Annotated in this window: 101 protein-coding genes (1 of these 101 running past the window's edge); 56 read left to right on the top strand and 45 right to left on the bottom strand. The window is 58.2% G+C overall.

Annotated elements, in window-relative coordinates:
* From MDG893_RS06170 to MDG893_RS06145, 6 genes are all read right to left on the bottom strand, one after another.
* On the bottom strand, nucleotides 1-1,278 hold the 5' portion of the coding sequence (locus MDG893_RS06170) for a methyl-accepting chemotaxis protein (RefSeq protein ID WP_007152876.1). 294 nt of this gene lie to the left of the window's left edge; 1,278 of the gene's 1,572 nt are visible here — the first part of the coding sequence; it begins with the start codon at nucleotides 1,276-1,278; the stop codon falls past the left edge of the window.
* Nucleotides 1,279-1,341: 63 nt separating this feature from the next.
* Nucleotides 1,342-2,670: a DUF1329 domain-containing protein gene (locus MDG893_RS06165; protein WP_007152875.1), complete on the bottom strand. Its 1,329-nt coding sequence runs from the start codon at nucleotides 2,668-2,670 to the stop codon at nucleotides 1,342-1,344.
* A gap of 15 nt (nucleotides 2,671-2,685) precedes the next feature.
* On the bottom strand, nucleotides 2,686-4,587 hold the full coding sequence (locus MDG893_RS06160; RefSeq protein ID WP_007152874.1) for a DUF1302 family protein: 1,902 nt from the start codon (nucleotides 4,585-4,587) through the stop codon (nucleotides 2,686-2,688).
* A 43-nt stretch (nucleotides 4,588-4,630) separates the two neighbouring features.
* Nucleotides 4,631-7,096, bottom strand: a complete 2,466-nt coding sequence (locus MDG893_RS06155) for an efflux RND transporter permease subunit (RefSeq protein ID WP_007152873.1) — start codon at nucleotides 7,094-7,096, stop codon at nucleotides 4,631-4,633.
* An 11-nt stretch (nucleotides 7,097-7,107) separates the two neighbouring features.
* Complete coding sequence (locus tag MDG893_RS06150; protein WP_007152872.1) at nucleotides 7,108-8,097, bottom strand: WD40/YVTN/BNR-like repeat-containing protein; 990 nt, start codon at nucleotides 8,095-8,097, stop codon at nucleotides 7,108-7,110.
* 259 nt (nucleotides 8,098-8,356) lie between these two features.
* Entirely contained in the window at nucleotides 8,357-10,063 is a 1,707-nt protein-coding gene (locus MDG893_RS06145; RefSeq protein WP_007152871.1) for a sigma-54-dependent Fis family transcriptional regulator, read from the bottom strand.
* A gap of 383 nt (nucleotides 10,064-10,446) precedes the next feature.
* Between MDG893_RS06145 and MDG893_RS06140 the strand changes: the two genes are divergently transcribed.
* From MDG893_RS06140 to MDG893_RS06045, 20 genes are all read left to right on the top strand, one after another.
* Nucleotides 10,447-10,698: a phenol hydroxylase subunit gene (locus MDG893_RS06140; protein ID WP_007152870.1), complete on the top strand. Its 252-nt coding sequence runs from the start codon at nucleotides 10,447-10,449 to the stop codon at nucleotides 10,696-10,698.
* Between the two features lie 49 nt (nucleotides 10,699-10,747).
* On the top strand, nucleotides 10,748-11,749 hold the full coding sequence (locus tag MDG893_RS06135; protein WP_007152869.1) for an aromatic/alkene monooxygenase hydroxylase subunit beta: 1,002 nt from the start codon (nucleotides 10,748-10,750) through the stop codon (nucleotides 11,747-11,749).
* Nucleotides 11,746-12,015 (top strand): MmoB/DmpM family protein, encoded by a 270-nt coding sequence (locus tag MDG893_RS06130; RefSeq protein WP_007152868.1) that lies wholly within the window; start codon nucleotides 11,746-11,748, stop codon nucleotides 12,013-12,015. Before MDG893_RS06135 ends, MDG893_RS06130 begins: the two co-directional genes overlap by 4 nt.
* Before the next feature lie 14 nt (nucleotides 12,016-12,029).
* Nucleotides 12,030-13,577 (top strand): aromatic/alkene/methane monooxygenase hydroxylase/oxygenase subunit alpha, encoded by a 1,548-nt coding sequence (locus MDG893_RS06125; RefSeq protein ID WP_007152867.1) that lies wholly within the window; start codon nucleotides 12,030-12,032, stop codon nucleotides 13,575-13,577.
* A gap of 66 nt (nucleotides 13,578-13,643) precedes the next feature.
* Nucleotides 13,644-14,003 (top strand): phenol hydroxylase subunit P4, encoded by a 360-nt coding sequence (locus MDG893_RS06120; RefSeq protein WP_007152866.1) that lies wholly within the window; start codon nucleotides 13,644-13,646, stop codon nucleotides 14,001-14,003.
* Nucleotides 14,004-14,013: 10 nt separating this feature from the next.
* Entirely contained in the window at nucleotides 14,014-15,075 is a 1,062-nt protein-coding gene (locus tag MDG893_RS06115; RefSeq protein ID WP_007152865.1) for an NADH:ubiquinone reductase (Na(+)-transporting) subunit F, read from the top strand.
* A gap of 13 nt (nucleotides 15,076-15,088) precedes the next feature.
* Complete coding sequence (locus tag MDG893_RS06110) at nucleotides 15,089-15,421, top strand: 2Fe-2S iron-sulfur cluster-binding protein (protein WP_007152864.1); 333 nt, start codon at nucleotides 15,089-15,091, stop codon at nucleotides 15,419-15,421.
* 5 nt (nucleotides 15,422-15,426) lie between these two features.
* Nucleotides 15,427-16,350 (top strand): catechol 2,3-dioxygenase, encoded by a 924-nt coding sequence (locus MDG893_RS06105; protein WP_007152863.1) that lies wholly within the window; start codon nucleotides 15,427-15,429, stop codon nucleotides 16,348-16,350.
* Nucleotides 16,351-16,381: 31 nt separating this feature from the next.
* The gene (locus MDG893_RS06100) at nucleotides 16,382-17,842 is read left to right on the top strand and encodes a 2-hydroxymuconic semialdehyde dehydrogenase (protein WP_007152862.1); all 1,461 of its coding nucleotides are present in this window, start codon (nucleotides 16,382-16,384) and stop codon (nucleotides 17,840-17,842) included.
* Nucleotides 17,843-17,849: 7 nt separating this feature from the next.
* Nucleotides 17,850-18,722, top strand: coding sequence for an alpha/beta fold hydrolase (locus MDG893_RS06095; RefSeq protein ID WP_007152861.1), 873 nt, complete (start codon nucleotides 17,850-17,852; stop codon nucleotides 18,720-18,722).
* Nucleotides 18,722-19,507 carry a 2-oxopent-4-enoate hydratase gene (gene dmpE, locus MDG893_RS06090; RefSeq protein ID WP_007152860.1) on the top strand — a complete coding sequence of 262 codons (786 nt, stop codon included), beginning with the start codon at nucleotides 18,722-18,724 and terminating at the stop codon, nucleotides 19,505-19,507. Before MDG893_RS06095 ends, dmpE begins: the two co-directional genes overlap by 1 nt.
* Nucleotides 19,508-19,530: 23 nt before the next feature.
* Nucleotides 19,531-20,466, top strand: coding sequence for an acetaldehyde dehydrogenase (acetylating) (locus MDG893_RS06085; RefSeq protein ID WP_007152418.1), 936 nt, complete (start codon nucleotides 19,531-19,533; stop codon nucleotides 20,464-20,466).
* Between the two features lie 13 nt (nucleotides 20,467-20,479).
* A complete protein-coding gene (gene dmpG / locus MDG893_RS06080; protein WP_007152417.1) occupies nucleotides 20,480-21,517 on the top strand; it encodes a 4-hydroxy-2-oxovalerate aldolase in 1,038 nt (345 codons plus the stop codon).
* Nucleotides 21,514-22,308 (top strand): 2-oxo-3-hexenedioate decarboxylase, encoded by a 795-nt coding sequence (dmpH, locus tag MDG893_RS06075; RefSeq protein ID WP_007152859.1) that lies wholly within the window; start codon nucleotides 21,514-21,516, stop codon nucleotides 22,306-22,308. Before dmpG ends, dmpH begins: the two co-directional genes overlap by 4 nt.
* Before the next feature lie 33 nt (nucleotides 22,309-22,341).
* Nucleotides 22,342-22,935, top strand: coding sequence for a 2-hydroxychromene-2-carboxylate isomerase (locus tag MDG893_RS06070; RefSeq protein ID WP_007152858.1), 594 nt, complete (start codon nucleotides 22,342-22,344; stop codon nucleotides 22,933-22,935).
* Nucleotides 22,932-23,567: a glutathione S-transferase family protein gene (locus MDG893_RS06065; RefSeq protein ID WP_083797668.1), complete on the top strand. Its 636-nt coding sequence runs from the start codon at nucleotides 22,932-22,934 to the stop codon at nucleotides 23,565-23,567. The genes MDG893_RS06070 and MDG893_RS06065 overlap by 4 nt, the downstream gene beginning before the upstream one ends.
* Before the next feature lie 9 nt (nucleotides 23,568-23,576).
* Complete coding sequence (locus MDG893_RS06060) at nucleotides 23,577-23,768, top strand: 2-hydroxymuconate tautomerase (protein WP_007152856.1); 192 nt, start codon at nucleotides 23,577-23,579, stop codon at nucleotides 23,766-23,768.
* A gap of 38 nt (nucleotides 23,769-23,806) precedes the next feature.
* On the top strand, nucleotides 23,807-24,505 hold the full coding sequence (locus tag MDG893_RS06055) for a class III extradiol ring-cleavage dioxygenase family protein (protein WP_007152855.1): 699 nt from the start codon (nucleotides 23,807-23,809) through the stop codon (nucleotides 24,503-24,505).
* Nucleotides 24,506-24,533: 28 nt separating this feature from the next.
* Complete coding sequence (locus MDG893_RS06050) at nucleotides 24,534-25,478, top strand: ketopantoate reductase family protein (RefSeq protein ID WP_007152854.1); 945 nt, start codon at nucleotides 24,534-24,536, stop codon at nucleotides 25,476-25,478.
* Nucleotides 25,479-25,645: 167 nt separating this feature from the next.
* Nucleotides 25,646-26,602, top strand: a complete 957-nt coding sequence (locus tag MDG893_RS06045) for an AraC family transcriptional regulator (RefSeq protein WP_007152853.1) — start codon at nucleotides 25,646-25,648, stop codon at nucleotides 26,600-26,602.
* Here MDG893_RS06045 and MDG893_RS06040 read toward each other — a convergent pair.
* From MDG893_RS06040 to MDG893_RS05985, 12 genes are all read right to left on the bottom strand, one after another.
* On the bottom strand, nucleotides 26,599-27,408 hold the full coding sequence (locus MDG893_RS06040; RefSeq protein WP_007152852.1) for an IclR family transcriptional regulator: 810 nt from the start codon (nucleotides 27,406-27,408) through the stop codon (nucleotides 26,599-26,601). The genes MDG893_RS06045 and MDG893_RS06040 overlap by 4 nt on opposite strands.
* 120 nt (nucleotides 27,409-27,528) lie before the next feature.
* Nucleotides 27,529-28,533, bottom strand: coding sequence for a hypothetical protein (locus tag MDG893_RS06035; protein WP_007152851.1), 1,005 nt, complete (start codon nucleotides 28,531-28,533; stop codon nucleotides 27,529-27,531).
* 95 nt (nucleotides 28,534-28,628) lie between these two features.
* Nucleotides 28,629-29,342: an ABC transporter ATP-binding protein gene (locus MDG893_RS06030; RefSeq protein WP_007152850.1), complete on the bottom strand. Its 714-nt coding sequence runs from the start codon at nucleotides 29,340-29,342 to the stop codon at nucleotides 28,629-28,631.
* Nucleotides 29,339-30,106, bottom strand: coding sequence for an ABC transporter ATP-binding protein (locus MDG893_RS06025; RefSeq protein WP_007152849.1), 768 nt, complete (start codon nucleotides 30,104-30,106; stop codon nucleotides 29,339-29,341). Before MDG893_RS06025 ends, MDG893_RS06030 begins: the two co-directional genes overlap by 4 nt.
* A gap of 2 nt (nucleotides 30,107-30,108) precedes the next feature.
* Nucleotides 30,109-31,065: a branched-chain amino acid ABC transporter permease gene (locus MDG893_RS06020; protein WP_007152848.1), complete on the bottom strand. Its 957-nt coding sequence runs from the start codon at nucleotides 31,063-31,065 to the stop codon at nucleotides 30,109-30,111.
* Nucleotides 31,066-31,078: 13 nt separating this feature from the next.
* On the bottom strand, nucleotides 31,079-31,942 hold the full coding sequence (locus tag MDG893_RS06015) for a branched-chain amino acid ABC transporter permease (RefSeq protein ID WP_007152847.1): 864 nt from the start codon (nucleotides 31,940-31,942) through the stop codon (nucleotides 31,079-31,081).
* A gap of 99 nt (nucleotides 31,943-32,041) precedes the next feature.
* Nucleotides 32,042-33,217: an ABC transporter substrate-binding protein gene (locus MDG893_RS06010; RefSeq protein WP_007152846.1), complete on the bottom strand. Its 1,176-nt coding sequence runs from the start codon at nucleotides 33,215-33,217 to the stop codon at nucleotides 32,042-32,044.
* Nucleotides 33,218-33,395: 178 nt separating this feature from the next.
* Nucleotides 33,396-34,322 carry a methyl-accepting chemotaxis protein gene (locus MDG893_RS21290; RefSeq protein ID WP_007152845.1) on the bottom strand — a complete coding sequence of 309 codons (927 nt, stop codon included), beginning with the start codon at nucleotides 34,320-34,322 and terminating at the stop codon, nucleotides 33,396-33,398.
* Nucleotides 34,323-34,487: 165 nt separating this feature from the next.
* A complete protein-coding gene (locus tag MDG893_RS06000; protein WP_007152844.1) occupies nucleotides 34,488-35,276 on the bottom strand; it encodes an alpha/beta fold hydrolase in 789 nt (262 codons plus the stop codon).
* Nucleotides 35,277-35,290: 14 nt separating this feature from the next.
* Nucleotides 35,291-36,493, bottom strand: a complete 1,203-nt coding sequence (pcaF, locus tag MDG893_RS05995) for a 3-oxoadipyl-CoA thiolase (RefSeq protein ID WP_007152843.1) — start codon at nucleotides 36,491-36,493, stop codon at nucleotides 35,291-35,293.
* An 8-nt stretch (nucleotides 36,494-36,501) separates the two neighbouring features.
* Entirely contained in the window at nucleotides 36,502-37,278 is a 777-nt protein-coding gene (locus MDG893_RS05990) for a CoA-transferase subunit beta (RefSeq protein ID WP_007152842.1), read from the bottom strand.
* Nucleotides 37,278-38,093, bottom strand: coding sequence for a CoA transferase subunit A (locus MDG893_RS05985; RefSeq protein WP_007152841.1), 816 nt, complete (start codon nucleotides 38,091-38,093; stop codon nucleotides 37,278-37,280). The genes MDG893_RS05990 and MDG893_RS05985 overlap by 1 nt, the downstream gene beginning before the upstream one ends.
* A 195-nt stretch (nucleotides 38,094-38,288) precedes the next feature.
* Here MDG893_RS05985 and MDG893_RS05980 point away from each other — a divergent pair, with 195 nt between their 5' ends.
* Nucleotides 38,289-39,068, top strand: a complete 780-nt coding sequence (locus MDG893_RS05980) for an IclR family transcriptional regulator domain-containing protein (RefSeq protein WP_007152840.1) — start codon at nucleotides 38,289-38,291, stop codon at nucleotides 39,066-39,068.
* Nucleotides 39,069-39,070: 2 nt separating this feature from the next.
* Here MDG893_RS05980 and MDG893_RS05975 read toward each other — a convergent pair whose 3' ends face one another.
* Nucleotides 39,071-39,973, bottom strand: coding sequence for a LysR family transcriptional regulator (locus tag MDG893_RS05975; protein ID WP_007152839.1), 903 nt, complete (start codon nucleotides 39,971-39,973; stop codon nucleotides 39,071-39,073).
* Nucleotides 39,974-40,079: 106 nt separating this feature from the next.
* On the opposite strand from MDG893_RS05975, the gene MDG893_RS05970 reads away from it, so the two are divergent.
* The 10 genes from MDG893_RS05970 (at nucleotide 40,080) to MDG893_RS05925 (ending at nucleotide 49,551) form a co-directional block, all read left to right on the top strand.
* Complete coding sequence (locus MDG893_RS05970; protein ID WP_007152838.1) at nucleotides 40,080-41,201, top strand: muconate/chloromuconate family cycloisomerase; 1,122 nt, start codon at nucleotides 40,080-40,082, stop codon at nucleotides 41,199-41,201.
* Between the two features lie 48 nt (nucleotides 41,202-41,249).
* On the top strand, nucleotides 41,250-41,540 hold the full coding sequence (catC, locus tag MDG893_RS05965) for a muconolactone Delta-isomerase (protein ID WP_007152837.1): 291 nt from the start codon (nucleotides 41,250-41,252) through the stop codon (nucleotides 41,538-41,540).
* Between the two features lie 113 nt (nucleotides 41,541-41,653).
* A complete protein-coding gene (gene catA, locus MDG893_RS05960) occupies nucleotides 41,654-42,595 on the top strand; it encodes a catechol 1,2-dioxygenase (protein ID WP_007152836.1) in 942 nt (313 codons plus the stop codon).
* A 32-nt stretch (nucleotides 42,596-42,627) separates the two neighbouring features.
* Nucleotides 42,628-44,019: a Rieske 2Fe-2S domain-containing protein gene (locus MDG893_RS05955; protein ID WP_007152835.1), complete on the top strand. Its 1,392-nt coding sequence runs from the start codon at nucleotides 42,628-42,630 to the stop codon at nucleotides 44,017-44,019.
* On the top strand, nucleotides 44,016-44,507 hold the full coding sequence (gene benB, locus MDG893_RS05950; RefSeq protein WP_007152834.1) for a benzoate 1,2-dioxygenase small subunit: 492 nt from the start codon (nucleotides 44,016-44,018) through the stop codon (nucleotides 44,505-44,507). The genes MDG893_RS05955 and benB overlap by 4 nt, the downstream gene beginning before the upstream one ends.
* Before the next feature lie 20 nt (nucleotides 44,508-44,527).
* The gene (benC, locus tag MDG893_RS05945) at nucleotides 44,528-45,556 is read left to right on the top strand and encodes a benzoate 1,2-dioxygenase electron transfer component BenC (RefSeq protein ID WP_007152833.1); all 1,029 of its coding nucleotides are present in this window, start codon (nucleotides 44,528-44,530) and stop codon (nucleotides 45,554-45,556) included.
* Nucleotides 45,553-46,332, top strand: a complete 780-nt coding sequence (gene benD / locus MDG893_RS05940; protein WP_007152832.1) for a benzoate diol dehydrogenase BenD — start codon at nucleotides 45,553-45,555, stop codon at nucleotides 46,330-46,332. Before benC ends, benD begins: the two co-directional genes overlap by 4 nt.
* 46 nt (nucleotides 46,333-46,378) lie before the next feature.
* Entirely contained in the window at nucleotides 46,379-47,731 is a 1,353-nt protein-coding gene (locus MDG893_RS05935; RefSeq protein WP_007152831.1) for an MFS transporter, read from the top strand.
* A 125-nt stretch (nucleotides 47,732-47,856) separates the two neighbouring features.
* Nucleotides 47,857-49,032, top strand: coding sequence for a benzoate/H(+) symporter BenE family transporter (locus MDG893_RS05930; protein WP_007152830.1), 1,176 nt, complete (start codon nucleotides 47,857-47,859; stop codon nucleotides 49,030-49,032).
* Nucleotides 49,033-49,083: 51 nt separating this feature from the next.
* Complete coding sequence (locus MDG893_RS05925; protein WP_007152829.1) at nucleotides 49,084-49,551, top strand: acyl-CoA thioesterase; 468 nt, start codon at nucleotides 49,084-49,086, stop codon at nucleotides 49,549-49,551.
* Here the strand turns inward: MDG893_RS05925 and MDG893_RS05920 are convergent, their stop codons facing one another.
* Complete coding sequence (locus MDG893_RS05920) at nucleotides 49,552-50,235, bottom strand: type 1 glutamine amidotransferase domain-containing protein (RefSeq protein ID WP_007152828.1); 684 nt, start codon at nucleotides 50,233-50,235, stop codon at nucleotides 49,552-49,554.
* An 88-nt stretch (nucleotides 50,236-50,323) separates the two neighbouring features.
* Between MDG893_RS05920 and MDG893_RS05915 the strand changes: the two genes are divergently transcribed.
* Nucleotides 50,324-51,187, top strand: a complete 864-nt coding sequence (locus MDG893_RS05915) for a substrate-binding periplasmic protein (RefSeq protein WP_157132778.1) — start codon at nucleotides 50,324-50,326, stop codon at nucleotides 51,185-51,187.
* A 51-nt stretch (nucleotides 51,188-51,238) separates the two neighbouring features.
* On the opposite strand, the gene MDG893_RS20890 is transcribed toward MDG893_RS05915, so the two are convergent.
* Complete coding sequence (locus tag MDG893_RS20890) at nucleotides 51,239-51,412, bottom strand: hypothetical protein (RefSeq protein ID WP_007152826.1); 174 nt, start codon at nucleotides 51,410-51,412, stop codon at nucleotides 51,239-51,241.
* A 220-nt stretch (nucleotides 51,413-51,632) separates the two neighbouring features.
* Between MDG893_RS20890 and MDG893_RS05910 the strand changes: the two genes are divergently transcribed.
* Entirely contained in the window at nucleotides 51,633-52,061 is a 429-nt protein-coding gene (locus MDG893_RS05910) for a hotdog fold thioesterase (RefSeq protein WP_007152825.1), read from the top strand.
* On the opposite strand, the gene MDG893_RS05905 is transcribed toward MDG893_RS05910, so the two are convergent.
* The 8 genes from MDG893_RS05905 to MDG893_RS05870 all read right to left on the bottom strand — a co-directional run bounded on the left by MDG893_RS05905 (nucleotide 52,026) and on the right by MDG893_RS05870 (nucleotide 65,560).
* Nucleotides 52,026-53,363 carry a cyclic di-GMP phosphodiesterase gene (locus MDG893_RS05905; protein ID WP_007152824.1) on the bottom strand — a complete coding sequence of 446 codons (1,338 nt, stop codon included), beginning with the start codon at nucleotides 53,361-53,363 and terminating at the stop codon, nucleotides 52,026-52,028. The two genes, MDG893_RS05910 and MDG893_RS05905, sit on opposite strands and share 36 nt — an antisense overlap.
* Before the next feature lie 176 nt (nucleotides 53,364-53,539).
* A complete protein-coding gene (gene pelG, locus MDG893_RS05900; RefSeq protein WP_007152823.1) occupies nucleotides 53,540-54,916 on the bottom strand; it encodes an exopolysaccharide Pel transporter PelG in 1,377 nt (458 codons plus the stop codon).
* Entirely contained in the window at nucleotides 54,916-56,436 is a 1,521-nt protein-coding gene (gene pelF / locus MDG893_RS05895; RefSeq protein ID WP_007152822.1) for a GT4 family glycosyltransferase PelF, read from the bottom strand. Before pelF ends, pelG begins: the two co-directional genes overlap by 1 nt.
* Nucleotides 56,433-57,419 carry a HEAT repeat domain-containing protein gene (locus MDG893_RS05890; protein ID WP_007152821.1) on the bottom strand — a complete coding sequence of 329 codons (987 nt, stop codon included), beginning with the start codon at nucleotides 57,417-57,419 and terminating at the stop codon, nucleotides 56,433-56,435. The genes pelF and MDG893_RS05890 overlap by 4 nt, the downstream gene beginning before the upstream one ends.
* A complete protein-coding gene (locus tag MDG893_RS05885) occupies nucleotides 57,409-58,758 on the bottom strand; it encodes a PelD GGDEF domain-containing protein (RefSeq protein WP_007152820.1) in 1,350 nt (449 codons plus the stop codon). The genes MDG893_RS05890 and MDG893_RS05885 overlap by 11 nt, the downstream gene beginning before the upstream one ends.
* A 25-nt stretch (nucleotides 58,759-58,783) precedes the next feature.
* Nucleotides 58,784-59,308 carry a hypothetical protein gene (locus tag MDG893_RS05880; protein WP_007152819.1) on the bottom strand — a complete coding sequence of 175 codons (525 nt, stop codon included), beginning with the start codon at nucleotides 59,306-59,308 and terminating at the stop codon, nucleotides 58,784-58,786.
* A gap of 11 nt (nucleotides 59,309-59,319) precedes the next feature.
* Nucleotides 59,320-62,787 carry a tetratricopeptide repeat protein gene (locus MDG893_RS05875; RefSeq protein ID WP_007152818.1) on the bottom strand — a complete coding sequence of 1,156 codons (3,468 nt, stop codon included), beginning with the start codon at nucleotides 62,785-62,787 and terminating at the stop codon, nucleotides 59,320-59,322.
* Between the two features lie 4 nt (nucleotides 62,788-62,791).
* Entirely contained in the window at nucleotides 62,792-65,560 is a 2,769-nt protein-coding gene (locus tag MDG893_RS05870) for a bifunctional glycoside hydrolase/polysaccharide deacetylase family protein (RefSeq protein WP_050776471.1), read from the bottom strand.
* 141 nt (nucleotides 65,561-65,701) lie between these two features.
* On the opposite strand from MDG893_RS05870, the gene MDG893_RS05865 reads away from it, so the two are divergent.
* Nucleotides 65,702-66,382, top strand: coding sequence for a Frag1/DRAM/Sfk1 family protein (locus MDG893_RS05865; RefSeq protein WP_007152816.1), 681 nt, complete (start codon nucleotides 65,702-65,704; stop codon nucleotides 66,380-66,382).
* 8 nt (nucleotides 66,383-66,390) lie between these two features.
* Here MDG893_RS05865 and MDG893_RS05860 read toward each other — a convergent pair whose 3' ends face one another.
* Nucleotides 66,391-67,122, bottom strand: a complete 732-nt coding sequence (locus MDG893_RS05860) for a sulfite exporter TauE/SafE family protein (RefSeq protein ID WP_007152815.1) — start codon at nucleotides 67,120-67,122, stop codon at nucleotides 66,391-66,393.
* Between the two features lie 140 nt (nucleotides 67,123-67,262).
* Here MDG893_RS05860 and MDG893_RS05855 point away from each other — a divergent pair, with 140 nt between their 5' ends.
* Together MDG893_RS05855 and rarD are read left to right on the top strand one after the other, a co-directional pair.
* Nucleotides 67,263-67,718: a YchJ family protein gene (locus tag MDG893_RS05855; protein ID WP_279625874.1), complete on the top strand. Its 456-nt coding sequence runs from the start codon at nucleotides 67,263-67,265 to the stop codon at nucleotides 67,716-67,718.
* Nucleotides 67,715-68,614 carry an EamA family transporter RarD gene (gene rarD, locus MDG893_RS05850; RefSeq protein ID WP_007152813.1) on the top strand — a complete coding sequence of 300 codons (900 nt, stop codon included), beginning with the start codon at nucleotides 67,715-67,717 and terminating at the stop codon, nucleotides 68,612-68,614. The genes MDG893_RS05855 and rarD overlap by 4 nt, the downstream gene beginning before the upstream one ends.
* Before the next feature lie 19 nt (nucleotides 68,615-68,633).
* Here the strand turns inward: rarD and MDG893_RS05845 are convergent, their stop codons facing one another.
* Nucleotides 68,634-69,995, bottom strand: a complete 1,362-nt coding sequence (locus tag MDG893_RS05845; RefSeq protein WP_007152812.1) for a CHAD domain-containing protein — start codon at nucleotides 69,993-69,995, stop codon at nucleotides 68,634-68,636.
* Nucleotides 69,996-70,264: 269 nt separating this feature from the next.
* Between MDG893_RS05845 and MDG893_RS05840 the strand changes: the two genes are divergently transcribed.
* The 7 genes from MDG893_RS05840 to MDG893_RS05810 all read left to right on the top strand — a co-directional run bounded on the left by MDG893_RS05840 (nucleotide 70,265) and on the right by MDG893_RS05810 (nucleotide 79,368).
* Nucleotides 70,265-71,941: a methyl-accepting chemotaxis protein gene (locus tag MDG893_RS05840; protein WP_007152811.1), complete on the top strand. Its 1,677-nt coding sequence runs from the start codon at nucleotides 70,265-70,267 to the stop codon at nucleotides 71,939-71,941.
* Between the two features lie 102 nt (nucleotides 71,942-72,043).
* On the top strand, nucleotides 72,044-73,114 hold the full coding sequence (locus MDG893_RS05835; RefSeq protein WP_007152810.1) for a TRAP transporter substrate-binding protein: 1,071 nt from the start codon (nucleotides 72,044-72,046) through the stop codon (nucleotides 73,112-73,114).
* Nucleotides 73,111-74,241: a spermidine/putrescine ABC transporter ATP-binding protein PotA gene (potA, locus tag MDG893_RS05830; protein WP_007152809.1), complete on the top strand. Its 1,131-nt coding sequence runs from the start codon at nucleotides 73,111-73,113 to the stop codon at nucleotides 74,239-74,241. Before MDG893_RS05835 ends, potA begins: the two co-directional genes overlap by 4 nt.
* Nucleotides 74,234-75,094, top strand: a complete 861-nt coding sequence (potB, locus tag MDG893_RS05825) for a spermidine/putrescine ABC transporter permease PotB (protein WP_007152808.1) — start codon at nucleotides 74,234-74,236, stop codon at nucleotides 75,092-75,094. The genes potA and potB overlap by 8 nt, the downstream gene beginning before the upstream one ends.
* Nucleotides 75,091-75,861 (top strand): spermidine/putrescine ABC transporter permease PotC, encoded by a 771-nt coding sequence (gene potC, locus MDG893_RS05820; RefSeq protein WP_007152807.1) that lies wholly within the window; start codon nucleotides 75,091-75,093, stop codon nucleotides 75,859-75,861. Before potB ends, potC begins: the two co-directional genes overlap by 4 nt.
* Entirely contained in the window at nucleotides 75,858-76,901 is a 1,044-nt protein-coding gene (locus MDG893_RS05815) for an extracellular solute-binding protein (protein ID WP_007152806.1), read from the top strand. The genes potC and MDG893_RS05815 overlap by 4 nt, the downstream gene beginning before the upstream one ends.
* Before the next feature lie 193 nt (nucleotides 76,902-77,094).
* Nucleotides 77,095-79,368: a sensor domain-containing diguanylate cyclase gene (locus MDG893_RS05810; protein WP_007152805.1), complete on the top strand. Its 2,274-nt coding sequence runs from the start codon at nucleotides 77,095-77,097 to the stop codon at nucleotides 79,366-79,368.
* A 19-nt stretch (nucleotides 79,369-79,387) separates the two neighbouring features.
* Here MDG893_RS05810 and MDG893_RS05805 read toward each other — a convergent pair whose 3' ends face one another.
* The 4 genes from MDG893_RS05805 to MDG893_RS05790 all read right to left on the bottom strand — a co-directional run bounded on the left by MDG893_RS05805 (nucleotide 79,388) and on the right by MDG893_RS05790 (nucleotide 82,908).
* Nucleotides 79,388-79,828 (bottom strand): universal stress protein, encoded by a 441-nt coding sequence (locus tag MDG893_RS05805; protein WP_007152804.1) that lies wholly within the window; start codon nucleotides 79,826-79,828, stop codon nucleotides 79,388-79,390.
* Nucleotides 79,829-79,860: 32 nt separating this feature from the next.
* The gene (locus tag MDG893_RS05800; RefSeq protein WP_007152803.1) at nucleotides 79,861-81,144 is read right to left on the bottom strand and encodes a TRAP transporter large permease; all 1,284 of its coding nucleotides are present in this window, start codon (nucleotides 81,142-81,144) and stop codon (nucleotides 79,861-79,863) included.
* A 33-nt stretch (nucleotides 81,145-81,177) separates the two neighbouring features.
* Nucleotides 81,178-81,771 carry a TRAP transporter small permease gene (locus MDG893_RS05795; protein WP_007152802.1) on the bottom strand — a complete coding sequence of 198 codons (594 nt, stop codon included), beginning with the start codon at nucleotides 81,769-81,771 and terminating at the stop codon, nucleotides 81,178-81,180.
* A gap of 108 nt (nucleotides 81,772-81,879) precedes the next feature.
* The gene (locus tag MDG893_RS05790) at nucleotides 81,880-82,908 is read right to left on the bottom strand and encodes a TRAP transporter substrate-binding protein (protein ID WP_007152801.1); all 1,029 of its coding nucleotides are present in this window, start codon (nucleotides 82,906-82,908) and stop codon (nucleotides 81,880-81,882) included.
* Between the two features lie 182 nt (nucleotides 82,909-83,090).
* On the opposite strand from MDG893_RS05790, the gene recC reads away from it, so the two are divergent.
* Genes recC through MDG893_RS05770 form a run of 4 tightly spaced genes read left to right on the top strand, consistent with a single transcriptional unit; the run spans nucleotide 83,091 to nucleotide 93,050 of the window.
* Nucleotides 83,091-86,687 (top strand): exodeoxyribonuclease V subunit gamma, encoded by a 3,597-nt coding sequence (recC, locus tag MDG893_RS05785; protein ID WP_007152800.1) that lies wholly within the window; start codon nucleotides 83,091-83,093, stop codon nucleotides 86,685-86,687.
* Nucleotides 86,684-90,388 carry an exodeoxyribonuclease V subunit beta gene (gene recB, locus MDG893_RS05780; RefSeq protein ID WP_007152799.1) on the top strand — a complete coding sequence of 1,235 codons (3,705 nt, stop codon included), beginning with the start codon at nucleotides 86,684-86,686 and terminating at the stop codon, nucleotides 90,386-90,388. The genes recC and recB overlap by 4 nt, the downstream gene beginning before the upstream one ends.
* Nucleotides 90,385-92,556, top strand: a complete 2,172-nt coding sequence (gene recD / locus MDG893_RS05775; RefSeq protein ID WP_007152798.1) for an exodeoxyribonuclease V subunit alpha — start codon at nucleotides 90,385-90,387, stop codon at nucleotides 92,554-92,556. The genes recB and recD overlap by 4 nt, the downstream gene beginning before the upstream one ends.
* Before the next feature lie 35 nt (nucleotides 92,557-92,591).
* Nucleotides 92,592-93,050, top strand: coding sequence for an META domain-containing protein (locus MDG893_RS05770; protein WP_007152797.1), 459 nt, complete (start codon nucleotides 92,592-92,594; stop codon nucleotides 93,048-93,050).
* Nucleotides 93,051-93,061: 11 nt separating this feature from the next.
* On the opposite strand, the gene MDG893_RS05765 is transcribed toward MDG893_RS05770, so the two are convergent.
* The 3 genes from MDG893_RS05765 to nadN all read right to left on the bottom strand — a co-directional run bounded on the left by MDG893_RS05765 (nucleotide 93,062) and on the right by nadN (nucleotide 96,530).
* Nucleotides 93,062-93,592, bottom strand: a complete 531-nt coding sequence (locus MDG893_RS05765; RefSeq protein ID WP_007152796.1) for a YqiA/YcfP family alpha/beta fold hydrolase — start codon at nucleotides 93,590-93,592, stop codon at nucleotides 93,062-93,064.
* A gap of 19 nt (nucleotides 93,593-93,611) precedes the next feature.
* Complete coding sequence (locus MDG893_RS05760) at nucleotides 93,612-94,616, bottom strand: LLM class flavin-dependent oxidoreductase (RefSeq protein ID WP_007152795.1); 1,005 nt, start codon at nucleotides 94,614-94,616, stop codon at nucleotides 93,612-93,614.
* A 78-nt stretch (nucleotides 94,617-94,694) separates the two neighbouring features.
* On the bottom strand, nucleotides 94,695-96,530 hold the full coding sequence (gene nadN / locus MDG893_RS05755; RefSeq protein WP_007152794.1) for an NAD nucleotidase: 1,836 nt from the start codon (nucleotides 96,528-96,530) through the stop codon (nucleotides 94,695-94,697).
* Nucleotides 96,531-96,757: 227 nt separating this feature from the next.
* Here nadN and MDG893_RS05750 point away from each other — a divergent pair, with 227 nt between their 5' ends.
* Nucleotides 96,758-97,954 carry an MFS transporter gene (locus MDG893_RS05750; RefSeq protein ID WP_007152793.1) on the top strand — a complete coding sequence of 399 codons (1,197 nt, stop codon included), beginning with the start codon at nucleotides 96,758-96,760 and terminating at the stop codon, nucleotides 97,952-97,954.
* Here the strand turns inward: MDG893_RS05750 and MDG893_RS05745 are convergent.
* Complete coding sequence (locus tag MDG893_RS05745) at nucleotides 97,951-100,203, bottom strand: ATP-dependent DNA helicase (RefSeq protein ID WP_007152792.1); 2,253 nt, start codon at nucleotides 100,201-100,203, stop codon at nucleotides 97,951-97,953. The genes MDG893_RS05750 and MDG893_RS05745 overlap by 4 nt on opposite strands.
* On the bottom strand, nucleotides 100,200-101,900 hold the full coding sequence (locus MDG893_RS05740) for a VRR-NUC domain-containing protein (protein WP_007152791.1): 1,701 nt from the start codon (nucleotides 101,898-101,900) through the stop codon (nucleotides 100,200-100,202). The genes MDG893_RS05745 and MDG893_RS05740 overlap by 4 nt, the downstream gene beginning before the upstream one ends.
* Before the next feature lie 69 nt (nucleotides 101,901-101,969).
* Between MDG893_RS05740 and MDG893_RS05735 the strand changes: the two genes are divergently transcribed.
* Complete coding sequence (locus MDG893_RS05735) at nucleotides 101,970-102,509, top strand: glutathione peroxidase (protein WP_040474353.1); 540 nt, start codon at nucleotides 101,970-101,972, stop codon at nucleotides 102,507-102,509.
* Between the two features lie 6 nt (nucleotides 102,510-102,515).
* Here MDG893_RS05735 and MDG893_RS05730 read toward each other — a convergent pair whose 3' ends face one another.
* From MDG893_RS05730 to MDG893_RS05710, 5 genes are all read right to left on the bottom strand, one after another.
* Entirely contained in the window at nucleotides 102,516-103,145 is a 630-nt protein-coding gene (locus MDG893_RS05730; RefSeq protein WP_007152789.1) for a metallophosphatase domain-containing protein, read from the bottom strand.
* Entirely contained in the window at nucleotides 103,142-103,939 is a 798-nt protein-coding gene (locus tag MDG893_RS05725) for a crotonase/enoyl-CoA hydratase family protein (protein ID WP_157132782.1), read from the bottom strand. Before MDG893_RS05725 ends, MDG893_RS05730 begins: the two co-directional genes overlap by 4 nt.
* Nucleotides 103,940-103,980: 41 nt before the next feature.
* Complete coding sequence (locus MDG893_RS05720; RefSeq protein ID WP_007152787.1) at nucleotides 103,981-105,174, bottom strand: GGDEF domain-containing protein; 1,194 nt, start codon at nucleotides 105,172-105,174, stop codon at nucleotides 103,981-103,983.
* Nucleotides 105,175-105,339: 165 nt separating this feature from the next.
* Nucleotides 105,340-106,395 carry an NAD(P)-dependent alcohol dehydrogenase gene (locus MDG893_RS05715; RefSeq protein ID WP_007152786.1) on the bottom strand — a complete coding sequence of 352 codons (1,056 nt, stop codon included), beginning with the start codon at nucleotides 106,393-106,395 and terminating at the stop codon, nucleotides 105,340-105,342.
* Between the two features lie 111 nt (nucleotides 106,396-106,506).
* On the bottom strand, nucleotides 106,507-107,382 hold the full coding sequence (locus MDG893_RS05710; RefSeq protein ID WP_007152785.1) for an AraC family transcriptional regulator: 876 nt from the start codon (nucleotides 107,380-107,382) through the stop codon (nucleotides 106,507-106,509).
* Nucleotides 107,383-107,531: 149 nt separating this feature from the next.
* Here MDG893_RS05710 and MDG893_RS05705 point away from each other — a divergent pair, with 149 nt between their 5' ends.
* The 7 genes from MDG893_RS05705 to MDG893_RS05675 all read left to right on the top strand — a co-directional run bounded on the left by MDG893_RS05705 (nucleotide 107,532) and on the right by MDG893_RS05675 (nucleotide 115,336).
* Nucleotides 107,532-109,022, top strand: coding sequence for a CoA-acylating methylmalonate-semialdehyde dehydrogenase (locus MDG893_RS05705; RefSeq protein WP_007152784.1), 1,491 nt, complete (start codon nucleotides 107,532-107,534; stop codon nucleotides 109,020-109,022).
* A gap of 9 nt (nucleotides 109,023-109,031) precedes the next feature.
* Entirely contained in the window at nucleotides 109,032-110,198 is a 1,167-nt protein-coding gene (locus MDG893_RS05700) for an acyl-CoA dehydrogenase family protein (protein WP_007152783.1), read from the top strand.
* A 36-nt stretch (nucleotides 110,199-110,234) separates the two neighbouring features.
* Nucleotides 110,235-111,014 carry an enoyl-CoA hydratase gene (locus MDG893_RS05695; RefSeq protein ID WP_007152782.1) on the top strand — a complete coding sequence of 260 codons (780 nt, stop codon included), beginning with the start codon at nucleotides 110,235-110,237 and terminating at the stop codon, nucleotides 111,012-111,014.
* Between the two features lie 66 nt (nucleotides 111,015-111,080).
* Nucleotides 111,081-112,175 (top strand): enoyl-CoA hydratase/isomerase family protein, encoded by a 1,095-nt coding sequence (locus MDG893_RS05690; protein ID WP_007152781.1) that lies wholly within the window; start codon nucleotides 111,081-111,083, stop codon nucleotides 112,173-112,175.
* 46 nt (nucleotides 112,176-112,221) lie between these two features.
* The gene (gene mmsB / locus MDG893_RS05685) at nucleotides 112,222-113,115 is read left to right on the top strand and encodes a 3-hydroxyisobutyrate dehydrogenase (RefSeq protein ID WP_040474358.1); all 894 of its coding nucleotides are present in this window, start codon (nucleotides 112,222-112,224) and stop codon (nucleotides 113,113-113,115) included.
* A gap of 158 nt (nucleotides 113,116-113,273) precedes the next feature.
* Nucleotides 113,274-114,923: an AMP-binding protein gene (locus tag MDG893_RS05680; protein WP_007152779.1), complete on the top strand. Its 1,650-nt coding sequence runs from the start codon at nucleotides 113,274-113,276 to the stop codon at nucleotides 114,921-114,923.
* A complete protein-coding gene (locus MDG893_RS05675; protein WP_007152778.1) occupies nucleotides 114,920-115,336 on the top strand; it encodes a PaaI family thioesterase in 417 nt (138 codons plus the stop codon). The genes MDG893_RS05680 and MDG893_RS05675 overlap by 4 nt, the downstream gene beginning before the upstream one ends.
* Nucleotides 115,337-115,343: the final 7 nt, after the last annotated feature.

Raw genomic sequence — 115,343 nt, 5'->3', positions numbered from 1 at the left:
TCCCTGTGCGATGGATTCGACCACCCGGCGGGAGCCTTCCTGCAAGGCAGTGATCATTTGCTGGATTTCATTGGTGGATTCCTGGGTGCGCTTTGCCAGGGAACGAACTTCATCGGCAACCACCGCAAAACCGCGCCCACTTTCGCCGGCCCGGGCGGCCTCAATGGCGGCATTCAGGGCCAGCAAATTGGTCTGTTCAGCGATCGCGACGATCACATCCAGAATCCGGCCAATCGATTGGCTGTTCTGATCAAGTTCCTCCACGGTTTGGCTGGTTTCCTCGAGCTCACTCGCCAGGGCAAGAATACTGTCGCGCGCGGCGGCTGCAGAACGGGCGCTGTTTTCCCCGGAATCACGGTTTCGCGCACTGAGACCAGCAGCCTGCTGGGTATTCTCCGAAACCTCGCGAATGGTAGCGGTGAATTCCTCGATGGAGGTCGCCACGGAGGAGAGTGCTGATTGCTGCTGACCGCAGGCCTCGGAACCGCCTTGTAGCAGAGAGTTGGCCCGCAGGACATTGTCTTCGATCTGTCCGCCGCTGTCGCTGATACGTGCCACCATGACCTTCAGCCGGACTTCCACCAGCCGCATAGCCAGCTCAATCTGGCCCGCGACGCCGGCGTTTCCGGTGTAGACCAGTTGCTTTATGGGATGGCTGACAACAGCTCGACAACGCGTGAACAGCCGCGCCAGTGGGCGATTGAGTTGGTAGAAGAGGCCGAGGGAGAGTGTGCTGCCAAGAAGGAACAAGAGGACCGCCAGCGTTGGAGTGCCGAACATTCCAGCCATTGTGGCGGGGGCAAAACAGAGGCTGGCGACCAGCCACTGCAGCGTAGCAGGGGGCAGCCGTGGAATCCTGAGGGCAAGGGGCTGCCGGCCTTGGCTGCGGGCATGGTAAACCTGTTCGGTTCTCCGAATGGTGGCTTCATCGGGTAACCGGTAAATGGCCTGGTATTCCAACAGTGTTCCGTCCGTGTCGGTAATCGGGCTAACGAAGGCATCCAGCCACCAGTTGGTCCCATCTGCCTTACGGTTGCGGATCATGCCCATCCAGGATTCTCCGCGGCCAATGGTTTCCCACAGGTCGTTCAGCGGCCCTCCGGGCATGTCGGGGTGCCGCAGTTTGCTGAAAGACATGGCTTTCAGTTCCTGTTCCGAGAAGCCGCAGGTTCTGCAAAAGGCGTTGCTGGCGTAGGTAATGGCACCCTTGCTGTCAGTGAGTACCAGCAGTTGGTCGTCTTCGTGGAGGGCGTCGGGTAGGGGCTCATATCGGGACATAAATCTTATCCTCCGAAACCAAAAAGGGGCCCGCCAAAGCGGGCCCAAGGGCTAGCACCAGGCTTAGCTGCCGGTTGCGCGGAGATGCTGCACGTTGAACATATTGGGGGGGGACAGCTCGGGGTCGACCTGGCCCTTGAACTGGCCGGTGGTGCAGTGGCTGGCCTGCACGTCGATCATGCTGAAGCTGTCGTCAATGGATACACCGGTACCCTCGTTCTTGGGCAGGTGGTGGTCTGGATGGGCCTGTCCGATGGTGAAGGTTTTCCACAGGCTGCCCTTACGGTCATAGGCGACGGTGCGGGGAATGGTGAACGTCTGGGCGTCCATGTAGTGGATACGTTTCGACAGCGGATGGCTTTCATCCACCGGTTTCGCCTCCACTTCGTACACCTTTCTGAGCTGCCAGGTGATGTCCGGGAAACAGCCGCCCTTGCCACTGAAAGCCACCACCTGGTAACCATTGCTGTCGCTGTGGGTTTCTTCGTCCAGCTTCAGCTCGTTGTGGTTGTAGAACGGCATCAGCATGTAACGGGTGCCCTTATAGGTCCAGTCCATGTCGGAAATGCGGCCGTTGTAGCCCTCGAAGTCTTCGATCATCAGGTCCGAACCGAGAAAGGCATCGGTAACCTGGCCTGTGGCCAGGCGGCGCACGCGGCGCTGGAAGCCCAAATAGAGCCAGGAGTTATCACGTTTGAGGTCGTCGGCGGCCCGGTGAATCAGAAGTTGCGTATTGCGGACGTCCGCTGGGTCGAGTACCTGTACATAGATGGCGCGGAACAGGTCAGACGGGTTGGGCGTGATTTCCGGGGTGGGTTCCTGTATCACTCGGCCCTTGTAATTCAGGAAGTGGAAGTTGAATTTGATGGTCCGCTCCACCTTGGCTGATTCCATGTCCCGGTACTTCCAGTAGAACGGCATGATGGCGGCACTGTCGCCCCAGTTGTAGCCGTACTTGTAGTTCCAGGCCAGTTTTTCGCCGGCGCGGGGGTCATCCGCATCCGGCTCCTGCGGGAACGGGCGACCGGCTTTCCAGCCGTTAATTTCCCCGACCTGCTCACCCAGGGAAACCTCACCCAGGGCGTTGCGGGTTGCGTCCACATAGGCAGGGTGCAGGTCGAAGGACGTGGTCTTTCCCACGGCAATGGATGTCCAGCCGTTCTCGATGAAGGTATAGAAGGCCGGATCGATCACGTCCTTGAACTGTGCCACGTTGGATTCGTCGATGGTCATGCCGGCGCTAAGCCCTTCGTGGCTTGGCATTTGATCCTTGTATGGATGGAACGATTCGTTGATGACCTTGTCACTGGCAAAGGCGCCAGCGGAGAAGGCGCCCGCCGTAAGACCGATCACCAGGCCATTAAACACGGATTTTCGGAATGCTCGTTTCATGATGTTTCCTCTATATCAGAAGCTGTAACGCATGGTCAGTTGAAGCTCGTCTTCTTCCTGAGCCATTCCAATGGGGCCAGATTGGAAGCGGCCCAGCGGCTCGTATCCACCCAGGCCGGCAGACTCCCCGGCCGGTTGCCCCGGATAGGTGGCGGTGAACGGATCCCAGGGGTTGCAGCTACGGCAGTCATCGAATTTGCGCGCGCCGGTACCCACCTTGATGTTTGCACCGGCCGTGACACGGAAGTTGTCACTGACCAGCCACTCAACAGACGGCGCGATCGCGGTTGCCCCGGCTCGGAAATCATGTGCGGTGATGATCTGCGGGCTGAGGCGGCCATTCATGTAGAAGCCTTTGATCAGCAGGGTGCCTGTCCAGTTTTCTTTCCAGTCGGGAATACCGGCTTCACCAAACCGACGCTGCTCGCGCTCGTGATCCAGGATGTGCTGACCGAATACCTGGCCGGAGAACAGGAATGCCTGGTGTTCGTTCAGGAAGGGAATGAAGATGTTCTTGTCAGCGCCGACCACGTAGCGAACCACGTCGCTCTCGGAGTAGAGATCTTCCTCCAGCGTATTGGCGAATTCCTCGCCGGTGGTATAGGCCGCTTCAAGCCTGAGGACGGTATCAACACTCTGGGCGTAGTAATCCAGGGAGCCACCGAACAGGTTGACCCTCGGGAAGTGGATATCGAAGGCAATCAGGCTTGGCCATATACCGGTTTCACCGGTAAAGCCGTTTTGTGCGGGAATACCGCCCCGAAGAGAGGGCAGTTGGGAGCGATAGGTCAGGGCGTTGAGCGAGAAGCCCAGATCACCATAAACGCCTTCCATCTTGAGGCCGACCTGGGTATTCGCCAGGCTCCAGCTTGGCATGTGCGCTTCGCGGATACCGATCTGGCCGGGGCCGAAATCCGTTGCCGCTTCGCCGCCTGCGAAGTTGGCCACTGTGCCACCATTTTCCCAGAGGCTGTTCATGCCGCGGAAGAAGCAGCCGGCATCGAGAATAACGTTGGGCTGACCGCACTGGCCGATATCGTGCGGGCGGAACTTGTCGAAGTTCCATACCAACTGGAAATTAAGGTCGTCGAAGGCGAGACCATCGAACACCTCGGTTGGCCCCATGCGGTAGTCGGTCCGGAGTATCCACATGGGAATCCGGATGTCTTCCAGTTCGTCGTAGATATTGTTGCGGGAGTAATCCACCGGGTTGATCACATCCAACACCCGAAAAAGGTCGGTACGTCCCCAGATGACTTGCTGCTTGCCCAATCGGGTGCTGAGGATATTACCGTTCGAGAAGTTGTAATCGAAATCCACGTAGAGTTCGCGGATGAAATCGGCGCGGTCGTTGAACTCCTGGAATCGCATGTCGTTGGTGTCTTTGTCCAAATAACCGTCGATACACCCTCGTTCGTCCTCGTCACAGGGGCGAACCGGCACGCCGAAGGCTACACCGCCGTCGGTATCATGCAGGTTTTCACCCAACACGATCATTCCTTCGTTGGGGTTGTTCGCTTCACTGAAGGAGTTCGGCAGCTTCAGGCCGCCACCGTGGGGCACGGTGGCGTTGGGTCCCGCTGCCCGGTTTTCCAGGCGGACCGGTCCACCGGCATTGCGGCCGTATTCGTCATCATTAAGGTCGTAAACACCGTCATAGCTACCACGGAGCGTGGCGTTGACGGAGACATTACTGAAAATGCCGACATCTCCAGCCCGTTTCTCTGCTTCCAGCTGTAGTGTGTTGCGGAATTTTGAAAGCCCTACGCCATCCCGGCCGTAGGTTGCATTCTCGTAGAAGCCGTTTACCCGGGTATCTTCCTGGGCGACGGCGGAGTTGATTGGTAACAGCGCCAGGCCGGCACTTCCCGCAAGGGTATAGCACCAGAGCCTCAGGCCTTTTATTGTTGTTTGCATGGCATGTCCTCGTTACAGGTTTTAGTGGAGTGTCCTACCGGGCTCAGGCCCGGTACGGCTCTCCCGGCACAAACCCATCCTGCTGTTCCCGTGAGGGGACAGACGATGGAGATGGTGTTGGTGGGTGACGATCAGCATGGAGAATGCCGTCTTCGTCGGCGTAGACATCGGTAACAAAGCGGGGCTTGAAGACCAGTACCCAGGACGGCACCAGGAGCATGGCCGCGATGCCGTTGATCACGATCATGACGCAAAGAAGCAATGCCGCATCAGACTGGAATCGGAGGTCTGAGAAAATGACCCACATGATGATGCCCGCCATCAACGTCAGCGCGGTGAAACTGATGGCCATGCCGGTGGTGGATATGGCTCGCCTGACGGCGTCCCTCAGGTTGCCAAGTCGGGCCATTTCTTCCCGTATCCGGTCCATCATGTAGATGGAATAATCGATGCCGACGCCGATACCCACGGCAATCACCGGCACGGTATTGATGTCGATATTGAGCGCATTAAAGCCCATATAGGCGTAGGTGAGAGTGGTTGCGAAAATCATCGCCAACAGCATCATCAGCCCGGCGTGTAATGAGGTGTAGAACAGCATGACAAAGGCAAAGATCAGCAGGAAAACCAGTGGCAGAACAATGACATTGGTCTCGAAGGCTGATTCGTTCATTGCGGCGGCAACACCAAGGGTTCCCCCCGCGAGTTTGATGGTCAGGCCCTCAACGCTGTCACCGTTCTCCGCGATCCATTCCTTGGCCATGTGAATGGCACGGCGGATGGTCTCGCCCTGGCGGTCCTTGTAATAGAACACCAAGTTGGCAACGCGGTCGTCGGTGTCGTTGAATTCATCAAGGGCCCCGGGAATCGGGCTGGAGGCCATGTAGGTAAACATCAGCCCGCCGACATAGCCCGCATCGTGAGGAATCTGGTACCAACGGGGGTCGTCGTTGTGCATCAGGCGGTTAACTTGCTTAACGAGGTCGGGCAGGCCTTTGCTGCCGCCCACTTCCGGGTCCTTCAGCATGTGGGATTGCAGATCAGAAAGGGCAGCCAGTACCTCCGGACGTTTCAGGCCCCCTTTCTCTTCGGTTTCCGCCACGATGTAGAGCTCCTCGGAGCCCGGGAAGCGCTCATTCACCACGCGGGAAGAAACGTTGTAGTCGTGGTCGGGATACAGGATGGGAGAGCCTGGCTCCGAGTCGCCAATCTGCACGTTGGACGCCGCTAATAGTCCTGCGGCCATCGCCAGTGCCGCGACACTCAGCACCACTTTCGCCGCGCCTGGCCGTGCAACCGTGCGTGAGCAACTGGCGCCGATATGGCGCAGGGCGGTTTCGCGCAGGTTCGGGTCTTTGGGCGTTGGCAGAATGGATAACAGAAGTGGCACGCCGATCAGCACCGTGAACACAACAGTGATCGCCCAAAGGGAAGCATAGATGCCCAGATGGGTATTCAACGGAATGGACCCGATGGCAATGAGCGACAGGCCAATAGCATCCGACACAACACCCAGGGAACCAGGGCGGAAAAGACTGTCAAAGGTCGCTTTTGCGGCTTTGGGGCCACTACCTAGTTCGCGGGTTTCCGCGTAGTAGCGTTCAACAAGTTGTACGCCATGGCTCATCGCCCTGGCTGCAATCAAAAAGGGGATCACCAGCCCGAGCGGATCCAGGTTGTAACCGAGCAGGCTGATGATCCCAAGCCCCCAGATCGTGGAGACCAAAACGCCACCCAGGGGGATCAGCACACCGTAGGCCTTTCGGAAATGGAACAGGAGCAAGGCCAGCATGGTGATTACGGTGAAAATGAATATCTGGAGGATCTGTTCCATGTACGTGTAGGCCCACCCCACCAGAACTGGCTGTCCCGTGGCGTAGATCCTGACTCCCGCACTTTCCTCCGCTTCACGCAGCTGTTGTAACTGAGCAAACGTCTTTTCGTAATCCAGCTTGCCCTCAATCAGTTGTGCCTTGACCAGGGCCATTTTCATATCTGGAGACACAAGGGGGCCGTACACCCGTGGGTTGGCCGCCACATCGGCTTTCATGGCAGCCAGTGCATCCCGTGAGTACTCGCCGGAGGTGGAGTCGTAGTAGGGTTCCGAGTTGATGCTGCCGACTTCCGTCAGCCAGATCTTGCGGGAATTCCGGTGAGTCACGCTGGACACAAGGTTGTGATTCACCCCAGGCAGGTTGTCCACGGCCTGGGTGATTCGGTCGATCTTGGCGAGATTCTCGTTGGTAAAAATGTTGCCATCTTCGAATTCGACACCCACCGTAAGAACGTTGGCGCCGCCGAAGCTGTCCTTGATGCTGTTGTGCAGTTCGATGTAGGGGTGTTGCTGCGGCAACAGGTCGGCGAAGTCAGTGTAGATTTTCAGCCCGGGGATACGCAGGGCGAACGCCAGTGTGAGGATGGCGATCACGCTCAATACCTTGCGCGGGTTGTTGAAGATCCATAGCTCCAGCGAATGCAGGAGATGGGTGAATCGATGCAGTCCAGGCATGGCGGAGTTCCTCAGTCAGTGCTGGCCGAGTGGGCCACGGGAGTTTCAAGGTTCAGCAGCAGGCCACGGCCACCAGCGGCGAGTAGTCGGTGGTCGGGGAGAATCAGGCCGGTACGCAAATACAGGGGTTGGTCGGACGCGGAGATCTTCTGCCAGGATCGCCCCGTCTGCTGCAATACGGTGGCGTTATCCGCCAGGGCGTATAACCCTGAAGGGCCGGCAACGAAACCGAATATCGGGGCGTTGATGCCGGTGGGGGATTTCTCCCAGTTCTCTCCGCCGTCGGCGGTGTGGTAGATGAAACCGTTCAGGCCGCCAACCCAACCTTCATTGTCTGAACGGAAATAGCTGGAATGGGCGTAAAACTCATCCGGAAGGTAGCCGGCATAGTCCCAGTTCTCTCCGCCGTCCGTGGTTTTGAGTACCAGGCCATACTCACCGGTTATGAAAGCATGGTCGGCATCGATGAACTGGAGGTTGTTGAGGATGGCGTCTTCGTTGAGTGAAGTCTCAGTCCAGGTCTCACCCTGGTCGGTGCTGCCCTGTATGGTGGTGAAGGCACCAGCTGCCCACCAGTTGCCGTCCGGGGCGCAGGCGGCGGTCATCATCTGTTCCTGGCTGGGCAGGGAGTGCGCGGTCCAGTTGTCTCCGTTGGCGTTGCCATGCCAGATCTTGTTGTCAAACGTCAGTGCAATGAAGCTGTTGTCAGGGCATACATCTAATGCCAGGAAGCTTTCTGACGTTGGCGTCCGCCGGCTCCAACTTTCTCCATTATCTGAGCTGACTAACACAACACCGTTGTTGCCAGTCAGCACGACAACCTCTTCATTGCGAGCCATGGCTTGATAGAAATCGGTCCGTTTAATGGCCTGCCCGGCCTGGTCTCGAACTGCGTCAAGATCCAGGGGCGCTTCGCAACCTGTTAACAGAACCGAAGACAATCCGGCCAACCATACGGTTGTACCGGTAGTGCGCCATGTGCGCAGGTGGGCATTTCGCATTTTATGTCACCGTCTTTATTTTTGTGGATAACGCGACTGACGGTGATTTAGCAACGTGTGTGCCATACACGATTTAATGCATCTAACTACATGTATTTGATTATAAAAATGGATGATCTGGAGAGTTCGGATGAAGCCTGGTGGAACAATTAAGAGGATTGATTTTTATCAAATGATGAAACAGATGGAGCGTTTATCGATATCGTCAAACCAAAAAACAACCCATGGACCTCCCTGTCCTGACTAAGACGGGCGTAGGTCAGCTTTCGGCGAGAATGCCGGACTTCTTGAGCCGGTACGCGAGGGCGGGACGGGTCAGCCCAAGAATGCGCGCCGCGCCGGAAACATTCTGGTTGGCCTCTTCCATGGCACGTCGCATCAGCGTTTCCTCGACATCGTCCAGGCTGATACCGTTGCCCAGTATCTGGCTGGCCCAGTCACCTCTGGAGGTTTCAGATGTCTTTTCAACAAGTTGTCCGTGGCTGTCTACAACGCCCTGGGGCTGGTTAGGCTGTGGCTCGGGAATACCTGCAAACAGAGATTCGCGGCTGATGGACTCGTTGTTGTCGGTCAGTATGACACCACGCTCAATGACGTTTTCAAGTTCCCGGATGTTTCCCGGCCAATGGTAATGCAGGCAGAGTTCAAGTGCTTTGTCGGAGAGCCCGAGCGTGCGTTTGTTGTACTCGGAATGGAACTTATTGAGGAAATGCTCGGCCAGTAGTGGCAGGTCTTCCAGGCGTTGCCTGAGTGGTGGAATTTTCACCGGAAACACATTGAGCCGGTAAAACAGATCGGAGCGGAAGCGACCATCTTCCACGGCTTTTTCCAGGCTTTCGTTGGTAGCTGCAATAACCCTGACATCGACAGCTCTTGTGCGGTTGTCACCCACTCGCTCCAGTTCCCCTTCCTGCAGCACACGCAGTAGGGTGGCCTGCGCCCGAGGTGTGAGCTCAACCACCTCGTCTAGAAAAATGGTGCCAGTGTTGGCTCGCTCAAATCGGCCTGGCCGGGACTGGTTGGCACCGGTGTAGGCGCCTTTTTCCACGCCGAACAGCTCCGCTTCGATCAGGTCAGGGGGAATAGCGGCGCAATTGACCGCGATAAAGGGCTGTTCGGCTCGTTCGCTGCGAAGGTGAACGCTGCGGGCAATCACTTCCTTGCCAACGCCTGTTTCGCCGAGCAATAAAACCGACACCTTGCCCAGAGCGGCTTTGTCGATCATTTTGCAGACTTTGTTGTAGGAGGCGGATTGACCAATGCCGTAATACTGCCCCTCCTGTTTTTCGAGGCTACTGCGTAAAGAGCTTACCTGGCTCTGGAGGTCATACAGTTCTTCAATAATGGTGTCTGCTTTAAAGTATTGGGAAAACTCGGCGGCATCCTCCCATTCCTCAGCAGGTTTGCCCACAATCATGCACTTTTCGTCGCCGCAACCACGGCAACTGACCTCGCGAAAAATGATCTCACGGCCCATAAAGGAAGAGGTATAGGCGCAGGCGTATCCGAGCAGTGACCAGCAGGCTGGTTCATCCATCTGTCCGAGTTCTGTCTGGCAAATATCCACTTCAAACGAATCCACCCATTCCAGTTCGCCATAGAAGCTGCCGGAATCGTGATCAATATCGATCTCCATGGGCACGACTTTGACCATGCCCTTGAGCGAATGCAGTTGAGGACCGGCGAGAAAGATGTCGAGTTCACTGCATTGCGGGCGGAGCTTTCGCGCCAGTTCGGCGTCTTTCAGTCCGGACTGGTACCCCAAGCGGAGTAGAAAGCCCTTCGCGCGCTCAATGCCCATGGTATTCACCATTTCACGTCGAAAGGCGGCCATGGCACTGACTTGCATCAGTAGCATACGCTGCTCGCCAAACCAGATTTTGCCTTCCGTGCTCTGGAATCGGATCTGCTCCGTAAGATCCTGAAAATCCAAGTATTGTAATTGTGGTTTGTAGGTAATAGCCATGCTCAGGAGCCCCGTTTGTAATTGTATGGGGTCGCACGCTGGAAAGGTCGTCCAGTGCGAAGGCAGCCGGGCGCCGCCTTCTTTTCATATAACACCCTATCCTTGGCAAAAATCAATCAAATGATGAAATTTCAGGCGAGAGTCGCTGTCGGCCGGTGATCTGAGCATTTGCTCAGATCAAGATTTCATGTTGATCAAATGGTGAAAAAATACGTCTGGCTTCCTAATCTCCCCTTCGAAAATTCAAGCTGCTTCAGCGCCCGATTCTCTTTATAAAGTCTTTTAAAACAGTAGCCTGGATTTTTATTAAAGGCTGGTTTCGATGCTTGGCACAGCCGTTGCTCCAGCCATGGCAACCCATAACAAACACAAGGGTGCCAACGATGACTGAGCATGCAAAAAGCTTCGACGAGCTGACCCGTTACATCCGGGTCCGAAGCGGGCCAGAGGACAGATTCGTAGAGTTCGATTTTGCCATCGGCCATCCCGAGCTGTTTGTTGAGCTCGTCCTTCCGCGCGAAGCGTTCGAGATCTTCTGCAAGCACAACAATGTCGTTCACATGGATTCTGACATGATCCGCGAGATTGACGCGGACATGGTCAAGTGGCGCTTCGGCGAGAAGGGTCGCCGCTGAACGTCATCACATCGATCATCCACTCAAAACAACAAAACGGTAAGTTGATATGAGCATTGAGATCAAAACCAATTCGGTGGAGCCCATCCGCCAGACATATGGGCACATCGCCCGTCGCTTCGGCGACAAGCCGGCCTCCCGTTACCAGGAAGCCAGCTATGACCTGGAAGCCAAAACCAACTTTCACTACCGCCCGCTGTGGGATTCAAAACATACGCTGAACGATCCCACACGTACGGCGATCCGCATGGAAGACTGGTACGCCGTCACCGATCCCCGCCAGTTCTACTACGGCGCCTATGTCGGTAACCGGGCCAAGATGCAGGAGGCGGCGGAGACCAGTTTCGGGTTTTGCGAAAAGCGCAACCTGCTGACTCGCCTTCCTGAAGCAACCCAGAAACAGATCCTGAGACTGCTGGTACCTCTGCGCCACGTAGAGCTCGGCGCCAACATGAATAACAGCAAGATCGCGGGCGATGTCAACGCGACGACGGTCTCGCAAATGCACATCTATACCGCGATGGATCGCCTGGGCATCGGTCAGTACCTGTCTCGTATTGCGCTGATGCTGGATGGCAGTACCGGTGCTGCTCTGGATGAATCAAAGGGCTACTGGATCGATGACGACCTGTGGCAGCCCATGCGCAAACTGGTGGAAGACACCCTGGTGGTGGACGACTGGTTCGAGTTGACTTTGGTTCAGAACGTGTTGATGGATGGCCTGTTGTTCCCGTTGGTGTACGAAAAGATGGATCAATGGCTGGGTGAGCAGGACGCTGAGGATGTCTCCATGCTCACTGAATTCATGCGTGACTGGTATAAGGAATCCCTGCGCTGGACCAACGCCATGATCAAGGTTGTGGTTGCGGAAAGCGAGGCCAACCTTGAACAGGTCCAGGCCTGGGTCGACCAGTGGGAGCCGCAGGCATACAACGCCCTCAAACCCTTGGCCGAGGCCAGTACCGGCATTGAGGCCCTGGATGAAATCCGGGCGCAACTCTCCACCCGCCTCAAGAAATTTCAGCTTCAGAGCCAGGGAGTATCCGCATGAGCCAGCTCGTATTTATTGCCTTTCAGGACAACGACAACGCCCGCTACCTGGTGGAGGCCATCGCTGAGGATAATCCGGAAGCGGAAATTCAACATCAGCCGGCAATGATCCGGATCCAGGCGGAGAAACGTCTGGTGATCAACCGGGAAACGATGGAAGAGAAGCTTGGTCGCGAATGGGATGTTCAGGAAATGCTCATCGACGTGATCAGTATCGGCGGCAATGTCGACGAAGACGACGACCACTTCATTCTTCAGTGGACCTAATTGGGAGACTTATCATGGCTGTTAAAAGCAAGAAGCTGAATCTCAAGGACAAATACCAGTACCTGACCCGGGATATGGCTTGGGAGCCAACCTATCAAAAGAAGAAGGACATTTTCCCGGACGAGGATTTTGAAGGTATCAAGATTACCGATTGGTCCCAATGGGAAGATCCGTTCCGCCTGACCATGGACGCTTACTGGAAGTACCAGGCCGAAAAAGAGAAAAAGCTGTACGCCATTTTCGATGCCTTTGCCCAGAACAACGGCCACCAGAACATTTCAGATGCCCGCTATGTGAACGCGCTGAAGCTGTTTCTGACTGGTGTTTCGCCCCTGGAACACGCGGCTTTTCAGGGGTATGCCAAAGTGGGGCGCCAGTTTAGCGGTGCCGGTGCGCGGGTGGCGTGCCAGATGCAGGCTATTGATGAGTTGCGACATTCACAGACTCAGCAACACGCCATGAGCCACTATAACAAGCACTTTAACGGCCTGCACGATGCTGCGTATATGCATGACCGGGTATGGTTCCTGTCGGTACCCAAGTCGTTCTTCGATGATGCCCGTTCGGCCGGACCGTTCGAGTTTCTGACCGCAATTTCGTTCTCATTCGAGTATGTGCTGACTAACCTTTTGTTCGTTCCGTTCATGTCCGGCGCCGCATACAACGGCGACATGGCTACTGTCACTTTTGGTTTCTCGGCGCAGTCTGACGAAGCACGGCACATGACCCTGGGCCTTGAGGTGATCAAGTTCATCCTCGAACAGCACGAGGACAACGTGCCCATCGTTCAGCGCTGGATCGACAAGTGGTTCTGGCGCGGCTTCCGCCTGCTGAGCCTGGTCAGCATGATGATGGACTATATGCTGCCGAACAAGGTCATGTCCTGGTCCGAAGCCTGGGAGGTGTACTACGAGCAAAACGGTGGCGCTCTGTTCAAGGACCTTGAACGCTACGGCATCCGCCCGCCCAAATATCAGGATGTGGCCAACGATGCCAAGCATCACATCAGCCATCAACTCTGGGGCACGTTCTACCAGTACAGCCAGGCCACCAACTTCCATACCTGGATTCCCGGCAAGGATGAAATGGACTGGATGTCCGAGAAGTATCCGGAGACTTTCGACAAGTACTACCGCCCGCGCTACGAGCATTGGGCCAAAGAGCATGCCGAAGGTCGTCGCTTCTACAACAACACCCTGCCGCAACTGTGCCAGGTATGCCAGGTACCAACGCTGTTTACCGAGATGGGGGAGCCTACCAAGCTCAGCCACCGTCAGATGAAGTACGAAGGTGAGCGTTACCACTTCTGCTCCGAAGCCTGCTGCGACATCTTCAAGCACGAGCCTGAGAAGTACGTTCAGGCGTGGTTGCCGGTACACCAGATCTACCAGGGCAACTGTGAAGGCGGTGACGTGGAGACAGTGGTCCAGAAGTACTATCACATCAACATCGGCGAAGACAATTTCGAGTATGTCGGCTCGCCGGACCACAAGCGCTGGCTCTCCATCAAGGGCAAGTCGTCTGATGACAAGACTGAAAGGGCCAAACGGGACGCAGCCTGATACGGAGATCACCCGGTGTTATCTGGCGCCGGGTGATTCACCCTAAAAAACAACAAGGTGACCACCATGAGTGTTAATGCTTTATACGACTACAAGTTTGAACCACGGGATAAGGTCGAGAACTTCAATGGCATGCAGTTGCTGTATGTGCTCTGGCCGAATCATCTGATGTTCTGCTCTCCGTTTGCCCTGCTGGTTAAACCGGACATGACCTTCGGGACCATGGTTGAAGAGATTCTGAAGCCGGCCACAGCGCCCCATCCGGATGCCGCGAAAGCGGACTTTCTCGGAGCGCAATGGCTGCTGAATGACGAGCCGTTCACACCGGATGTCAATGCCAGCCTCAAAGACAACGGCATTGATCACAAGAGCATGCTGACGGTAACCACGCCGGGCCTTAATGGCCTTGCCGGCGCCGGATTCTGAGGGTAGCGCTATGAGTCACACCGTTACTATCGAGCCCATTGGCGAGCAGATTGATGTGGAAGATGGCCAGACCATCCTCGCCGCCGCCCTGCGCCAGGGTGTCTGGTTGCCGTTCGCTTGCGGCCATGGCACCTGCGCCACCTGTAAGGTTCAGGTCCTCGAAGGCGATGTAGAAATCGGCGATGCCTCGCCTTTCGCCCTGATGGATGTCGAGCGGGACGAAGGCAAGGTACTGGCCTGCTGCGCGACCGTTGAAAGTGACGTCACGATCGAAGCCGATATCGATGTCGACCCGGATTTCGAGGGCTATCCGGTTGAGGATTATACCGCGACAGTGAGCGACATCGTCGAGCTGTCTCCGACCATCAAGGGAATCCACCTGAAGCTGGACCGTCCTATGACGTTCCAGGCTGGCCAATACATCAATATCGATGTGCCGGGCGTTGATGGCCCTCGCGCGTTCTCCCTGGCTAACCAACCCAGCAAGACCGACGAAGTGGAACTGCATGTGCGCATGGTTGAGGGCGGCGCAGCAACCACTTACATCCATGAGCAACTGAAAGCGGGCGATGAACTGCACCTGTCCGGGCCTTACGGCCAGTTTTTCGTACGCAGCTCCCAGCCGGGCGATCTGATCTTCATCGCTGGCGGGTCAGGGCTGTCCAGCCCGCAATCCATGATTCTGGATCTGCTTGAGCAGAACGACGAACGCAGGGTTGTGCTGTTCCAGGGCGCTCGCAATGTCGCTGAACTGTACAACCGTGAGTTGTTTGAAGGCCTTGATCGTGATCACGACAACTTCACCTACGTGCCGGCTCTGAGCCAGGCCGAGGACGATGACGGTTGGCAGGGCTTCCGTGGCTATGTGCATGAAGCGGCCAAGGCGCATTTTGATGGTCGTTTCGCCGGCAACAAGGCTTACCTGTGTGGTCCACCGCCAATGATTGATGCCGCGATCACCTCCTTGATGCAGGGCCGGCTTTTTGAGCGGGACATCTTCATGGAGAAGTTCCTGACAGCGGCGGATGGCGCGGAAGAAACCCAGCGCTCGGCCCTGTTCAAGAAGATCTGACTGGGGGTGACGCATGGCGCAGATCTACCGGATAACCGAGCAGTACAGCGGCGAATCTTTTGAGTGTGAGGCCGGCCAGAGTGTGCTGAAGGCCATGGAGCAACGGGGCATGAAGTGTGTGCCCGTGGGTTGCCGGGGCGGCGGCTGTGGTTACTGCAAGATCCAGGTTCTGGCAGGAGAGTTTGAGTGCGGAAAGATGAGCAAGGTTCATGTTCCGCCGGAAGCTCTGGAAAAAAAGGAAGTCCTGGCCTGCCGGGTGTATCCCCTGACGGATTTGACCATCGAGTGCCGGCCATCGCAGTCCGGTCTCGCAAGCAAGCAGACAAAAACAACAGCGTTGAGGTAACTGTCATGAAAAAAGGTGTAATGCGTCCCGGCCACGTCCAGATCCGTGTTCTCGATATAGACGAAGCCGTTAAACACTACACAGACCTGATGGGTCTGATCGAAACCGACCGCGACGACGAGGGGCGGGTGTATCTGAAGGCTTGGTCCGAAGTGGACAAGTTCTCCGTGGTTCTGCGCGAGGCAGACGAGCCGGGCTGCGACTTCATGGGTTTCAAGGTGGTTGATGAGGCCACTCTGGTTCAGCTCCAGAAAGACTTGGTGGCGTTTGGCGTGGATGTCGAGCAGATCCCCGAGGGTGACTTGAAAGACTGTGGTCGCCGGGTTCGTTTCAGTGTGCCTTCTGGCCATGCGTTCGAGCTGTATGCCGACAAACTCTACACCGGAAAATGGGGCGTCACCGAGGTTAATCCGGAGGCCTGGCCACGGGGTCTCGAGGGTATGAAGGCGGTTCGTTTTGACCACTGCCTGTTCTACGGTCCGGAACTGGCCGCGACCTACGACATTTTTGTCAATGTATTGGGCTTCCACCTGGCGGAGCAGGTTCTGGACCCGGAAGGTACCCGCGTCGCCCAGTTCCTGACCGTCTCCATGAAGGAGCACGACATTGCCTTCATTCATCATGAAGAGCCGGGTAAGTTCCATCACGCGTCGTTTTTCCTGGAAACCTGGGAAGACGTTCTGCGCGCCGCCGATCTGATCTCCATGACCGATACCTCGATTGATATCGGCCCGACCCGTCACGGCCTGACCCACGGCAAAACCATCTACTTCTTCGATCCGTCCGGCAACCGCAACGAAGTGTTCTGTGGTGGCGACTACACCTACCCGGACCACAAACCGATCACTTGGAAAGCGGAAGATCTTGGTAAAGCGATTTTCTACCACGACCGGGTACTGAATGAACGGTTCCTGACGGTACTGACCTAACCCAACACTGGCTTTACGGGAATAAGCAGCAATGAAAGACATTAAACACTACATCAACGGGCAGTACGTTGGCTCGGCCAGCGGCAAGCTTTTTGACAACGTTAACCCGGCCAACGGCCAGGTGATCAGCAAGGTTCACGAAGCTGGCCGGGAGGAGGTGGATGCTGCCGTCAAGGCCGCGAAATCGGCTCTGCGTGGCCCTTGGGGAAAGATGACGCTGGAGGAACGCACCGGCATCCTGCACAAGGTAGCCGACGGCATCAACGCACGGTTTGAAGAGTTCCTGGAAGCGGAATGCCTGGATACCGGCAAGCCCAGATCCCTGGCGAGCCACATCGATATTCCCCGGGGCGCAGCCAACTTCAAAGTGTTCGCGGACATGATCAAGAACGTGCCCACGGAATCCTTCGAAATGCCAACGCCGGACGGCACCGGCGCACTGAACTACGCCGTACGCCGGCCCAAGGGCGTGATTGGTGTGATCAGTCCCTGGAACCTGCCTTTGCTGTTGATGACCTGGAAAGTCGGGCCTGCCCTGGCCTGTGGCAATACTGTGGTGGTCAAGCCTTCCGAGGAAACCCCCACCACCACCGCCCTGCTGGGCGACGTAATGAAAGACGCGGGCGTACCAGACGGGGTGTTCAATGTGGTTCACGGCTTCGGTGGGGATTCCGCCGGGGCTTTCCTCACCGAGCATCCGATGGTGGATGGCTTCACCTTTACCGGCGAAACCGGCACCGGTGAAGTCATCATGAAGGCCGCCGCCAAGGGCATTCGGGATATCTCCCTGGAGCTGGGTGGCAAGAACGCCGGCCTGGTGTTCGCCGACTGCGATATGGACAAGGCGATCGAGGGCACCATGCGCTCAGCCTTCGCCAACTGTGGCCAGGTTTGCCTGGGAACAGAGCGGGTTTACGTGGAGCGTTCCATCTTCGACGAGTTCGTTGGCCGACTCAAAGAAGCCGCGGAAGGCATAAAGATTGGCCCTCCGGATGATATTGAGGCGGATATGGGGCCTCTCGTCAGCCTCAAACACCGGGAAAAGGTACTGTCCTATTACCAGAAAGCCGTTGATGACGGTGCCACGTTGGTTACTGGTGGTGGTGTACCGGAGATGCCGGAAGCTCTGGCTGGTGGTGCCTGGGTTCAGCCCACCATCTGGACGGGTTTGCCGGAAGATTCGGCGGTGATTACCGATGAAATCTTCGGCCCCTGTGTCCACTTGTGCCCATTCGATAACGAAGAAGAAGCCATCGAGTTGGCCAACAGCCTCCCATACGGGCTGGCATCAGCGATCTGGAGCGAGAACATTACCCGCGCCCACCGGGTCGCGGGCCAGATCGAAGCCGGCATTATCTGGGTCAACAGCTGGTTCTTGCGGGACTTGCGCACGCCATTCGGTGGCAGCAAACAGTCCGGTATTGGTCGTGAGGGTGGTGTGCACTCCCTGGAGTTCTACACCGAGATGAAAAACATTTGTGTGAAATTGTGAGCTGACCATGACCGCACCTGAAAACAGCCCGGAAATCGGGCGTGAGATAACCGCTGCAGGCTACCGCACCAACGTGCACGACCATGGTGATGTCCGTTCTCAGAGTGGTGTCCCGGTAATGATGATCCACGGCTCTGGCCCCGGCGTGACCGCCTGGGCCAACTGGCGCCTGGTGATTCCGGAGCTGGCAAAAAACCGTCGTGTGGTGGCTCCGGACATGCTTGGCTTTGGATATACCCAACGTCCGGAAGACAACACCTACAATCGGGAGCGCTGGGTGGCCCATGCCATCGGTGTATTGGATGCGCTGGATCTGCAACAGGTGGATCTGGTCGGCAACTCTTTCGGTGGCGGCCTGGCACTGGCGTTGGCCATCGAGTACCCGGAGAGGGTTCGCCGCCTGGTCCTGATGGGCTCTGTCGGCGTCAGCTTTCCAATCACTGAAGGACTGAATGAAGTCTGGGGCTACGAGCCTTCCCTTGAAAACATGCGCCGCCTGATGGATGTGTTTGCCTTTAACAAAGGTTTGCTTACCGAGGAACTGGCGGAGATGCGGTATCAGGCCAGCATCCGTCCCGGTTTCCAGGAATCCTTCTCTGCCATGTTCCCGGCCCCCCGTCAGCGTTGGGTCGACAACCTGGCCAGCGAGGAGAAAGACATCCGTGCGTTGCCACACGAAACCCTGATTCTTCACGGTCGCGAGGATGAGGTGATACCGCTGGAGGCCTCACTGCAACTGTCGGAACTGATCGACCGGGCCCAGTTGCATGTATTCGGCCGTTGCGGCCATTGGACCCAGATTGAACATGCCAGCCGGTTCGCCCGGCTGGTGAACGATTTCCTGACCGAGGCCGATCAAGCGGCTTCAGGAGCAGAGTAATGGAACAGACACGCATCCAGGCCTTTGGTGATGAGCTCTACCAGGCCATGCTGAGCCGGGAGGCGGTCGCACCGCTGACCGCCCGCGGCGAAGACATCACCATTAACGACGCCTACCACATTTCCCTGCGCATGCTGGAACGCCGCCTGGCGGATGGCGCCTCCATCATCGGCAAGAAGATCGGTGTCACCAGCAAGGCGGTGCAGAACATGCTGAACGTGCACCAGCCTGATTTCGGTTACCTGACCGACGACATGGTGTTCAACAGTGGCGAAGTCATGCCCATCAGCGACCGGCTGATTGCGCCCCGTGCCGAGGGCGAAATTGCTTTCATCCTGAAAAAAGATCTGAGCGGCCCCGGGGTAACCAATGCCGATGTACTCGCTGCCACCGAGTGTGTGATGCCCTGTTTCGAGATTGTCGATTCCCGCATCCAGGACTGGAGGATCGCCATCCAGGACACCGTAGCGGACAACGCCTCCTGCGGCCTGTTTGTGTTGGGCGATCAGGCGGTTTCTCCCCGCAAGGTCGATCTCGTGACCTGCGGCATGGTGGTGGAAAAGAACGGCAGCGTGCTGAGCGCCGGGGCCGGCGCTGCGGCCCTGGGTTCCCCGGTGAACTGCGTGACCTGGCTGGCTAACACGCTGGGCGAGTTTGGCATCACCCTGAAAGCCGGTGAGGTCATCCTGTCCGGCTCCCTGGTGCCGCTGGAACCGGTCAAGGCCGGTGATTACATGCGCGTGGATATCGGTGGTATCGGCAGCGCTTCCGTGCGCTTCGCCTGACCCGGATTGAAGAGGACAACATCATGAGCAACAAAATCAAAGCCGCCATCATCGGCTCGGGCAACATCGGTACCGACCTGATGATCAAGATCCTGCGCGCCGCCGAACACATCGAGATGGGGGTGATGGTGGGGATTGATCCCGAATCCGACGGCCTGGCCCGTGCCGCCCGCATGGGCGTGGCCACCACCGCCGAAGGTGTGGAAGGTCTGGTGAAAATGCCCGAGTTCGCCGATATCCAGGTGGTGTTCGACGCCACCTCCGCCGGCGCCCATGTTCACAATGACAAACTGCTGCGGGAACACAAGCCCGATATCCGTGTGGTGGACCTGACCCCGGCGGCCATCGGCCCCTACTGCGTGCCGGTGGTGAACCTGGAGGAACATCTGGCCGAGGGCAACGTCAACATGGTCACCTGTGGTGGCCAGGCCACCATTCCCATGGTGGCGGCGGTATCGCGAGTGGCCAAGGCCCACTACGCCGAAATCGTCGCCTCTATCTCTTCTAAGTCCGCCGGCCCCGGTACCCGCGCCAATATCGACGAGTTCACCGAAACCACCTCCAAAGCGATTGAAGTGGTCGGTGGTGCCGGCAAGGGCAAGGCCATCATCATCCTGAACCCTGCGGAGCCGCCATTGCTGATGCGAGATACCGTTTACGTGCTTTCGGATGCCGCAGACAAGGCCGAAGTGGAAGCCTCCGTTGAAGAGATGGTCAAGGCCGTCAATAGCTACGTGCCGGGCTACCGGCTCAAGCAGACCGTGCAGTTTGACGACATTCCTGAAGATCAGCCCATGAACGTCCCGGGCCTGGGCCGCTTCAGCGGCCTGAAGACCTCCATCTTCCTGGAAGTGGAGGGCGCCGCCCATTACCTGCCGGCCTACGCCGGCAACCTGGACATCATGACCTCCGCCGCCCTCGGCACCGCCGAGCGTATTGCTGAATCGTTGGTCAACTGAGGAGGGTATTCCCATGACATTCAATCCCGGCAAAAAACTCTACATCTCCGATGTGACCCTGCGCGACGGCAGCCACGCCATTCGCCACCAGTACTCCATCCAGAACGTGCAGGACATTGCCCGTGCCCTGGATAAGGCCAGGGTCGATTCCATCGAAGTGGCCCACGGTGACGGCCTGCAGGGCTCCAGCTTCAACTACGGCTTTGGTGCCCACACTGACCTGGAGTGGATTGAAGCAGTCTCTGATGTCATCGAACACGCCAAGATCGCCACCCTGTTATTGCCTGGTATCGGCACCGTCCACGACCTGGACAACGCCTACAACGCCGGCGCCCGCATTGTTCGTGTGGCCACCCACTGCACCGAAGCGGATGTGTCCAGGCAGCACATTGAGCACGCCCGCAAGCTGGGCATGGACACCGTCGGCTTCCTGATGATGAGCCACATGCAGACCCCACAGGGGTTGGCGGAGCAGGCCAAGCTGATGGAAGACTACGGCGCTACCTGCCTGTACGTGGTCGACTCCGGCGGCGCCATGAACATGAACGACATCCGTGATCGCTTCCGGGCGCTCAAGGACGTTCTCAAGCCGGAAACCGAAACCGGCATTCACGCCCACCACAACCTGGCTCTCGGTGTGGCCAACTCCATCGTGGCGGTGGAAGAAGGCTGTGACCGGGTTGATGCCTCCCTGGCCGGCATGGGTGCCGGTGCCGGCAACGCGCCGCTGGAAGTGTGCATTGCAGCCTTCGACAAGATGGGTTGGGAGCATGGCACTGATGTGTACGCCCTGATGGATGCGGCTGATGACATTGTCAGGCCGCTGCAGGACCGTCCCGTCAGAGTGGACCGTGAAACTCTGGCGCTGGGCTACGCCGGTGTGTATTCCAGCTTCCTGCGCCACTCCGAAGTGGCGGCGCAGAAGTACGGCCTGAAGACCGTGGATATTCTGGTGGAGCTGGGCAAACGCCGCATGGTGGGTGGCCAGGAAGACATGATTGTGGACGTGGCGCTGGATCTGCTGGCGGCACAGAAGGAGCAAAACGCATGAGCAAGACATTAAGCCGAGATCAGGTGCTGGCGCTGGCCGAGCACGTGGAAAACGCCGAACTGCAGGCACACGACATCACCAAGGTCACCAACGACTACCCGGACATGACCTTTGAGGATGCCTACGACGTGCAGTGGGAAATCCGTCGTCGCAAGGAAGCCCGCGGGAACAAGATCGTAGGCATGAAGATGGGACTCACCTCCTGGGCGAAGATGGCCCAGATGGGTGTTGAGACTCCGATCTACGGGTTCCTGGCGGATTATTTCAGCGTGCCCGATGGCGGCGTGGTCAACACCAAAGAGTTGATTCACCCCAAAATCGAAGCCGAGATTGCCTTCGTCACCAAGGCGCCCCTGAAAGGCCCCGGCTGCCATATCGGCCAAGTGCTGGCAGCAACGGACTTTGTGATCCCTGCCGTGGAAGTTATTGACTCCCGCTACGAGAACTTCAAGTTCGACCTGGTGAGCGTCGTGGCAGACAACGCTTCATCAACCCGGTTTATCACTGGCGGCCAGATGGCCGATGTGGCGGATGTGGATTTGAAAACCCTGGGTGTGGTGGTCGAGAAGAACGGTGAAGTTGTCGATGTAGGCGCCGGCGCCGCCGTGCTTGGTCATCCTGCTTCCAGCGTGGCCATGCTGGCGAACTTGCTGGCGGAGCGGGGTGAGCATATCCCAGCAGGCACATTCATCATGACGGGTGGCATCACTGCAGCGATCGCCGTGGAGCCTGGTGACAACATCACGGTGCGTTACCAGGGGTTGGGGACGGTAACTGGAAAGTTTATCTAAGCCTCAAAGACACTGCCAACGGAGCAGGGAATTATGAGCAATACCATTGATCTGCGTTTATATTTCAACTTCCGCAGCCCCTACTGCTATCTGGCCAGCGAGCGCATGTTTGCGATTTTTGACCAGTATCGCGTCAATCTGCTCTGGAGGCCTTTGGGGGGATGGCACGGTCGCTCGGATCCGGACCGGGCAAAGGTCAAGATGCCGATCGCCCGGCAGGACGTGGCACGTTGGGCACGTCGGTTTGGCATGCCTCTGACCCCACCTCCGAAGAGTACGGACCCTACCCGTGCCGGGGCTGGCTCTCTGTTGGCAGAAAAGGAAGGACTGCTCAAATCCTATGTGGTGGCGGTGATGCGCGCCGAATGGGCGGACGGCCTGGACATAGGGGATGCAGCGGTCCTGTCCTCAGTTGCCGAAAGCGTTGGGCTGGACAGGGCGGCGTTCGCCAGGGCGATTGATGATCCCGAACTCCATGCCCAGCTTGATCGGAACTGGAAGGAAGCACAGGAAAAGGGTGCCCTGGGTGTTCCCACGTTTGTTATCGGCGACCAGATTTTCTGGGGTCAGGACAGGCTGGATTTTGTGGGGGAGCATCTGCAGGACCTGGGAGTAGCACGTCAATGAGCAGGATACGACTGATTGATAAGCCCGAATGTCCGTTTTGCTGGCGAGTCCGGATTGCCGCGGCTTTGCAGGGGCGGGAGATGTACAGCCTGAACAGGTCAGACCCGGATGTCCTCGCCGAGTGGCAGCGGTTGTCGCCGAGTCAAACGGTGCCGGTGATGATGGAGGGTGACCTGGTACTGACGGACTCTGGCCCGATGCTTGAGTACCTGGCCGAAACCGGTCCTGCCCTGCTGCCAGAATCTCCACGCCGACGTGCGGAAGCACGAAGCTGGATCGTCTACGGGGATCGCGTTCTGGGGCGATCCCTGCGGGAAGTAGTCTTTGAAAAACGCGATAAACCGGAAAGCGAATGGGACCAAGACAGGATTCGTAAAGGTACACGCGGATTTCTGGGAGGATTGCCTGCATTGGAGATGGCGTTGCGAGACCAAAACTTCCTTCTCGGAAACCGGCCAACCTTGGCTGAGTGTGCCCTGTTCCCAAGATTTGCTCTGGCCCTGCTCAATGGTGTGGATATGCCTCCTGACTTTCCACGAACTCGCCAATGGTTTTGTCGCCTGGCCACCTACCCGGCCTTCTTGTCGTCGAGCCCGGAGCGGGTCAGGAACGTTCTTGTTGATTTTGCTTGAGGAACCATCATGCCAATAGCCCAACTGTATATCCTTGAAGGTCGCACGGATGAACAGAAAGAGCGCCTTATTCGTGAGGTGTCGGAAGCCATGTCACGCTCAATTGATTCACCGATTGAACGCGTGCGGGTAATCATCACCGAAATGCCTAAAAGCCATTTCGGGATAGCCGGGGAGCCGGCCAGTAAAGTCCGGCCTTAGTGCTGTCCTCAAACCAATGCGTCTTGCCGGTGAGTAACGTGACCAAGCTGCCTGTACTGTACTTGTCCTGTGAAACAGAAGCACTGAAAGGTCCGAAAGGGCAGGCCAGCCTGCGCCGCCTGATAAGGCCCGATCTTGTAGTCGCCAACGTTGCATTTATTACCTCGAAAAGAGGGGGCGCGCAGCCGGAGATCTTTCACCAGTGCGGTGAGGGAATTCTTGCCAGGCGCCTGCAATCCGGAATGGCGGAACGCGGGTTTGATGTTGCCGTTAGCGGATCTCGGGAACAGGGTTTGAAGGCACTGGCTGAGAGCATGACGCCCCTCGCGCCTGAAGAGGTGATTGAGCTGCAGCTCAACACCGGCATGACCAGTGAACATTACAGGGACATTGGTCATTGTCTGGAAGCCTTGAGGAATCAGGGCATATTGCTGATATGTCTGGATCGGTTGGAAAAAGCCGGCAACTACGTGGACCATCCTCAGCCACATGACAGTTATCTCCGTAATCTGATTCGTCAGTGGGAAGATGAACATCGATGGGTAAAAGCCATGTCGAAATCTGACCTGGGTGCCTCTCACATCAATCCGGAGAGCGAAGACCCCGTTGCCGACCCAACGCTATGTGTGCTTAATACCGCTTTCAGTCTGGGAGGAATGCAGGCACCTCAGCGCCTGTTCGGCTTTTCGCTGAATGAGAACAGTCAGTCCCTGGCAGGTTATGGATGGATGCAATGATCTGTCGAAAATGCAGAGGATTCGGTGAATGCTGAAACTATTGGTGGTTGGGGCGGGTGGCATTGGAGGCTACTACGCCGCAAGGCTTCTGGAGGCGGGGCATCAGGTGATACTTACCGCTCGCGGGGCCCATCTGCACGCCCTTGTCAGCAAGGGCCTGAAGGTTCACTACGAGGGGCGGGAATTGATTCATGCTCCAGAGGTGTTCAGCCACCAACAATTGGCCGCCCGATTCCATCCTGACGACTTTGACGTAATCGTCATTGCCCTGAAGTCGACAGCCACCTCGTTGGTTGCAGAAGAACTTGGAGCCTGGCTGAGGCAGGGCCGGGTTCCTGTGTTGTCCCTCCAGAATGGCGTTGATAATGAGCCGTTGTTGGCAAAAGCTATCGGGACCGAGCGGATCATTGGCGGGCTTGCGGTGCGGATCGGCGGGCATATCGTCCGGCCGGGCGTTGTCGAAGCGGAAGGCGTTGCCGAGATCATCATGGGTGAATGGCCTGCGGCGGGAAAACCCGGCAGCGCTCGCTCGCTGCTGTTGGAGAAACTCGCGGCGGCATTCGACAACTCGGGTATTCCCACCATGCTTTCCCACAACATTCGCCACGAGCTATGGCGTAAGCTGGTGATCAACAATGGTGTAAATCCCCTCTCGGCACTGACGGGGTTGGATACCCACAGCCTTACCCATCATCCTGAGTTCAGCAGGATTGTGTACGGCATGATGGCGGAAACCGTTGAGGCATCTAGGGCCGATGATGTAAATCTCACGCAGGACGACCTCCATGAAATGTTTGAGCTGATCAGTTCCTTCAATGCGATCAAAACGTCCATGCTGGTAGACAGAGAGAAGGGGCGCCCCCTTGAGCTGGACAGTATTGCCGGCGCTGTACTTAAACGTTGCACCAGTCTTGGTATCGATTCTCCATACACATCAACCATCGCCACTTTGTTGAAGCAACAGACCTCCTGACTTTCCACTGCGAGTTGCCGCTCTCGTATACCCCGTTAAACCTCATACTCGCGTTCTTCCTTGATCAACGAACGTTTGCTGTTTTTGTGGTGTCTTCATTGGTTGTTGATTGACCATCTAAATTTATATAAAGTGAACTCATTAACAATAAGTAAATGAGGCGAGAGATGTTTGGTCAATCACTTGCGGGCGCTACCGTCCTTCAGGGGGCACATCCGGAAGAGGTGTCTTCGTTTGTTAACCAGCATATCGGGCAGCATCGCCTGGAAATGCTCGGAGAGCAGAAACGGAAGTCCAGTCTCAGCTTCAGGGAGTTTGCCGGGTTCGGGATGTCCCAGCTTAGCTACGGCAACCATGTTCGGGTAAAAAGTCCCGAACTTGATTCGATCTACCATTTCCAGATTGTTACCCGGGGTGAATGCGTCTGGCACCAGGCGGGCGAACGCATGAAGGTTCGCAGTGGCCAGGCCGTGATGGTGAACCCCTATGAGAGCATTGACCTGGAGTATTCCGACGACTGTGAAAAGCTGATTATCAAGGTTCCGGAGCATGTACTGAATAATGCTCGCGAGTTGGCCCATGGCCGTTTGCCGGAAAACGGCATTCGTTTTACCCGGGCGCCCGTGGAGCTTCGGCTATGTCCTGCCCTGATCAATATCATGGAGGCGGTGCTGTCCGAGCTTGATGATGCAGAAGACGACGACATAAACCCGGTCTGCGCTCCCTACCGGGAGATTATCCTAAAGAAACTGCTGAAAGTATTTCCCAGCAACTGGTCCAGCCAGGAGAGCGGGGCGGCCTGTACGCCCATGCTGGGTAAAATGCTGCGGTACATTGAACAGAATGTGCATCGCAACATCGATATCGAAGAGCTTTCCAGTGTCTCCAATATGAGCGTACGCTCCATCTACAATGCCTTTTCCAAAGCTTTTGCGACCACGCCCAAGTGCTATATCAAACAGTTGAAGCTTCAGAAACTGAGGGAGGATCTGCTGCAGGGCAAGTGCCGGAACGTAACCGAGATCGCGCTGGATTATGGTTTCAGTCATCTGGGCCGGTTTTCATCGGACTATCGCAAGACCTTTGGCGAGCTACCCTCTGAAACCATGCGAATGGCCGGTTAACCCCGGCCATTGCCGTCCCGCTGCTGTCCACAGATTTGCCGCGTTACCCGATCACTGCACTCACGGACCTGCTCGAACAGGAATGAGCCTTCGTTGATGTCGGTGTCCCGTTCGAGGCCCAACAGGGTGATAACAGTGACAATGCTGCCATTGATATCGAATACTGGGCGGCTGAGCACATTGATTTCGGGTAGGTAATCACTGAAAAACGCGCAGTAGTTGTCCCGTTTGATGGTCTCCAGATGGGGTTGTAGCTCCTCCCGGGTGATGGGTTTGCCGCGATGCTTCGGGAGTGACTTGGAGCTCTTGTAATACTGGTCCACCAGTTCTTTTCGTCGTTTCGCCGGCAGGTGGGCCAGGTAAATCCTGCCTGAGGCGGAGTTCAGTGGCGACAGCTCGGCGCCCAGCCTCACGTTGACCGAGATTGGCTGGCTTGAATCCAGCCACTTGATAATCAGTGGTCCGTTGCCGTTCCAGACGGTCACAGAGACGGTTTTGTCGGTTTCCTCGTTGAGCCGGTCAACGGCCTCGTAACTCAGTTGAATCGGGTTGATGCGCCGGAGCGCGGAAATGCCCAGGGTCAGGCTGGAATTACCCAGGGTGTACTGGGTGTGATTCACCTGATTGATGTAACCCTCTCTCAGCAAACTGACAAGGTATTTGTGGGCGCGGCTGGGTGAGAGATCCAGAGCCCCCGACAGCTCCTTGAGGGTGGGTGGCCTGGAAGCCACGGAGATGTAGTTGAGGATATGCAATCCGATTTCCAGCGAACCGATTCCCTGCCGCTTTGGGCTTTCTTCTGCCATGGACGTTACCGTTTGCAAATGACTGGTGCTGCTGTGTGCCAGCGGAAAACAGGCGCCCTGAAGACGGTAGGCGCCTGTTTTTCGGGTTGTTGGCAAGGATACCAATTCTGAAGGTCCGGATCAGAATTTGTACTTGGCCATGACCTCAACCTGCTGGCCTTCCGGCAACAGCGGGCCGAAGGCGAGATTGTACTTCCGCCACTCTATTCCGGCTTCCAGATCCTGAGTGATGTTATGGATCAGGTTCACGCGATGGGCTTCGTAGTTGGTGTCGGCGTCGTCATCCACCTCAACGGCGGTATAGGCGACGTTCGCCCGCCACTCGCTGTTGATCACGTATCGGAAGCCAACGTCAAACCCTGCCTGGCTGACGGCGTCGTCGTTTTCAACATCGGGCGACGCCAGGCTGTTGTTTACGCCAACACCGGTGAACGCCCCAAGCCCTTCACCATAGTGAGCATTCACGTTCAGGCTGTGTGGCCCAATCATGAATTTTGAGCCAATGGCGCCACCGCCTACGAAATCGCCGTTTTCAACTTCGCGACCGGACGCGGTGAGGATAACACGGTGACCGCCATCGAGATTGAGGTTGTAGTTGATGGCGAGGTCGGGGGTGTCGGCGTCATTGTTGACCGGGTCCTGCGCGGTAAAACGGAAACCGGCCACTTCGTGGCTGATCAGGTTGGTGCGGAAGTTGAACCCGCCCAGAGTGCCTCGCGGCCCACCGAGGAAATCCAGATAATCGTGATAGGCAACCGCCCAGAACTGACCGGTCCAGGTTTGCCCCACGGTGGTCTGGTCCACCTTGATGAAGGCGTGGCGAAGCCGCAGGTCGTTATTCTCGCCCGGGAAGGTGCCGCCGTAGAAGTCGCCTTCCACAAAGCCGACAATCGTATGGCCTTCCTTCTGGGTGACTGTTTTAAGGTTAACGCGGGACTGGTTGGAGCGGCCGAAGATGCGGGAATCCCCATCATCGACTTTTTCATAGATGGCTTCGGCTTTGAAATAGCCACCGATGCTGAATTGGGTGTCATTGAACTCGCCGAGTTCGAGAGCGTGAGCGGCGGGAGTCGCGCTGAGGCCAGATGCAATCGCCAGCGCTAACAGTGAATGTCGATAGTTCATTTGCCTTCTCCTTGTTGTTTGGCAATTGAACTATCGGTTATTCAGGCGTGGTCAAATATCCGGTAAATGAACATCCCTATCCGTTTTTTGTACATTTACACACTGAGTGCGGTTTCAACTTTTTCCAGGTTCTGCTCCAGTTCTTCGGAGCTGCCGTCAAAGTGAACTTTTCCCTTAACAACAACCACATGGCGATCGCAGAGCTTCTTCAGTGCCTTGATGTTCTTGTCCACGATCAGTGTGGAAATGCCGGACTCACGGATGGTGGCAATCACGTTCCAGATGTCCTGGCGGATCAGCGGCGCCAGACCTTCGGTGGCCTCGTCGAGAATCATCAGTCGGGGATTGGTAACCAACGCTCGGCCGATGGCCAGCATCTGCTGCTCGCCACCGGACAACTCCGTACCCAGGTTTGACAGTCGTTCCTGAAGGCGGGGGAATGTCGTCATGACCCGATCGAAGTCCCAGCCGGTTTTACCGTTGCTGTCGGGGCGGGCGGCCATTTGCAGGTGTTCCTTGACCGTCAGGTTGTGGAACATGCCACGGCCTTCGGGAACATAGGCTATGTCGCGGCGCATCCGCTTCCAGGTTGGCAGGTTGCTGATGTCCTGTCCGTCGAAATACACATGACCACTGCGCGGTGGCACGATGCCAAGAATGGACTTGAGCGTGGTGGTCTTGCCCATGCCATTACGCCCCATCAGGCTCATGGACTGCCCCTTGTCCAGCCGGAACGACAGATCGTGAAGGATGTGGCTTCGGCCATACAGGGTGTTGAGGTTTTTGACTTCCAGAAGACTATTGCTCATGCCGCTTCCTCCTCGTCTTCCTTGCCCAGGTAGGCTTCTTTCACCCGGGGCTCGTTACGTACTTCATCCACGGTGCCGGTGATCAAATGGGTGCCGTTGTCCAGTACGGTCAGCTGGTCAGACAGCTCGAAGATGGCATCCATATCGTGTTCCACCAGCACAATGCTGTAGGTCTGCTTGAGTTCGTTCAACAGCTCGATAATGCGCTGGGACTCCTCGTGACCCATGCCCGCCATGGGCTCATCCAGTAGCAGAATGCAGGGGTCGGTTGCCAGCACCATGGCCAACTCGAGCTGGCGCTGCTCGCCATAGGATATTTCCGCTGCGACGGTGTGGATGCGGCTATCGAGCCCCACCTGGCAGAGCGCTTTTTCAGCGGCTTCCCGAACCAGCTTGTTGGCATGACGCGATGCGAAGAGATTGAAGCTGCCGGTAAAACGGCGTTGAGCGGCCACGGCGCAGTTTTCCAGGCAGGTGACATCGGCGTAGATGTTGGTTTTCTGGAAGCTGCGGCCAATGCCCCGGCGCACAAATTTCCAGGGCTTCATGCCCTCAATCTGATCGCCCTTGTGGAAAATGCAGCCGCTTGTGGGCTTCAATGTTCCGCACAGCATATTCAGCAACGTGCTCTTGCCAGCGCCATTGGGACCTACTACGCCGTGCAGTTGCTTGTCCTGAAACTGCAGTGAAATGTCATTCAGTGCCTTGATACCACCCCAGTGTTTGCTGAGGGATTCGGTTTCCAGAATGATGTCGTTGGCCATGATTATTTCTCCAGCAGCTTTTCAAGGTAACCGGCCAGGCCTTTGCGCAGCAGCAGGACCATCAGGATGATGGCGCCGCCCATGAACAGCATCCAGTCTTCGCTCATGTGCTCGAAGAAATACTGCAGACCTTCATAAGTAATGGTGCCGAGGATGGCGCCGTAGATGGTGCCCATGCCACCGAGGATGGACATCACCAGGGCGGTACCGGACATTTCCCAGGTCATGAATTGCGGGTTGACGTAGCCGTACTGCAGGGCGAACAACAATCCGGCGTAGGCGGCCAGTGTGCTGCCAATGATGTAACTGATCAGGCGGAAGGCGAAGATGTTGTAGCCAAGGGCTTCGGTGCGCTCAGGATTCAGACGGCTGGCTTCCACAATGCGGCCAAAGCGCGAACGCAGGATGATCTTGATGGCCAGCAAGGTGACCAGCACGGCGAGCAGTGACAGGTAATAGAAGTGCGTAGGGTTATCCAGATTCAGGAAGTTCAGGCCAAAAATGCTGGTTTCCGGCTTCATGAAAATGAACAGGCCGTCGTTGCCCCCGAATTCCAGGGAGTCGAAGAAAAAGTAGTAGGCCATCTGCGAGATGGCCAGGGTGATCATGATGAAATAGATGCCGGAGGTTCGCAGTACGACAACACCGACAACCAGGGCGACCAGAGCGCTGATGCCCATGATATACATTGCGTAGATCCAGAAGTTGACCGCCTCGTACTCCGGCGTAACGATCACAAACAGGTAGCCACCCAGGCCATAGAAGAGTGCGTGCCCCAGGGTGACCAGGCCAACGCGCCCCACCAGGAAATCCAGGGACATCACGAACACCGCCAGGATCAGGATGGTGGTGGCTTTGCCCACGAAGAAGGAGTTGTCCTCAAGGAACAGAGGAATACAAAGGGCGATGACAAAGAAGATCGCCAGGAAGATGCGCTCGGTGCGTTTCTCGAAAATCATGTTCGGCTCCCGCTTACTTGGCGAACAGGCCCTGGGGCTTCACCAGCAGCACCAGGATCATAAAGATGTAAATAATCATGTTGGACATGGTGGGCATGAGTACCGCAGCGAATGTGCTGATCACGCCAACCAGCAGAGCCCCCACGAAGGCGCCTTTGATCGAGCCCATTCCGCCGATGACGACCACCACGAAACAGGTAATCAACACGCTTTCGCCCATCCCCGGAACGATGGAACGCATAGGGGCGGCGATAATGCCCGACACCGCCGCCAGCATGACGCCGATGGCAAACACGATGGTGTAGAGGCTTTTGATATTGACGCCCAGGGCTTCCACCATTTCCCGGTTGGATTCCCCGGCACGGATCAGCATGCCCAGGCGAGTCTTGCTCACCACGAAATAGAGCGCGGCGGCGATAGCGATACAGATGAATGCCGCAAAGATGCGGTACACCGGGTAGCTGGAGTTGTCGGTGAAGGGTACGGAGCCGCTCAGCGCGTCGGGAACCGCGACGCCATAAGGGTCGTTGCCCCAGAGAATGCTTTGCAGCGAGTTGAAAACGAAGATCATGCCAATGGTCAGCAGCACCTGATCCAGGTGATTGCGGTTATACAACCGCTGTATCAATACCCGTTCAATCACTATGCCCAGGCCGAGGGCGATGACTGCCGAGAGAATGGCGGATACCGTAAAACTGCCGGTTACCGCAACGAAGTACCACACCAGATAGGCGCCCACCATATACATGGAGCCATGGGCCAGGTTAAGGATGCCCATCACGCCAAACACCAGGGTCAGGCCGGAGGCGATCAAAAACAGAAGCAACCCATACTGGAGACCATTAATAAGTTGCACGAAGAAAAGTTCGGTAGACATAGTGATACCCAACGGTTTTACGGATAAGTCAGTTCAGGTGTGGGCAAGGGAGCTTCAGATAAGCCCCCCGGCTTTCGCCGGGGGATTCAGAACCCGTGCTTAGAGTTTGCAGCCACGGGCAGGGTCTTCCAGCGCTTCGGCGGCGATACTCTGCACCACGTTTACGCCGTCCTTCACTTCCCGCAGATAGACGTTCTGGATCGGGTTGTGGGCCTTGGAGAAGGTGAATTCTCCACGCGGGCTATCGATGGTCAGCTTTTCCATGGTGCTGATGACGGCCTGCTTGTCCGAAATGTCACCCTTGAGCTGGTCGATGGTGTTGGCGATGGCCTGACCCGCGTCATAGCCCTGTACGGCATAGATGTCCGGGTAGTGGCCGTATTCGGTATTGAAGGCTTCGCGGAACTCCCGGTTCTTGGGAACATCCAGTTGCTCTGCGTAATGCAGGCCGGTCATCACGCCTTCAGCTGCTTCGCCTTGGGCTTTGAGAGTGCCCTCGGTCAGAAAACCAGAGCCCAGCAGGGGGATTTTTCCGCGCAGGCCCATGGCATCGTAGTCCTTCACGAACTTGATGGCACCGCCGCCAGCGAAGAAGGTGAATACAGCATCGGGATTTGTATCCGCGATGGAGCTCACATGGGACTGGAAGTTGGTAGATGGGAAGGGCAGGAGCACTTTCTCGACAATCTCGCCACCACCGGCAGTGAAAGACTCTTCAAAAGCGTCCAGGCTCTCGCGGCCCATGCCGTAGTTCCAGCTGATGGCATAAACCTTCTTGTAACCCTTTTCCAGAGCAACTTTGCCCATGGGATAGGACGGCTGCCAGGATGAGAAGGACGTCCGGAACATGTTGGGCGAGCACAATGGGCCTGTAGCTGCTGCCGCACCTGCGTTCGGAATGATCATCACGGTATCCTTGCCACGAAGCATCTTGATCATGCCCATGGCAACACCGGAATGAACCGGGCCAATTATAAAGTCCGCTTCGTGTTGGTTCAGCAGAGACGACGCCAGTTCCGGAGCCCGTGATGGTTTGGCTTCGGTATCCAGTTCAATAAACTCAATGTCCGCGCCGTGGAGGTTGGCGGCGTTTTCCTTCAGCGCCAGCTTCAGGCCGTCGCGCCCGGCTTCACCCAGTTGTGCGTAGATGCCACTGAACGGCAGCATGACGCCAATTTTTACCGGGTCGCCAGCAGCTGCATGGGCTCCAAGGCTCATGCCTGCGGTCAGAGTCGTTGCCAGTACAGCGCTGGCAAGGGATTTGGTCTTGTTCATTTCAACACCTCGAAATTTTTGTTTTGCGGTTCTGTCATTAGAGGCGTCACGGCGCTGCAGAAATATCCGTTTTCTGCACGGGGGTGTCCGGTGATTGCACAGGTGTTGTTGGAGCTTTATATTTCAGGCAGTTGGCCAACGAAAAAATGAAGACTCGGTGTACAGCGGTGCCTGAAAATCAGTCGTTCGGACTGAGATCGCTATAGAGCTGATGGGTCAACTCACGCTGAACCTGTAGCCGGTCAGTAATACCCTGCACCACTTCCATTCGGGCCACGGCTCCGGCCTGAATATCCTTCATTGCCTGTAAGGCTTCACCAGACTGGCCCAGGCACTGGTTGCATGACTCTCGAATTCTCTCCATGCCATTGCCCGCGTCCACCGACGTGGTTGTCAGGCTGTTGGCGATGGCGCGAATACCTTCGCTGGATTCGTTGGCACGAACCGCAAGATGGCGTACTTCGTCTGCCACCACGGCGAATCCTCTGCCATGCTCCCCCGCTCGGGCGGCTTCAATGGAGGCGTTCAGGGCCAGCAGATTGGTCTGTTTGGCAATATCCTGAATGTTGCCGACGATGGTGCCAATTTCCTCGGACTGTGTACCCAGTTGGGTGAAGACTTCGTCAATGCGTCCCATGAAATCGGCCAGCTCCCGGATGGAGGCTTCGGAGTCGGAAATGCAGCTGGCGCTGTGGGTGACCTTGGCGCCCGATGCCTTGGCGAGTTTTCCGGCTTCGCCCATTTCTTCCAGGATGACCTCGACATTATTGCGCAAATCATCGAGGTGGCTGATGAGCATGGGGTCGGGGACTAACGGTTGCTCTTGCAGGTTGGTTTCCGGCACCGGCTCTGCAACAGGTTCCGGTACGGGCACCGGTACTTCCTCACGGACGGTGATAACCTCTGGCTGCCATTTGACGCACAGGGCGAAAGCCGCAGCGACAAGCCCCAGGGTCAGGGTTGCGGCGACAATCTGGAGAGTGCTTCCTGCCGTGGCAAGCAGCAATACGGTGCCCGCTAACGCCAGGATCAGTGCGCCGTAGATTGGGGTTTTAGAGGTTCCGGAGTGTGTCGGTTCCTGTTCGAACGCGAGGGTGTCGGCCATAGTGGTGTTTCCGCAGGGCAATAGTTCTGATTGTGCTGAAACGCTAAGGCTTTTTCGGGTGCGTCACTATCCGCAAAGTGCAGAGATCTGTCCGTATAGTGAAGTGGGATGTTGGCGAGCGTAAAAGCCAGGCCGGGAGACACGCGGGCCTGGCTTGCTCGTCGATCAGGTCAGGTTGTTCACCAGGATCTGCGTCAACTTGTCCGGGCACTCAAGGGAAGGCACGTGGCCAACCTGCTCCAGAATGACTGGCTCAGTTGCACCACTCACGTCGGCCAGCGCCCTCAGCGTGTCTGGCGGTGTGGCCACATCGTCAGACCCGCCCACCAATCGGAGCGGCACGCGTTGCTCGCTGAGCATTTCGCGGAAGTCGACCCGCCCCAGCATTTCACAAAGCAGGGCATAACTACGGTTATCGCCGCGCCCCATGATCACGCGCCAGCCTTCCACCAGCGCTGGTTGCTGTTCGCAGGCGGCGGCGCCGAACCATCGCGGCACAATATCCACCGCCATGGTGCTCAGGCCCAGCCCCAGAACGCTGGCAGAACGGGTGTTCCAGGCATCGGGGGTGCCGATGACGGCTCCGGTGTTGGTGAGTGTGGCGGACAGCAATCGGTCTGCATGTTTGCTGACGAGCTGTTGGCCAATCACGCCCCCGATGGACGTGCCAGCGAAGTGGAAACGCTGCGCCTCGGCGGCAGTGGCGAGTGTGAGGGCCTCCTCTGCCAGATCTTCAGGGGTGATCTGGTCACTGGCCTCTGGCCAGGCCGCGCTGGCGCCATGTCCTGGCAAGTCCCAGGTGAGTACCCGGAAGCTGTTCAGCAGTGCGGGGAGCATGTCGTCCCATACGGCCTGCGTCATGCCCAGAGGGTGTGCCAGCATCAGCAGCGGTTTCGCGCTGTCACCGAGCAGGCGGTAACAGACAGTGCGGCCGTTGTGTTTCAGAAAAGCCATGGTAGCTCCTTGCCTCAGACGCGTTCGATAAGTGTTGCAATACCCTGGCCGACGCCCACGCACATGGTGCAAAGCGCGTATCGGCCGCCGGAATGTTGCAGCTGGTGGGCTGCCGTTTGCAGCAGTCTTGCGCCAGACATACCCAGTGGATGCCCAAGGGCGATGGCGCCGCCGTTCGGGTTGACCCGGGGGTCGTCGTCGGCAACGCCCAGCTCCCTTAGTACGGCCAGCCCTTGCGCGGCAAAGGCTTCGTTCAGTTCGATCACGTCGATGTCGTCAATGCCGATGCCTTGCTTCTCCAGCAGTTTTCGAACCGCGGGGACCGGGCCAATGCCCATGACACGCGGCTCTACACCTGCCGTGGCCATGCCCAGAATCCGGGCCATAGGTTTCAGTCCGTGGGCTTTCACTGCATTCTCACTGGCGACCAGCATCGCCGCTGCACCGTCGTTCACGCCGGAGGCATTGCCAGCGGTTACGCTGCCGCCGTCGCGAAACGGTGTTGGCAGGGACGCAAGCTTCTCCAGAGTGCTTGCACGGGGATGTTCGTCGGTATCGAACACCAGCGGGTCCTGTTTTCGGCGCGGAATGGATACCGGCACGATTTCTTCTGCGAAGCGGCCTTCCTTCTGGGCCCGGGCGGTTTTTTCCTGGGAGCGGAAGGCAAACAGATCCTGATCTTCCCGCGACACCTGGTACTGCTCGGCAACGTTTTCCGCGGTTTCCGGCATGGAATCGATGCCGTATTGCTTCTTCATCAGCGGGTTAACGAAGCGCCAGCCGATGGTGGTGTCTTCGATCTTCTGACCCCGTGAAAACGCCGAGTCGGCCTTGCCCATCACATAGGGCGCGCGGGACATGGATTCCACGCCGCCGGCCAGTACCAGCTCCATTTCACCGGCGCGTATGGCGCGAAAGGCCGTGCCCACTGCATCCATGCCCGAGCCGCACAAGCGGTTGATTGTGGTGCCCGGCACGGAAGTGGGAAGGCCCGCCAAAAGGGAGGACATCCGGGCTATATTGCGGTTGTCTTCACCGGCCTGGTTGGCCGACCCCATCATCACCTCGTCGATGGCGGCGGGGTCGAGTTCCGGGGCTTGTTCCAGTACAGCCTTGAAGATATGCGCCGCGAGGTCATCGGGCCGAACGCTGGCCAGGGTGCCGCCGAAACGACCAATGGCTGAACGGCGGGGGTGGCAGAGATAAACGTCGGTCATGATAGTCCTCACTGTTGGCCTGAATGATGAGCGTTGGTACGTGCTTTGAGGTCACGTAGGATGTCCAGCTCTTTAGCACTGGGCTCCTGCGTGGTGTCCAAATGATCGGCAAACCGGATCTCCCAGCCAGTAGCGTCGATCACGTCTTCCCGGGTTACGTTCGGGTGCAGGGACGTGACCACCAGTTCTTTGGTATCCGGGTCCGGCTTGAGAATGCACAGATCGGTAATCACCACCGTGGGGCCGCGACCTATATTAGGGACATTATCCCGTGCTTTGCCGTCACGGCCAAAACCGACGGTGGTCACGAAGTCGACGTCTTTCACGAAAGTGCGCTTGGAGTGCTTCACGGTAATGAACACTTCCTTCGCATTGGTGGCGATTTCAGGGGCACCGCCACCGCCTGGCAGCCGCACTTTCGGTTCGCGGTAGTCTCCAATCAGGGTGGTGTTGAGGTTGGCGTAACGATCGATCTGGGCGGTGCCCAGAAAGCCCACGCTGATATGCCCACCCTGGAGCCAGTAGCGGAACATTTCTGGAACGCCAACCGTGGTCAACGCCGATTCGCACAGCTCGCCATCACCGATGGACAATGGTAAGACGTCCGGTTTGGTCTGCAGGGTGCCGGATTCGTAAATCAGAGTGACGTCCGGCGCGTGGGTCAGGCGCGCCAGGTTGGCGGCTTCACTGGGCAGGCCGATACCGACGAAACAGGTCATGTCGCTGGTCAGTGCGCGAGCGGCAGTGACGCTCATCATTTCCGAAGCGGTAAATTCAAGGCTCATCACGCAGCTCCTTTTTCAAATACGTTGTCTTTCAGCCAGTTCTGGAAGGTGTCCCGGTCCCGGGCGATGCCGTCCCACTCTTTGTAGAAAGCGTTGTCGCGGTCGTAATAACCCAGCGCGTAGGAAGGGCTGGCGCCTTTTGGCGCTTCGGCAATGGCGGTAACCGCCCAGGAGGGCAGCACGCAGGCGTTCACGGAAGCGCCCAGATCGTCCACCACCTCTTCAACGGTGACGATGCTGCGCTTGGCGGCGAGAACCACTTCCTTCTGGATACCTATGATGCCTTCTATCAGCACGTTGCCTTTGCGGTCGGCCCGCTGGGCATGAATCACGGCGACGTCCGGGCGGACGGAGGGCACGGCGGCCAGGCGCTCTCCGGTGAACGGGCACTCGATGAATTTGATCTGGTCGTTCACCTTTGGCAGGTCGCTGCCCACGTAACCCCGCAGCACTGCCAGTGGCAGGCCAGCAGCGCCGGCTTCATAAGCGCAGGCCATAGCGGCGTGGCTGTGTTCCAGAATTTCCAGCTTGTTCGGCCAGCCTTTCTCAACCGCGTCGCGCAGTCGGTGCAGCGAGCCGACGCCTGGGTTTCCGCCCCAGGAGAAGATCAGCTTCTTGGCGCAACCCGCACCGATCATCTGGTCGTACACCAGATCCGGTGTCATGCGGATGAGCGTCAGGTCGCGCTTCTCCTGGCGGATAATTTCGTGGCCCGCAGCGAAAGGGATCAGGTGCGTGAAACCTTCCATACAGACCGTATCGCCATTGCTGATATAGCGGCTCACGGCGTCCTTGAGAGAGAGAAATTCAGCCATCACAGAATCTCCAGTGCAGTGTTTGTTGAAAGTTCGATATACGAACATAAGTTTAATATGCGAACATAATGGCTCGAAGGTTTTGTTGCCGTCAAGTACAAATTTTCACCAGCTGCCAAAAATGCACGGATGTTCGGATACCGAACGAGCTGCTACCATTTGCGAAGGCTTTGTTCAGGCGAGTAAGGAGCAGGAATGGACGATCAGGTTCTCAGGCCCGGAGACCGGGACTATGTAGGCGCGCTGGCGTCAGGGCTGGAAGTGTTGCAGGCGTTCGACGCTGAGCATCCACGGATGACCCTGAGCGAGGTGGCGACCCGGACGGATATGGACCGGGCCAAGGCGCGTCGTTTCCTGCTTACTCTGCACGCCCTGGGGTTCGTGAAACGCAACGGCCGTCAGTTCGAGTTGACACCTCGCGTCTTGCAACTGGGCTATGCCTATCAATCGTCGAACCAGTACCGTGCGGTTATCCAGCAATACCTGGAGGACGTTACGGCAGAGTTGGGCGAATCGTCCTCACTGGCGGTGCTGGACGGGGATGATGTGGTGTACGTGGTGCGTTCATCAGCAAGGCACCGGCTGATGGCCATTACCCTTTCCGTGGGTACGCGCCTTCCGGCGGCCTATACTTCTATGGGTCGGGTGCTGCTGGCGCAGTTGCCGGAAGCGGAGTTGGAGGCGTTTCTTGCCCGTGTGAAGCTTGAGCCCTTTACCGCTTCTTCCATTACCGATGCCAATGCCCTGGAGAAAGACATCACGAAAGTTCGGAAGCAGGGCTATTCGATTGTGGATCAGGAGCTTGATTCAGGCCTTCGTTCCGCAGCGGTGCCGGTGTTTGCCGGCAATGGTGAACTGCTCGGGGCGATCAATATCAGTACCAATGCGGCGCGAGTGGGTATGGACACTTTGGTGGGGGTGTATCTGCCAAGGTTGCAGCAGGCGGCCGAGGCGGTGCGGCGAACGACCCGCTGAAATTACGGATATCGGCCCGTCAGCCGGTTTTCCACCAGCTCATCCAGAATGGTGTTCGCCAACCGCATGACCGCATTGGGGTTTTCTCCCCGTCGCCGTGACGCAATCACCGGCACGCTGATGTTGTCGTCTTCCAGTGGCATGTAGTCCACTCCCTCACGGTTCAGCCGCCTGACCTGCTCAGGCACCAGGGTGAACCCCATGTCCGAGGCAACCAGCGACAGGGCGGTTTGCAGGTCATTGACCTGCTGCATGACGTTTATACGCAGGCCCCGGCGGTGGAAAAGGCCCTGGGTCAGATCGGCGAAGTTCGGGCCCGGGCCGGACGGGAAGGTGATCATCGGCCATTCCGACAGTTCCTTCATGGACGGCGGATGCCGGGTCAGGGGGTTGCCGGCGGGAATGGCTGCGATGATGGGCTCGTCGAACAGCAGTTCCTGATCGACATCCGGGTCCTCGATGCGCACCCGGCCAAAACCGATATCAATCTTCCCCGCTTTCAGGGCGTCCACCTGCTCCCGTGTTTTCAGTTCGTGCAGGATGATTTCCAGATTCTTGTTGCGCCGTAGGCGTCTGACCATCAGTGGCAGTTGCCCGTAGAACACAGAGGGTACGAAGCCGATGGAGAAAACGGTTTTGCGGTGTTGGGCGATCCGGCGGGTGTCGCTGACGGTTGCGGCTATCTTGTCGAGAATCTGCCGCGCCTGTTCAAGAAAGTATTCACCGCCAGTCGTCAACACCAGCCCCCGGGGCTTCCGGATGAACAGCGCAACCCCCACTTCTTCTTCCAGCTGTTTGATGGCTCGGGTCAGAGGGGGCTGGGCGATAAACAGCTTTTCTGCCGCACGGGTGAGGTTCAGTTCCTCTGCCACCGCCACGAAGTAGCGCAAGTGTCTCAGCTCCATCCATACCTCCAGGGTATTGCTTCGTACTTAATCAATATTGGTTCCCATACGTGAAACTTCGTACTGTCCGAATTACAGGCATTTTAACTTGCGATTCGGAGAGCACATGTCCGCAACCATTCAGTCCATTGAAGCCATCCTGGTCGATATCCCGACCATCCGGCCGCACAAACTATCCATGACAACCATGGGGGTTCAGACCATGGTGATCGTGCGGATGAAGGATTCCGATGGCCTGGAAGGTTTGGGTGAAGCCACCACGATTGGTGGTCTGGCCTACGGTCCGGAAAGCCCCGAAAGCGTGAAACTTACCATCGACACCTATTTCAAGCCACTGCTGATCGATCAGCCAGCGGATGCCATCAATACTCTTAGGGTAAGGCTAAACCGTGCGACCCGTGGAAACAACCTGGCCAAGTCTGCCATTGAAACTGCGCTGCTGGATCTGCAAGGCAAACGCCTGAATCGTCCGGTTTCCGATCTGCTCGGCGGTGCCCTGCATCAGCACATTCCGGTGCTCTGGACATTGGCCAGCGGCGATACCGCCAAGGATATCGACGAGGCACACAGTCTGATCGCGCAACAACGCCACTGCGATTTCAAGCTGAAGATTGGTTCTCGCGCGGTGATGGAAGATGTGCGCCATGTGGCGGCAATCAAGGAAGCAGTGGGTGAACAGGCCAGTGTGCGTGTTGATGTCAATCAGGCCTGGGATGAAGCCACCGCAGCCAAGGGGATGGCTGAGTTGCAGGCTGCGGGCATTGACCTGGTGGAACAGCCTACCCCGATGAAGGACTTCGGCGCCCTTATACGGCTGTCCGAAAAATTCCATATCCCGATTCTGGCCGATGAATCCGTAGCCGATGCCAAGGATCTGTTTGCCCTGGCGGCCGGAGGATTCGCCGGTGCGGTGGCCATGAAGATTGCCAAGGCTGGCGGTCCGATTCGGGCGTTGGAACAGGCGACGGTTGCCCAGTCCGCAGGACTCGGACTGTACGGCGGCACCCTGCTGGAAGGCACCATCGGTACCGCCGCGTCCCTGCACGCCTGGTCCACGCTGGAAACCCTCCATTGGGGAACAGAAATGTTCGGCCCGCTACTGATGAAAGACGACATTGTAGTGCGCCCGCTGAACTTCCACGCCAACGGCGTGGACCTGCCGCAGGGCCCGGGCCTGGGTGTCGAAATTGATGAAGACAAGCTGGCCGTCTATCGCAGAGGCGCATAGGGCGCCGTCAGTAAGTACGCCGCAAGACTGGATAACGGAGGAAAGCACATGCTGTTCAAAGTTGAGATGAAGGTGAACATCCCCCACGACATGCCCGCCGATGTGGTGGCGGACATCAAGGCAAGGGAAAAGGCTTATGCCCAGGACCTGCAGGAAAAGGGCAAATGGCGCCACCTGTGGCGTGTGGCGGGCAGCTACGCCAACGTCAGTATCTTCGATGTGGAGGACAACGCCGAGTTGCAGGATCTGGTCGGCAACCTTCCGCTGTTCCCGTACATGGATATCACCGTTGCGCCCCTGTGCCGTCACCCGTCGTCCATTCACGAGGATGACCGCTAACGGAAGTAATCAGCCAATACCGGCGCCCAATGTTTTCAGGCGCCACACAGAACTTGTTGCCAATTGATTGGGATGTCTGGAGCAACAACAACAAAAGACCGAGGAGACCAACAATGACCGTTAAGACCATGCAATCCGCTGATGTGAAGGAACTGCTGGAGAAAGTCGCCGGCTTCGACAAGGACGGTGGCAATGAGCGCATGAAGAAGATCGTTCATCGCGTCATGCACGATATTTTTCAGATCGTGGAAGATTTTGATGTCACGCCTGAAGAGTTCTGGAGCGCCGTCTATTACGTGGGCGAACTGGGCGCGAATGGTGAGGCAGCTCTGCTGGCGCCGGGCCTGGGTATGGACCGCTACCTGGACATTCGTCAGGACGCCGAGGACGAGCAGGCCGGCCTGACCGGTGGTACGCCGCGCACCATCGAAGGCCCGCTATACGTGGCCGGCGCCCCCATGAGCGACGGCTTTGACCGCATGGACGACGGCTCCGACACCGACGCCGAAGCCATCCTGATCAAGGGCCGGATCACCGACGAAAACGGTGAGCCGCTGGCGAACGCGGTCGTGGATATCTGGCACGCGGATACCAAGGGTGCCTACTCCTATTTCGATCAGTCGCAGAGCGAGTACAACCTGCGCCGTCGTATCAAAACCGATGCTGAAGGCCGGTACGCCGCCCAGAGCATCATGCCGTCCGGCTACGGCTGCCCGCCGGAAGGCTCTACTCAGCAGTTGCTGAATCACCTGGGCCGTCATGGTCAACGCCCCGCACACATTCATTACTTTGTGTCCAAGCCGGGTTACAAGCATCTGACCACGCAGATCAATATTGCCGGTGACGAGTACACCTACGACGATTTTGCGTTTGCCACCCGCGAAGAACTGGTGGTTGCCGCCAATCGTGTTGAGCAGTCGGAAACAGGCGCACAGCATGGCTTGAACGGACCGATTACCGAGGTTGAGTTCAACGTCACTCTGGTTGCGACAGACAAGCCTGAGCTCCAGGAACGCCACGCACGCCGTCGCGCCCTGGAAACCGACGTTGCCTAAGCGCCACCCAAGAACAAGACGGAGTGAACGACATGACCAGCAAACTCGACAAGCTTGCAGACAAGGTACGCGACGCGGTGATAGCGGATCCGGAGACCGGCCGTTATCAGTGTGACCGGGGTATCTTCACTGACCAGGAACTGTTCGACCTGGAGATGAAGTACATCTTTGAAGGCAACTGGGTATACCTGGCCCACGAAAGCCAGATCCCGGAGCCGGGCGATTACTTTACGGTGACTGTGGGTCGTCAGCCGGTAGTGATTACCCGCACCAAGGATGGCGAACTCAAAGCGATACTGAATACCTGCTCGCACCGTGGCGCCACCCTGTGCCGCAAGAAGCGTGGCAACAAAACCTCCTTTACCTGCCCGTTCCACGGCTGGACGTTCCGGAACGACGGCCAGTTGCTGAAGGCGAAAGACCAGAAGAAGGGCGGTTACCCGGAGCAGTTCAATACTGACGGCTCCCACGACCTGAAGCAGATGCCGAAGTTCGGTAATTACCGTGGCTTCCTGTTTGGCAGCCTCAATGCCGATGTGCTTCCGCTTGAGGAACACCTGGGTGAAACCACCAAGATCATCGACAACATTGTGGATCAGTCGGAAGACGGCCTGGAGATCCTGCGGGGCAGCTCGACCTACACCTATGAAGGTAACTGGAAGCTGACCGCCGAAAACGGTGCGGACGGCTACCACGTGGGCACCGTGCACTGGAACTACCTCTCCACCATGGGCCAGCGTAATTACGACAAGGGTGGCACCGAAGCGGTGGATGCCAAGAGCTGGTCCGCTGAGGGTGGTTTCTACTCGTTCGAGAACGGCCACATGATGTTGTGGACCCGCTTGCTGAACCCGGAAGTACGCCCGATCTTCAGCCAGTTAGAACGCCTGGAGAAGACCTACGGCGAGGCCCGTGCCGATTCCATCGTTCGTACCACCAAGAATCTGTGCCTGTATCCGAACGTCTACCTGATGGACCAGTTCTCGACACAGATCCGTGTGACCCGGCCTATCGACGTCAACAAGACGGAAGTCACCATTTACGCTTTTGGCCCGAAGAATGAGCCGGCTGAGCTGCGCGCCAAGCGCATCCGTCAGTACGAGGACTTCTTTAACGTGACCGGAATGGGCACTCCGGACGATCTGGAGGAATTCCGTGCCTGCCAGAACGGTTACGAAGCCCAGGACATGCGTTGGAACGATATGAGCCGCGGTGCCGCTCACTGGATCGACGGCCCGGATGAGCACGCTAACCAGATTGACATGAAGCCGACGATGAGCGGTGCCCGCCCGGACGACGAAGGCCTGTATGTGAACCACCACAAACATTGGCAGGTTGAGATGACTCGCGCCATTGAGGCCGAGCGTGCCCGTTTCATTCCCCTGGCTTCGAGTTCAACTGATTCAGAGGAGGCGTCCGCATGAGCCTGAGCTATCACGATATCGAGCAATTTATCATCCGTGAGGCCCGTTTTCTGGACGACCGGGAGTGGGACAAGTGGTTGGAGTGCTACCACGAGGACGTCACCTACTGGATGCCGGCCTGGGACGATGACGATGAGCTGACAGAAGATCCGCAAAGCGAGATCTCGCTCATCTACTACCCCAACAAGGACGGCCTGGAAGACCGGATCTACCGGATCAAAACCGAGCGTTCCGGCGCCAGTTCCATGCCGGAGCCACGCACGACCCATTTCACCAGCAATCTGGAGATTCTGTCCCAGAACGACAGTGAGGTGAAGCTGCGGTTTAACTGGCTGACCAAGTCCTATCGCTACAAGAAAACCGCGGAATTCTTTGGAACGTCCTTCTACACACTGGATGTCACCGGCGACCAGCCGCTGATCCGGGAGAAGAGGATGGTCCTGAACAACGATTGCATCAATCAGGTGCTGGACGTTTATCACCTGTAATTGATGGGGAGAGCATCATCATGAGTTATAACATCGCGCTTAACTTTGAAGACGGCGTTACCCGTTTTGTGTCCTGCAACGAAGGCGAGACGGTTCTGGACGCCGCCTACCGTTCGCAGATCAATCTGCCCATGGACTGCTCCGATGGCGTCTGCGGCACCTGCAAGGGTGCCTGCCGTCAGGGCGAGTTCGACATGGGTGATGAATACATTGACGAAGCGCTGTCTGACGAGGAAGCCGAGCAGGGCATGGTGCTGACCTGCCAGATGGTGCCCTCCAGTGATTGTGTGGTGGAAGTGCCAGTTGCTTCCACCATGTGCAAGACCGGCAATGCGGAAGTGGCTGGGACGGTGGCCGAGGTGAACCTGATCTCGCCCACCTCGATCGAGCTGAAGATCACGGCCGATGAAGACATTGCCTTTCTGCCGGGACAGTACGTAAACATTCAGGTTCCGGGTTCCGAAGAGACTCGAGCCTACTCCTTCAGCTCGCCACCTGGCAGCCGCGATCTCAGTTTCCTGATTCGCAACGTGCCGGGTGGGCTGATGAGTTCGTGGTTAGTGGGCGAGGCCCGCACCGGTGACAAGGTGAACCTGACCGGCCCCATGGGCAGCTTCTACCTGCGTCCCGTTGAACGGTCGATACTGATGCTGGCAGGTGGCACCGGCCTGGCGCCAATGCTGGCAAAGCTGGAGTATCTGAAAGCCAATGGCTGTGATCAGCCAACTCACCTGGTGTATGGCGTCAGCAATGACGATGACCTGGTGTGCCTGGATATTCTGGACCGTTTCGCCGCGGAGCTGGATAACTTCAGCTACGTGACGGTTGTTTCCGGCGAAGACAGTGACCATCCGCGAAAGGGGTATGTCACCCAGCATATGGATGAAGCGCCTGTGAATGACGGCGACGTGGATGTCTACCTCTGTGGTCCTCCTCCCATGGTGGACTCCGTGCTCGGGTTCTTCCGTGAGAAGGGCATTGAACCGAATTCCTTCCACTACGAGAAGTTCACACCCAGTGCACCGTCGGCCAGGGAGAAGGTCGCATGAAAGACCGCTTCACCGACAAGGTCATGGTGATTACCGGCGCCGCCCAGGGGATTGGCAAGCGCGTGGCCGAACTGGCAGCCGCCGAGGGCGCCAGGCTGCTTCTGGTTGATGTTGCTGACTATGTTCAGGGCGTAGCCGCCGAATTGCGTGACCAGGGTGCTGATGCCGTTGCTGTCCAGGCCAACCTGGAAACCTGGGACGGTGCGGAAAGCATTATGGCAGAAGCGCAGAAGCAGTACGGTCGCATCGATATCCTGATCAACAATGTCGGCGGTACGATCTGGGCGCAGCCGTTTGAACACTACACCCCGGAGCAGATCGAGAAGGAAATCCAGCGCTCACTGTTTACCACTTTATGGTGCTGCCGGGCCGTTCTGCCTCATATGCTTCAGCAGGAGGGTGGTGTCATCGTGAACGTATCGTCAGTGGCAACGCGGGGGCTGATGCGTGTGCCCTATGGCGCGGCCAAGGGCGGCGTGAATGCGATGACGGTGAACCTGGCCTATGAATACGCGCCTCACAACATTCGGGTAAATGCCGCCGCCCCCGGAGGCACAGAAGCTCCCCCGCGCCTGACTCCGCGCAATGCCAAAGAGCAGAGCGAGCAGGAAAAGGCCTGGTATCAGATGCTGATTGACCAGACCACGGAAAACAGCTTCATGCATCGTTATGGAACCCTGGACGAGCAGGCCGAACCTATCCTGTTCCTGGCATCGGATGCGTCTTCCTACATGACCGGTACCGTGCTGCCTGTGGCAGGTGGTGACCTGGGTTAACCCATTACACAGCTCCGCACAAGAACAAGAGCGGAAGTGAGAGATCATGAGAAACATCGACGTAAACGACGTTATTGATAACGCCACCTTCAACAAGTTTCACTGGAAAGTACTCTTCTGGTGCACCCTGATTATTATCTTCGACGGCTATGATCTGGTGATCTACGGCGTGGTGCTTCCGATCCTGATGGATCAGTGGAACCTGAATCCCTATGTAGCCGGTCTGCTCGGCAGCAGTGCACTGTTTGGCATGATGTTCGGGGCCATGGGGTTCGGCATGTTGTCGGACCGGCTCGGGCGCAAGAAAGTCATCATCACCTGTGTGGTGTTGTTCAGCGTGACCACGGTTATTAACGGTTTTGCCACCACGCCCTGGCAGTTCGGCATCCTGCGCTTTATTGCCGGCCTCGGTATTGGGGGGGTTATGCCGAATGTGGTGTCCCTGATGAGTGAATACTCACCTGCCAGAAGGCGCAGTACCCTGGTGGCGCTGATGTTCAGTGGCTACGCGGTAGGTGGCATGATGTCTGCCGGCCTGGGGATCTGGATCGTGCCCAACTACGGGTGGGAGATCATGTTCTATCTGGCGGCGGTGCCGATGCTGATGCTGCCGTTTATGCTGAAATTCCTGCCGGAATCGGTGGCGTTCCTGATGGCACAAAAACGCGAGGGTGAAGCCCGCGATATCCTGACCCAGGTAGCTCCGCTCAAACACATCAACGAACAGGACGTGTTGAGGGTGCCGCCAACCACCGACAGCAAAGCCCCGGTGCTCGAGCTGTTTCGCGATGGACGGGCGATGAGCACGCTGATGTTCTGGGTGGCGTTCTTCTGCTGTCTGCTGATGGTGTACGCGCTGGGTTCCTGGTTGCCGAAGCTGATGTCCAATGCCGGTTATGCTCTGAGCTCCAGCCTGATGTTCCTGATGGTATTGAACGTCGGGGCGATCATTGGTGCCGTCGGCGGTGGCTGGTTGGCCGACCGACTGTCGCTGCGCTCCGTGCTGGTGTCTTTCTTTATTCTGGGCTCCGGGTCACTGGTGCTGTTGGGGTACGAAAGCCCGATGTGGTTCCTGTATACCCTGGTAGGCATTGCCGGTGCGACAACCATTGGCTCCCAGATCCTGCTTTACGCCTATGTTGCCCAGTACTACCCGACCAGTATCCGTTCCACCGGGCTGGGCTGGGCATCCGGAATTGGCCGTAATGGTGCTATTGTCGGGCCACTGTTAGGTGGCGCACTGCTGGCCATGGCGCTGCCGCACCAGATGAACTTCCTCGCATTGGCGGTGCCGGGTGCCATTGCCACGGTGGCCATTGCTCTGGTCGGTCGGCGTGGATTCGGCTTCCGGCGCGAGCCGGTGGTTTCGAGCGACGGTATGGCCGTTAGTGGTAGCTAAAGCGTTGGAGTGTTGATGCGACCCCAGGGTAGACAGTCAGTCTGACCCTCCTTGGCCCCGGTGTGTAAGCGCCAGGGGCCCTTTTTCGTTAAGCAGAATCATAAAACCAACAACGGATTGCGCTTATGTCGAGATTTCTGAAAGACCTTTCGCTGCCGGCCATTGTGGCCGGGTTCCTGGCCGTTCTGGTGTCCTACTCCGGGCCGCTGGCCATCCTCTTCCAGGCCGGAGCAAGTGCTGGCATTTCCGACGAGATGATGACGTCCTGGGTCTGGGCAATCTCCATGGGTGCGGCGGTCTCCGGTATTATTCTGTCGATCTGGCTCAAGGCACCGGTCGTCACCGCCTGGTCGGCGCCCGGTACCGCGTTGTTGGTGGCGCTGTTTCCGGAACTGTCGCTGAATGAGGCCGTAGGCGCCTATATCACGGCGGCGGTCATCATTTTTATCATTGGTGTTTCAGGCACTTTTGATACGTTCGTTCGTGCCATTCCCAAGGGCATTGCCGCGGGAATGATGGCGGGCATCCTGTTCCAGTTCGGCGTGGGGGCGTTTACCGCGATTGAAACAACCCCGGCACTGGCCATTGGCATGCTGCTTTCCTACGTGGTGTTCCGGCGTCTATTTCCCAAATACACCCTGGTTTTGCTGTTGATTGCCGGTGTGATTCTGGCGGTGGTATTGGAAGGGGCATCACTGTCTGGCGTGCGCTGGAGTATTGCAGTCCCGCAGTTCATTGCGCCGGAGTGGAACCTGGGATCAACGTTGAGCCTGGCGATTCCCCTGGTACTGGTGAGCCTGACCGGGCAGTTCCTCCCAGGCATGGCCATCCTGCAAGGGGCAGGGTACCCGGTCAGGGCCAAGCCGATCATCGGGGTGACCAGCCTGGTATCGCTGCCGATGGCGTTCTTCGGCGGTATCACCACGGTAGTGGCGGCAATCACCGCCGCCATCTGCACGGGTAAGGATGCTCACGAAGATCCCTCCCGTCGATACGTTGCCGGTGTGTTTAACGGCGTGTTTTATCTGGTGGGTGGCCTGTTTGCCGGTACCATCGTCAGCCTGTTTACCTCATTGCCTGCGGCCTTTGTTGCAGTACTTGCGGGGCTGGCGTTGTTGGGGGCGATTGCGGGGAATCTGTTTGCCGCGCTGGAAGATGTCAGCCATCGTGAAGCGTCATTGATCACCTTTATTGTCACGGCCTCTGGTATGTCACTGTTCGGGCTGTCGTCTGCGTTCTGGGGGGTTGTGATCGGCTATGGTTGCTACCTGGTGCTTAATGGCAGCGCCGGCAGAAAATGATTCCTGGATGGGGTAGGCTGGGGGTTTCTCGGGTTTTGGGGCTGACTGACCATGACTGAATCGACCAACCTGCCATTCCGGTTTCGTTTTCGCGTCCGCTACGGTGAATGCGATGCCCAGAGTGTGGTGTTCAACGCACGCTACGCGGATTACGTGGACATTTCCGTGAATGAGTATATCCGCGTTCTGTTTGGGGACTACCAGAATCTGCTGAATCAGGATCTGGACATTCAGGTAGTAAGCCTCACCGTGAACTATCGGGCACCGGCGCGATTTGATGATGTGCTGGAAGCCAGGATACGAGCAGGCCGTATCGGTAACACTTCATTCACGGTGCACCTTGAATTCTATCGGTACGGGGATGGTTTGCTGGTGGCGGGGGCTGATATCACTTACGTGTTGATCCAGCCGTCTACAATGACGAAGACGCCAGTGCCGGATGCAATCCGGAAAACGCTGGAGGAAGGCGCTCCCGGCGTGTTGCTCAGTCACGCCGGGGAGCAGGTTCAGGATCGCTGATCAGCCTTGCTGCAAGGCCTGCATCACCGCCTTGGCGGTGCCTTCCGAGGAGGGCGGGTTCTGCCCGGTAATCAGCTTGCCGTCCACCACGATGTGCGGTGTGAAGTCGTCCCCGCAAGTGTAGGTGGCGGTTTTCTCCTTCAGCATGTCCTCCAGCAGGAACGGCACGACGTTGGTCAGGCCAACGGTGTCTTCCTCGCTGTTGCTGAAACCGGTCACGTTGCGACCACCGACGAGGTTCTGGCCAGGCTTGATCTCCACGTCTCTGAAGACCGCCGGGGCATGGCAAACGGCGCCAATGACCTTATCCTGTTCGTAGGCTGCCTTGATCAGGGCGACGGACTTGTCATCGTTTACCAGATCCCACAATGGGCCATGGCCTCCAGGGTAAAACAAGGCGTCGTAGTCGTTCATATCCACATCCGCCAGTTTCTTTGTGCTGGCGAGTGCTTCCTTGGCATGGGCGTCCTGCTTGAAACGATGGGTGGTTTCCGTCAGTGCATCCTCAGTTTCACTGTTGGGGTCGACGGGTGGCTGCCCGCCCTTGGGAGAGGCAATGGTGATGTCTGCGCCGGCATCCTTGAAAACGTAATAGGGGGCGGTGAACTCTTCCAGCCAAAAACCGGTCTTGTGCCCGGTATCTCCCATTTGATCATGCGAGGTGAGAACCATCAGTACTTTCATGTAACCTGTCCTTCTTGATCGAGGGATGTATTCTAACAATTGCCTTATAACACTCTTTGTTGCGGTGATCCGTCTGGAATTCAACCGTATGGACGGGCGACCGAACCAGCGCGCTCATGGCGAGGTAACGTTGAAGAACCTGTTTGAACGAACGTTAAGACTGTTCTGTACGCTTGGTGTCTGGACCTCAGTGCTGGCCATACCGGTTGCAACCCAGGCGGCTGCGGACACTTATTGCGAGACGCTCACGGTGAGCGGTAACCCCGAATACCCTCCCCTACTGTGGAGAAGTGCTGAGAAGGAGGGCGTTCTGGTTGGTGCCGTACCGGCGCTGTTGCGGGAAATCGTCGAGCCCATGGGGCTGGAGGTTGTCGTCAGGGATCTGGGCTCCTGGGCCCGGGTTCAGCATGTGGCGCGCAAGGGAGACATCGATATGGTCGCGGGCGCGTTCATCACCTCAGAGCGTATCGGATATATGGATTACCTGCTTCCCCCGATCGCGCATCTCCCTACGGCTGTCTGGGTTCCCAAGGGAGGTGAGTTCATCTACCGCCACTGGCCGGACTTGCTGGGGAAGCGCGGCAGTACGCTGATCAACAACAGCTTTGGGCAGAATTTTGATCGTTACGCAGATAACAACCTTCAAATCGAAGGGGTGAGAAGCATCGAGCAGTCTTTCAAGATGGCACTTGCCGGCAGAGTGGATTACGTTCTCTATGAAGTGCTGCAGGGGCAGGTGAAGCTGGACAATCTGGGCGTAGCGGATGGGTTTGAGGCGCTGGAGCCTCCTGTCAGCAGGGAGGGGCTTTTCTTCACGTTTTCAAAGGCATCACCGTGCAACACGTTTGAGCTACGGGAAGCCATAGCGGACCGCTTGTACAAGCTGGTGAGTGCCGGCCGGGCCAGTCAGTTGATTCATGAGTACACCCGACTATACACCGGCCAGGAGTGAGCCGGGCTTGTATTGGTGCCACTGTGCCTGGTAATGGTTGTTGCCAAAGCGTCAACGACCGTTGCCGGCTTGGGATTTACCAAATGTTTTCCTGGTGGTCCCAGGCATTGTCTGCTCGCGATTGGCATGGAATTGTGTGTTGTGATCGGCCTGCCGTTTCAGATCCAGCCATGCCTGAAAGATGCTGCTGGCGTTGCCGGCCAATTGAGTTGCTGTTCGGCTCATAACACCTTCTCCTGTTTGCCTCGACTCACTGAAAGACTAGCAGCAATAATCTCTAATGCAAACGATTATCAATAACAGTTTAGGGTGTGGTTGATCTTGCTTGGTGGAGCGCCTTGAGAGTAATACCGACCCTATGGTCGTTCGCTACCTATCTGTATACACTAAAGAGCTTTGGAGTATCCCAGCGTACAGGACCCACAACACTAGGAGGTAGCAGTCGATGGCAATCTGGACCCGCAGTATCCCCACCCTCGAACAAATGGCCGAAGCCAGTAAAAACACCGCTGTCGAGACCATGGGTATTGAATACGTGGAGATTGGTGATGACTACGTGATTGGCCGTATCCCTGTCGATGAACGCACGGTGCAGCCGTTTGGCATTCTTCATGGTGGATCGTCAGTGGTGTTGGCGGAGACGCTTGGCAGCATGGCGGCCAATTATTGCTTGCGCAAGGAGAGTCAGATTGCGGTAGGGCTGGACATCAACGCCAACCACATCCGCTCCGTTACCAAGGGCTGGGTGTATGGAACCGCGCGCCCGGCTCACATCGGCGGTACAACGCAGGTCTGGGAAATAAAGCTGGAAAACGAGGAAGGCAAGCTGACCTGTATCTCAAGACTCACCATGGCCGTCATCGACCGAAGCTGATACCTCCGGGGCTTTACGGTTGAGAATACCCTGTTCAATGAAGTCCTTCATGACGATGCCGTAGCTCTCGTCCGGCACCTCCCGGGCAATCTTATAGGGTTGTCCGGCGCTGTCCTGCGTTTCTTTTAACAGGTTTGCTTCGCGGAAGGTGTTCAGCGGCTGCTTATTCGCGTCCCGCACAAGCAACACCCGTGGTTTGAGTTTACTGGTGGGATGGGTGGCCACCACGATGCCTACCTCACCGTTGGTCATTTCCACGATGGAACCGGGCGGGTACACGCCAACCATGCGGATAAACTCCACCGCCAGCTCGGCATCGAACTGGGCGCCCTTGTTGCGGTGGATAATCTGCAAGGCTTCCATGGACGCACGCCCCTTGTCATAAACCCGGGAGCTGGTGATCGCGTCGTAGGTATCGACCAGCCCGACGACCTTTGCAAACAGTGGGATCTGGTACCCGGCGAGGCCGCGGGGGTAGCCCTTACCATCCATTCGTTCATGATGGGAATAGGCCACGTCGACGGCTGAGTGGGCGAGCCGGGGCAGCGCAGCCAGAATATCCCGGCCGAACGTTGTGTGATTCTTCATCACCGCGAATTCTTCGGGCGTGAGGGCCCCGGGCTTGTTCAGAATCTCGTCGTCAATGCGCATCTTGCCGACATCATGCAGCAGGCCACACAGTGCCACAGTGCGGATCTCACCTTCCAGAAGCCCCAGGTGCTTGGCAAATGCCGCTGACAGGATCGACACGTTGATGCAGTGCTCGGCTGTGTATTCGTCCTTGTTTTTGATTTTGGTGAGGAGCAACAGGGCATTGTCGTTGCGCAGTACGCTGTCGACACAATCATCCACCACCTGATGGATTTTGTTCATTTCCAGGGTGCGCCCGAGCCGCAGGCTGGACATGATGTTTTTAGCTGTCGCTTTGGCATCGGCATAATTCATCCGTGCCGTTGCCATTTCCCGGCTGGCGTCCACTTTGTTGACGTAAGTGACTTTTCGTTTGGGGATAGCCGAAGGCTCTTGAGAGGCATCGAACTTGCCGGTTTTAACCGAGGTTTTCCGCCGGCTTACTGGCGACTGCCTCTCGGCAGTTGGAGCGATTTGTACACGTCCTTCCACGATGACTGTGTCGCACTGCTGCTGTACGGCGAGCACATCTTCCTCGGTTTGAAGAATGAAGCCCTGCAGCAGGAAATCGGTGTCTTCCCACGGCCGATCCAGACGAATCACGTGCATCCCTATTGCCAGTTGGGATACAGGGATTTCAGTCTCGATGATGTCTTCGCGGCCCATTGGCATAGCAGGTTTCTCGAAGCCAGGATTGGCGCGGTCACCAGATTAAACCCTGATCCGTCATGGCGCGCCCGGATTCAAAGTATGAGTGAACGCTACGCTCGTGTATCGCTTGAATCCTAAAATAGTGTCAAATGCTGTAACCAAAAGAAAACGTGCCAGTTATTTCAGCCTAGCATGTGCTACCGCCCCTGCAACATGAAGGTTTCGTACTCCAGCTTGTCGAACTTGCGCGACAGCAGCCACAGGCCGGTCAGCGCTGCGAGCAGGGCGGCAGCTGCGAAGCCGTAGCCGTAGAAAGACGCCCCCAGTTCGATGGTGATAAACGTAAACGCGATATTGCCGAAGAAGAACAGCGCACAGAGGGTGACATTGATGCCCCGCGCGTCGAGGTAGAAGAGTACGTTCTGGATCGCCAGCAACAGCAGCTGGATACCAACGGCGACCAGGTCAATGTGGAACAGCGGCAGGTACAGGGGGGATATTCCGATAGCTGCCAGGATCTCCTCGCTCCAGAGGAAAATCACGATGACGGTCAGCCCCTGCACCTTGAAGATTTCGTAGATGCCGTTGCGGGCCACAATGACCATCTGGTCCCGGAAGCGATTGATCCGTTCCAGGGTGTCCCCCTCCCGTACCGCGTTGTAGAAACGCTCGTAAGCTTCTGCAAAGTCAGTTTCCATTCGGACCAGAAAAACCGCCATGCCGGGGATGATCGAGAGGTAAGCCAGGAAGATGGGTAAGTCGTAAATCACCGAGGCGCGCAGGCTGGCAATAATGGGCTGGGAGGTGTCCGGGTGAAACCAGAAGATGAATTTGTCAGCCCACACCGCCGCGTTGAACAGCAGGCCGGTGAGGATCAGTGCCGGAAAGATTTGCCGCCGCCGGGTAAAATCAAAGCGGATGAAGTGGTCACCGGGATATTGCCGGATAATGGTGTAGAAGAAGCTGAAGAACAACAGACTGTGGCCCAGAAGAAGGCCGGCCAGCAACCCCTCAAGACCAAACTGGGACAACACCATGGAGCTGACCACAGCGGTGGCGTAACCCAGCGCGAACACCACCACAATGCGACGGTAGGACTTCATGCTGGACAGGAAGATCGTTACCGGCCACAGGTTACACAGCACGACGAAATTGGCCAGCATCAGCAGACGGTACAGCACGGAAGTGTCGCTGAAGAACAGCACCATGGCCATCAACCCGAGCCCGAGGGACAGCAACGTGGTAACCCAGATCAGCCCCATCAGGTTGGGCAGGATCAGATCATTGCGCTTGGCGTAGAGCCGGTCTGCCACCCAGCGAGTGAACACGTGCTGGAACAGGCCCGATAGGGTCAGCGAGACGGCCATCAGGTAGGTCACCGACACCAGAAACTGAACCACTTCGGTATCCGATACCGCCAATGTGAAACTGATCACCCCGATCAGCATGACACCGAGCACGGACAGTACCCACGGGCCGGAACTGATGATGCCGGCCAGACCGTAGGCCTCGAACAGGTTCAGGAAGCTGTCGCGCTTGAGGATGCGGCGTATCTCGAAACCGATGCCTGCCATTAGCCGTTCAGCCCCCTGTCGTAAATGGAGCGGTAGGCCCCGAACATGCTTTCCAGGGTATAGAATTTCTGTACCCGCTCCAGTCCCGCTTTTTGCGCCTGTTGCCATTGTTCGGGGTTTGACAGCAGCCGCACTGCTTCCCGCGCGGTCGCTTCCGGGTCTGCGATGGGCACCACGGCACCGCTGGCGCCCAGTGCCCGGTCTTCGTCGCTGGCGCCTTCCAGTAATTCGCGGCAAGCGCCCACATCGGTGGCCAGGCAGGGCAAGCCCGCGGCGTGGGCCTCAAGGATCACCAGCGGCAATGCCTCGGAAATGGACGTCAGTACCATCAATCCAAGCTGAGGAAGAATGTCGTTAACGTTCTGGAACCCCAGGAATTTCACGCGCTGGTTGAGGCCCAGGCTATCCACCAGTTCCTTGCACTCGCGTACGTAGGTTTCGTCCTCGTCTTCCGGGCCGACGATCCAGCCCTCCACGTCGGGAATGCTGTCGCTGACCGAGCGCATGGCACGGATGAAGGTTTTTATATCCTTGATGGGAACGACCCTTCCGACCAGCCCCAGGACTTTCGGAATGCCTTCAGGGCGAGCCTTCCTGGCGGCGTCGAAGCGGGTGGGCTCAATGCCATTGGGAATGATGCAGGTACGGTCGGGCGGTGCACCGTCCTGAAACTGCCGCTGCTGGTTACCCAGGTACAGCGACACGATTGGGTCTGCCTGTTGATAGGCCAGGCGTCCCAGGGCCTCAAAAAAGCGGATCCAGAGTCTGCGAATGTAACCCAACTGTTCGTTCAGCGTACCGCTGACCTGGTCCGTGGGGTCGTGAATCCACTGGGCTTGGGACAGGTCAATCTTTCGCTCCTTGGTGTAGATGCCATGTTCACTGAGCGCAAAGGGAATGCCCCGCTGCTCGCTGGCGATGGCGCCGAGCAAGCCCGCGTAACCGGTGGAAATCGAATGCAGCATGCGTACGGCCGGCATCTTCCGCGCCACTTCTGCGAGCTGGAATAACGGCGCGTGCATGATTCGGACGGACCAGAAATAGTCGACGAACGACGGTTCCGTGCAATATTTACGGTAGTTCTCGTCAATCATCTCCCAGCTTTCTTCGCTGTAGAGGAAGTCGTCACGGCTGATGCCCCGCTTCTGGCCCAGGTCGGCAAACACCTTGTGGAGGATGTCTGGCGGTACTGACTCTTCGGACTTGAACTGCTCGTGCAGGCACTTCTGGGCTTCGAAGGCGGCCTTGTTACCCCGCCGTGGCCGGGGTTTGCCAGCGGCTTCGGTGTCCATCAGGTAGTGGCATTCCAGATGAGTGACATTATCTGGCAGGACATACTGTTGCTTGCCGTAATGTGCGCGGTCGCCGCCGAGAAAGATCAGGGCGAAGGTGTATTCCGGCAGGCCGGTGATGATCTGGTGCACCCACGAGGATACCCCGCCCCGGATGAACGGATAGGTGCCTTCCAGCAACAGGGCGATGTCAGCTTTGGGCGTTACGCTGGTTTTGGGTGATGTCATAGCCATGACTCGATAACCGGTCGGTTGGCGGGGTGGAAACGTTCAAGAGGACAGGCCGAAAGATGTTGGCGTACCTGATCAAAGTCCCGGCGCAGGTACGCGACTTCTCCCAGGTAGGGCATGATCAATTCCGGTGACGATCCGCCGGCAAGGGCCGAACGGAAGGCCTCTTCGGCGTTGTCGATGTTGCCCAGTGCCAGCTCCACCCGGCCGAGCAGGCGCCAGTCGTTGTGTTGGGAGCGGCGGGCCACCAGTCGCCGTAGCAGTTTCCCGGCGCTGTCCAGGTAATACTGTCGCAGGCCACCTTGGGCCAGGCCCAGGTAGGCCATCTCCCACCAAACCTGTGCCAGCCTGCGCTGAAGGGAAACACTGTTCAGGTCGTCGGCGCTCTGTAGGGATTGCTGGAGAGCGCCGGCCCGCTGGGCCAGGGTTTTTTCCTTTTGCTCAAGCATGGAATAGGCCAGCAAACGTACATCGTCAGACGGGTCTTTCAGGGCTTCACGCAGGATTTCAATGGCTTCCCGATCGTTCATCTGGCGAGTGGCCATCAAGGCTTTCAGGCGTTTGTCGATGCTACTGGCCTCGCGCAGAACCTGGCGGAGGCCGCCCTGGCTGTAAACCACCTGTAAATCCATGTCGATCGGCTGGAACGGCAGTTCGGGGATGTCCACTTCCTGCCAGGGTATGTCGCGACTTGATCGTGGCAGATACAGTGCCAGCAACATGCCCAGCACCAGGCCCACGCTGCCGATGAAGGGAATGGCAAACTGAAGGGTGAACAGGAAGACACCTGTGGTAATGGGCTGCCCGCGATAGCGTGACGGCATCAGCGGCAGCAGGATCAGGGTGAGCAACGCACAGGCCATGGCATGGGCGATCAGGTAAGCGGCCAGTTCAAGGTTGCCGGCAGCGGGTGATAGCAGCCCGGTGACGCCGCCAGTTTCCAGCGCCAGGGCGAGCAGTGCAAACCAGCTATTGGCCATGGCTGGTGTCCCCCTTATTGTCAAACAGGAAGGCCTGCACCCACTCATCGGCCTGGGCCCGGTTACGGACTTGCAGGGTTTTCGGTGTCACCAGATCACTGGCATTCAATCCCAACTGTTCCCGCAGCCCGTCGTCCAGGCGTTGCAGGTAGCCGGCCAGGCCCAGTTCATCGGTGAGCGGCATCAAAACAACGATGTAGCGCTGATTGCCAGCCCGATGTTCGGCAATGACATCGAGGCCCCGGCGGACTTTTTGAATGTGGTCGGCAATCAACTGGCCATTGCGGCTGTCGGCGAGTGGCAAGCCCACCATCGCTGCGGGTAGATTGAAAAATTCCGCGTCGCGGCCAGCACGGGCCAGATGGCGCCGGAAGTAACGCCACTCCGGTGAGCCACCGGCCTTTACTTCCGTTTGTTCGTGGGCGATGTCTGCCATGTGCCCGGCCAGGATAGCCAGCAGTCGCAACGAGCGAGCCTCGAAGCTGAAAAAGGGCATGGCCTCGATAACGCATACGCCAATAAAGCGATCCTCGGAATCGATCAGGGGGATGGCTGCCAGCAGGTCGGTGTCGAGGTCGCCCATACGCTGGCGGAACTCGGTCTGCACGGACACCAGTTTCCGTTCCGCCAGTGCGTGCAGCAGGAGTGGATCTTTCAGGTCCATCTTGCGGAAGCGACCGACCGTTGCCAGCGGTTCCGGCTCGAGTACGCCGTTATTGATGGCATAGATGCCGGCAATCTGAAGTTGTCCGTAACGCCCCAGTAGCTGAAGCATCAATGAGGCCGTCTCCTGATTCAGGCCGGTCTGGCCGGCATCACCAACTTGTGCGTACAGGCGTCGAAGTGCCTCTCTCAGGCTACTGGAACTGCCGGCCAGTTGTTGCTCCAGTCGGTCATGAGAGACTTTGAGCAGATAATAGTTGCGGGTGAACTCTTCCAGACGGGAGCCGCGATAATCATTGCTAGCTTCCAGCTTCTGCTGCTGGCGGCCCCAGTAGTCCCGAAACTCGCCCGCCAACAGGCTGATGCCGAGCACCCCAATGGTCCACACGTAAGGAAAGTCACGGGCGCCGCCGGTGATCTCGAACCGCAGGTGAAAACCCAGGGCAGCGATGATGATCAGGGCTGAAATCAGCGCCATGAAAAAGCCATACCTCAAGCCTACCAGCAGCGGTGCCAGTACTGGCCAGGGAAAGTTGCCCGTCAGATAGAACGGATCATCCGGCCGGTGCCAAACGCTGAAAGCCAGGAAAAACGCGGTAATCAACAGGGTTTCCAGCCACTTCAGTGCGATGGGCACTCGTACCTTCTCGCCCGTTATCTGCTCTGCTTCGTCCATAGTGAACCTTGTTGCTCAGACGGCGTTATTGGCTTTCGGTGATTGGCATGGCGTTAACCAGTTCGTCCAGAACCTTGTGGGCCGCCACGCTCAGGCTTTCGCGACCCCATCCCGTGCGGGCGGAGGTGCCGGACCACACCACGCGATTGTCATCTGCGCTGCGTATTTCCAGGGTGACACCTACGGCGGGCTCGCCATCCAGCCCACTTTTGTAGCGCCACTCCTCCACGGTGCCCGTAAACAGGTAATCAGCGCCGTCGTTGCGGGCCGTGGCGAGGGCTGTTTGCTGTCGTTCACTGCTTTCGTACAGCAGGGGGTTGCGGTCGTCCGGCAGGTAAAGCGTCACGTTTTCGCTGCCCTTGGCTCTCAGGATCGCGGATAGCACACTGGCGGCCTGGTCTCCGGCCTGGGGCGTCTGTGACAGGTTAATCAGCGGCAGCACCGCAAACTGTCCGTCCTCTGGAATTGGCGAGCCCTCCTGGCTCTGGATAACCGAACAGCCAGCCAGAAGTAACAGGGTGAGCCAGAGGCTATGGCGTAGTGTTTTCATAACGGTCTCCTTCAGCGACCAGGGTAAATCGTGTATGTAAGATTGAATTCGGTTCGGCCGTTCCCGTCCAGCCCTTCCGACGACCAGCGTCCGGACAGAGCCAGTTCATCATCCCCCAGCACCCGCCAACCCAGGCCCACTTCCACACCGATTTCCGCTGTTGAAGTGGATAATACATAACCGGCGTCCAAACCGAGAAATGCGCGGGGTGAGGGTGTTGATCGATACAGTGCGTGGGGCGAGCCATGGAACCAGCGTGTGCCGACACCGATGCGCTCGTACTCCTCGGTTAGCAGGCTGGCGGTTTCCAGTGGCTGATCCAGTGCCGCAAGGGTGGATGTGGGTAGGGTTTCGGCCAGTGATAGCTGCTGGTTGCGATAGCCCGCGCTGATAATCCAGGCCGGGTCATTGCGGAAAATGGTGTAAGTGGCATTCAGGTCCAGCCCGTAGCCGTCCGCCAGTTGATCGTTCTCCAGGCTGTTGACCGTCAATTGTTCAATCTGGGCATTCAGGTTAAGCCGGGAGAAAGGGGTGTAGCTGGCGCTGGCGTAGGCGCGGTCGCGGCGGGTCAGCCACCAGGCTTCGGCGCTGTCCGGTGTGCGCTCCTGAAAATGGTAGCCGGTACCGAGGGCGATGCGGTCAGACCATTGCTGGTCGAAGGCGGCGCTGACGGCCAGGTCATCCTGCTGATAGCGCGGCAACTGGCTGACCGATACCGACCAAGCGCCATTGCCTGAGCGCCTGTCCACCTCGAAAGACGTTTCGCTGCTGCGCCCGGGGGTGCTTATCAGACGCCCGGAACCGCTCGCTTTTAGGGTGTTGGCAGACAGTTGCCAACGAAACTCGTCTTCGCTGAACTGGCCGGTTATCCCGCTGCGCTGAACGGTAAAGTTACCCAGGTTTTGCCAGTGGCTGCCCACTTGGATGGCACGGTTCAAAGTCTGGTGTAAATTCACCGTGTCCTGCACCGTCACTCTCTGCTGTTCCGGCGTCCTTGGGCTGTTGAGGCGGTCAAGCTGTCGGACATAGCGGCCGGTCTGTTGTTCGCGGTTTTCCGGCGTGGTCCGGAGCGTCTGCTCGATGCGTTGACGCACCGCTTCGTTTCGACCGTCCAGTGCCGGCAACAGGGCCTCTGCTACCAGCGTGTCACCCTGGTTGGATGCGAAGTACGCCAGGGTTTCGCGCAAACCAGCCTGGTCAGATTCGTCGCCTTCGCCGTTGCGGGGAAAGGTCGCCAACGTCTTCCAGGCCAGCTTGAGCAACCCTTCCTCACTGTACACAGCAAAGCGGCTGGCCCGGGTGGACGGATCTTCTCGTAATTTTGCCGCGGCCTTTTGGCGCAGATCGGTTGCGGTGCCGGGTGCGCCTGTCTGTTCCAGCAGCCTTGCCGTGGCCAATAGCCACTCAATGTCATCACTGCGGGTTTTCATGCCCTGACGAAACCAGTCCAGGGCCTTTCTCGGCTGGCCGAGGGCACTGTAACCATAGGCCAGGACCGGGTAGGCGGCGGGAGAAGGTGCATCACCGATTCGGGCCAGCAGGGCCTGAAGGGTGTCGGCAAACTGTTCCGCATTGGCAAGTTGCAGCCAGGCCCAACTGATCATCAGGTTCTCGTCGTCGGGTGCCAGTTCCCATGCGGCGCGGTAGGCATCGTTTGCTGCCAGGACCTCGTCGTTGCGTTGATGAATCAGAGCCCGAAGTGACCAGTAGCGCGGGTTGTTGCGGGCAGTGGGTACGTCCGTTTGCCAGCGTTCGAGGGTTTGCTCCAGTTCCTGCCATTGCCCGAGGGCCAACTGGTATTCAGCGATAGCGGCCAGGAACCTGGGTTGCCCTGTTTCGAGGAACAGATGCTCACTCAATGACAGAGCCCTCGGGTAGTCCTCGAAAAGGGCGGCAAGGTTGAGCAGGCGCTCCTCCAGATTCGGCGTAAGCTCGCTGTCGCTTCTGGTCAGGAGACTTTCATATTCCCGCTTAAGGATATCGGTCCTACCCAGGCTGTTCGCCAGGTCCATTCGCATGATTTGAACCGTCTCGGCCAGTTGCCGGTCTTGCGGCTCGAAATCCAACAGTGCCAGGGCGCGTTCAGGTTGCCGCGTGCGCCAGTAAAGAGAGGCCAGTTGTATGCGGTCGGCGTCGGATAACCGTGGCTCGTTTTCCAGCAGTTCAATGGCGGCGGGGAAATCACGCAGGTTAACGAGCAGCGTCAGCAGTCGTTCCCTGAGCGTGTCGGACCGGGGAAATCGTGATCGGCCTTCCGTTAACCACTCCCTTGCATCATCGAAGCGTCCGGCACCCACCAATGCCTCGGCCAGGGTGATGTAGCCGTCCGGTTGTAAACGCTCCTGCCTGGCCCCCTCGGTTAACAGCATTCGCAGTGTGCCCCACTGGAAAAGCCCGCGCGCCAGGTCTACCGATCGTTGGAAGGCCTGGGAAGAACCGGTTTGCTGATAGAGAGACACCCAGACAGGCAGCGCTTCCTGAGGCAGGTCGTTCCATTCCAGCACTTGAGCCATCGTTTGCCGGTCTTCGTGAGTGAGCCCGTTCGGTGTTTTCTGCAGCCTCCGGATGGTATTGAGCGCTGCTTTCAGATTCCCGGCGGCGAGTTGGAAGGCCAGCAATTCTCGCTGGTACTCTGTGTTGTCGGGATGCCGGCTCGCCCGTTGCCGAATCCAGGTGGCTTCATCCGAAGCCGAACCAGCCAGTCTTGCCAGCCGGATACCTTCGGTCAGTGCTGGTTCCGACATCCTGGTGTCGGGGAGTTTTTGCTTGAAGAGCGCCAGCGCCGCTTTCGGATTGCCGCCGGCAAGCTCCAGGCGAATGATGTTGTCGATGAACTCATCGCGGGCCTCGGGGCGGACCGTATCAATATAGGGGCGCAAAGTGGCTGCAGCCATGCCGGGCCGGGACTGTGCTTCCTCCAGCCGAGCGATTTCAAGGGCCAGTTGAAGCCGCTGGCCGGGACTGGTCATTCGGTCCTCGACGCCTTGCAGTAATGTCAGGTAACGGGGCTGGCTCAGCCAACTGGAGGCGGGCCTCAAGAGCTCCAGAATGCGCTCCGGTTCGTAGGGTTGGCGGACCAGCGCCTGGGCGTCGGCAAAGAGCTGGTCTTTCCGGGCCTCCCTCCTGGGGCCTTCCGGGATGGCAAACAGTCGTTGTGTCTGCAGTTCCAGGTAATACGCAAAGGCCTCTTCCGGCACGGTCTGTTGCGCCATCAAGGGAGCCATTACCTGGTCTGCGCGTTCCAGTTGGCCGGTTGTGCCAAGGGCCCGGGCCAGGCTGAGTCGCAAGGGAGTGTTGTCTGAATCGGAACGCAGCAACACTTCCAGATAGGCGATGGAAAGGGCGTCTGGCGTTTCAAGGTAGTCCGGGTTCTCGAACACTGCTTGCCTGGGAAACAGCAGATACAGCGCCAGCGCGATAAGTGCCCCCATAAGGACCAGCGCGGGCAGGCTGAAGAAGGACTCCCTGTTCCGACGCATAACGCTATTGGCACTCCAGCGTCAGGGAATCCGTTTGCCGGCCGCTGAGGGCAACCTGCACCTGTTCACCTGCCCGTGAAATCCGTGCCGAACTGTCGCTGGTTGTGCATCGCCGGGTTCCGGCAAGGGTGAATTCCACGTTTTGATGGCTCTGCAAACCCAGGGTTATCCGCCATTTACCGGCTACCTGCTGGCGCTGCCATTGGGTAAGCACGCCATTGGCATGGGCCAGCCTGGGGCCTTCCGGGGCGGTATCGGTCAGGAACAGTTGGGGTGAGTGACCGGTCAGATGCACGTAGCGGTGGCCGGCAACATCGTGGAAACCGGCGACGCCAGTGCTTCTCTCCAGGTCGGGAAACTGGTCCTGCTCAATGATGACGGTATGGGGTTGGCCAATACCACGCCAACGCCAGCCACCGTCGTCGTCTCTGAGCAACGCCGAGTAATAGAGAGTTTGCACACGCTTGGCGTAGTCGCTGAGATAGAGCGGCGTGACGGGTTGAGCAAGGGCGTATTGGTAGATCTCGTGCAAGGCTCCCAGGGCCTCGGGTTTGGTGCCCGAATAGAAGTGGTAGTAGATGCCCATGGGCTTTAGCCGGCCTTTGTCTTCGAGAATGCGGAAAGTGTCCGTTACGTTGCGGAACCCATAGTAAGGGCCCGTCCAGTCGTTGGTGTAGACGTTTTCGTTCATCACCGGTGCGTAGACCTGCAGTTCATCGCCCACGGGGCGGGCGTCAGGCCAGGTTTCCGCTAACTCCGAAGCATAGGGCAGTGGTTTTGTGTTGCCGCCATTGACGTTGACCAGACCGGCTTCCCGAACCCGTTTCAGGGCATTGGCGCCGGGCCGGGCGTCGCCTGTCCATAGGAACACCGATACGGGCTTGTCAGCCGGGGCCAGGCGTTGATTAATGTATTGCACCGAGCCTTGGATTTCGCGTTCAAGCGACGCCTGATAATCCGGGATGTTCATGAAATAGCCATACAGTGTGTTTTCAAGCCTCGGGGCGGGGCCACCTTCTATCGATTGCCAGAAGAACGGATGACTGTAGGTATGAGATGCAACTTCCACCGAATTTATTCTGAACAGGGCCCGAGCAATGCGTTCAGCTTCCGCACTGACGCCCGGGTAAAGGCCATTGGGTGAAACTTCCGCTTCGATGACCGAAACAGTGTGGGGCACCTTATACCGCGACAGAATCTCATCCTGGATGACCTGGGCGCTCAGCGGGCTACCGGGAAACTCCCCTCGCGAGACGAAACCATCACCGTCAATGTGGGCCGTGAGGATGCGGCGGCCATTCTCAGTGGTGGTATCAATCACCGGCATGGCGGGTGCACCAAAGGCTTGCTGGATAAACTCGAAGGGGTTAAAGAGCCAGTAGGCTTCGTCGTCGGGCCCGGTTTCGAAGAGGAAGGGCGCTGATGCCACGCCACCCCCGCCATGGGTGTAGATGGCCGAAAACCGCTGGCCCTGCGTGTCGTTGATTGTCAGCCAGGGCGTGTGCCCTTCTACTTGCGGCATGGCTTGCGTGGTCAGGGAGGGCAGCCGCCGACCTTCGTATTGGGTCACCGACGGATGTACGCGCTCATGGCTCAGAGGCGCAGCGGGCACAGCGGTACGGTTGGCTGCCATCACACCGCTGCACGCCGGGTTGCCAGGGATCAGCCCCATCAGCACCACGGGTACACCCTTGTCCTGCTGACGGGCAAGCCATGAACAAAGGCCGCTGTGGCGATCCCCGGTTTCCCACCAGACCAGGATGCCCGCGTACCGGTCTTCGGTAGGCTCCGTTGGCAGGGGTTCCAGCGCGGAATGATACTGTGGAATGAATCCGGAACGCTCCAGCACAATGCCACCAAAACGATGGGCGGCGCTTCGGTCCATGTTGAATTCCGGCAAGTCATGAATCACCAGGACGTGGCGTTTCACCTGAGCGGGTTGGGACGGGCTGAGGCGATCCAGGGCCGGATTGGCCACCCAGGGCACAAAACCGTCGCGACGTAGCTGGTCTGCAAGCTCCCCGGCCCGGGAGGCGTCCGCGACGTAATCGATGGCAATCATGGGCATGTCCGGCCGCGCCTCACGCCAGCGCTGTAGCTGTTGGTCCAGCCACTGCCGGTCTGGTTCAGAAACTCTGTAGTAACGTTTATCCTTGGCGTTGTAGCCATTGCGCCAGGATTCCAGGGCGAGTCCGTTGACCTGACCGATAACGCTGTCTGGCAGATGGAAGCCGCGGTTGAGGATAATTTTGCCGTTCGGGTGCCGGGCGCGGATGTCCGAAATCAGTTGTGTCTGAGCTTCTGCGAAGGCTTGCGTCTGCGCTTCGCCACTGGCGGCAAGCGTGAAGCTGTCCAGAGTATCGAGAAACACCCCCTGAAAGCCGCGCTTGAAGGCCGGGTCAATGAGGTTGTCCAGCAAAAAGGCGCGGACGTCGGGGTTGCGCAGGTCCAGCACCGCGCTTGACCAGGCCGGGTTCTTGCCGACCAGCCAGCTTTTCTGCAGATTTCCGAACAGTCGATGGCTGCGGGCCATCTCTCCGACACTGACGTAGGCAATGGGAGCGGTGCCGGCCTCGGCCAGCAGGTCGACCCGTGCGTCGCTGGTTTGGTCCTGTTGCAGCACCACCCAGTCGTAAGCCATCAAACTGCCTATCGGAGCTTCGTTGCCATAATAGAACGCGATGTTAGGCGGTTGGCCCACGGCATTGGCAAAACCGAAGGGCAACAGTAGGGCTACTGCAAGAAGCTTAAGCAGAGGGCGTTGTCTTGTCATGCGGGACCAGAATCAGGTAAAGCAGCGACTGAATGATGCGCACAATGTCATCGCGAATGAGTAATACGTTGCTAATCTAGTATAGATGACAATGCGCAAGCACTCGATTTTACGAACATTTTGTAATGAGGGAATAGCGTTATGACCTCGGTGAAGAACGGCATCCCCCTGTGGTGGCTGGCCATAGCCGCCACGTTGACGCCGCTGATCACCATTCACGCGACTTTCGCGGTGTCGGTACTGGAGGGGCACATTTCCTGGTGCATTCCGTACTGGGATAGCTGCACGAGCATCAGCCGCACTGGCCGATACGGTACCAGCTATTTCATTTTCAAGGGCACCATGTTGCCGGCGGCGATACTCGGCGTTTTGTTCTGGACTCTCAACGGTCGTTGGCTACAGCAACTGGGTGCCACCAGCCGCGGTCGGCTCTGGATCCCCTGGCTGGGCTTTGTCGCGTGTACGTCGCTGGCCTTCTACACACTGGCTCTGGGTCACGAAGGGGATGGTTTCAATCTGACTCGCCGGATTGGCGTCGTGCTGTATTTTTCGCTGACGTTCATCGCACAGTTGCTGATCAGCTCGGCACTGAAGGGGCATCCGCGATGGCGATCCAATGGCAGGCGACTGTTGTGGTTATGCGAGTTGATACTGGCGGTGGGTATTCTGTCGGTTATCCTCACAGCCGTTGTGCCGGAGGTGTACAGTCAGATAGACGACGCCTTCGAATGGGTTTTGGCGTTTCTGATTAATCTTCATGCGATATGGGTCGCGGTACTGTGGAAACAGAGCCATTTCCGGGCGAGACTGTGGGCTGAGTAGTTCAGGCGTCAGAGCGACATCAGCCCACGAACCAGTGCCGCCACACCAGCAATGGCGGCGATGCCGAGGATGACCGGTCGCAGCCCGTCAAAAGGCATGCGATTGACCAGCTTGCCGGAAAGCCAGAAGCCGATGAGAACCCCCGGAAAGGTGACCGCAAACAACTGTAGTTCCCGCTGCCCCAGGTAGCCTGAGACCAACAGGGCGGCAATACTGAAAAAGCTCGCCACCAGGAAGAAGGCCGACATATTGGCCCGCACCAGCGGCCCCTTCTCATTTTGGTAGATCAGCGCGATCGGTGGGCCGCCAACGGCGGTAATGGTTCCCATGTAGGTAGAGGCAGCACCGGCCAGGATACTGTTGCGAGCGTTCAGGGCGGGTCGCAAGCCGCCCGCGCTCAGCAATACGCCAATCAGGATCAGAATGCCGAACGCCAGCTCGAATCCTGTGGGTGAAATCAGCATCAGCGTAATTCCGGCCAGGATCATGCCACCAACGCCACCGCCAATGGCAAAACGCACCTCGCGGACCTGTAAGGCGCCCCGGTTCCGCAGTAGCATAAGAATGGTCAGCACCACAGCGTTCAGAACCAGCGGTGCCGGTATTAGCATGGGGCTGATCAGGAACAGCAATGGTGCCGCCAGGGTCCCGATGCCGTAACCTGCCACGCCCTGCAAACAGGCGCCGGCCAACAGGGCCAGGTTGGCAAGGAGTATCTGCAGCAGGGAGAGGTCAGTCACAATCGGGCTACTCGATCAGGTCAGTTGATGATTGTTGATAGCACAGCCGCAGGGCAACTAAAACTGTTAAAATGAACCATTTACGTGCCCTGGGCCTGCCGGGTCCGTGAACAGCACTAACCGGCGATAAGGACGACCCGATGGCGCCAGAGATTACCCCGGACGACTGCCCCTGTGGCAGCCGCCAACCGTACAGTACTTGTTGCGAGCCCTGCCATCAGGGCAAACCGGCATCCTCACCGGAAGCCCTTATGCGATCTCGCTACAGCGCGTTTGTACTGAATCTGACGGACTATCTGAAAGCCACATGGCACACCAGCACCCGGCCCCAGGATCTTGATCTGACCGAGGCGCCGAAGTGGGTGTCGCTGCAGGTACTGTCGTCAGATGAAGGTGTACACGAAGGCAGAGTGCACTTCCGCGCCCTTTACCGGGCAGGCGGCTGGGGGTATCTGGAAGAGAACTCCCGCTTCGTCCGCGACGATGAGCGCTGGTACTACGTGTCCGGCGATACCCGCGAAGGGACCCTCAAGCCTGGCCGGAACGAATCCTGCCCCTGCGGAAGTGGCAGAAAATACAAGGCCTGTTGCCTGTGAAACACGCTACGCCTGAAGCGGCAAAAGGCGTGGGTTTCGGCCTGTCCGCCTATACATTGTGGGGCTGTTTCCCCATTTATTTCGCCCTTTTCGAGGGTGTGCCATCCTACGAAGTGCTGGTTCACCGGATCGTCTGGTCCTGTGTTTTTCTCGCCATTGTGGTGAGCTTCCTGGGGCGCTGGAAACCCGTCACTGCTGCGTTGGCTCGCCCCAAGAAGCTTGGCTTCGTATTCGGGTGTGCGGTGTTCATTGCACTGAACTGGGGGGTCTATATCTATGCCGTGGAAACCCGTCATGTACTCCAGGCGAGCCTGGGGTATTTCCTCACGCCCCTGGTGAATGTCGGGCTGGGCATGCTGGTGTTGCGGGAAAGCATTTCCCGACTACAAATTGTGGCGGTTGCATTGGCGACCATCGCCATCCTTTATCAGCTTTTTCTGTTGGGCGTGGTGCCCTGGATCACCCTGGTGCTTGCGTTCAGTTTCGGTACCTATGGCCTGCTTCGAAAGCAGGTGGAACTGGATGGCCTTTCGGGCCTGTTTGTTGAGACGTTGCTTCTGTTACCCGTCGGCCTGCTGACTCTCGGGTTTCTGAGTTCTGTAGGAGAATCCCACTTCAACGACGACATCACCATCGCGTTGCTTCTGATGTCCAGCGGGATCGTTACGGCCATCCCCCTGTTGTTCTTCGCCGGTGCTGCCCGCCGGCTACGCCTGGCAACCGTGGGCTTTCTGATGTACATCAACCCCACGTTGCAGTTCTTCATCGCGCTGTTTGTGTTTGATGAACCCATGAGCGGCGAGAAGCTGGCGAGCTTCGTGATGATCTGGGTGGCGCTGGGGCTTTATTCCTGGTCGGCCTGGATCGGGCGTGGGGTGAATCCCACCCCCAAATAGTGGGTTGCCTAGTGGGCTATCAGGCAATACCGCCGAGGGTCAGTATGTCAGCCCGTACGCGATGTTTCTCCACGGCAAGGTCTGAAATCAACGTGTTCAGGCCCGCCACGGGCGCCAGCATGTCCGGCTCCGTGGCAATGCTGTTGCGAAAGGCCAGCAGCATGTCAATTTGCACGTGCAGGTCCTGAAAGTCACCGAACCGTTGTTGTCGATGTTTTAATGGCCTGAGCTCGTCGCGAAATGCAGGTTTGTCCAGTTCTGCAAGGTAGCGTATGCGTTTCAGCCGCTTGCGCAGATCGTGAAAGTGATTGTCCGGGGACTGTTCGTTCAGGTTTCGCGCCACAGCATTGTGCTTGTGTATGTGTTTTTCCAGGGCTTTTCGGATGTCTCCGGTGGCCAGTTTTCGGGTTACCTTCTTCAAGTGACGGGAGGTGAGAAGCTGGTGCCACTCATCCATGTCTTTGCGGTACTGGCCGCTGTTCAGGCGTTTGGTCAGTTCCTGGTGTTCAATGTCTGCCAGGTTGGCAAAATGGCTGCGGGCGCCGGAGCTCACCAGGGCCAACCGGGTATCTTCCTCCAGTGGCCATTGCGCCAGGTCACCCAGTAATACGTGAAGGTCTCTGAGCCGGCTGGTGGCTTGGCCATGCCGCTTCAATACCTTGACGGCCTTGCGTAAATCGCTGTCACCACTGATGTCGACGACTGCTTCGGCGATGGCGCGGCTGCGGCGGATGGCAATGCGATACTGATGCAGAAACTCGTCGTCGTATCCCTGCAATACGCCGGGCTCCAGATCCCTGATGCGTTGATACTGGTGTATCAGCGATTCCGGGATGTGCCATGCCAGGGGAGAGTGCTCGCCGATACGGACTTTCGTCCGTTTGCGATGAAACTGCTCATAGCTGACGTCTTTGGGCGTCAGGAACCGTTCAAGCCGGCCCCTGTTCTTGCCGATCTCGCGCCAGTGCTCTATTGGCAGGGTTATGTGCATGTAGCTGCACGTGGGGAAGGTATGGGGTGCGTGCTTCAGCAGTAAGCCTGACAGATCCTCCAGCGCAGGGTTGTGGCCAATCAGGGTAATGCTGTCTTCGTCCCGGTCGCGCAACCAGTCGAGCACGACCTCATGGTTAAACGTGTATAGAACAGGCGCCAGTTTGACGGCGTGTTGATGGTTGCTCGGGAGCAGGCCTTCCAGGGTTTGTTGTGCGCGGGTGGCATTGCTGCAGTAGACCGTTCCATCGAACGCCCCATCCGCAAAGATTGCCCTGCCCATGGGAGCCAGCTGTTTCAGACCCCGGTTGTTGAGGGGGCGCTGGTGATCAAGAAGGCCACCATCGGCCCAGCTGGATTTGGCGTGACGAATCAGATAGAGGTGTTTCATCCGTGCCCCTGAAACTGGTTTTTTTTTGGGTCAGGTTTGATGAATCGGACGTTTGGGGCTAGACCTTTAGTCTAACGCTGGTTCAAGTCCATCAGCTACCGGCCGTTAAGACGTTTAACAATAAAAGCAAATGCATGAATGAGTTGTGGCAGTGTCGCAGCTTTACACCCCGAAGTCGCACACACCGTTATTACAAACTGGAACACACCCTGGGTGCCCGGTTGTGGATAATTACGCTGAACATTTGATCTCATACGGAGAACTTCTTGATGACATTACTGAGCCGGTTACGCATACGTTCCCGTCTTCTGCTGGGCGTTCTGGTCCCGGTGGTAATAACGGCGGCAACCCTTGCCTGGATTACGGTCGCCCAGATCAAAAGCGGTGGTGAGGCTGAGCTTGAGCGCCTGGAAGCAAGTTTGCTCAGTGCCCGCAAGGAAGGGTTGAAGAATCTGGTGGATACCGCCCGTTCCGTGGTGCTGGACGCGAAGAACGATCCGGACCTTTCGGATGCCGAGGCCCGTGAGGCGGCAAGGGATCGTCTGCGCTCCATTCGATTTGGGGGCGGTAACTATATATTTGCGTATGCCAAAGATCTGGAAAACCTGGCCTACGCGCCGGATCCTTCCCGGGAAGGACCTACGACCAATCCAGATGTTCAGAAGCTGATACGATCACTGTTCGAAGCGGCACGTAAGGATGGCTTTTTTGGTTATGACTGGCCCAACCCCGCCTCTGGCGAGGTTGAGCCCAAGGTGTCATTTACCACAATTGTTCCCGATTGGGGCTGGATGATCGGGACCGGTGTGTACGTCACCGATATCGCGGAAGTGGTTTCTGCAGCACGCGAGGATATTGAAGCGGAGATCGCTGAAACTCTTGGTTTTATTGTTCTGGTTACCGTGGCTGTGGTGTTTATCGCTTTGCTCATCGGTGTGTTTGTCGGTCGTACGGTGACGAAGCCGTTGAACACCGTTATTGCCATGATGAAGGACATTGCCGAGGGTGAGGGTGACCTCCGCCATCGCCTGCCGGACGAAGGAAACGACGAACTCGCAGAGCTTGGGCGTCGTTTCAATGCCTTCGTGGTGAAAATCCAGGACACCATTCGCGATGTCGGCGCGACCACCGACCAGGTTGCTTCAGCCGCGGAAGAGCTCAGCCGTGTTGCCAATGAAACCCGTGCTTCGGTACAGGAGCAGGGTTCCGAAACCGACCAGATTGCCTCTGCCATCAATGAAATGGCAGCGACGATCCAGCAGATTTCCGGCAATGCGAACTCGGTGGAAAGTGCCGCCTCTGACGCGGACAGGCTTGCACGGGATGGCGGCGAGACCATTGCCAACGCACAAGCATCCGTAAATCAGCTGTCGGAAGAAATTGAATCCAGTTCCACTCGTATCAGTAACCTGGCAGAGAAAACCGACGAGATTACTCAGGTGCTGGATGTCATCCACGCCGTCACTGACCAGACCAATTTGTTGGCCCTCAACGCGGCCATTGAAGCCGCCCGGGCCGGTGAGCATGGCCGTGGGTTCTCGGTGGTTGCCGATGAAGTGCGCCAACTGGCCAAACGCAGTGCCGAATCCGCTGATCAGATTCGCGGTATGATTGACGGCTTCGTGACCGAGTCCCGCGCGGCGGTGGAGCGGATGGATGCGTCCCGCCAACGTTCCAGCGAAACGGTTGAACGTATCAACCACGCCACCGATGCCCTGCGCACCATTGAGAAGTCCGTGGGCCATATACATGATCAGGTGACCCAGATTGCCACGGCGGCGGAACAGCAAAGCCAGGTGGCCGAGGAGATCAACCAGAACGTGGTACGTATCGTGGACGCGGCGCAGCGTAGCGATACTGGCGTGAACCAGACCAACGAAGCGAGCCACGAGCTGGCACGGCTGGGCGAGAGTCTGCGTGAGCTGGTAGGCCAGTTCAAGGTATAGAGCCGTTGCTTCTGGCCGGCCGATGATTGGCGTCAGCCGGCCAGCAAGCTATGATGTGGGCGATCTGTTCGACCACTACAAAAAACGGAACCTGACCTCGCTATGACTATTCACAAATCTTTCATGACCGTCCTGGCATTGGTGTTCGCGCTGGCAAGCGCGTCGCTGTCGGCCCAGGAAACCTATACGCTTCGCCTCGCAGAAACCTGGGGGCCAAACTCTCCGATTCTGGGTGAAGCAACGCGCCACATGGCGTCGATGGCCGAGAAAATGTCGGGCGGCCGCCTGCAGTTCCGGATTGACTCATCGAACAAGCATAAGGCGCCATTCGGTATTTTCGATATGGTGAAGGCGGGCCAGTACGATATGGGGCATACCGCCTCGTATTACTACAAAGGTTCGATCCCCAATGCCATGTATTTCACCACCGTGCCCTTCGGGATGATTGCGCCTGAGCAATACGCCTGGTTTTACTACGGCGGCGGCATGGAATTGATGGAAAAGGTATACCGCCCCCACGGCTTACTGTCGTTCCCCGGTGGCAATACCGGCAACCAGATGGGTGGTTGGTTCCGCGAGGAAATCAAGAGTGTTGAGGACCTCCAGGGTCTGAAAATGCGTACCCCCGGGTTTGCCGGCGAAGTTATGTCCGAAGTGGGCGTCGCGGTGACCAATATTCCGCCTGGGGAACTTTACAGTTCGCTGGAGCGAGGCACGATTGACGCTCTGGAGTGGGTCGGCCCGGCGCTGGATTTCCAGATGGGCTTCCATCAGATTGCAAAGTATTACTACTCCGGCTGGCAGGAGCCAGGTGCGGAGGTGCAGTTCCTGATCAACCAGAAAACCTGGGATAAACTGCCGGCCGAATTGCAGGAGATACTGCGTGTTTCCATGCGCACTGCGGCCTATGACATGTATATCCAGAGCATGCATGAAAGTGGCGTTGCCTGGGACCGCATGAAAGAAGACTACCCGGATGTGACGCACAAGACCTTCCCGCCAGAGGTCATTGAAGCGCTTCGTGACGCCACAGAGAAGCTGTTGGCCGAAGAAGCGGAGAAGGATGAACTGGCGCGGGAAATTATCACTTCCCAGCGGGATTATCTGAAGCAGGTTCGTCAGTGGACCAACATTTCCGACAAGGCCTATCTGAACAGCGTTTCGGGTGAATGAAAGAGACGCTTCTATCCCTGAAGAACGTCTCAAAGGCGTTTGATGACAAAACCGTGTTGAACTCGCTGGACCTGGATATCCTGGACGGCGAGTTCATCACCCTTCTGGGTCCGTCGGGTTGCGGCAAAACCACCCTGCTGCGCCTGATGGCGGGTTTTGAGCAGCCAGACACCGGCGCAGTTAGCCTGTCAGGCCATGACATCACCCATGCTGCCCCCGAGCACCGCCCCCTGAATACCGTGTTCCAGAACTACGCGTTGTTTCCCCATATGTCGGTGTACGACAACGTCGCCTATGGCCTGAAGATGGAGAAGCGGCCCAGGGATGAAATTCGTCAGCGCGTGGACGATGTTCTTGCGATGGTGCAGTTGCAGGATTTTGCCCGCCGCAAGCCGCATCAGCTTTCGGGCGGCCAGCAGCAGCGGGTGGCCATTGCCAGAGCTGTGGTCAAGCGTCCGCAACTCCTGTTGCTGGATGAGCCGCTTTCCGCGCTTGACTACAAGTTGCGCCGGACCATGCAGGTGGAGTTGAAGCGACTGCAGCGGGAACTGGGCATTACGTTCGTATTCGTCACCCACGATCAGGAAGAAGCCCTGTCGATGTCGGACCGGGTGGTGGTCCTGAAAGACGGCGCAATTCAACAACTGGGCACGCCCCGGGAGATCTATGAGCGGCCCGCCAATCTCTTTACGGCGCGCTTCGTCGGGGAAACCAACCTTTTTCCAGGATACCTGACCTCGGTCGAAAACGATGGCATTACCCTGGATATCCTGGGCCTGAGCCGTACTCTTCAGAGGCCCGGGTTTACGCTGCGCGAAGGTGAGCAGGTGAATGTGCTGCTGCGTCCGGAGGATATTCGTGTGCTGGCTCCTGAAGATGAAAAGGGCCTGGCCCGGCAGATCGTCGAGCGTAACTACAAGGGCAGTACGCTGGACTCGGTGATTCATCTCGAAGATGGCACTGAAGTGCTGGCCAGTGAATTTTTTGATGAAGACGATCCTACCTTTGACTACAAGCTGGGCGAGCCGGTCCGGGTCAGTTGGGTGGACGGCTGGGAATGGCTATTGCCGGTTGAACCGGAACCGGTCAATAACGATGCCGAAGAAGGGCTGAGTACGAATGCATAGGGTGTTACAGCAGCCCTTCAAAACCGCGGTACTGATTCTGGTCTGGGGCTGGTTATTGCTTCTTGTGCTCACCCCGAACCTGCTGGTGGTGGGTGCCAGCGTGATGACACGTGACCCCGGCACCTTCCTCTCGCTGCCGCTGAACCTGAACAGTTACCGGCAGTTGTTCGATCCGCTGTACCTGGACGTGTTCCTGAATTCCCTCTACATGGCCGGCATGACGACCGTCTTTTGCCTGCTGATTGGGTATCCCTTTGCATGGGCACTGTCCGGCCTGGGCAAACAGCGCCAGACGCTGCTGATTTTCCTGTTGATCGTGCCGTTCTGGACCAACTCCCTGGTGCGCACCTACGCGCTGAAACTGCTGCTGGCCACCAACGGCCTGATCAACAACGCCCTTATGGGGTTGGGATTGATCGACGAGCCGCTGAGGATGCTCTACACCGAAGGCGCTGTGGTCATTGGGCTGGTGTACCTGCTGCTGCCGTTCATGATTCTGCCGCTATACTCCGTGTTCGATGACCTGAGGAAAGAACTGTTGATGGCGTCGCACGACCTGGGGGCGGGCAAGCTGTCGACGTTTCTGCACGTGACGATTCCCCTGACCTTGCCGGGCGTGCTGGCGGGTGTGATGCTGGTGCTGCTGCCGGCCATGGGCCTGTTTTTCGTGGCGGACATACTGGGTGGTTCCCGCAATTTGCTGGTCGGCAACGTTATCAAAAACCAGTTCCTGGATGCCCGTGACTGGCCCTTTGGTGCCGCCGCCAGCATATTGTTGACGGTTGCCATGGCTGTCCTGCTGTTTGCCCACCGGCTCAGCCAGCAGCGACTCGGCGATGAGGGCAGGGCATGAATCGCTGGCTGCCGAAAACCTATCTCACCCTGGTGTATGTGTTGCTCTACCTGCCGATCCTGGTGCTGGTGGTGTTTTCGTTTAACAGTTCCCGCACCGGTTACCGCTGGGGCGGGCTCAGCCTGCAATGGTACGAGTCGCTGTTCAATAACCACGCCATGGTCCAGGCCATGTGGAATTCCCTCTGGCTGGCACTGACGGCGGCCACGGTATCGACCATTATTGGCGCGCTGACAGCGTTGGCTCTTCACCGGTATCGCTTTCGTGGCAAGCGTGTGCTGCGAGGGATGCTGTTTGTGGTGATGATGTCGCCCGAGATTGTATTGGCCATCTCTTTGCTGGCGTTGTTCCTGTTGGTGGGCCTGCAACTGGGGTTTGTCTCTCTGCTGCTGGCCCACGTAACCTTCTGCCTGCCGTTTGTGGTGATTACCGTAATGGCACGATTGAGCGGGTTCGATGAAAGCCTGCCTGAAGCGGCGCGGGATCTGGGCGCTAATGATTTCACCATGACCCGCACGGTACTGATTCCGGTGATCATGCCAGCATTGCTGGCTGGATGGCTGTTGGGATTTACTTTGTCACTGGACGATGTGGTGGTGAGCACCTTTGTGAGTGGTCCCAGCTATGAAATTCTGCCACTTCGCATCTACTCTATGGTACGTGTGGGCCTTAAACCGGAAGTGAATGCCCTGGGCACCCTGCTGCTGGTGTTTTCCCTGGCGATGTTGATGCTGTCCCAATGGATACTGACAAGGAGCAAACGATGAAGAAACTGGCGTTGGCGGGCCTGATGGCTGCAACCCTGACCGGATGCAGCTCGCAGGAAGAGCCGCAGGTACTGAACCTCTACAACTGGTCTGAATACATGCCCCAGGAGGTATTGGACCGCTTCGAGGAAGAAACCGGAATCCAGGTGGTCTACACCACTTACGACAGCAACGAGGCCATGTACGCGCGCCTGAAGCTGCTCGATGACAGCGGTCAGTATGACTTGGCACTGCCGTCCACCTACTACGTCAACAAGATGCGAAAAGAGGGCCTTCTTGAGAAGATTGACCATGAAAAACTGGAAGGCTTCGAAAAGCTTGACCCCGAGCTGACAAACCTGGATATCGACCCTGATAACCAATACAGCGTTCCCTACCTTTGGGGCACCACAGGGCTGGCCTATGACGCCAATGACGTCGAGGGCGAAGAGGTAACGGCCTGGTCGGATCTATGGGACGAGAAATACGAAGGCCGCGTGATGCTCACCAACGACATGCGCGAGGTGTTCCACATCGGGCTGAGAGTGCTCGGATACTCTGGCAACAGCACCGATCCCGAAGAGATCGAGGCGGCTTATGACAAGCTGACCGAACTGATGCCTGCGGTGCGTACCTTCAACTCGGATGCACCGCGAATGCCCTATCTTGAAGGCGAGACCGACATCGGCATGATCTGGAATGGTGAAGCCGTGATGGGTGAGGAGGACATGCCGTCCCTTGAATACGTCTATCCGGAAGAGGGCATCATTGTCTGGCTCGACAGCTTTGTGATTCCCAAGAACGCCGAGAATGCAGACGCTGCCCATCAATTCATCAGTTTTGTCATGCGGCCGGAAATCTCCGCGCTGATCAGTGAAGACATCGGCTATGCCACGCCCAACCTTGCGGCCCGCGAATTGTTGAGCGATGAAGTGGCCAACGACCGCACCAGCTACCCGACACCGGAAGACCTGACCAACGCCGAGTTCCAGAAGGACGTGGGTGACGATGCCATGCAGATCTATACCCGATACTGGGAAATGCTGAAGTCCGGGCAGTAGAGGCTCGCGCCCGGCAACAAAGCCCCGGTTTCAGGTGGCCGGGGCAATTCCACCCCATAAGTCCTCCCTGACATGACCGGTAAGGAACTGCTCCAACTCGTACTTGTTTTTATGGCGCGGCTGAGCGAGTTTAAACATATAGATGTTGTATAATTGTACTACTGTACTATTTGGCGACAGGCAAGCTCACTGTATGCAGATGCTGTACCCCTTAAATGCCATAAGGCTGATGCTCCTGATCGCTTTGAGCTTTTTGGTGCTTCCGGCGGCTTATGCAGCAGTGGACCTGGACGAGGGCTGGGAATATCGGTGGGGCGATTCCCCTTTGACCGATGAGGGGGTTCCAGAGTGGGTTCTGGGGCAGGATACATGGCAATGGAGCGCAATCAGCTTCCCGTCCAACCCGCCTGATCGCAACGGACAGGAACATGTGTGGTATCGCATCACCCTTCCCGAGGGTGAGTGGCAGGAGCCGGTTCTGTATGTCTACAGCGTCGACCTGATTGTTCAGGTCTGGCTCGACGGTCAGAACATCTACCAATACGGCACGTTTGACGATCAGGGCCGGGGGCGTTTCGAAGGTTGGCCCTGGCACGCGATTCCGTTGCCCGAAGAGTTTGACGGCAAGCCGATCTACTTTCGCATTTTCTCTGATTACACTGACATTGGCCTCTGGGGTGAAGTCTCCATTATGGAGCGGCCGGCCCTGACCCTGTTTATTGTGAAGAACTCCCTCGAAGCCCTGGTTATTTCCGGCTTTTCAGCCCTGATTGCCCTGCTAGCGATGATTTTCGCCCTGTTGCAAACGGAAAAGAAGAGTTTCGGGAGCATTGCTTTGTTCTCTTTGTCGTCTGCCGTTATGCTTCTGTCCGACAGCCAGGCCAGCCAATTGGTCTGGAACGTACCTCTCATGTGGGACTATCTGGCCGCCGGTTCCTACTACATGCTGCCTGTGGCGATGGCACTGTTGCTGGAACAGTGGTTCAGTGATCACAAACCATGGTTAATTAATCTGGTCTGGAAACTTCATCTTGCCTATGCAGTGGTGGCGATCGGATTGGCATTGATGGGAGTGGTTGACCTGTCATCAACCTACCCGCTGTTTGATGCACTGCTGTTGGCTTCCCTGGCGACCATAACGGTCGTTGTCGTAAAGCGATTCAGACAACTGAAAATTGAACAACAGATTATTCTCGCCGCTTACGGCGTATTCTGCAGTCTGTTGGTGGTGGATATGGCGGTTGCCCATGGCGTCCTCCCCTGGGGGCGGGTGCCGGTCAGTTGGGGCACGCTGGTCTTCTCGCTGGCGGTGGTGATGATTTCCCTTTGGCACTACGCACGGACACAACAGGCGCTCCATCGATTAAACCTGTCGCTGGAACAGCAGGTAACAGAGCGAACCCAGAAGGCGGAAGCGTTGGCGCGCCGTGAACAGGCCAGGGTGAGGTTGCTCACCTTCGAGAATGAGAAAACCCGAGTTCTGAACGACATCAATGCGGAACTGCAGAATTGCATCAGCCTCAACCAGACGTTCCATGTGCTGGCTCGGCGGCTTCCTGATCTGTGCAGCCCCCTGCGGGGAAGGCTTTACCAGCGCGTGGAAAATGGCAGCGCCTATGAACTGTTGACTCGCTGGGGGTACGCAGGGGAACCGGAATCTCCATTTCGCCTCGAAACCCCGGAGGGGCCGCCTCCACATAGTCAGGTGCCTGCCCGACATATTCAGGACCTGGACCAGCAATGGTCGGGATGGCAGAAGGGTGAGGATGGGGCGTTGTGCCTGTGGATCAATTTGCAGTCGGCAACTGAAGGATCGGTGACGATGGCACTGCTGTTTGTGGAGGTGCCGGATGAGTTTGCCGCCGACGGCACGGATTACGGCGCGGCCCGATTGTTCCAGGCGCTCAGTCAGGGAGTGCAAAAAATCGGTATCGCACTCTCGAGCATCAGCCTACGGGAGGAATTGCAGAAATACTCGTACGAAGATGCGCTCACTGGCCTGAAGAACCGCCGCTACTTTGACCAGCTTCTGGAGCACGAGTCTGCTGTCGCCTTGCGTGGTGACCAGCCACTGTCGCTGCTGATTGTGGATATCGATCATTTCAAACGCTTCAACGACACTCATGGCCACGAAGCCGGCGACTCTGCCCTGAAAGCCGTGGCAGGTATGCTGGCGCGGCATTTCCGCGACAGCGATGTGGTCTGTCGATTTGGTGGTGAGGAGTTTGTCATCATTATGGCCGGCTCAAGCGCAAAAGCCGCTTACGATAAGGCGCGAGAGCTCGCCCGAGCCGTTCGTACCATGACGGTGGAACATGGTGGCTTTGAGCTGGGCCATGTGACCATATCGGTGGGGGTGTCCAGCTGGCCCGAGTGCAGTGATTCCCCGGACAGCCTGTTGGGACTTGCCGACCGGGCGCTCTACCGGGCCAAGGAAGGTGGCCGGGACCGGGTAGAGATTTCCTGACCGATCACCGTGGCTGTTTTTACACCACCAGGACCGGGCACTTGGCTCGGGACGCTACCCGGTGCGACACACTGCCCAGCAGCATGCCGTCTTTGTCGCTGTGCGTGCCCCGAGAACCAACGACGATAAGATCAACGTCCTTGTCTTCAGCGAATTTGGTGATGACTTTGGACGGCCGGCCGGCCTTGACGAAGCCCCGGACCTTCACCGCCCCTTTTTCTTTCGCCTGTTCCTTGGCGTGGTTGACGATTTCCTTGGCGTATTCCGACAGCACTTTGTCTGGGATATCCATGCTGTCGGGTCGTCCAATCGACAGTGATGCCTCAAATAGGCTGTGGTGCTTGTAAACACACATCAGATAGATCTCGGTGTCCATGAGCTTCTGCAGTTCAATGGCCTTGTCCATGGCCTTGAAGGATGACTTGGAACCGTCAACAGCTACCAGGATCTTTTTGAACATGTTCTTCTCCCTGAAAACAGTCTCTCTATCCGTCAGCGAAACGCTACGTCACGCAAGAACAGCGCAATTTGCGGGAATGCGATGATCAGACCCGCTGCCGCCACCAGCATGAAGACAAACGGCGGCGTACCACGGATCACTTCCCAATAAGGACGCTTGAATATAGCGATGGCGGTGAAAATGTCGCAGCCAAACGGTGGCGTTGCAGAGCCTATGGCCACCTGGAGTGTGATCAGGACCCCTACGAGTACCGGATCCAGGCCAGTGGCTTCGATCGCTGGTGCAAAGATTGGCGTCAGTACCAGAATGACGACAATCGGATCAACAAACATGCAGGCGACGAAGAAGGCCACACAGATTGCAATCAGAACACCGACCGGACCGGCTTCATTAACGCCGACGGACTCCAGTATCGCCTGTGGAATCTGCGCAAAGGAGATAATCCAGGAAAACCCGTTGCCGACGGCCACCAGTATGAAAACCACGGCCGTAATCAGGCCAGTGGACTTGGCAATGCGATAGACGTCCGGCAATTTAAGTGATCTGAAAACCGCGAATTCGAGCAGGAATGCGTACAGCACGCACACGGCCGCCGCCTCCGTGGGGCTGAATATGCCGCCATAGATACCGCCGACGATGATGACCGGGAAGAACAGCGGCCACAATGCTTCACGGACGGCAACACCACGCTCTCTCCAGCCGGCCTTTTCCTCGGTAGGTACTTTGTTGATGTAGGCGTAAACCAGGCAATAAATGGAAAACATGGCGAGAATCATGATGCCGGGGCCGATACCAGCGATGAATAGCTCGGCTATGGAGGTTCCGGAGATTACCCCGTAAATAATGAAACCGATACTTGGGGGGATCAGGAACGCAATATCACTGGAGTTGATGATCAGCGCCAATGAAAATGAGTCGGAATAACCCGCTTTAAGCAGTTTCGGACGAAGGGGGGAGCCTACAGCGACCACCGTCGCCTGGGTAGAGCCTGAAACGGCACCGAACAAGGTGCACGAGGTCGCGGTGCTGATTGCCAACCCGCCTTTTATGTGCCCGATGAACGCCATCACCATATGGATCAGGCGGTCGGCGGACTGGCCGCGGGTCATGATGTCCGCCGCCAGAATGAACATGGGCACCGCGATCAGGGAGGCCGGGCGAATACCGCCCATCATTTGCTGGACAAAAGTGCCCATCTGGCCGAAGCCATCAAACATCATTACAAAACCGACCACCGCGCCGGTGATCAGCGGAACCATCATCGGGAAGCCCAGGAGCAGCAGCCCGATCATGATTACCATCATTATAGTCGCCATGAGTTTCTATCCTTTGTTAAAGCAGCTGCAGGTTCAGACTTCCGACTCACTGTCCGCATAACCATCGATCACACCAGTAGAGAGATAAACATCCTTGCTGGTGAAATTCTTGATGGCCGTAAGGAAATACTGAATGCCGGTGATTGCAAACCCCACTGGCGCCCAAACGTAAATCCACCAAATCTCAAAACCCAGCGCCGGAAGGATGCGTCCGCGGCTATGGAGGGTCTCGACGTACCCATAGGAGTGATAGCAGAGGAAGAACATCACCACAGATGTAAACAGGGCAATGAAAATCATCAGGACTTTGCGCCCTTTGGGGGGGATCGCATCGTAAACCGCAGACATGCGGATATGACGGCCATGGCGGGCCGCGTAACCAATACCTGCAAAGGTAATCAGGATGATAAGAATTCGGTTGATCTCACCAGAGAAAAACAGGCCTTCACCGAAGACAAAGCGCGCAATAACGTTGATACACGTATTGACGGCCATAAGGATTACGCCAACGGCGAGCATGACGGCTTCAGTTTTGGCGATAACTTCGTCAATGGTTCCCAGAAACCCGGGGAGGCCGGACTCGTAGGTGCCGGTATCGTCTTCTAGATCCGGGGAGTTCTCGGACATGGGGGTTGCTCCAGAACATATCGCTCCCAGCCGGCAGGAGGTCCCCGGCGGGGCGGGGTTAAAACAGATTCCCGCCGGGCAGGGCCGGCGGGAATGGTTCCTTCAGGTTCAGTTACTCTGAACTTCCTTGAGGTCTTCCTTGAACTGGTTCAACAGCTCTTTACCACCTTCGCCCGTCATTTCGATGAACTTCTCTTCAACCTGTGGCGCGCGGGCCTTGAAGGCTTCGATCTGTTCGTCGTTCAGGCGAGTGACGGTGACCTCGTCGCTGGCTTTCTGGATTTTCTCAAGCGCTTTCTCAGCGAGACCGTCAATGTGCACGATGATTTTCTCGAACGCGTAGTCAGCGGCGTCCTCAACAAGCTTTTTGTCTTCGTCGGACAGGCCGTCGTAGAAGTTCTTGTTGGCCATCATGGCAGTGGTGAACCAGCCGTGGCTGGTGAAGACCAGGTTCGGGGAAACTTCGTAAAGACCGCCGGACTCAATCCAGAAAATCGGGTTTTCCTGACCCTGGATCATGTTGGTCTGCAGCGCACCGTAAACCTCACCCCAGGGCAGAGGCGTGGGCGTTGCGCCAAACGCGGAATAGGTTTCCGACAGCAGCGGGTTGGTCATGACACGGATCTTCTTGTTGTTGAAGTCTTCCGGCTTGCTGACGGGCTCGTCCACCGTCACGACCATTTCACCTTCCGGATACATCTGCAGAAGCTCCAGGCCATTCTGGGCGTACAGCTCCGGGAAGTCCTTGTTGATTGCCTCACTTTCACGGAAGAACTTGATGACCGTGTCCATGTCAGTCGGCATCAGGTACGGAATGAAGAAAATCTGAGCTTCCGGGATCAGCGAGCCTGTGAAGCCAGGGGACTGGTTTACAAAATTAAGGATACCGGCTTGGGTCTGCTCCATGATGTCGTCGGATTCGCCCAGCTCACCGAAACGATAAATCTGCACGGTGTGGTCGGAGTTGTCTTCAATATATTCCTTGAAGTCGTAAGCGAATACGTCCTGGACATCACCCTCATACTCTTCATGTGCATAGCGCCAGTTAGCAGCATTCACCGAGTTTGCCGCTGTCATTGCGGCAAAGGCGAACGCTGAAAGCCCTGCCAGTTTCTTGAACTTGCTCGTGGTGCTCATCGCGTTGTCTCCGCTTATTTTTTTGCTGAAATGATCTGTTACATTTACTTAGACTGGCAAAACAATCCCGATTTCGCAAGAAATTGGCAAATTTACCTGGTGCCGGAAGCGACGCGTTCCGGTGGCTTGTACAAGTTGTGATAAGCTTTTGTTTCTTACCGGAAACAAAACACAGGGCAGGTATGCCAGCGACGCCATCCATCGAGCCCGGCTTTCACGCCATCCACGCCAATCATCTGGAAGACCTGCGCCGGGCTGTGGTCTGGATCTGCCGGCAGAGCCCTCTGCCACCGCTGGAAAGTGAAACCTTTCTGGTGCAGAGCAATGGTATTGCCCAATGGCTGAAGCTGGCACTGGCCGAAGACCCGTCCGAGGAGGGGGCTGATGTCGGCGTCGGCGGCCTGGGGATTGCGGCCGGCATGGATTTTCTGTTTCCCGCCCGGTTTATCTGGCAGGCCTATCGGGCGGTACTGACCTCGGAGGGCGTGCCGGAACAATCCCCGTTTGATAAATCCCGCCTGGTCTGGCGCCTGTTCCGACTACTGCCGGAGTTGATTGCCGACGACGTGTTTGCGCCATTGCGACGATTCATGGCCGGAACGGATACTGAAACCCGCCGATACCAGCTCGCCGGCAAGATTGCGGACCTGTTCGATCAGTACCAGGTTTTTCGCGCCGATTGGCTGGCCGACTGGGAGGCCGGCCATGACCGCCTGCGGATGGCCCGCGGCGAACACCGCGATCTGGGCGATGAGCTGCGTTGGCAGGCTGTGTTGTGGCGCAGGCTGGTGGCTGATGTTGGCGAACTCGCGGGTACCAGCCGTTCACGCATCCACACCCGGTTCATGGAGCAGGGGCAGACACTGACAGCCGCAGACAGGCCTCAAAACCTGCCCCGCCGTATTGTGGTCTTTGGCGTGTCATCCCTGCCGAAGCAGGCGCTGGAAGCCCTGTCTATTCTCAGTCGGGTCAGCCAGGTGGTGCTCTGTGTCCACAACCCCAGCGAATTTTACTGGGCCGACATCATCAGCGACCGTGACCTGCTGACGGCGGACCGCAAACGCGGCAAGACCCACCCGGGGCTGGCTGCGTTGACCGACCCAGATGCCCTTCACCAGCACGCCAACCCGTTGTTGGCGGCCTGGGGCAAACAGGGGCGGGACTACATTCGCCTGCTGGACGAATTCGACAACCCCGAGGCGTATCAGGGCCGCGTGGCAACTCCGGAGGGCCGGATCGATATTTTTACGCCCCACGGAGATCCGGAAAAGCCCGCGCTGTTGCACCAGGTCCAGAACGACATTCGCTCGCTCACCTCCCAGTCGGAGATGCTGGGGCAGGCACGGACTCTCGATCCGTTCCGGGATAATTCCGTGGTGTTTCACAATGCCCACAGCCCGCAACGGGAAGTGGAAATCCTTCACGACCAGTTGCTGGCGGCATTCAACAGTGATCCGGAACTTCGGCCCCGCGACGTGATTGTCATGGTGCCAGACGTCGATACTTACGCGCCTCATATTCAGGCGGTTTTTGGTCGTTACCCGTCGTCGTCCCTTCGCTACATCCCGTTTACCATTTCCGACCAGGGCCAGCGGCATCGTCAGCCGGTGCTGATTGCGCTGGACACGTTGATGGCCCTGCCCGAAAGCCGTTTTGGCGTCAGCGAGATCATCAGCCTGCTGGAAGTGCCGGCCGTACGCAGTCGGTTTGGTATTGTCGAGGGCGATCTTCCATTGGTGCGCCAATGGGTGGACGGCGCCAACATTCGCTGGGGTCTGCACAGCGACCATCGCAGCAGTCTCGACTTGCCAGAGGGTCTGGAACGCAACACCTGGCAGGCGGGTCTGCGGCGGATGCTATTGGGCTATGGCGCTGGCCGCGACGATCCCTGGCAGGGGATCGAACCGTTCGAGGAAATCGGCGGCCTGCAGGCGGGTGTGGCGGGCAATCTCTACCGCTTTGTTGATCGGCTGGAAGAGCTCTGGCACGAACTCAGATCCTCTGCGACGCCTTCCGGCTGGCTCGATCGGCTGCAGTCCATACTCGAGCGCTTCTTCGCTGAACTGTCCGATGACGACCTGCTGCTGGTGAACCGGCTGCGCCGACAGGCAGAACAGTGGCTTCAGGACTGCAACAGTGCCGGTATGGAAGACGTGGAACTGCCCCTGAACATCGTGCGGGACATTCTGCTGGAAGGGCTGGAAGAGGGCGGCCTTAACCAGCGATTCCTGGCTGGCAAGGTCAATTTTGCAACCCTGATGCCCATGCGTGCCATTCCCTTTCGGCGGGTGTGCCTGCTGGGCATGAACGATGGTGACTACCCGCGATCGCGACCGCCGGTGGATTTTGACCTGATGGCCGTGGATTACCGACCAGGCGACCGCTCCCGCCGGGAGGACGACCGTTACCTGTTTCTGGAGGCATTGCTCTCCGCGCGGGAGCAGCTTTACATCAGTTGGGTGGGGCGCAGCATCCGTGATGATTCGGAACGGCCACCCTCGGTACTGGTCAGCCAGCTCTGTGACCATCTTGATGCGGTTTGGCAGGTAGAGAAGTCAGACCAGAAAACGTCTCCGGCTCTGACGATCAAACACCCGCTGCAGCCGTTCAGTCGCGAGTATTTTCCCGCCGGGAATCGCGGAGCCGGGCACAATGGCTCACCAGACGTTCACGAGGTGCTGGCGACGCGGCGCCTGTTCACTTATGACAGCGAATGGCTCAGTGCACATCAGCAACGGGAAACCGACGTGGTGGGCGTCGAACTGCCTTTCCTGCCACCGGCGGAGCCCCTGTCGATTGCTGATGTTGGCGCCTTCCTCAAGCGACCGGTGGACACCTTTTACCAGCGCCGGCTGCAGGTCCGGTTTACCGATGTGGAGAGCCTGGACACCGACAATGAAGCATTCGCCATGGACGGCTTGCACCACTGGCGTCTGGAGGACGAACTGATTCGTCATGCGGTCATGAAATCGGGCACCGAGGACGAACTGCATCAGCGGCTGGAGGGCGCTCTGGCGAGCATGGCCCGGCGAGGCGAGTTGGGCATGGGAGTGACGGAAACCGCCCTGACGCGGCAGTTGGAAAGTCGCATGCCAGACCTGTACCGGCGTTATCAGGAGGCCGTGGTGCTCTGGCCTGAGCCGGTGGACGATGTCTCAGGCTTTGAGTACCGCCATGAGCATGGCGACGCGACGGTCACCATTAATGACAGGCTGGGCAATCTGCGTACGCGCCCTGACGGTGACCTTTGCCGGGTGGTGATCGCCAGTAGCAACCTGCTGGAAGGGTCTGGAAGCGCTCGCCAGCTAAAGTTCCCGGCCCTATTGGAACACTGGGTGGCGCACCTCGCAGGTAATATTTGTTATGAGGCTTTCCACACTCAGGTGATTGCCAAAGAGGAAAAGCGGGTCGTTAACCTGTTGCCCCTGGATGTCGCCCACGCCAGGGAATACCTGAACAGCATCCTGGACTACTGGATTCAGGGTCAGACGCGGCCGCTGCCGATAGAGTCGGGTGCGGCCTTCGGCTATTTGCGGGGCCTTTATCCCGCCAGGGGCGAGGGCAGCGAGGACAAAGCGCTGCTGAAGGCGACGGACGCCTACGGAAAGGCTCTGGAGCGCGACAGTGGTTACCTGCGCAGGGCCTATCCGGAGGTAGAACAACTGCTGGAGAATGACGAATTCCCGCTGTTGGTGTCGGCTTTGTATGAGCCGCTCTGGCACGCGGAACAGGCCAGCCGGGCCAAGCCCTCCAGTGCGGGCCGGGAGTGGGCGAAATGACCGAAGCAATCCGCAAACTCGATCCTCTCACGTTGCCGTTGCGTGGCAGTCAACTGATAGAAGCCAGTGCCGGTACTGGCAAGACCTTTACCCTGGCGCTGCTGTACGTGCGTCTGGTACTGGGTCATCGGACGGTGGCAGAGCCCCTTGGTGAGGGCATCATGCCGCCCAATCTGTTGGTGGTGACCTTTACCGAAGCCGCCACCAAGGAACTCCGGGACCGGATTCGCGCCCGCCTGACCGAAGCCGCAGCGCTGTTCGCGGCTGAACCGGACACCGCCGACACCACGGTGATGTCAAAAGACCCGCTGGTGAATCTGCGCAACGCCTGCCCAGCGGCCGACTGGCCAGCCTGCCGTCGAAAACTGCTGTTGGCTGCGGAATGGATGGACGAGGCAGCCGTGTCCACCATCCACGGCTGGTGCAATCGCATGCTCAGCGAGCATGCCTTCGACAGCGGTAGCCTGTTCCGTCAGACCCTGGAGACCAGCCAGACGGACCTGCTGGATGACGTAGTGAGGGATTACTGGCGCACCTTTATCTACCCCATGCCACCGGAGTTGATGGGCGAGGTGCTGGACACCTGGAAAACCCCGGAAAGCCTGCGCCAGTCCGTGCGCAACCTGTTGCCACACGTGGATGCCCTGCCAGTACCGGAACGTGATCCACTGGCCGCTGCGGAGGCAGCGAAGCGCCTGCGGGAGGTGAAGCTGCAGGCTCTGAAAGCCCCCTGGCCGGCGTGGTGTGACGAATTGGAAGAACTGTTGGCGGAAACCACGAAGCGAAAGCCCAAACCGCTGCATGGCACCACCAAAAACTCCCTTCAAAAAGCCGTGGAACACCTGCGGGAGTGGGCTACTACCGATGCGGCTGAACCTCATGAGTTCCTGTCGAGTAAACGCACCAAGGGCTTTGACACCCTGGAGGCGGAAGCATTTGCTGAAAAATGGACCGGCGAGGATGAGCCGCCGCATCATCCTGCCATGGACGCCATCACCGAACTCAAACCGGCATTGAAAACCATGCCGGTGGCAAAAGCGGACATCCTCAACCACGCCGCCTGCTGGATCGCCCGTCGCCTGGACAGCGAAAAACAGCGCCTGGCCAGTATGGGCTTTGACGACCTGCTCACACGACTGGATGCCGCCTTGGGCGGCCCCCAGGGCGAACGCCTGGCAGGTACCATTCGTCGCCAGTTTCCGGTGGCAATGATCGATGAATTCCAGGATACCGACCCGGTGCAGTACCGGATCTTCGACCGTATTTACCGGGTGGCCAGCAACGACCAGGACACCAGCCTGTTGATGATCGGTGACCCGAAACAGGCGATCTATGGTTTCCGGGGCGCCGACATCTACACCTATCTGGATGCCCGTCGGGCGGTCAGCAGCCGAACCTACACGCTGGGCACCAACTACCGCTCCGCTGTTGCCATGGTAGACGGCGTCAACCGGGTATTTTCCCAGGCCGATGCGTCCCTGCCCGAAGGGGCGTTCCTGTTTCGTGCCGGAGACGACAACCCATTGCCCTTCAGCCCCGTGGAGGCCAAAGGTACCAGCCAGCAATGGCTTGTTAACGGGCAGCCGCTACCACCGCTGACGTTCTGGACCCTGAGCGATGAACGCCCTATCGCCAAGGAAACCGGCAGAGAGGCTATGGCCGAGGCCTGTGCGGCGGAGATTGCCCGCCTGTTGAATCTTGGGCAGAGCGGCGACGCGGGTTTTGTCGCCGAGGGCACGCCGTTTGAGCCCGTGCGACCGGAGCACATGGCTGTGCTGGTCAACAAGCGTGACGAGGCGAATGCTGTCCGGCAATCATTGGGCGCTCGGGGCGTTCGCAGTGTGTACCTGTCAGACCGTAATTCCGTGCTTCAGTCGGTGCAGTCGGTGGAGATGCTGCAGTGGTTGCAGGCCTGTGCCGAACCCGGCCAGCTATCGCTGATTCGCGCGGCACTCGCCACGCCCACCATGAGCCTGGCTTATCAGGAACTGGACCGCCTGTTCAGTGACGAAAATGCGCTGGACCGCGAGATCAATCGCTTCCAGGGTTACCGTGAACTCTGGCAGCAACAAGGCGTACTACCGATGCTGCGGCGCCTGCTCATGGACTATGACGTGCCGGCGAAGCTGCTGTCCGGGCCCGACGGCGAGCGCGGCCTGACCGATATCCTCCACATCGCCGAACTGCTGCAGCAGGACAGCCAGCAGCTGGACGGTGAGCACGCGCTCATTCATCACTACACCGAGATGTTGCAGGATTCTGACGATGAGGACGAACACCGTACCATGCGCCTGGAAAGCGATGCCGGGCTGGTCAAGGTGGTCACCGTCCACAAGTCCAAAGGCCTGGAGTACCCGTTGGTGTTCCTGCCGTTTGCCACCGAATTCCGCGAGGAGAAGCCGAACCAGGCGTTTATCAAGTACCACGACGACGAAGGCCGGCTGCAGATTTCCCTGGAGCCGGATGAAGATACCCTGGCCAGGGCTGACCGCGAACGACTGGGTGAGGATATTCGCAAACTCTACGTTGCCCTGACCCGGTCCCGTCACGCCACCTGGGTTGGTGCCAGCGGCATTAAAGGTTGGCGGCAGAGCGGCCTGGGGCACCTGATTGGCCGCTCTGCCAGCGATGAAGACACGGACCTGATGCCCTTCCTGCAGTCCGTGGCCACCGACGAACCTGCAATCGATGTGACGCCGATGCCTGAGGCGGGAGACGACGTTTACGCGGGCGACGAGGAACCGAAGCTTGGCAACGCTCTGGAGCCGGTGCGGGAAGCCCGGGAAAACTGGTGGATCGCAAGCTATTCCGCGATCACCTATGGCGCCCGCGGTGGCTACGGGAATGACTTCGTACCGGCCAGTGAGGATGCGGAGCAGGAAAATTTGCGCGACGAGGACGAGCCCGTTGTGGCCGACACCCTGGCCGCAATGATTCCCGACTGGCAAGGGCCGCAACCGGTCAACCAGCATGCTTTCCCGAAAGGCTCCGGCCCCGGCACCTTCCTGCATGATATTCTGGAGTGGTGCGCGAGAGAGGGGTTTCACAAGGTGGTTAATACGCCGGATGATCTTCACGAGCTGCTGGAGCGCCGCTGCAAGTTACGCAACTGGAGTGATTGGGCAGACACCCTGAAAACCTGGATTTACACCCTGATTACGATGGATATTCCCCTTCCGGGCAGCAGGACATGCTCCCTGGCCGGCCTTGATACCTTCCGGCCGGAACTGGAGTTCTGGTTTGAAAGCCATGACGTGAACACCCTCGCCATGGACAGACTGGTCCGCCGGCATACGCTGGGTGGTGATCCGCGTCCCGAAGCTCACCAAGCCACCTTTAACGGCATGCTGAAAGGGTTTATCGATCTGGTGTTTGAACACGAAGGCCGCTATTACGTGCTGGACTACAAGTCGAACTTCCTGGGGGAAGATGATCAGGCCTATATCCCCGGCGTGATGAAAGCGAAAATCCTTGAGAAACGGTATGACCTGCAGTACGTCATCTACCTGCTGGCGCTACACCGTCTGTTGAAAGCGCGCCTGCCGGACTACGATTACGACAGCCATATTGGGGGTGCCGTCTACCTGTTCCTGCGAGGCTGCGATGCACCGGGCGCCGGCGCTTTTACCGAACGGCCGGACAGAGCCCTGATCGAGGAGCTGGACCGGCTGTTCAGTGGCCAGGGGGAGAAGGCAGCATGACCGGAGAAAGCGGAACCACTCCAGACCTGTTCGACGCCGTTGAGCCCGAACCGGCACCACGGTTGCCCCAAACCGCTGCCGATGCTCTGGCCTTGCTGGACGAGTGGGTGGAGCGCGACTGGATTCGTGCCCTCGATCATGCTTTCGCGACGTTTGTTTGCACGATGGTCCGTGAACAGGGCGAGCAGCCTGCGGCGATGCTTGCGCTGTTGTCAGCGATGGTGTCACACCAGGTGGGACGGGGGCACGTGTGCCTGGATGTGCGTCATCTCTGTCGCGCCACGGAACCAACGCTGGTACTGCCGCCGGAAGGCGTCGGCTCTCTACCTGAAAACAGCCCGAGGCCGTCGGATCTGTTTGCCAGTGTCAGCACTGACCAACTGATTGGAATGCTAGGGCAAAGCTGCGCTGTCAGTGACGGCGAGCAGGCAGCACCGCTGGTATTGGATGGCTCGCGGCTGTACCTGCGTCGGTTCTGGCGCTACGAGCAGGCTATTGCCGCCGGTATTCGGGCACGTCTCGATAACCGTGTAGCGTTGACGGATACCGGTCCGTTGAAGACGGCACTGGATACCCTGTTCGGCACGGAAAGCGGTGCCGATGGCCTGCCGGATTATCAAAAAATGGCCTGTGCCCTCGCGGCACGGAACCGCTTCGGTGTCATTACCGGCGGCCCCGGCACCGGTAAAACCACCACGGTTGTTAACCTGTTGGCGGCCTTGCAGTCGATGGCCTGTGACTCTGCGGAGGCCTCCGGCGGCAACCCTTACCTGCGCATCCGCCTGTCGGCACCAACCGGAAAAGCGGCCGCCAGGCTGAGTGAATCCATCGGGGGGGCTGTTGACCGTCTGCCGTTGAAAAGCCTGCCGGGTGCACCGGATAAATCTGCCATTCCGACCCAGGTCACCACGTTACACCGGCTGCTGGGCAGTCGCCCGGGCTCACGGCGTTTTCGCCACAACGAGGACAATCCGTTGCCATTGGATATCCTGGTAATTGATGAAGCGTCCATGGTGGATGTGGATCTGATGGCGTCGGTATTCGCGGCCCTGCCGAATCAGGCCAGACTGATCATGCTGGGGGACAAGGATCAACTGGCGTCGGTGGACGCCGGTGCGGTGTTGGGGGAACTCTGCCAGCGCGCCGAAGGCGCCCACTACTTGCCGCAAACGGCCGAGTGGCTGAAATCGGTGACTGGATATCAATTGCCATCAGAGCTGCTGGACCCCGAGGGTCTTGCCCTGGACCAGGCGGTTGCCATGCTGCGAAAGAGCTATCGGTTTGACGAACATAGCGGTATCGGCGTGCTGGCATCGGCCACCAATGCGGGCCAGCTCAGCCGGGAATTGATCGGCCAATGTCGCAACCAGGGCTTTGAGGATGTGGCCTGGCTGGCCGGTGAGAACGACATGGGGTGGTTGGCAAACCATGCCCTGACTGGCAGTCCGGAACGCTTTCAAAATCAGGGCTCGCAGCGCGTGGTCGGCACTTCGCCGGTTGAGCCTCCGGTTGGCTATGGCCACTATCTAAAGCTGATTCGTGACCGCAAACCCGCCGCCGACGTCGAGGCGGATGGGCGTGAATCATGGGACGCCTGGGCAACCGAGGTGCTTGCGGCGTTCAATCACTTCAAGGTGCTTTGCGCGTTGCGGCAAGGGCCGTTTGGAGTGGAAGGACTGAACCGTGACATTGCCGGGCGTTTACACGGTGCCGGTCTGATCGAACGCACCGAAGGTTGGTACGCCGGTCGTCCGGTACTGATCACCGGAAACGACTATAATCTGGGGCTGATGAATGGCGATATCGGTATCACCCTGAGCGTACCCTGGGATCGTAACGACGCGGGTGAACCGGTTGAGACCCTGAGGGTCGCCTTTCCGTCCAGTGACGGTAGCGGAGGTGTCCGCTGGATATCGCCCAGCCGTTTGCAATCGATGGAAACGGTCTACGCCATGACCGTGCACAAGTCTCAGGGCTCGGAATTCACCCACGCCTGCCTGGTGATTCCGGACCGCCTGACCCCGGTGCTAACCCGGGAGCTGGTATACACCGGCATTACCCGGGCACGCCACTGGCTTAGCCTGGCGGTATGCCAGGAAGGTGTGCTGAAAGAGGCGGTGGGGCGTAGCGTGATTAGGGCGTCAGGGCTGGCTGGGTTGTTGGCTTGAAGCGCTTTTTGTTAACCCGTATAGGGAGAAAACACATGAGAGGAGTTGTGTCGGTACCCGGGCATGTGGCCACTCTGTTTGCTCTGCTTTTTCTGGCCGGTTGCGTCGGGTCACCTGCCACCGGCCGTTCCGCCGATGACATCGTGGCGATGCCGTTGACCAACACCTATTGGCAGCTGCTGAGCATCGCGGGTGAGCCGGTGTCGGAAACCAACGCCGACCAGAAGCCCCACATCCTGTTTCTGGACGACGGTCGGGTGAGTGGCTTCAGTGGCTGCAATCAATACATGGGCGACTATCAGGTCACGGGTGAGAACTTGCTGTTTGATTCCATGAGCAGCACTCGCAGGGCCTGCCCGGATAATCAGACGGAACAGTTGCTGTTCGCGGCCCTGGCCAAGACCGTTGGTGTCAATCTCGAAGGCATCGAGCTTCGGTTGTTGGGTGAAGCCGGCGAAGAGTTGGCAGTATTCGAAGCCTCACGGATGAAATAAGGCGTCGGTCGTCAGGCCTTGGACAGACAGTCGGTCATAAAGCCCCTGAATTCGATCACCAGCCGCGCCAGGCTGTTTTCCAGACGATGTCCGTCCGGTAGTACAAGCAACGGCAGCTTCTGCTCCCGTGCCAGCTCAATTACCGGCATTGGCAGCACCACATCGTCGTCCCAGCCGTGAATGATCTGGACCTGCCGGGCCTGAATAAGGGGGCTGGATTGCGGATAGGCCGACATCGCCAGAGCCGGCGCCAGAAGAAAGCAACCCAGTACCGGTGTTTCCGCACTGGTGCGAGCACATACCCAGCCTCCCATGCTGGATCCGGCCAGGATGGTTCTTTCCGGGACGGCACCCGCCTCGGTGATGGCTTCTTTCATCTGCGTGAGGCGTTCGGTGGGATCTTTCGTGCTGCGATGATCCACGACAATCGCGGTTACACCGGGAAAGGTTTCCGCTTCGGCTTTCAGCGCCTGTACTTTGGTGCCTCCAGGGCCACTTTCCAGGCCGTGGGACAGGAAAACATGAAATTCGCGCGTGGCCATGGTTGTCTCCGGTTTGAGGTCAGTGTCGGGTGGCGGCCAGGATATCCAGCGCGTGCCGCCGTTTCTCAGGGTCGTACAGATCCACGGTAAACATCAGTTCGTCCACGTCCACCGTCTGCAATAGCCGCTCCAACTGCTCCCGGAGAGTGTCCTCACTGCCCAGCAACTGAAGCGACAGGAAGTCCTTCACGCCTGCCTGCTCACCGCTGTTCCATAAACCTTCCATGGACTTGACCGGGGGCCGCATCCACAGTGGTTGGCCCCGAAACAGGGAAAGAATGCGCTGGTAACTGGTGGTGGCCAGGAACTGAGCCTCCTCGTCGGTGTCCGCTGGCACGGCCGGAACGGCCAGAATCACATAGGGTTTATCCAGTTGGTCCGAAGGCTGGAAGTTGTCCCGGTAAGTCTGGATCGCCTCGCGGTAAAGCCGGGGCGCGAAGTGGCCAGCAAAGGCGTAGGGTAGCCCCCGCATCGCGGCAAGCTGTGCGCTGTAAAGGCTGGAGCCCAACAGCCAGATGGGCACATGGGTGCCTGCGCCGGGAATGGCCTTGACCGGCTGGCCCGGCTGGAGTGTCCCCAGTAAAGACTGCAGCCGCGCGACATCCTCGGGAAACTGTTCTGCCCCGAGGCCGTCCCGGCGCAGCGCCCGGCTGGTTATGGGGTCGGTGCCCGGAGCTCGGCCCAGGCCAAGGTCAATTCGGCCGGGATAGAGGCTTTCCAGGGTGCCGAACTGCTCAGCGATCACCAGCGGCGGATGGTTGGGCAGCATGATACCCCCGGACCCTACCCGGAGAGTGCTGGTAGCACCGGCAATGTGCCCGACCAGTACGGCCGTTGCGGAGCTGCTTATGCCTTCCATGTTGTGATGCTCGGCCAGCCAGAAGCGGTTAAAGCCCAGGTTTTCCGCATGGCGGGCGTAGGCGACGCTGTTGGCCAGGGTCTGTCCCACGGAATCGCCTTCGCGAACGGAGGCCAGCTCAAGAAGGGAATAGGCAGGGAATTGGGCGCTGGAATGCTGCGACATTGAATGCTCCGGGTTTGAACTATCCGGCAGCATAACAAAAACCGGCCCGCTGTGAAGCGGGCCGGGGGATGGTTGCCGTTATGGTGCCGGTGGCGTGTAGGTCTGGGTCGAGTAGTCATCCATCGCCGGTTTGCTGATGGTGCCCTGCTCGCTGACGTAGTCCACGAAGGACTGAGCGTAGTCGAGGAAGGTGTCCTCCGAACGGCCATCTTCGGTGACGGTGCCGAAGGTCACATAGCCGTCCCTTCCACCACCGGTGAAGCTATTGGTGACTACATTCAGGGTTTCACCGTCGGTCAGGGCGCGCCATTGGGTCTCGTCGCGGCCTTTTACTTCGATGTTGTACAGTTGGTCACCCTCTGCGCGGGTCATGTCCACGTTCCAACGCAGGCCGGCGGCGTAAGGGTAGGCACCGGTGGAGCCATCGGGCGCATGGGCAAAGGCGACAGCTTCGTTCAGCACCTGGCGGATTTCGACGCCGGTCATGGTCAGATCAACCAGGGTATTGGCAAACGGCAACAGGGTGTAGGCGTCGCCGATAGTGATGTCACCGGCCTCGATGTCGGTGCGCACACCGCCCGCGTTCTGGATTGATACGTCGGCGTTCTTGCTCTGGAACAGGAAGGCCTGGGCTACCACATTGGGTATGTCACCCCCACGCGTTCCTGTCGTGCCTGCACAGCCGGGCAGACTGCTGGTGCCTTGTCCGGGGATGCGCTCCAGGCAGAGGTCTTCAGTTGCGGTACCCACTACCTCATTGCGGAAGGTGTCCAGTTGCTGGGTGTAATTGGCCAGGGCGTTTGCCACGGTGGCGTCTCCAGTGACGATACTCAACTGCGGAGCAGCGTCGACGGCGTCCATGATCGTCTGCAATTCCACACCTTCGGGTGTGTATTCGTTACCACCGTCGTCTTCACGGACGATGTCGTCGCCCAATAGCAGGTGAGGCACACCGACACAGGACTCCACCACGCCGTCTGCGTTCCATTGAACATTGAGTTCACCCACCACCTGGGAATACTGCCAGGCCTGCGCGACACAGACCTTGTCACCGTCGGCGTTGGTCAACTCGGTGGGATAGGCTCCGGAGGACGTCAGGCCGAAGTCGTCGAAGTCACCCAGCAGGGAGTGGGAATCGCCGCCAATGATCACGTCCACACCGGACAGGGCTTCGGCCAGTACCAGGTCGTTTTCGTACTGGTAGTGAGTCAGCAGGATGATCTTGTTGACGCCATCGGCCTCCAATTCGTTAATGGCTTCCTGGGCGCTCTCGGTTTCGTCCAGGAATTGTGTGGTGTCCAGCGGGCTGGAGCTGTTCTGGGTCTTGTTGGCGATGTCGATGCCGACTATACCCACTTTCTGGCCGGCGACCTCCTTCACCACATAGGGTTTGACGTAATCATCAACGGCGGTCGGGGCCAGGGGTGTGCCGACCTGTGGCACTACGTTGGCGGCCAGTACCGGTGTCTGACAACTGCCGCTGGCGAGGAAATCCAGGAACTTCTTCAGGCCTTCATCGCCACGGTCGAACTCGTGGTTGCCCAGCGCAAAGGCATCGAAACACACCAGGTTCATCAGCTCGGCATCGGCTTCACCTTCGTAAGAGGTGAAGTACAGGGTGCCGGTGATGGCATCGCCGGCGTGCAGTTTCAGCACATTATCCAGGGCCATTTCACGCTCGGCGATCTTGGCGGCAACTCGGGGGAAGCCCCCGGCGGAGAACTCGGTTTCCTGCCCGGCAATGGTCAGGGACTGCGAGCCGCCCTCAAGGTGTGAGTGGTGATCGTTGATGTGGAGAACGTTGAGGCTCAGCGGGCTGGCGGTGTTATCGTTGCTGGTGCTGTCGTCATCGTCGCTGTCGCAACCGACCAGTGCGATGAGAGGGAGTAATACCCAGGCTGACTTGCGGATCATTTCCTTGCTCCTGTTTTTGATTTATCCCCCGCATGTTCCGCTTACCGCATGTCAGTGATGTGATGCTTTTGTTGCCGAAATAAGAAATGCTCTCCCGTACATGATATCGATATACATTTGCATTTGAGATAGAGTGACGCGTTGCCAACCCTTGAGGAACAGGGAAGTGACGGACCTCCGGCAGATTGCCAGGCCAGGGAGCTTCCCATCATTTTGAAGGAACACGTGTGACGACATCCACGCTTGCCAAACGCCAGCTACCCACGGGCATCTGGATACTCGGATTTGTCAGCCTGCTGATGGATATTTCATCGGAGATTATTCACAGTCTGTTGCCGATCTATCTGGTTTCCGTTCTTGGCGCCAGTGCTCTGATGGTGGGGCTGATCGAAGGCGCGGCGGAAGCGACAGCGCCTATCATCAAAGTGTTCTCGGGCGCGCTGAGTGACTACCTCGGTAAGCGCAAGGGGTTGGCTGTTATAGGGTACGGTCTGGGCGCACTGACCAAACCGGTGTTTGCCCTTGCACCGGGGCTGGGATGGATTCTGGCGGCCCGGCTTACCGATCGCGTGGGAAAGGGGATCAGAGGAGCACCACGCGATGCACTGGTTGCCGATCTTGCACCCCCTGCGATGCGGGGTGCCGCATACGGTCTGCGCCAGTCCCTGGATACCGTAGGGGCGTTTATCGGGCCCTTGCTGGCAATCGGTCTGATGCTGCTTTGGCAGAACGATTACCAGGCGGTGTTCTGGGTGGCAGTGTTACCCGCGGCGTTGGCAGTGATGTTGTTGGTGGTTGGTATTCGCGAACCGGAAAAGCCCATCACCGAAAGGCGTACCAATCCCATAAGCCGTGCGAGCCTGAAACAGCTGAGCCGTGCCTACTGGGCGGTGGTGGCAATTGGTGCCGTGTTTACCCTGGCGCGGTTCAGCGAAGCTTTCCTGTTGTTGCGTGCCGAAGACATGGGATTGGGTGTCGCCTGGCTGCCCGTCATTCTGGTGGTCATGAACATTGCCTATTCTGTGTCGGCTTACCCGTTTGGCAAGCTTTCTGACCGTATGGACCATCGCCAGCTACTGATCATGGGGCTGGTGGTATTGCTCGTAGCGGATCTGGTGCTGGCGCTGGGTAACCACTGGCTGTGGACGCTTGTCGGCTCCGTTATCTGGGGGCTGCACATGGGGATGACACAGGGACTGCTCGCGACGATGGTTGCTCACACGGCACCGAAAGCGCTGCGCGGCGCAGCATTTGGCTTTTTCAATCTGGTTGGCGGTGTTGCCCTGTTTCTGGCCAGTGCGGTTGCTGGACTGTTATGGACCTGGGCTGGCCCCGCGCTTACGTTTTACGCCGGCGCCGCCTTTTGCCTGCTGGCCATTGGCTTGATGATGTGCCAGAGGAAGACTGCTGTGGAGCCGACCTAGGCCCACCAGGCTGGCAGCAGGTTGCGGATCTGCGGTTGCAGGAAGCGGTCGTCGATCAGCCAGATCACGCCGGTGTCCTCCGGTGTGCGGATCACCCGGCCGGCGGCCTGAGCGACTTTCTGTAGGCCAGGAATCAGGTAGGTGTAGGCATGGCCGGCACCGAAGCGTTGCTCGAGTCGCTGGCGCAGGATTTCATGCCAATGGTCGAAGGGCGGCAGGCCGAGCGTCGCCACGAAAGCGCCGATCAGGCGGTCGCCGGGCAGGTCGATGCCTTCACTGAAAACGCCGCCAAGTACAGCCAGGGCGACGCCGGCATTGTCCTCGTTGAAATCGTCAAGAAACGCCGTGCGCTCATCGGCAGACATGCCAGGGCGTTGGGCTCGAAGCGGCAGGTCGGGCGCCTGTTGTTGCAGAGTTTCCCGCACCCGGTTGAGGTAGGAAAAGCTGCTGAAAAACGCCAGGTAGTTGCCGGGCTGCCGCCGGTATTGCCGGTGGATCAGTTCCGCGATGGGCGTCAGCGACCGTTCCCGGTCCGGCTGCCGGGTGCTGATGTCCGGGGTGAAATTTACCTCAAGCTGGTCGCGGGTAAAGGGGCCTGGCAGGGAGCGGAAGCAGGTGCCCTCCGGCATGCCCAGAAGGTCCCGGTAATAGACGCCAGGCGACAGGGTTGCGGAAAACATCAGCGTGCTGTCGGCGGCTTCGAAGCGCGGGGCCAGGAAGTCCGCCGGGATCAGGTTCTGGATGGTGAGTCCGGCCTTGCCTCTTGCCGGTCTGATCAGCTCGCACAGGGAATGATTGCCAAACACCTCCGCCAGTTTGGTGAAGGCCAGGCTTTCGAACATCAGTTCCTGCAGGGCAAGGTCCGGCGGATGGTCCGCCAGGTAGTCGGTAATGGCGGAGACCAGTCGATTCAGAGCGCCGGTCAGTGAACCCGGTAGATCGTCCAGTATCACCGGCTCGCGGCTGATGTCGGGACAATGGTCGCGAATTACCGATTGCCAGGCCCGGGACACGCCATCGAATTTTGATTTCAAAGCTTTGGGGGCCTGTTTCCGCACCCGTAGCAGACGCGCCTGGCTCAGCTCCACGGAGTACATGCCACGGGCGCGGTCCACCAGATTGTGGGCCTCGTCGACCAGCAGGCTGGCCTTCCAGTCGTTCTGCCAGACCAGGGCGTGGAGCAGGGCGGACTGGTCGAACATCCGGTTTACATCGGCAACCACCACATCGCACCAGCGGGCCATTTCCTGCGCCAGAAAATAGGGGCAGATACCGTGTTGGCGGGCGATGTCTGCCAATACCGCCTGAGTCAGTGCTCCGGTGTGATTGGCAGCGTCCTTGCGGGCCGCCGGCAATCGGTCAAAGAAGCCCTTTGCCAGCGGGCAGGCGTCCCCATGGCATGCCTTGTCTGGATGCTCGCAGGCATGGTCCTTGGCCACCAGTTCCAGGGTTCGAAGGGGCAATGATTCGGGTTGCTTTTGCCGCAACAGGTGAACGGCATCGACGGCCAGTTGCCGGGCGGTATTGCGGCTGGTCAGGTAGAACAGCCGGTCCTGACTGGCCGTGGGCATCGCCATCAGGGCCGGAAAAAGGGTGCCAAGCGTCTTGCCGAGGCCGGTGGGTGCTTCCAGTAGCAACGTCTGTTGGCGGACGCTGTTCCTGTAAACGGTTTCCGCCAGGGCGCGCTGCTGTGGCCGGAAGTCGGGGAAGGGAAAAGTCAGGTTTTTTAGGGCCAGATCTCTCTCATGCCGGTGGTTGGCCTCCTGTTCAGCCCAGTCGCTGTAATGTTCACAGAGCTGTTCCAGCTCCCGCCACAGTTCCTCTGCGAGGGCCGTTTCGGTGATGGGAGTTTCCTTGTCCTTGCCGACATCGTAGTAGATCAGGGCAAGATCGATCTGGTTCAGATTTTCCTGTCGACACAGCAACGCTCCGTAGGCCCGCAATTGTGCACGGTGTAGATTGCGCTGGGCTTCCCGTACCCGGGACAGGTCACCGCGGTGGGTCTTGATTTCCTCCAGGCGGCCGGCGATCGGGTCGTAACCGTCGGCCCGCCCGCTGACCATCAGTTTGCCGCATTGGCCGGCCAGCGCCACTTCGCTTTGATACCTCGGCCCGCGACGGGCCTGCACCGCACCGTGGCCGGCAATGCCTTCTTCCGACGTGGGCGCCGGGGTGTAGCGCAGGTCCAGATCGCCCTTTCGGGCGGCGAATTCACACAGCGTTCGTACCGCGACGTTGAGATCGGTCATTGGCTGGTCCAGCGCACATAGCAGACGGAGACGGGAATGCCGTGGTCAACGCAGAACTCCAGCCACCGGGTCTGATGATCCTGCAGACGGTCGCCAGGGCCTTTGACTTCGATCATTTCATAGCGCCGGTTCGGATCGCTGTGGTCGGGCCGAAAGCGGATCAGGTCCGGAAAGCCGCTGCGGTGTTCACGCAGGTTGCCCAACAGGCGCCGGAACATAAGCTCCAGGTGTTGGGCGGGGATGCACGCCAACGCCAGTTCGAGCATTTCCTCCGAGAGTATCGGCCAGATCACGAATGGCGACGCGATGCCGTGTTTTCGCTGCCAGGTATCGCGGATTCGGGTTTTGTAATCGTCAGAGGTCAGCGTGCCGAGACAGTCGTCAAACAGTGCTTGCCGGCGTTCCACGAAATCCTCCCGGTACAGATCCACGGGCCCGGTGTGGAACGGATGGAAGAACGCACCGGGCAAAGGTTCGAACAGGGCAGGCCAGCAGAGCAGGCCAAACAGGCCATTGATAAGGGTGTTTTCCACATAGGCAACGGGCTTGTCGGGTTCGGTCAGGTGTTGCATGGCTGCCCATTCCACGGAATGCCCATCGGGGTTATCCAGTTCCAGGGTGAACGCCGTCAGTTGCGGGCGTTCGCCTTGCTGGGGCGATGCCTCTCCCAGTTTTTTCGCCAATCGCGTCAGGATACGTTCGAGCCCGCGTTCCTCAGCGCCAAACCTGGGTTCGGCGGTGGCGGCCAGGGCAATCTTCCAGGCCTCGTGGTGTTGCTTCAGCCGTTCCAGAAGGCGTAGCTGGCGCAGCCGTGATTCGCGATGTCCACTGAGGCGATAGGCCTTGAACGCCAGCTCTGTGTTGCCGCCGCGCTCCGCCAGCTTGCCCAGTTCGAACAGCAAGCGGCCTCGCCGGCTTTCCAGCCAGGCATTCTCGTTGGCCGTCGGGATGTCCTGCCATAGGGTTTCTGGCGCCTCGCCCTGATCCAGTCGTTCACGGCAGCGATGCATCACCAGGTAGCGGTCAACGTCGTCGCGTTCGTCGAAGGCCCGGGATTCGGCGGAGAGCGGTATCTGTTCGTACTGCTGGTGGCCCAGCTCCACCAACACGAAATCGGACCAGCTCTGGCGCAGGTTGCCGAAAAACATCAGCCGCAGTCGGTCGAACAGAGCCATGTGGTTCAGGCGGATTAGCTGTGTGGAGACATCTGGTAGCCAGAGGTCCACAGGAGCGGTGTCGGGATGTAGTGGAATCAGGGTGTCTTTCAGAAGGCCCTTTGCGGCAGTGGCAGGCAGGCCGGCGGCTGAAATTTCGTCGGCGAGGGCGGCACGAAGTTCGGCGAGGGTGAAAAGACGAAACAGCTCCTTGAGGGGGATGCTTGGATTGTCTTCAACCCAGCCGTTGGCGGCGAGCACACTCACGGCTTCTTTCACCGGTACACCAATCTCCGGGTAGTTGAACTTTTCCACACGGAACAGTTCGCCGGTGCGCATGACCATTCGTGCCAGCAGCGCTCTTGCAGGCGCATCCAGATTTAGCAGGCCGTCTATCTGCCGGGTCTCATCAGCTGTCAGCAAATCGCTGTGATAGTGCCGCACCCAACACACTACCGTCTCGAAGTTTTCGAGATAGTACAGCGGATTGTCCAGGCCGGCGGTGCCGGGAACGGTGGAATGTCGAGTTGATACGGGTGTCATGGAAACTGTTTGGTCGGCCGGGTCGTAAGCATAGAATAGATCTTGATGATGCCCTATGGAGAAGCCGATATGCGAGCCCTGATTGCCACGATTTTCACCCTGCTCTCAGCGTCCGTCATGGCGGCTGATTGCCCGGCCTTCCTCAACCACGACCTTCGCAAGTTGCACTCCGCCGATTCGGTGAACCTGTGTGATCTGGCCGCCGGTAAACCCATGCTGGTGGTCAATACCGCCAGCCACTGTGGCTACACCGGGCAGTTTGAAGGGCTGGAGGCGCTGCACAGGGAATACAGTGGCGAAGGCCTGGTGGTGGTCGGCTTTGCCAGTGATGATTTCCGGCAGGAGGCAGCCACGGAAGAGGAGGCCGCCAGTGTCTGCTTCAAGAATTTCGGGGTCACCTTCACCATGATCGCACCTACGGCCGTGACCGGAAGTGACGCCAACCCGGTATTCAGGGCGATCAACAACCAGAGCCGTCAACCGGACTGGAACTTCAACAAGTACGTCGTGAATGATCGCGGCGAGGTGATCGAGGCGTTTCCAAGTCGTGTAGCACCGGATTCCGCCGAGCTTCGCAATGCCATCGACCGGGTTGTCGCTGATCGCTGAGTTGGTTCAGATATCCAGCACAATCGGCGGGTTCATGGGTTTGTACTGGCCGGTGCAGGTACTGGCGTTGACGTACAGGCGGTAGTTGAGCGTCTGCTGGCCATAGCCCTCGTGGATATGCCCGAAGATGTGGAGTTTGACCGCCAGCCGTTCCAACTCCCTGGCAAGATCCTCGCAGCCCACAGAGAGAGAGTCTTTGGCGGTGAAGACCTGGTCCAGGATGCCCGCCGGTGGGCCATGGGTGATGAGCACATCGGTGGCTGCGGGAATCTGCGCCCAGCGCTCTGCGATTGCCGGGCCGCGCGCCAGGTTGAAGGCCCAGTCGAAGAATATCGGTGTCCAGGGGCTGCCCCAGAACCTGACCCCCTCTATCTCGGTGCCGCTGTCCCGTAGATAAATCGCATGCCTGAGCAAGGCCTCAGCTTCCGCAGGTTCATCCTGCAGGCACCAGTCATGGTTGCCGGCAATCAGGATCTTGTGGCGATGGGGCTGTTCAGAGAGCCAGTTGTCCAGGTCCTCCAGTTCCTCAAGGGTGCCCACGCCCAGGCAATCGCCAGCGTGGATCAGTACGTCGCCGTCGGGCACCGCTACCTGGCGGTGCATGCTGTGGGTATCCGATATGCAGACCAGTCTCATGATGGCTCGCCGGGGTCGTCAGGGCTGTGAAAGGCGCCATGGCGTCCGGCGCCAGCGGAAAATCGGCCAGCGCCTTCGATGGCTTCCTCGAACACCACAGGATAGCCGCCTGCGCCCTCGGTCGCCAAGGCCTCGGACAGTTCCATATCCCACTGGTGAATGGCGGAATGGCGGTCAGCGCGCAGGCATTTCTGGGGGAATCGAGCGATGTCGGCGGCCAGGGCTTCGGCAGCGGAGCGGGCCTGTCCATCGGGTACCACCCGGTTTGCAAGCCCCATCGCCTTGGCTTCTTCCGCACTAACCGGCCGACCGGTCAGGATCATGTCCATGGCGTGGCCATGGCCGACTATCCTTGGCAGGCGAACCGTGCCACCATCGATCAGCGGCACACCCCAGCGCCGACAGAACACCCCGAAAGTGGCGGACGCTTCAACCACTCGCAGATCACACATCAGCGCCAGTTCCAGGCCGCCGGCCACGGCATAGCCGGCGACCGCCGCAATCACCGGCTTGGACAGCGCCATACGGGAAGGCCCCATGGGGCCGGGGGCGGTTCCGGTTGCTTCTATGTTGTTGCGCAGTTGTGGGTCACCGACGGCTTCCAGATCGGCGCCGGCGCAGAAGTTGCCGCCTTCGCCCCAGAGCACAGCGACTTTGAGCTTGTCATTTGCTTCGAAATCGACGAAGGCTTGTCGTAGCGCGTCGGCTGTTTCGCGGTCGACGGCGTTTCGCTTTTCCGGGCGGGCGAGAATGATGGTCAGTACATGTCCGATGGATTCGGTGTATACGGGCAAGTGGGTCACGTGGCCTCCAGTCAATTCTTGGTATAGGGGCCTCAGGTAACCGTTGTCTCCGGCGTCAGGTTGCCAAACTCAGCCCGGTTTCGGCCCTTGTTCTTGGCATTGTATAGCGCGGCGTCGGCCTCTATCATCATATCCGCGAAGGTTGTGTGGCGGTTGGCCCGTTCAACACCACCAATGCTTGCCGAGAGGTACAGAGGCAGGCCCTGGATTTCCCGGCCATTGTTGGCAATGGCGTCGAGCAGTCGGCGGGTGATGATGCGCACGTCATCCTCTGCGGAGATGCGCAGTACCACGGTAAACTCCTCTCCCCCGATACGGCCAATGATGTCGTCATTTCGCAATTCTTTTCTCAGCGTTCGTGCCACAAAGCGCAAGGCTTCGTCGCCGGCGGCGTGCCCCCAGCGGTCATTGATCTGCTTGAAATGGTCCAGGTCCATCATCAATACGGCCATGGGCGACTGGGTCTGCAGTGCGTTGTCGAAGGCGCGGATGCCTTCCCGGAACAATGAGCGACGGTTGTATAGCCCGGTCAGGCCGTCCCGTTCGGCCATGATGCGCAGCCGTTGCTCCGACTGGGTGAACGCCAGCAGGGGCAGCGCCAGGGCCGTCGCCATGGCCAGCAGGATATGGTTGATAAGGATCAATCGCAGCCCAAAGCCGGTATGGAGCTGATTGATGCCAAGCCAATCCGCCCCGATGACCAGGACCTGAGACATCATCAGCACACCGTGCATTGTGAAGAGCACCTTGAGTATCCCGACGGGAAGGGACGGCGTGGTATCCAGTTTCGACAGACCGTAGACCGCGACGCTGAAAATGGCTGCGGAAAGCAGGGCCGTTAAAAAGCGGGCGTTGAGCGGATCGCCTTGGAAGGCAAATAACAGGGTCAGGCAATAGCCGACCGCAACGGCATTCAGGCCATGGCGGAACCGGCGGGTCTTGCGCGCGGAGTGGCCGTAGAAGCGCTGAAGGCCAGCCAGCACCAGCAATGGTGAAAGCCCCAGGAACAAATGGGCCAAGAAGACGGTGACCCAGGGCGCATCGATAAACGCTCGGGAACCGGCAAGCAGGCTTCCCGCGGCGAAGGCCACGCACGCCAGTGCCCATAATCGAAAACAGTGCTGGCGTGCTCGCAGCCGGAAAATCGCCCATAGCAGCCCCCCGATCAACACGTTGATCGCGACAGACAGCAGCAGCAAGGTCGGTAAGTGAACGGTAAATCCCATAGTCATCCCTGGTGACGGATTCTCGCAGTGTCACAGCATACGTGCCCGGGAAGTTACGGTCAGTAAGCTTTGTGTGTCGTTTCTTAGTTGGAGTTGGGGCGGAGGGTCTGGAGAGAGTTGTGATCAGGAAGCAGCCGCCAGACTCGCTGACGGCTGGTCTCGAGGTTACGCGGCTTTCAGTGTCTGCATATCGATGACAAACCGGTACTTCACGTCCCCTTTTTTCATGCGCTCGTAGGCGTCGTTGATGTTGTGGATGTCGAGCATTTCAACATCGCAGGTGATGCCGTGCTCGGCACAGAAGTCCAGCACTTCCTGGGTTTCCGGCATTCCCCCGATGAGTGAGCCGCCCAGTACCCGGCGTTTCATCACCAGGGCGCCCGCCTGCAGGGCTGGGTCAACCGGCTCCAGAAGGCCCACCAGGATGTGGGTACCATCGTATTTAAGGCAGTTCAGGTAAGGATTGAGGTCATGTTGCACCGGCACGGTGTCCAGCATGAAGTCGAAGGATTCGGCAGCCGCTTTCATCTGGCGGTCATCAGTGGAGATAATCACATGGTCGGCGCCCTGTTTCTTTGCTTCTGACACCTTGGCTTCGGAGCGAGTAAAAATGGTGACTTCCGCGCCCAGCGCCTTGGCGAATTTCACACCCATATGGCCGAGGCCGCCCATGCCAATGACGCCCACCTTGTCTCCGGCTTTCACGCCATAGTGGCGCAGGGGGGAGTAAGTGGTAATGCCCGCGCACAGGATGGGGGCGGCAGCGGCCGGGTCCAGCTTTTCCGGTACCTTGACCACGAAGCGCTCACTGACCACAACCTTGTCGGAGTAGCCACCGTAGGTGATGGAGCCGTCGTGACGATCCACCCCATTGTAGGTCCCCGTCATGCCGTCCAGGCAATACTGCTCCAGGCCGGACTCGCAGGCAGAGCAGCTGCGGCACGAGTCCACCATGCAACCGACGCCCACAGTGTCGCCTACCTTGTAATCCGTGACATCGGGGCCAATGGCGGTCACCCGACCGATGATCTCATGGCCCGGCATCACCGGAAATTCGGTCATGCCCCAGTCGTTCTGGGCAAAGTGAATGTCGGTATGGCACACGCCGCAGTAGTCGATCTCGATGGAAACATCGTCCGGGCGCGGTTCGCGCCGTTCGAAACTGATGGGGGCCAGCTTTGAGTCGGCTGATTCAGCTGCGTAGCCTTTTGCAGTCGCCATGGTCCGTGTTCCTTCTTTGTCGGTAAATGTTCAAACCTATACGCAGTAACTCCGGGTGTGAGTCAGTTTTTCAACCGCAAGTTCCTTTTATGAAAGGAATATCATCAAGGGTTAATGACGATGGGTGTGGCGATAGTCGGTAGGCGACAGGCCCATGACCTTCTTGAACAGTCGTGAAAAATAGTAGTTGTCGTCATAGCCCAGAAGGCTACTGATCTGGGTAAAGGAATGATCCGTGGTGTCCAGCAACTGGCAGGCCTGTTCCACTTTCAGGTGCAGAAAATGCTGGATCGGGGAGACGCCGGTCAGGGCCCGGTAACGGGTGGCGAAGTGCGCGGGTGAGAGCCCCGTCAGTTCCGCCAGTTGATTGAGCGTTATGCGCTCATCGAGATGCTCGCGCATGAAGTTGTGAATGATGTCCAGGTCTGGCTGCTGCGCGTGGCCCGCCTCGCCGACACTCAGCGGAACGGCCGCCAGCAACTGGCGTAGCCGGTTGGCCACATGCACCAGGCCGGGGGTGCGAAAACCGGTTTGCCGTACCGAAAGCAGACCGTTGAAATCCACCAGCAATCGGGGTTGCCGTCCGATGTGCTGAACGCGGATGCCCTCGGCAAACCCCATGTGTTCCCGGAAGTGTTCCGCCAATGGGCCGGCATAGTGTACCCAATGGATTGTCCATGGGTTGTCCGGCGCTGCGGTGTACCGGTGGGCGGCGCCGGCCGGTATCAGTACCAGGTCGCCCGCCCGTATCAGGCAGGGTTCGTCCTCGACATTCAGGTAGGCTTCCCCCTCCGTGCAATGGATCAAAAGATCGTCATTGTGGTGCTCCCGGTGCATGTGATGGCCCGCAGCGCGGCGATAGTGGCCGAAGGCGAGCGGGTACAGGTCACGGGTCAGCGGGTGTCGTGACAGGCCGCGTATGACCGGGTCAGGGATGACATAACGAATGCTGTCCGGCGGTACGGGCCACTGTGATGTTTTGGTCATCGTAGGCACCTGTTTCATGATGGTTTCGAAAGATAGTCCATCATGGTCGAAACTTAGTCAATCATTAAGCGGTAGAAGGCTGTGCTAGGATCGATGACATCCATAGGGCACAGGCCCAAAGACCTACAACAATGACAGGGAACATTGCTATGAAAAACGTACCCCTTTATATCGCCGGTGAGTTCGTCCAGAGCCAGACCGACCAATGGATTGACGTTACCGATCCTGCCACCAACGAAGTGATTGCCCGTGCGCCCTGCACCACCGACGCAGAGATGCGTCGCGCTATCGAAAACGCAGGCGAAGTGTTCAAGACCTGGAAAGAAGTACCTGTTTCCGAGCGTGCCCGGGTAATGATGCGTTACCAGGCCCTGCTGAAAGAACACCATGATGAAATCGCCGAGATCCTGTCCAGCGAAACCGGCAAAACCTTCGAGGATGCCAAAGGCGATGTATGGCGTGGTATCGAGGTTGTGGAACACGCAGCCAACATCCCCTCGCTGATGATGGGTGAAACCGTTGAGAACGTGGCCCGTGAAATCGACACCTATTCCTACACCCAGCCGCTGGGTGTCTGTGCCGGTATCACGCCGTTCAACTTCCCGGCCATGATCCCGTTGTGGATGTTCCCGATGGCCATTGCTTCCGGTAACACTTTTATCCTCAAGCCGTCCGAGCAGGACCCGCTGACCCCGATGCGTCTGGCGGAGCTGTTTGAAGAAGCAGGCGCCCCCAAGGGTGTGCTGCAGGTCGTCCACGGCGGTAAAGAACAGGTAGACGTGCTGTTGACCGATCCGGCCATCAAGGCGGTGTCCTTCGTTGGCTCCGTACCGGTGGGCCGTTACATCTACGAAACCGGCACCCGAAACATGAAGCGTGTACAGAGTTTCGCTGGCGCCAAGAACCACATGGTGATCCTGCCGGATGCGGACAAGAATCAGGTGGTCAAAGCTCTGGTGGGCGCATCGGTGGGTGCTGCCGGCCAGCGTTGTATGGCGATTTCCGTGGCCGTGTTCGTAGGCGAGGCCCAGGAGTGGATTCCGGAAGTGAAGGAAGCCCTGGCTGCGGTCAGACCCGGTGCCTGGAACGACAAGGAAGCCAGCTATGGCCCGATTATCAGCAAGCAGGCGAAGCAGCGCGTGGAATCGCTGATTACCCGCGGTGAGGAAGAAGGCGCCAAGCTGCTTCTGGATGGCCGTAACTGCACCGTTGATGGCCTGCCCGATGGCAACTGGGTAGGGCCGACGCTGTTCGCCGGGGTCAAGCCGGAGATGGATGTCTACAAGGAAGAGATCTTTGGCCCGGTGCTGGCCTGCATGGAAGTGGACACCCTGGAAGATGCCATCAACCTGGTAAACGACAGCCCCTATGGCAACGGTACATCCATCTTCACCAGCTCCGGTGGTGCGGCACGCCGCTACCAGCATGAGATCGAAGTGGGTCAGGTGGGTATCAACGTGCCCATTCCAGTGCCTCTGCCGTTCTTCTCCTTCACCGGCTGGAAAGGGTCTTTCTACGGTGATCAGCACGCCTACGGCAAGCAGGCGGTGAAGTTCTACACCGAGACCAAGACCATTACCTGTCGCTGGTTCAGCAGCGATGCGGTGGCTGAAACCAACTTCTCCATCCGCATGCGGTAAGGGGAGCACATGAACTTTGATCTGACCGAAGATCAGCTGGCTTTCCGCGAGGCCGCCAGGGCCTTCGCGGAGAAGGCCATGGCCCCTCACGCCGCCAAATGGGATGCCGAGCATGTGTTCCCGGAGGAAGTGATCCGCGAGGCCGGTGATATGGGCTTTTGCGGTATTTACACGCCGGAAGCCCAGGGTGGCATGGGGCTGTCGCGGCTGGATACCAGCGTGATCGTGGAAGAGCTGGCAGCTGCCTGTCCTTCCACGGCTGCCTACATCACCATCCACAACATGGCGACCTGGATGGTCGCGCAGTTTGGCAATGCCGACATCCAGAAACAGATCGCCCCGAAAATGGCCAGCGGTGAATGGCTGGGTTCCTACTGTCTGACGGAGCCGGGTGCCGGCTCTGACGCCGGTAACCTGCGCACCAAGGCCACACGGGACGGCGACAGCTACGTATTGAACGGTAGCAAGGTGTTTATTTCCGGCGCCGGCGCCACCCAGATGCTGGTGGTGATGGCTCGTACCGGCGAACCCGGCAGCGGCCCAAAAGGGATCAGCGCCTTTGTGGTGCCTGCTGACAGCGACGGTATCCACTACGGCAAGGCCGAGGAAAAAATGGGTTGGAACAGCCAGCCCACCCGTCAGATTACCTTCGAGAACGTGCGTGTGCCGGCCAATAACCGGCTGGGTGAAGAAGGTCAGGGCTTCATGATTGCCATGAAGGGCCTGGACGGCGGGCGCCTGAACATTGCCACCTGCTCCCTGGGGGGTGCCCAGGCGGCGCTGCTGCGTGCCCGCAATTACATGCACGAGCGCGAGCAGTTCGGCCAGTCCCTGGCAGGTTTCCAGGCGCTGCAGTTCAAGCTGGCGGACATGGCAACCAATCTGGTAGCCGCGCGGCAGATGGTTCGCTTGGCAGCTTACCGGCTGGATCAGGGCGATACTGAAGCCACGCTGCATTGCGCCATGGCCAAACGCTTTGCCACCGATGCGTGTTTTGAGGTGTGTAACGAGGCACTGCAGCTCCATGGTGGATACGGCTATATCCGCGAGTACCCCCTGGAGCGCTACGTGCGTGACCTGCGGGTGCATCAGATTCTGGAAGGCACCAACGAAATCATGCGGCTGATCGTAGCCCGCCGGCTACTGGAGCCTGGTGTCGCTGAAGCTATCCAATAAACGCTTCTGCCAACTAACAAAAAGGCGAGAATTCACATGAGCGAATTGATTCAGCTGGAAAAACGCGGCCACACCGCGATCATCACCATTAACAACCCTCCTGCCAATACCTGGACCAAGGCGTCTTTGAAGGCTCTGGAAGAGACGATTGAGTCGCTCAACGCTGATCGCAATATCTTTGCGTTGGTGGTCACTGGCCAGGGCGAGAAGTTTTTCTCAGCCGGCGCCGACCTCAAGGCCTTTGCTGATGGCGATATCGGTAACGCCAGTGTCATGGCGCAGGCGTTTGGCCAGGCCTTTGATGCCCTGGTGAGATTCCGTGGCGTGTCCATCGCTGCGGTGAACGGCTACGCCATGGGTGGTGGCCTGGAGTGTGCGCTGGCCTGTGACATCCGCATTGCTGAGGAGCATGCCCAAATGGCCTTGCCAGAGGCCACTGTCGGCCTGCTGCCCTGTGCCGGTGGCACCCAGAACCTGCCCTGGCTGGTGGGCGAAGGTTGGGCCAAGCGGATGATTCTGTGTGGTGAGCGTATTAAGGCCGACAAGGCCCTGAGCATCGGGCTGGTGGAAGAAGTGGTGCCGCAGGGCGCGGCCCTCGACAAGGCGCTGGAACTGGCGGAGATGGCCGGCAAACAGAGCCCGTCATCCGTTGCCCGCTGCAAGACCCTGGTGATGAGTGCCCGTGACGGTCGCAGCCACGACGATGGCTGGAGAATGGAGCGGGAACTGTTTATCGAACTGTTCAGCACCGAAGACCAGCGCGAAGGGGTGAATGCGTTCCTTGAAAAACGCCCGCCGGAATGGAAGAACCGATAAAAAGTACCGATAGAAAGCAAAGTTTAATAGCACCGATAAACCGCACCGGATTACTGAGTGAATGGTATGAGCGATCAAGTAGTCATTTTTGAGGAACTGGAAGCTGCCGGCGGTAGCCGCATTGGTGTGGCACGGCTGAATGCTCCGCGCGCCATGAACGCATTGTCGCTGGAGATGATCCACCTGTTGAAGGCAAAGCTGGACCAGTGGGCGGCTGACGACACGATCGGCGCCGTGTGGCTGGAAGGTGAGGGCGACAAGGCCCTGTGTGCTGGTGGAGATATTGTGGCGCTGTATCGCGACATGACAGAGCCGCGTTCCGACAGTCGTGCCGTCAGTGAAGGGGATAGATTTTTCACCGACGAATACGAACTGGACTACCAGATTCACACCTATCCCAAGCCTTTTATTGTCTGGGGCAATGGCGTGGTGATGGGCGGCGGCATCGGCCTGATGTCTGGCGGCTCCCATCGTGTGGTGACGGAGCATTCACGTGTCGCGATGCCGGAAGTGAGTATCGGCCTATACCCGGATGTAGGCGCTGGTTGGTTCCTCAATAAAATGCCGGGCCGGATCGGTTTGTTCCTGGGGCTGACCGGGGCGCGGATGAACGGCGCTGATGCGCTGTTTACCGGGTTGGCGGACCGGTTTATTCGCCACGATATGCGTGACGAGGTCAAACAGGCCCTGCAGCAGTCAGGCTTTGCCGGCCTTGAGGGTGGCGCCCATGCCGCTGTCAGCAAGGTGCTGCGCGGATTCGAGGCAGGCTCCCGCGAGGCAATGCCGCAGGCCGTGGTGCGTGAGCACTTCGATGTGATCCAGGCCCTGACCGACGGCGATTCGCTGGTGGACGTGGTGGATAACCTGGGCCAGTACGCCGGCGAGGATCCCTGGCTGACCAAGGCGGTCAAGACGGTTGCAGCTGCGTCGCCAGCGTCCCTGACTCTGACCTGGCAACACTACCACGACACCTTGCATGACAGCCTGTCCCAGGTCTTCGACAAGGAGCTTCAAATATCGAAACGCTGCCTGAAGATGGGGGAGTTTGCCGAGGGTGTCCGGGCGTTGTTGATCGACAAGGACCTGAAGCCACGCTGGCATTTTCCAACACTGAAAAGCGTGGACCCGGAGTGGATTGACCGGTTCTTTATCGAGCCCTGAACAAAACCGAACAGACCAACACTGATCAAAAATGGAGAACAACAATATGGCGACTATCACATTTATCGGTCTTGGCAACATGGGTGGTCCCATGGCCGCCAACCTCGTCAAGGCAGGCCATGACCTGACCGTGTTTGATCTGTCTTCCGAGGCAGTCAAGGCGCTCACCAGCGAAGGCGCAAAATCCGCGGCGACAATCCAGGAGGCGGTGGAAGGTGCCGAGGTGGTGATTTCCATGCTGCCCGCGGGCCAGCACGTGGAAGCGGTCTACCTCGGTGACAACGGGTTGTTGAAAAACCTGCCGTCCACCACGTTGGTGATCGATTCTTCCACCATTGCGCCGGAAACCGCGAAAGGTGTGGCTGAAGCTGCGGTTGCTGCCGGTATTACCTTTATGGACGCGCCGGTCTCCGGCGGTGTCGGTGGCGCCAAAGCGGGAACCCTGACCTTTATCTGTGGTGGTGAGGCGGATGCGTTTGAACGCGCTAAACCCGTTCTTGAATGTATGGGCAAGAACATCTTCCACGCTGGCCCCCATGGTTCCGGGCAGGTTGCCAAGATCTGCAATAACATGCTGCTGGCCATTCTGATGAGCGGTACCAGCGAAGCGTTGGCACTGGGCGTGAAGAACGGCCTGGACCCTGCGGTACTGTCGGAAATCATGAAACAGAGTTCCGGTGGTAACTGGGCGTTGAACGTCTACAATCCCTGGCCGGGGGTTATGGAAGGTGTGCCGGCGTCCCGTGACTACGAAGGCGGCTTCCTGGTGAATCTGATGAACAAGGACCTGGGGCTGGCCTTCGACAATGCCGTCAAGAATCAGGCGCCCATTCCCATGGGATCATTGGCCCGTAACCTGTTCGCGCTACATGCTAACGAGGGCAATGGCGGGCTGGATTTTTCCAGCATACAGAAGTTCTATTACCGCGAGCAGAACTGACCAGGCAACGCCTTTAAAACCATCTGGGTAGAGCGTTTCGTTCATACCAATGAGTTTTGAAGGCGTTTATTTTTAGCTTAAAGTTTACCTTTACGTAAACTATAGCCTGTGTTAAACATTGAGATCCGTATTTACCACAACAATAAAAGGACTGGATTATGAGCCTCCCGGATTACCAATCGGTCTATGACAATTTCGATCCCGCCAGCCTCGAAGCCGAGATTCTGGAGGGTAACCTGCAAGATGGCCTGAACGTCTGCACGGAAATCTGTGACAAGTGGGCATACGACCCCCAACGGGTTGCGCTTTATTACGAAAAAGCTGACGGCGGTTCCGGTAAACTGACCTTCGCCGAGCTGAAAGAGCAATCCGCCCGTTTTGCGAACTATCTGACCTCTCAAGGTATCGGCAAAGGCGACCGAGTGGCCGCCCTGCTGCCCCGCAGCCCTGAGTTGTTGATTGTCATCGCGGGCGCCCTGCGCGCGGGTGCCGTCTACCAGCCGCTGTTTACCGCCTTCGGCCCTGGTGCCATCGAGTATCGTTTCGAACGCGCCAGCACCAAGCTGGTGGTCACGGACCCGGTGAACTATCCGAAGCTGACCGAGGTCAAGGACTGCGCGCCAGTAGTGTGCGTGAATGCCGCCGAAGTCAGTGGCGATGTACCGGACTTTGACAAAACACTGGCAGAGCAGTCTGGCCAGTTCGAGCCAGTCCTGATCAAGGGTGGTGATCCGTTCCTGCAGATGTTTACGTCGGGTACGGTCGGTAAATCCAAGGGTGTTGCGGTTCCTGCCAAAGCATTGCTGGCGTTCTACGTGTACATGAAATATGCCATCGACCTGCGGGACGATGACGTGTTCTGGAACGTGGCTGATCCGGGCTGGGCCTATGGCCTTTACTACGCCGTGGTGGGCCCGTTGTTGATGGGACACGCCACCCACTTCAACCCGGGCGCGTTTACCCCGGAAACCACCTACGACATGATCCGCAAGTACAAGATCACCAACCTGGCGGCTGCACCAACGGCTTACCGTTTGCTGAAGGCCAACGACCATGTACTGCCGGAGGGTGAAAATCTCGGGCTCAGAGTCGCCAGCAGTGCCGGCGAACCTTTGAACCCGGAAGTAGTGAGCTGGATTGAAAAGCGTCACTTCTGCCCGGTAAAGGATCACTATGGTCAGACCGAAACCGGCATGACCTGCTGCAATTTCCACGGTCTTGATCACCCGGTACGCCAGGGCTCAATGGGCTATTCCTCGCCGGGACACCGGGTTGTCGCCCTGAACGAAAAGAATGAAGAGGTCGGCGAAGGCGAAATCGGACAGGTGGCGGTCGATGTAAAGGCCTCACCGCTGTTCCACTTCGACGGCTACACCTGGGGTGAAAAAGACCCGTTCGTAAAAGGCTATTACCTGACCGGCGACATGGCGGTTTGTCACGGTGACGGCTGTTTCTCATTCAGTGGCCGTGACGATGACATCATCACCACCGCTGGTTACCGCGTGGGTCCGGCCGATGTGGAAAGTACTCTGCTGGAGCACAAGGCGGTGGCCGAGTCTGGTGTGGTGGCAAAGCCCGACGAGAAGCGGGGCTCTATCATCAAGGCCTATGTGGTGATCAAGGGTGATCAGGAGCCTGAAAGCGAAGACGCCCTGAAAGATGAGTTGCAGGAGCTGGTGCGTCATCGCCTCTCTGCCCACGCCTATCCCCGTGAAATCGAATTCGTGGACGAGCTGCCGAAAACTCCCAGTGGCAAGATCCAGCGCTTTGTTCTGCGCAACCAGGCGAAGGAAGAGAAGCAGGGATGATGGTTACCTTCGAGGAACTGCAGTCCTTCCTCGCCGAGCAGTTTCCCCAGGGTGCCCGCTACGGCACCCTGCAGGAGCTGGGCGACGGTTGGGCTGAAATGAAGCTTGAGGTTGCGGAAGAGCATCTGCGCCCCGGTGGTACGGTGTCTGGCCCCGCCATGATGGCGTTGGCAGACGTGGCCCTGTATGCCGCCCTGCTGGGCAAAATCGGCCTGGTGCCGCTGGCAGTGACCAGTAACCTCAATATCAACTTCCTGCGCAAGCCGGTGGCCCACAGCCCGATCCGGGCGCGGGCCAGTATGCTGAGGGTTGGCAAGACCAGCGGGGTGGGTGAGGTCTACATTCTCTCCGATGGCCTTGAAGACCCTGTTGCCCACGCCACCATCACCTACGCGATTCCGGCACAGCGGTGACGGCATG

Origin of the sequence: Marinobacter algicola DG893 (assembly GCF_000170835.1) — a bacterium.
GTDB lineage: Bacteria > Pseudomonadota > Gammaproteobacteria > Pseudomonadales > Oleiphilaceae > Marinobacter > Marinobacter algicola.
The sequence above is the reverse complement of the archived record's forward strand: the minus strand, read 5'-3'. Positions and strand labels throughout refer to the sequence as shown.

Bases quoted from the DNA above. Each gene is read 5' to 3' on its own strand.
- MDG893_RS05770 (WP_007152797.1), top strand. From the start codon at position 92,592: ATGAGAGGAGTTGTGTCGGTACCCGGGCATGTGGCCACTCTGTTTGCT.
- MDG893_RS06140 (WP_007152870.1), top strand. From the start codon at position 10,447: ATGACTGAGCATGCAAAAAGCTTCGACGAGCTGACCCGTTACATCCGG.
- MDG893_RS06030 (WP_007152850.1), bottom strand. From the start codon at position 29,342: ATGAGCAATAGTCTTCTGGAAGTCAAAAACCTCAACACCCTGTATGGC.
- MDG893_RS05875 (WP_007152818.1), bottom strand. From the start codon at position 62,787: ATGCGTCGGAACAGGGAGTCCTTCTTCAGCCTGCCCGCGCTGGTCCTT.
- MDG893_RS05675 (WP_007152778.1), top strand. From the start codon at position 114,920: ATGATGGTTACCTTCGAGGAACTGCAGTCCTTCCTCGCCGAGCAGTTT.
- pcaF (WP_007152843.1), bottom strand. From the start codon at position 36,493: ATGACCGACGTTTATCTCTGCCACCCCCGCCGTTCAGCCATTGGTCGT.
- MDG893_RS06050 (WP_007152854.1), top strand. From the start codon at position 24,534: ATGCTGAAACTATTGGTGGTTGGGGCGGGTGGCATTGGAGGCTACTAC.
- MDG893_RS05735 (WP_040474353.1), top strand. From the start codon at position 101,970: ATGCGAGCCCTGATTGCCACGATTTTCACCCTGCTCTCAGCGTCCGTC.
- MDG893_RS06025 (WP_007152849.1), bottom strand. From the start codon at position 30,106: ATGGCCAACGACATCATTCTGGAAACCGAATCCCTCAGCAAACACTGG.
- MDG893_RS06155 (WP_007152873.1), bottom strand. From the start codon at position 7,096: ATGCCTGGACTGCATCGATTCACCCATCTCCTGCATTCGCTGGAGCTA.
- MDG893_RS05955 (WP_007152835.1), top strand. From the start codon at position 42,628: ATGACCAGCAAACTCGACAAGCTTGCAGACAAGGTACGCGACGCGGTG.
- MDG893_RS06085 (WP_007152418.1), top strand. From the start codon at position 19,531: ATGAGCAACAAAATCAAAGCCGCCATCATCGGCTCGGGCAACATCGGT.
- MDG893_RS05705 (WP_007152784.1), top strand. From the start codon at position 107,532: ATGAAAAACGTACCCCTTTATATCGCCGGTGAGTTCGTCCAGAGCCAG.
- MDG893_RS06020 (WP_007152848.1), bottom strand. From the start codon at position 31,065: ATGATTTTCGAGAAACGCACCGAGCGCATCTTCCTGGCGATCTTCTTT.
- MDG893_RS05835 (WP_007152810.1), top strand. From the start codon at position 72,044: ATGACTATTCACAAATCTTTCATGACCGTCCTGGCATTGGTGTTCGCG.
- potC (WP_007152807.1), top strand. From the start codon at position 75,091: ATGAATCGCTGGCTGCCGAAAACCTATCTCACCCTGGTGTATGTGTTG.
- potA (WP_007152809.1), top strand. From the start codon at position 73,111: ATGAAAGAGACGCTTCTATCCCTGAAGAACGTCTCAAAGGCGTTTGAT.
- MDG893_RS05890 (WP_007152821.1), bottom strand. From the start codon at position 57,419: ATGGCCAATAGCTGGTTTGCACTGCTCGCCCTGGCGCTGGAAACTGGC.
- MDG893_RS05980 (WP_007152840.1), top strand. From the start codon at position 38,289: ATGGACGATCAGGTTCTCAGGCCCGGAGACCGGGACTATGTAGGCGCG.
- MDG893_RS05800 (WP_007152803.1), bottom strand. From the start codon at position 81,144: ATGGCGACTATAATGATGGTAATCATGATCGGGCTGCTGCTCCTGGGC.
- MDG893_RS06045 (WP_007152853.1), top strand. From the start codon at position 25,646: ATGTTTGGTCAATCACTTGCGGGCGCTACCGTCCTTCAGGGGGCACAT.
- MDG893_RS05695 (WP_007152782.1), top strand. From the start codon at position 110,235: ATGAGCGAATTGATTCAGCTGGAAAAACGCGGCCACACCGCGATCATC.
- pelF (WP_007152822.1), bottom strand. From the start codon at position 56,436: ATGACATCACCCAAAACCAGCGTAACGCCCAAAGCTGACATCGCCCTG.
- MDG893_RS06160 (WP_007152874.1), bottom strand. From the start codon at position 4,587: ATGCAAACAACAATAAAAGGCCTGAGGCTCTGGTGCTATACCCTTGCG.
- MDG893_RS05855 (WP_279625874.1), top strand. From the start codon at position 67,263: ATGGCGCCAGAGATTACCCCGGACGACTGCCCCTGTGGCAGCCGCCAA.
- MDG893_RS06105 (WP_007152863.1), top strand. From the start codon at position 15,427: ATGAAAAAAGGTGTAATGCGTCCCGGCCACGTCCAGATCCGTGTTCTC.
- MDG893_RS05790 (WP_007152801.1), bottom strand. From the start codon at position 82,908: ATGAGCACCACGAGCAAGTTCAAGAAACTGGCAGGGCTTTCAGCGTTC.
- MDG893_RS05715 (WP_007152786.1), bottom strand. From the start codon at position 106,395: ATGGCGACTGCAAAAGGCTACGCAGCTGAATCAGCCGACTCAAAGCTG.
- MDG893_RS06120 (WP_007152866.1), top strand. From the start codon at position 13,644: ATGAGTGTTAATGCTTTATACGACTACAAGTTTGAACCACGGGATAAG.
- MDG893_RS06130 (WP_007152868.1), top strand. From the start codon at position 11,746: ATGAGCCAGCTCGTATTTATTGCCTTTCAGGACAACGACAACGCCCGC.
- recC (WP_007152800.1), top strand. From the start codon at position 83,091: ATGCCAGCGACGCCATCCATCGAGCCCGGCTTTCACGCCATCCACGCC.
- benC (WP_007152833.1), top strand. From the start codon at position 44,528: ATGAGTTATAACATCGCGCTTAACTTTGAAGACGGCGTTACCCGTTTT.
- MDG893_RS05690 (WP_007152781.1), top strand. From the start codon at position 111,081: ATGAGCGATCAAGTAGTCATTTTTGAGGAACTGGAAGCTGCCGGCGGT.
- MDG893_RS20890 (WP_007152826.1), bottom strand. From the start codon at position 51,412: ATGAGCCGAACAGCAACTCAATTGGCCGGCAACGCCAGCAGCATCTTT.
- mmsB (WP_040474358.1), top strand. From the start codon at position 112,222: ATGGCGACTATCACATTTATCGGTCTTGGCAACATGGGTGGTCCCATG.
- MDG893_RS06165 (WP_007152875.1), bottom strand. From the start codon at position 2,670: ATGAAACGAGCATTCCGAAAATCCGTGTTTAATGGCCTGGTGATCGGT.
- MDG893_RS21290 (WP_007152845.1), bottom strand. From the start codon at position 34,322: ATGGCCGACACCCTCGCGTTCGAACAGGAACCGACACACTCCGGAACC.
- MDG893_RS05815 (WP_007152806.1), top strand. From the start codon at position 75,858: ATGAAGAAACTGGCGTTGGCGGGCCTGATGGCTGCAACCCTGACCGGA.
- MDG893_RS05915 (WP_157132778.1), top strand. From the start codon at position 50,324: ATGGACGGGCGACCGAACCAGCGCGCTCATGGCGAGGTAACGTTGAAG.
- MDG893_RS05810 (WP_007152805.1), top strand. From the start codon at position 77,095: ATGCAGATGCTGTACCCCTTAAATGCCATAAGGCTGATGCTCCTGATC.
- MDG893_RS06070 (WP_007152858.1), top strand. From the start codon at position 22,342: ATGAGCAATACCATTGATCTGCGTTTATATTTCAACTTCCGCAGCCCC.
- MDG893_RS05885 (WP_007152820.1), bottom strand. From the start codon at position 58,758: ATGGACGAAGCAGAGCAGATAACGGGCGAGAAGGTACGAGTGCCCATC.
- MDG893_RS06010 (WP_007152846.1), bottom strand. From the start codon at position 33,217: ATGAACAAGACCAAATCCCTTGCCAGCGCTGTACTGGCAACGACTCTG.
- MDG893_RS06110 (WP_007152864.1), top strand. From the start codon at position 15,089: ATGGCGCAGATCTACCGGATAACCGAGCAGTACAGCGGCGAATCTTTT.
- MDG893_RS06135 (WP_007152869.1), top strand. From the start codon at position 10,748: ATGAGCATTGAGATCAAAACCAATTCGGTGGAGCCCATCCGCCAGACA.
- MDG893_RS05765 (WP_007152796.1), bottom strand. From the start codon at position 93,592: ATGGCCACGCGCGAATTTCATGTTTTCCTGTCCCACGGCCTGGAAAGT.
- MDG893_RS05880 (WP_007152819.1), bottom strand. From the start codon at position 59,308: ATGAAAACACTACGCCATAGCCTCTGGCTCACCCTGTTACTTCTGGCT.
- MDG893_RS05795 (WP_007152802.1), bottom strand. From the start codon at position 81,771: ATGTCCGAGAACTCCCCGGATCTAGAAGACGATACCGGCACCTACGAG.
- nadN (WP_007152794.1), bottom strand. From the start codon at position 96,530: ATGATCCGCAAGTCAGCCTGGGTATTACTCCCTCTCATCGCACTGGTC.
- MDG893_RS05975 (WP_007152839.1), bottom strand. From the start codon at position 39,973: ATGGAGCTGAGACACTTGCGCTACTTCGTGGCGGTGGCAGAGGAACTG.
- MDG893_RS06095 (WP_007152861.1), top strand. From the start codon at position 17,850: ATGACCGCACCTGAAAACAGCCCGGAAATCGGGCGTGAGATAACCGCT.
- MDG893_RS05745 (WP_007152792.1), bottom strand. From the start codon at position 100,203: ATGACCGATCTCAACGTCGCGGTACGAACGCTGTGTGAATTCGCCGCC.
- MDG893_RS06060 (WP_007152856.1), top strand. From the start codon at position 23,577: ATGCCAATAGCCCAACTGTATATCCTTGAAGGTCGCACGGATGAACAG.
- MDG893_RS06100 (WP_007152862.1), top strand. From the start codon at position 16,382: ATGAAAGACATTAAACACTACATCAACGGGCAGTACGTTGGCTCGGCC.
- benB (WP_007152834.1), top strand. From the start codon at position 44,016: ATGAGCCTGAGCTATCACGATATCGAGCAATTTATCATCCGTGAGGCC.
- dmpE (WP_007152860.1), top strand. From the start codon at position 18,722: ATGGAACAGACACGCATCCAGGCCTTTGGTGATGAGCTCTACCAGGCC.
- MDG893_RS06115 (WP_007152865.1), top strand. From the start codon at position 14,014: ATGAGTCACACCGTTACTATCGAGCCCATTGGCGAGCAGATTGATGTG.
- MDG893_RS05760 (WP_007152795.1), bottom strand. From the start codon at position 94,616: ATGTCGCAGCATTCCAGCGCCCAATTCCCTGCCTATTCCCTTCTTGAG.
- MDG893_RS05910 (WP_007152825.1), top strand. From the start codon at position 51,633: ATGGCAATCTGGACCCGCAGTATCCCCACCCTCGAACAAATGGCCGAA.
- dmpH (WP_007152859.1), top strand. From the start codon at position 21,514: ATGAGCAAGACATTAAGCCGAGATCAGGTGCTGGCGCTGGCCGAGCAC.
- catA (WP_007152836.1), top strand. From the start codon at position 41,654: ATGACCGTTAAGACCATGCAATCCGCTGATGTGAAGGAACTGCTGGAG.
- MDG893_RS05805 (WP_007152804.1), bottom strand. From the start codon at position 79,828: ATGTTCAAAAAGATCCTGGTAGCTGTTGACGGTTCCAAGTCATCCTTC.
- MDG893_RS06065 (WP_083797668.1), top strand. From the start codon at position 22,932: ATGAGCAGGATACGACTGATTGATAAGCCCGAATGTCCGTTTTGCTGG.
- MDG893_RS05845 (WP_007152812.1), bottom strand. From the start codon at position 69,995: ATGAAACACCTCTATCTGATTCGTCACGCCAAATCCAGCTGGGCCGAT.
- MDG893_RS05680 (WP_007152779.1), top strand. From the start codon at position 113,274: ATGAGCCTCCCGGATTACCAATCGGTCTATGACAATTTCGATCCCGCC.
- MDG893_RS06150 (WP_007152872.1), bottom strand. From the start codon at position 8,097: ATGCGAAATGCCCACCTGCGCACATGGCGCACTACCGGTACAACCGTA.
- catC (WP_007152837.1), top strand. From the start codon at position 41,250: ATGCTGTTCAAAGTTGAGATGAAGGTGAACATCCCCCACGACATGCCC.
- MDG893_RS05920 (WP_007152828.1), bottom strand. From the start codon at position 50,235: ATGAAAGTACTGATGGTTCTCACCTCGCATGATCAAATGGGAGATACC.
- MDG893_RS05970 (WP_007152838.1), top strand. From the start codon at position 40,080: ATGTCCGCAACCATTCAGTCCATTGAAGCCATCCTGGTCGATATCCCG.
- MDG893_RS06040 (WP_007152852.1), bottom strand. From the start codon at position 27,408: ATGGCAGAAGAAAGCCCAAAGCGGCAGGGAATCGGTTCGCTGGAAATC.
- MDG893_RS05905 (WP_007152824.1), bottom strand. From the start codon at position 53,363: ATGCCAATGGGCCGCGAAGACATCATCGAGACTGAAATCCCTGTATCC.
- MDG893_RS05840 (WP_007152811.1), top strand. From the start codon at position 70,265: ATGACATTACTGAGCCGGTTACGCATACGTTCCCGTCTTCTGCTGGGC.
- MDG893_RS05985 (WP_007152841.1), bottom strand. From the start codon at position 38,093: ATGGCTGAATTTCTCTCTCTCAAGGACGCCGTGAGCCGCTATATCAGC.
- MDG893_RS05700 (WP_007152783.1), top strand. From the start codon at position 109,032: ATGAACTTTGATCTGACCGAAGATCAGCTGGCTTTCCGCGAGGCCGCC.
- MDG893_RS05730 (WP_007152789.1), bottom strand. From the start codon at position 103,145: ATGAGACTGGTCTGCATATCGGATACCCACAGCATGCACCGCCAGGTA.
- MDG893_RS05925 (WP_007152829.1), top strand. From the start codon at position 49,084: ATGACTGAATCGACCAACCTGCCATTCCGGTTTCGTTTTCGCGTCCGC.
- MDG893_RS05865 (WP_007152816.1), top strand. From the start codon at position 65,702: ATGACCTCGGTGAAGAACGGCATCCCCCTGTGGTGGCTGGCCATAGCC.
- MDG893_RS06125 (WP_007152867.1), top strand. From the start codon at position 12,030: ATGGCTGTTAAAAGCAAGAAGCTGAATCTCAAGGACAAATACCAGTAC.
- MDG893_RS05740 (WP_007152791.1), bottom strand. From the start codon at position 101,900: ATGACACCCGTATCAACTCGACATTCCACCGTTCCCGGCACCGCCGGC.
- MDG893_RS05990 (WP_007152842.1), bottom strand. From the start codon at position 37,278: ATGAGCCTTGAATTTACCGCTTCGGAAATGATGAGCGTCACTGCCGCT.
- MDG893_RS06035 (WP_007152851.1), bottom strand. From the start codon at position 28,533: ATGAACTATCGACATTCACTGTTAGCGCTGGCGATTGCATCTGGCCTC.
- MDG893_RS05930 (WP_007152830.1), top strand. From the start codon at position 47,857: ATGTCGAGATTTCTGAAAGACCTTTCGCTGCCGGCCATTGTGGCCGGG.
- MDG893_RS05720 (WP_007152787.1), bottom strand. From the start codon at position 105,174: ATGGGATTTACCGTTCACTTACCGACCTTGCTGCTGCTGTCTGTCGCG.
- dmpG (WP_007152417.1), top strand. From the start codon at position 20,480: ATGACATTCAATCCCGGCAAAAAACTCTACATCTCCGATGTGACCCTG.
- MDG893_RS06145 (WP_007152871.1), bottom strand. From the start codon at position 10,063: ATGGCTATTACCTACAAACCACAATTACAATACTTGGATTTTCAGGAT.
- MDG893_RS05710 (WP_007152785.1), bottom strand. From the start codon at position 107,382: ATGACCAAAACATCACAGTGGCCCGTACCGCCGGACAGCATTCGTTAT.
- MDG893_RS06015 (WP_007152847.1), bottom strand. From the start codon at position 31,942: ATGTCTACCGAACTTTTCTTCGTGCAACTTATTAATGGTCTCCAGTAT.
- pelG (WP_007152823.1), bottom strand. From the start codon at position 54,916: ATGGCAGGCATCGGTTTCGAGATACGCCGCATCCTCAAGCGCGACAGC.
- MDG893_RS06000 (WP_007152844.1), bottom strand. From the start codon at position 35,276: ATGGCTTTTCTGAAACACAACGGCCGCACTGTCTGTTACCGCCTGCTC.
- recD (WP_007152798.1), top strand. From the start codon at position 90,385: ATGACCGGAGAAAGCGGAACCACTCCAGACCTGTTCGACGCCGTTGAG.
- benD (WP_007152832.1), top strand. From the start codon at position 45,553: ATGAAAGACCGCTTCACCGACAAGGTCATGGTGATTACCGGCGCCGCC.
- recB (WP_007152799.1), top strand. From the start codon at position 86,684: ATGACCGAAGCAATCCGCAAACTCGATCCTCTCACGTTGCCGTTGCGT.
- MDG893_RS05870 (WP_050776471.1), bottom strand. From the start codon at position 65,560: ATGACAAGACAACGCCCTCTGCTTAAGCTTCTTGCAGTAGCCCTACTG.
- potB (WP_007152808.1), top strand. From the start codon at position 74,234: ATGCATAGGGTGTTACAGCAGCCCTTCAAAACCGCGGTACTGATTCTG.
- MDG893_RS05935 (WP_007152831.1), top strand. From the start codon at position 46,379: ATGAGAAACATCGACGTAAACGACGTTATTGATAACGCCACCTTCAAC.